The organism is Streptomyces sp. NBC_01214 (assembly GCF_026340975.1).
Lineage (GTDB): Bacteria > Actinomycetota > Actinomycetes > Streptomycetales > Streptomycetaceae > Streptomyces.
Genome location: NZ_JAPEOS010000001.1, coordinates 2,108,963 through 2,221,033, shown reverse-complemented (window position 1 = coordinate 2,221,033; position 112,071 = coordinate 2,108,963). Strand labels below are relative to the sequence as shown.

Sequence of the window (112,071 nt, the reverse complement as noted above, 5' to 3'; positions counted from 1 at the left end):
CCTGCTGCTGGTCGCCCGTCGGGTAGCCGCCCGAGTAGTCGTAGCCGCCCTGGTTCTGCTGGTCGTAGTACGCCGCGTACTGGTGGGATTCCTGGTCGGCCGTGGTGAACGGCGAGGCGAAGGCGGCCGTCCGGTCGACCTCGGGCGTGAGGCTCTGTATCCCGTAGGACCCGGATTCATCGGGCACCGGCTCCGGGCTGTAGACCGCCGGGGGCGCGTCCCGGAACGACCGCTCTTCGGCGGCCCCGTCCCCGGCGCCGGCCCCGTCGGCTTCCTCGTACTGGAGCGCGGTGACCTGGAGGGCCGGCTCCTGCTTGGTGCCCGAAGCCCGGCGGCGCCGGGTCTGCCGTACGGGCTCCCCGCCGCGGCGCAGCGCCCAGCCGGCGACGAAGCCCTTGCGGAAGGAAAGCGTCACCAGGGTCTGGCCCACGGCGAACGCCAATGCGCCGGCGCCGATCACCGGCACCGACGGCAGTATGACCCCGGCGACCACGCCGAGGAAGCCGGCGAAGGCGAGCAGGCGCCAGCGCAGCCGGGCCTTGTACTGCATCAGGACCTCGGCAAGCAGCCACAGCGCGACGAATCCGAACGCGATGTAGAGGACCGTCATTCCCATGCATGGCCCCTCTCGGTACGGCCGCCGGCGCGGGAACGGGGGCGGCCGCTCAGGCCCGCTGGTGCAGGCCCAGGTTCTCGTAGATTTCGAGAGTCGCCGTGGAATTGTTGAGCGTGATGAAGTGCAGCCCCGGGACACCCTCGGACAGCAGTCGCGCGCAGAACTCCGTGGCGAACTCGATGCCAATGGAGCGTACAGCGGCCGGGTCGTCCTTGACGGCGAGCATGCGCTCTTTCACGTCCGCGGGGAAGACCGCATTGCTGAGCTGGGGCAGCCGGTCGAGCTGCTTGATGCCCACAACAGGCATGACCTCGGGGATGATCGGGGTCTCGCAGCCCGCTTTCTCGACGCTGTCGCGCAGCCGCAGATAATTCTCCGGATCGAAGAACATCTGGGTGATCGCGTAGTCGGCACCGGCGTGGCACTTGTCCACGAAGTGCCGGATGTCCGTGTCCCAGTCCGTCGAACGCGGGTGCATCTCGGGGAAGGCCGCGACGCCGACGCAGAAGTCGCCGGACTCCTTGACCAGGTGGACAAGGTCGGCGGCGTAGTGCACGCCCTCGGGGTGCGCCACCCACTCGCCCATCGGGTCGCCCGGCGGGTCTCCGCGCACGACGAGCATGTTCCGGATCCCGGCGTCCGCGAACTGCCCGATGACGTTGCGCAGCTCGGCGACCGAGTGGTCCACGGCGGTGAGGTGCGCGACGGGGGTGAGGGTGGTGTCCGCGGCGATCTCCTGGGTGGCCTTGACGGTGCCACCGCGGGTGGAGCCGCCGGCTCCGTAGGTCACGGAAACGAAACTGGGGGATACCGCCTCGACCCGGCGCAGGGCGTTCCAGAGGTTGCGTTCGCCCTTCTCCGTCTTCGGGGCCCAGAACTCGAAGGAGTACGAGCGGCCGGACGCGAGGAGGTCGCGGACCGTGTGTGCACGATCCGACCAGGTGGAAGCGGTACCAGAGGCCATGTGGGCAGGTTAGACGCGGCCCGGCGGACACCGAAGCCTTGTCCACCTTTTGGACACGTTTTTGGACACTTGAGGGGCTGGCTCTGGCCGGAAAGCGTCCGTACGGGGTAACGCGACCGCCCGTGGTCCGGGGGGACCGGACTCAGCCGAGGCGGGCCCGGACCCGCTGGGCGAGCTCCGCGGCGGCCGCACCGGGGTCGGTGGCCTCGGTGAGGGCGCGGACGACCACGATGCGGGTGGCGCCGGCGTCCAGCACCTCGTCCAGGTTCGAGCCGTCGATGCCGCCGATGGCGAACCAGGGGCGGTCCTGCTCCAGGGAGGCCGCGTAGCGGACCAGGTCCAGGCCCGGGGCGTGGCGGCCGGGCTTGGTGGGCGTGGGCCAGCAGGGGCCGGTGCAGAAGTAGTCCACGCCGGCTTCGGCGACGGCCGCGTCAACCTCGTCCTCGGCGTGGCAGGAGCGGCCGATCAGCACCCGCTCGCCGAGGATCGCGCGGGCCGCGGGGACGGGGATGTCGCCCTGGCCGAGGTGCAGGACGTCGGAGCCGATGGCGTGGGCGACGTCGGCGCGGTCGTTCACGGCGAGGAGCTTGCCGTGGCGGCGGGCGGCTTCGGCGAAGACCTGGAGGTGTTCGAGTTCCTCCCCCGCCTCCATGCCCTTGTCGCGGAGCTGGACGATGTCCACGCCCGAGGACAGGACGGCGTCGAGGAACTCGGGGAGGTCACCCTGGCGCTTGCGGGCATCCGTGCAGAGGTAGAGCCGGGCGTCGGACAGCTGCATGGGTGTACCCCCCGTGATGGAAGCGGTGTACGGGCCGCGGCCCGTACACCGCTGTGGAGCGAAAGGCGATCAGGTCAGAGGGCGAGCGCCTGAGCGCGGCGCTTCACCTCCGTGCCGCGATTCTCGCTCAGCGCCTGCACGGGAGTGCCGGGCAGGGTCGGATCCTCGGTGAAGAGCCATTCCAGGATCTCCTCCTCGGTGAAACGGTCGTCGCGCAGCACGGTCAGCAGACCGACCAGGCCCTTGACGACCTTGTCGCCGTCGATGAAGGGGGCCGGAACCTGCAGGGAACGGTTCTCGCCGCGGCGGACGGCGATGAGCTGTCCTTCCTTGACCATCTGGCGGACCCGGGTCACCTCGATGTTCAGCATCTCCGCGATGTCGGGGAGGTAGAGCCAGGAGGGAACAAGGGCATCGATCTTTGCGTCAATCTCGGTCACAGGAACAAGCCTGCCATCTCGGCTCGGCCGCCGGTACCTGGGCGACCCCGTCCGGGTCGCGGGCCGTGCCCGGACTCCGCCCCGAACCCCGCGCCTCAAACGCCGGCGGGGCTGGAAAATCCAGCCCCGGCGGCCGTCAGGCCGTGGCCGACTTCAGCGGGGTGCCGGGGTCGGAGACCTTGGCGGGGTCCAGGAGGACCGCCGTCTCGATCAGGCGGCGGCCCTGCGCCAGGTCGCGCGGACGCCCCACGGCCAGGACGGCGACGAGCGCCCCGTCGCGCAGCCAGCACACCGACCAGGCGGGGCCGGCCGGGTCCCCCCGCAGGAGCAGGGTGTCGGCCCCGCCGTGGTGTCCGGCGTACTGCACGAAGCGCCCGAACTGCTCCGACCAGAAGTACGGCACCGGGTCGTAGACCTGGGCCGGCTCCCCGGCCAGGATGTTCGCCGCGACCGTCCTCGGCCCCTGGAGCGCGTTGTCCCAGTGGTGCACGAGCAGCCGCGTCCCGTACCGCCCGGACGGGAAGGAGGCGCAGTCGCCGACCGCGTACACCCCGGGCAGCGAGGTCCGCAGGTACGCGTCCGCCGTGACCGAGCCGTCGGGACCGAGCTGCACGCCGGTCCCGTCCAGCCATCCGGTGGCGGGGCGGGCTCCGATGCCCACCACCACCGCGCCGGCGGGCAGGGTCCGCCCGTCCCCCAGCAGGACCCGCCCCTCCTCGATCCCGGCGACCTTCGCCCCGGTGATCAGCTCCGCGCCCGCCTCCTGGTACCAGCGCGCCATCGGCTCGGTGACCTCGGCGGGCAGCGCTCCCGCCAGCACCCGGTCCGCCGCCTCGACCACGGTGACCTCGCAGCCCGCCTCCCGGGCGGCCGTGGCGAACTCGGCGCCGATCCAGCCCGCCCCGACGACCACGGCCCGGGGCGACGCGGCCAGCACCGGGCGCAGCCGGGCCGCGTCGTCCAGCGTGCGCAGCAGGTGGACGCCCGGGACGCCTTCGGTCCCGGGGAGGGTCAGCGGCTGCGCGCCGGTCGCCAGGACGAGGATCCCGTACGGGACCGGCCCCGCCTCGGTGTCCAGCTCGTGGACGGCGGCACGCAGTCCGGTGACCTCGACGCCGAGCCTGAGGTCGATGTCGAGGCCTTCGAAGTCCACGTCGAAGGCGGAGTCCTCGGCCTTGCCGAGGAGGACCGCCTTGGACAGCGGGGGCCGGTCGTAGGGCTGGTGGGGTTCGGCTCCCAGCAGGGTCACTGGGCCGGTGAAGCCCTGTTCGCGCAGGGCCACGGCGGTCTGCACCCCGGCCATTCCGGCGCCGACGATCACGACGCCGCGCTGATTCTGTTCCGTCTGCTCGCTCACGCCGCCACCCTAATCATCTGACGCTCCGTCAGGAATAGGCGCCGCCTTACCCGCCCTCCACCGCCGGGTTAGTCTGGCCACCGTACCTATCGCGGGAGTCCGGCGCACCGGGCTGAGAGGGAGGCTGGCCGGCCTCCGACCGTACGAACCTGATCCGGGTCATGCCGGCGAAGGGAGGGGCTGGACGCCCATGCACGCATCCCGAACACCTCGGAAGGGATCCGACGTCCTCGTCATCGGGGGCGGAATCATCGGCCTGGTGACCGCCTGGCGGGCCGCCGCGCGCGGACTGCGCACCGTACTCGCCGACCCCGCACCCGGTGGCGGCGCCGCCCAGGTCGCGGCCGGCATGCTCGCCCCCGTCACCGAACTGCACTACGGGGAGGAAGCCCTGCTGGGGCTCGGCCTCGCCTCCGCCGCGCGCTATCCGCAGTTCGCCGCCGAGCTCGCCGAAGCCAGCGGCGGCATGGACATCGGCTACCGCGCCTGCGGCACCCTCGCCGTCGCCCTCGACGCCGACGACCGCCTCCACCTGCGCGAACTGCACGCCCTACAGCGCCGCTGCGGCCTGGAGTCCGAGTGGCTCACCGGCCGCGAGTGCCGCCGCCTGGAGCCCATGCTCGCCCCGGGCGTACGCGGCGGCCTGCGGGTCGACGGCGACCACCAGGTCGACCCCCGCCGGCTCGCGGCCGCCCTGTTGGCCGCCTGCGAACGCGCCGGCGTGACCCTCCACCGGGCCGGCGCGGAGCGGCTCCTCACGACCACCGACCGGGCGACCGGCGCCCTCCTCGACGACGGCACGGAGCTGCTCGCCGGCCAGGTGGTCCTCGCCGCGGGCTCGCTCACCGGCCGGCTGGCGGGCGTACCGCCGGAGGTCGTGGCCCCCGTGCGGCCGGTCAAGGGGCAGGTCCTGCGGCTCACGGTGCCGACGGCGTACGCGCCGTTCCTGTCGCGGACCGTACGGGCCGTCGTCCGCGGCAGCCACGTCTACCTGGTGCCGCGCGAGAACGGCGAGCTCGTCATCGGCGCCACCAGCGAGGAACTCGGCTGGGACACCACCGTCACCGCGGGCGGGGTCTACGAACTCCTGCGCGACGCCCACGAACTGGTCCCCGGCATCACCGAACTCCCGCTCACCGAGACCCGGGCGGGGCTGCGCCCCGGATCCCCCGACAACGCCCCGCTGCTCGGCCCGACCGAGCTGCCGGGCCTGCACCTGGCCACCGGGCACTACCGCAACGGGGTGCTGCTGACCCCGCTCACCGGCGAGGTCCTCGCCGAGCTGCTGGCCACCGGCGAACTGCCGGAGATCGCGCGCCCCTTCACCCCCCGCCGGTTCTCCGCCGCACGTCAGGAGTCGTACGCATGACCATCTCCGTATCCGTCTCCGTCAACGGCGAGCCGCGCGAGGTCGCGGCCGGCGCCACCCTCGACACGGTGGTCGCCACCCTGACCACGTCCCCCTCCGGCGTCGCCGCCGCACTCAACGAGACCGTGGTCCCGCGCGGGCAGTGGCCGGCCACCGTCGTGGGCGACGGCGACCGGGTCGAGATCCTGACCGCGGTACAGGGGGGCTGACCGACGTGGCGGACGACCTCTTCACCCTCGGCGGCCGGACCTTCACCTCCCGCCTGATCATGGGCACGGGCGGGGCCCCGAGCCTGGACGTGCTGGAACGCGCCCTCGTCGCGTCCGGCACCGAACTCACCACGGTCGCGATGCGGCGGCTGGACCCCACGGTCCAGGGCTCCGTCCTGTCCGTGCTGACCAAGCTCGGCATCTCGGTCCTCCCCAACACGGCGGGCTGCTTCACGGCGGGCGAGGCCGTCCTCACGGCCCGGCTGGCCCGGGAAGCGCTCGGCACGGACTGGATCAAGCTGGAGGTGGTCGCGGACGAACGGACCCTCCTGCCCGACGGCGTCGAGCTGCTGGACGCCGCCGAGATCCTGGTGGACGAGGGCTTCACGGTCCTCCCGTACACCAATGACGACCCGGTGCTCGCGCGGAAGCTGGAGGACGTGGGCTGCGCGGCGATCATGCCGCTCGGGTCCCCCATCGGGTCCGGCATGGGCATCCGCAACCCGCACAACTTCGAGCTGATCGCGGAGCGCGCGTCGGTCCCGGTCATCCTGGACGCGGGCGCGGGCACGGCCTCCGACGCGGCCCTGGCGATGGAACTGGGCTGCGCGGCGGTGATGCTGGCCTCGGCGGTGACCCGGGCACAGGAACCGGTCCTCATGGCGTCGGCCATGCGCGACGCCGTCTCGGCGGGCCGCCTCGCCTTCCGCGCGGGCCGCATCCCCCAACGCCGCTTCGCCGAAGCCTCCTCCCCCACAGCGGGCCGCGCCGCCCTGGACCCGGAGCGCCCGGCGTTCTGAGGGGTACGAAGCCACGGGGGCGGGGCCTTCACCCCGCGACCCACCCCCTCGATCGGCGACTGCCCACCCACCCCCGGGCGCGGCGCGGCTTCGGGACGGTCGGCCCGGGGCTGCGCGCCGCGGGGGCGGTCCCGACCCCGCCCAGCGTCACAGCTGCGCTGCAAGGCGACCCACCCAGGACGGTCGACGCGCGGCGGCTCGTAGAATCGGCGGGTGGATACGACCCTGGATGACCCCCTCGTCGGGCGCGTGCTCGACGGCCGCTACCGCATCGACGCCCGCATCGCGGCCGGCGGCATGGCCACGGTCTACCGGGCCGTCGACACCCGCCTCGACCGCGTGCTCGCCCTGAAGGTGATGCACCCGGCCCTCGCCGCCGACGCCGCCTTCGTCGACCGGTTCATCCGCGAGGCGAAGTCCGTCGCCCGGCTCGCGCACCCGAACGTGGTCGCCGTCTTCGACCAGGGCACGGACGGGCCGTACGTGTACCTGGCCATGGAGTACGTCTCCGGCTGCACCCTGCGCGACGTGCTGCGCGAGCGCGGCGCGCTCCAGCCCCGGGCCGCCCTCGACATCCTCGAACCGGTCCTCGCCGCCCTCGGCGCCGCCCACCGGGCCGGCTTCGTCCACCGCGACATGAAGCCCGAGAACGTGCTCATCGGGGACGACGGCCGGGTGAAGGTCGCGGACTTCGGGCTGGTCCGGTCGGTCGACTCGGTGACCAACACCACCGGCGCCGTCCTCGGCACCGTCTCCTACCTGGCCCCCGAGCAGATCGAGAACGGCGTCGCCGACACCCGCGTGGACGTCTACGCCTGCGGTGTCGTCCTCTACGAGATGCTCACCGGCTCCAAGCCCCACACCGGCGGCACCCCCGCGCAGGTGCTCTACCAGCACCTGCACGAGGACGTCCCGCCCCCGTCCGCCGTGGTCCCGGGGCTCGCCGTCGGGCTCGACGAGCTGGTCGCGCAGGCCGCCGCCCGCAATCCCGAGCTGCGTCCCTACGACGCGGCCGCCCTGCTCGGCCTGACCCGCGAGACCCGGGCGCTGCTCAGCGACGCCGAGCTGGACGCCGTACCCCCGCAGGCGCGCGCCGAGGAGCGCTCGTCCGCCGAGGACCGTACGGGGGTGATCCCGCGCCCGGTGGCCGCGCAGCAGCCCGTGCAGCACACCTCCCGCCTGGAGATGCCGCCCTCGCCGCCCGCTCCGCCCGCACACCGGCCGGCGGCGCCCGCGCGGCGGCCCCGTCGCGGGGTGCTGCTCGTCATCGCGGGCGTGCTGCTCGCGCTCGGGCTCGGGGTCGGCGTCTGGTACATCAACTCCGGGCAGTTCACGAAGGTCCCCAACCTGCTCGGCAAGACCGAGGAGCAGGCCCGCTCCCGGCTGTCCACGGCCGGGCTCGGGGTGAAGGGGGTGAACCAGAAGTTCAGCGACGCCTTCGAGCGCGGGACGGTGATGAAGACCGATCCCCCGGGCGGCGGGCGGATCCGCGGCAACGACGCGGTGACCCTCACCATCTCCCGCGGCCCCGAGCTCGTGGCCGTGCCCAACCTGAAGGGCCGGCCCCTGGAGGAGGCCAAGGCCGAGCTGACGCAGACCGGGCTGGCGCCCGGGATGGTGACGCAGGCCTTCAGCCAGGACATCGCCCAGGGTTCGGTGATCAGCACCAATCCGGCGGGCGGCGAGAAGCGGGCGCCCGACACGGCGGTCTCGCTCGTGGTCAGCAAGGGCCGCCCGGTTCCGGTCCCGAGCGTGACCGGGGTGCCCGTCGACCAGGCGAAGACGAGCCTGGAGGCCCTGGGACTCAAGGTCGCGACGGCTCCCGAGCAGGTCAACGCCCCCTTCGCGGCCGGTACGGTCGCCAACCAGTCGATCGGCGCCGGCACCCAGGCCGCCGCCGGGGACACGGTCACGCTGACCGTGTCCATGGGGCCCCGGCAGGTCCCGGTCCCGAACGTGACCGGCCAGGACGTGGACGCGGCCCGCAAGGCGCTGGAGGCCGCCGGCTTCAAGGTGAAGGTGGACCGGCCGCTGATCTCCTTCAGCAACACGGTCGACACCCAGTCGGTGGCGCCCGGGCAGACCGCCCCCGAGGGCAGCACGATCGCCATCAAGACCAAGGGGCTGTGAGCCGTGGTGATGCGCAATCCAGTGGGCGGCCACGTCCCCGTGGCCGGGGGGCTCGCCTCGGTCGGCCTGACCTACGCCCGGGAAATGGGGGCGGAGGCCGTCCAGGTCTTCGTCGCCAATCCGCGCGGTTGGGCCACCCCGGTCGGCAATCCGGCCCAGGACGAACGGTTCCGGGCGGAGTGCGCGGCCGGGTCGATCCCGGCGTACGTGCACGCCCCGTACCTGATCAACTTCGGCTCGCACACCGCGGCGACCGTGGAGAAGTCGGTGGAGTCGCTGCGCCATTCACTGCGCCGCGGCCGGGAGATCGGTGCGCTCGGGGTGGTCGTGCACACCGGGTCGGCGACCGGAGGGCGCCCGCGGGAGGCGGCGTACGCGCAGGTCAGGGAGCACGTGCTGCCGCTGCTGGACGAGCTGACGCACGACGACGACCCGTTCCTGCTGCTGGAGTCCACGGCCGGGCAGGGCTCCTCGCTGTGCTCGCGCACCTGGGACTTCGGGCCCTACTTCGAGGCGCTCGACCACCACCCGAAGCTGGGGATCTGCCTGGACACCTGCCACATCTTCGCGGCCGGTCACGATCTGGCGGAGCCGGGCGGGACGAAGGTGATGCTGGACCTGCTGGTCGACACCGTGGGCGAGGGCCGGCTGAAGCTGGTCCACGCGAACGACTCCAAGGAGGGCGTCGGCGCCCACAAGGACCGGCACGCGAACATCGGCCAGGGGCACATCGGCCGGGACGCCTTCGCGGAGCTGATCACGCACCCCGCGATGGAGGGCGTGCCACTGATCATCGAGACGCCCGGGGGCAAGGAAGGGCACGCGGCGGACGTCGCGCTGCTGAAGGAGCTGCGCGGCCCGCAGTGATCCACTGATTCCAGGAATACCCCAGGGGGGTATACGGTTTTCATGTCGACGGGACCGCTACCCGGCCTTCCCACGAGGGGGTTGCCATGGAGCACGGGCACGAAGGGCACACGGGTCACGAGGGGCACCACGACCACGGGCCCGCGCAGTCGCACGAGCACCACGCACCCGCGCACGGCGCCGGCGGCCCGGTCAGCTGGGGCACGGCCGCCCGGGCCACCCTGCACTGCCTCACCGGGTGCGCCATCGGCGAGGTGCTCGGCATGGTCATCGGTACCGCGCTGGGCTGGGGGAACGTCCCGACGATGATCCTGGCGATCGTCCTCGCGTTCTTCTTCGGCTACGCCCTCACCCTGCGCGGGATCCTCGCCGCCGGCGTCGACCTCCGTACGGCCGTCCGGGTGGCATTGGCCGCGGACACCCTTTCGATCGCCGTCATGGAGCTGATCGACAACGGAGTGATCGCCCTGTGGCCCGGCGCGATGGACGCGCACCTGTCGGAGCCGCTGTTCTGGATCGTCCTGGCGATCTCGCTGGCGGCCGCCTTCGTGATCACGACCCCGGTCAACAAGTGGATGATCGGCCGCGGCAAGGGTCACGCGGTCGTGCACCAGTACCACCACTGAGCGGACACCACCGGGCGCGGGGCGGCGCCCCTACAGTTCGGGGCCCTCCCCGGGCTCCTCCTGGTACGAGTAGCGCTGCTCGCGCCACGGGTCGCCGATGTTGTGGTAGCCGCGCTCCTCCCAGAAGCCGCGGCGGTCGGCGGTCATGTACTCGATGCCGCGGACCCACTTGGGGCCCTTCCAGGCGTACAGGTGCGGGACCACCAGCCGTACCGGGAACCCGTGCTCGGCGGTGAGCAGTTCACCGCCCTCGTGGGTGGCGAAGACGGTCCGGTCGGAGGCGAAGTCGGCCAGTCGCAGGTTGGAGCTGAAGCCGTACTCGGCCCACACCATCACATGCGTGACCTGCGGTGCGGGGGGAGCCAGGGCGAGGACCTCACGGGCGAGCACTCCGCCCCATTCGGCGCCCTGCATGCTGAACTTCGTGACGCAGTGCAGATCGGCCACGACGGAGTCGAACGGCAGGGCCGTGAACTCCTCGTGGTTCCAGCAGTGCTTGTCCCCGTCGGCCGTCGCGCCGAAGACGCGGAACTCCCAGCGGTCCGGCTTGAACTTGGGTACGGGCCCGTAATGGGTGACCGGCCAGCCCCTCTGCAGCCGCTGCCCCGGTGGAAGCTCCAACTGCTCTGCTCCCGGAGATTCCCGGCTTTCCGGCTGACCCATGACTCCATGGTGACAGACTGGGCAGGGTGGTCATGACCAGGTCTTCGTCGATTCGGGCAAGTCACGGCAACTCCCACTAAGGAGGCACTTACTGGACGGTCTCCTGCGGCGGTGCAAGGATGCGCGCAACTGCCCCGTCACATAGCTGACATTGCCTGGAAGGAGCCTCTGCGATGCAGGGCGACCCCGAGGTCCTTGAGTTTCTGAACGAGCAGCTGACCGGCGAGCTGACGGCCATCAACCAGTACTGGCTGCACTACCGCATCCAGGACAACAAGGGCTGGACCAAGCTCGCCAAGTACACGCGTGAAGAGTCCATCGACGAGATGAAGCACGCGGACAAGATCACCGAGCGCATCCTGATGCTCGATGGCCTGCCGAACTACCAGCGCCTCTTCCACGTGCGCGTCGGGCAGACGCTCACGGAGATGTTTCAGGCGGACCGCCAGGTCGAGGTCGAGGCCATCGACCGGCTCAAGCGGGGCATCGAGGTCATGCGCGGCAAGGGTGACATCACCTCGGCCCGGCTCTTCGAGGAGATCCTGGAGGACGAGGAGCACCACATCGACTACCTCGACACCCAGCTGGAGCTCATCGAGTCCCTGGGCGAGCCGCTCTACATCGCGCAGCTGATCGAGCAGCCGAGCTGACCGGGCCGATCGAGCCCTAGGCCGCTTCCGCCAGCTCTGCCGAACGGGCCGAACCCGGCTCCGCGGCGAGCACGGCCGCACCCTGGCCCTTCTCCAGCAGCTCCCGGCGGGGGCAGGCCCCACGGCCGAGGATGCCCTGGATGGTGCGCACGCACGACCCGCAGTCGGTGCCGGCCTTGGTGACCGAGGCGATCTGGCGCGGGGTGCAGGCCCCGGCAGCCGCGTGCTCCTTGACCTGCTTGTCGGTGACACCGAAGCAAGAGCAGACGTACACGCGGTTCACCTCCCAGGGCGGAATGGTTCAGCAGTTCAGCGGATCAGCGAGCCATCCCCATTTCGGTGAGGCTTACCTAACCGTACCCAAAGTTAGGGTCGCCTAAAAGCCCTGGATACGACAGTGGGGCGCGGATCACATCGATCCGCGCCCCACTGTCGTACGAAGGTACTGACTGATCCCTACTGGTCGCGGTACATCTCGGCGACGAGGAACGCCAGGTCCAGGGACTGGCTGCGGTTGAGCCGCGGGTCGCAGGCCGTCTCGTAGCGCTGGTGCAGGTCGTCGACGAAGATCTCGTCGCCGCCGCCCACGCACTCGGTGACGTCGTCACCGGTGAGCTCGACGTGGATGCCGCCCGGGTGGGTGCCGAGGGCCTTGTGGACCTCGAAGAAGCCCTTGACCTCGTCGAGCACGTCGTCGAAACGGCGCGTCTTGTGGCCGGAGGCCGCCTCGAAGGTGTTGCCGTGCATCGGGTCGGTGACCCAGGCGACGATCGCGCCGGAGGCGGTGACCTTCTCGACCAGCTCGGGGAGCTTGTCGCGGACCTTGTCGGCGCCCATGCGGACGACGAAGGTCAGCCGGCCCGGCTCGCGCTCGGGGTCCAGGCGGTCGATGTACGTCAGCGCCTCGTCCACCGTGGTGGTCGGGCCGAGCTTGATGCCGATCGGGTTGGCGATCTGCGAGCAGAACTCGATGTGCGCGTGGTCCAGCTGGCGGGTGCGCTCACCGATCCAGACCATGTGGCCGGAGGTGTCGTACAGCTTGCCGGTGCGCGAGTCGGTGCGGGTCAGCGCGCCCTCGTAGTCGAGCAGCAGCGCCTCGTGGGAGGCGTAGAACTCGACGGCCTTGAACTCGGCCGGGTCGGTGCCGCACGCCTTCATGAAGTTCAGCGCGTTGTCGATCTCCCGGGCCAGCTGCTCGTAGCGCTGACCGGACGGGCTGGACTTCACGAAGTCCTGGTTCCAGGCGTGCACCTGGCGCAGGTCGGCGTAGCCACCGGTGGTGAAGGCGCGCACCAGGTTGAGCGTCGAGGCGGACGCGTTGTACATGCGCTTCAGGCGCTCCGGGTCCGGGACCCGGGCCTCCTCGGTGAAGGCGAAGCCGTTGACGGAGTCACCGCGGTAGGTCGGCAGGGTGACGCCGTCGCGGGTCTCGGTGTCCTTGGAGCGCGGCTTGGAGTACTGGCCCGCGATGCGGCCGACCTTGACGACGGGCACGGAGGCCGCGTACGTCAGGACGGCGCTCATCTGGAGCAGCGTCTTCAGCTTGGCGCGGATGTGGTCGGCGGAGACGCCGTCGAAGGCCTCGGCACAGTCGCCGCCCTGGAGCAGGAACGCCTCGCCCTTGGCGACGGCTCCCAGACGGGCACGCAGCTGGTCGCACTCACCCGCGAAAACGAGGGGAGGATACGACTCGAGGTCCGCGACGACAGCGCGCAGAGCCTCGGCATCGGGGTACGAAGGCTGCTGCGCCGCGGGAAGGTCTCGCCAGGTCGCCTTGGCGGCGGGGGCTTGGGTTTCAGCGTTCACGGTCACCTCGTACACATTACGGCGTCACGGGCCGCGTCCGACCCCCCGCCCACAACGTGAGACGAACCAGCTCAAAGGTCGCGGGCGCCCGACGGAGCGGAATCCATGGTTCAGCTCGCGTCGTGAGACAGATCCTGCCCCGCGGGGGCGGTCTGGGCTAAGGTGCCCACCATGTACGCGCACACGAACCAGAACTGGTGGTGGCCCGCTCCCGGCGGCCCACTCCTCGCGCGTACCTGAAGACACGCACGACGCGAAGGCCGCCCCGAGGGGCGGCCTTCCGCGTTTTCGACCACGTCGTCGGATCCCAGGGGCCGCTCCTCCCACCGGAAGGACGCTCCGCCCCATGAATCACAGCCGACCCGACCGACTGAGCCGACTGCTCGACCCCGCCTGCCCGCCGTTCGCCCTGCTGCGCCGGCGGACCCCCGGCCGCGACCACGACACCGTCGAGGTGCTGATCGGGCAGGTGGGCGAGGTCGAACGCCTCGCCGACCTGCCCGTCGGCGAGCTGCCCGCCCTCGCTCTCGTCCCCTTCCGACAGATCCGGGAGCGCGGCTTCGACGTGCGCGACGACGGCACGCCGCTGAGCGTGCTGGTCGCCGAGGAGGCGTACGAGATCCCGCTCGCCGAGGCGCTGGCCGCGCTGCCGAGCCACCCGGTGCGGGTCGACGACGGCGGCTTCGACGTCCCCGACGAGGAGTACGCGGCCACCGTCCGGCGGGTCATCGAGGACGAGATCGGCCGCGGTGAGGGCGCGAACTTCGTCATCCGGCGCACCTACGGGGGCCGCATCGACGGCTTCGACCGGGCCGACGCGCTCGCGCTGTTCCGGCGGCTGCTGGAGGGCGAGCGGGGCGCGTACTGGACGTACGTCGTCCACACCGGGGAGCGGACCCTCGTCGGGGCCAGCCCCGAGGTGCACGTGCGGATGTCCGGCAGGACGGTCGTGATGAACCCGATCAGCGGCACCTACCGCTACCCGGCCGGGGGGCCGACGGCCGACTCCCTCCTCGCCTTCCTCGGTGACCGCAAGGAGACCGAGGAGCTGTCGATGGTGGTCGACGAGGAACTGAAGATGATGTGCACGGTCGGCGACATGGGCGGGGTCGTCGTCGGACCGCGGCTGAAGGAGATGTCCCACCTCGCGCACACCGAGTACGAGCTGCGGGGCCGGTCCTCGCTGGACGTGCGGGAGGTACTGCGCGAAACCATGTTCGCGGCGACGGTCACCGGATCCCCCGTGCAGAACGCCTGCCGCGTCATCGAACGGTACGAAGCGGGCGGGCGCGGCTACTACGCGGGCGCGCTGGCCCTGCTGGGCCGGGACCCCGCGGGGGCGCAGACCCTCGACTCCCCCATCCTGATCCGCACCGCCGACATCGCGGCGGACGGCACGCTGCGGGTGCCGGTGGGCGCCACGCTGGTCCGGCACTCGGATCCGGCGGGCGAGGTGGCGGAGACCCATGCGAAGGCGGCGGGGGTGCTGGCGGCGCTCGGGGTGCGACCGGCCGCGCCGCGCCGGGCCTTCGAGGGGGCCCGGCTGGCGGACGACCCGCGGGTGCGGGCGGCCCTCGCGGCGCGCCGCGAGGACCTGGCGCCGTTCTGGCTCCGGATGCAGGAGCGGCCGACCGCGCCGGCGGGCCATGCGCTGGTGGTGGACGGCGAGGACACCTTCACGGCGATGCTGGCGCACGTCTTGCGGGTGGCCGGGCTGGAGGTGACCGTACGCCGCTACGACGATCCGGGGCTGCAGGCGGCGGCCCTGGCCTGGGAGGGCCCGATCGTCCTGGGCCCCGGCCCGGGCGATCCGGCGGATGCCGCGGACCCCAAGATGCGGATGCTGCGCGCGCTGACGGCCGACCTGCTGGCCGGGCACCGCCACGGCCTGGTCGGGGTCTGCCTGGGCCACGAGCTGCTGGCGGCCGAGCTGGGCCTGCCGCTGGTCCGCAAGGCGGAGCCGGCACAGGGGGCGCAGACCCGGATCGATCTGTTCGGGGCCGAGGAGGTGGTCGGCTTCTACAACACGTACACCGCGCGCTGCGACGACGTCCTGGCCGGCCGGCTGGCCGCCGAGGGGGTCGAGGTCGCCCGCGACCCCGGGACGGGCGAGGTGCACGCCCTGCGGTCCCCGGCCGGGGGCTTCGCGGGGGTGCAGTTCCACCCGGAGTCGGTCCTCACCCTGCGCGGCGCGGACCTGCTGCGTGAACTCCTGGCCGGAGCCCGGGCGGTGTCCCCGGCCTGAGGCGTTGCACGCCGGGCGGGCCGGATCTCGGCCCGTCCGGCCCTTGAGGCGCGGGGACCGGCCGGGGTCCGGGCCGCCCTCCTAGGCTTCCCCGCCCGGGGCGGCTCCCGTGCCGGGCACGGGGGCCGTCGCCGCCGCCCGTCGGGCGAGGAGGGACCGGATCCCCTGCCACGACAGGATCACCAGCAGCACCGGGACCGCGGCGACCAGGACGGAGGGCGCGCCGAGCGCGAGCCCGAGGGACAGCACCACGCCCACGGCGTGGTCGGCGACCTCCAGCCACGGATCCGTCCGCCGACCGGGCTCGGCCCGGCGCGCCAGGTGCGCGGCGCGGTAGACGAACAGCAGTTGTACGGCGGCGAAAACGAAGAACCACCAGCGGATCCAGTCAGGTATGTCCACGGTGTGAAGGTAGGTCCGCCGCCGCGCTCCGTCATGGACGGCGGGTGAACGCGGCCGGAAATCCTGGCGCGGGTCCGAGACGCCCCCCTACTCGGGCGGGACCAGGGTGTTCTCGGAGCGGCGGCCCGCCAGGTAGTCCGCCACGTTGGCGACGGTGGTGTCGATGATCTGGCCCACCGCGTCCGTCGTGTAGTACGCCTGGTGGGAGGTCACGACGACGTTCGGGAAGGTGACGAGACGGGCCAGGGTGTCGTCCTCGACGGTCTCCAGCGACTTGTCCATGAAGAAGACGCCGGCCTCGGCCTCGTACACGTCCAGGCCGACCCCCTCGAAGCGGCCCGCCCTGAGCTCGTCGACCAGGGCCTCGGTGTCGATCAGCCCGCCGCGGCTGGAGTTCACCAGGATCGCGTCGTCCCGCATCCGCCGCAGCGCGGCCGCGTCGATGAGGTGCCGGGTGGAGTCCAGCAGCGGCACGTGCAGGCTGATCAGGTCCGAGGACGCGAGCAGCTCGTCCTTGTCCACGTAGGTCATGCCGAGCTCCAGGCACGCCGGGTTCTGCACCACGTCCCAGCCCAGCAGGCGCATGCCGAAGCCGTGCGCGATCCGGGTGAACGCCGCCCCGATCTTGCCGGTGCCGAGCACGCCGACCGTGCGGCCGTGGAAGTCCCGGCCCATCAGCCCGTTCAGCCGGAAGTCGAAGTCCCGGGTCCGGGTCGTCGCCCGGACGAGCCGCCGGTTCACGGCCATCGCCAGGGCCCAGGCGAATTCGGCGACCGAATGGGGCGAGTAGTACGAGACCCGGCTGACCGTCATGCCCAGGCGCCGGGCCTCGTCCAGGTCGATGTTGTTGAAGCCGGTGGACCGCTGGGTGATCATCTTCGTGCCGCCCGCCGCCAGCATCCGCAGCACCCGGCCGCTCAGGTCGGCGTTGACGCTGGAGGAGACGATCTCGTACCCGGCGGCGATCGGCGCGGTGTCCTCCTCCAGGAAGACTTCGAGGCAGCGGACCTCGTGCGTGCCCGCGAAGGCCTGCTCCAGGAGCGGCTTCTCGTCGACGGTCACACCGAATGCCAGGATCTCCACGCCCGCTCCCGCACCTCGACGCCATGGGCCGTTCGTCACGATACGGCCCATGGTGTCGGGCCGCCGCTCAGCCGAAGAAGACCCCGGCCTCCTGGTAGAGCGCGGGATCCACCGTCTTCAGCTTCGACGTCGCCTCCGCGATCGGCACCCGGACGATGTCCGTCCCCTTGAGCGCGACCATCTTCCCGAAGTCCCCGTCGCGCACCGCATCGATCGCGTGCAACCCGAACCGGGTCGCGAGCCACCGGTCGAAGGCGCTCGGCGTGCCGCCCCGCTGGACGTGCCCGAGCACCGTCGTACGGGCCTCCTTGCCGGTCCGCGCCTCGATCTCCTTGGCCAGCCACTCGCCCACGCCCGACAGCCGGACATGGCCGAAGGAGTCCAGGGAGCCGTCCTTCAGCACCATCTCCCCGTCCTTGGGCATGGCGCCCTCGGCGACGACCACGATCGGCGCGTAGCTCGCCTTGAACCGGGAGGCCACCCAGGCGCAGACCTCGTCCACGTCGAAGCGCTGCTCCGGGATGAGGATGACGTTGGCGCCGCCCGCGAGGCCCGAGTGCAGGGCGATCCAGCCGGCGTGGCGGCCCATGACCTCGACGACCAGGACCCGCATGTGGGACTCGGCCGTGGTGTGCAGCCGGTCGATGGCCTCGGTCGCGATGCCGACGGCGGTGTCGAAGCCGAAGGTGTAGTCGGTGGCCGACAGGTCGTTGTCGATGGTCTTGGGCACGCCGACGCAGGGGATGCCGTACTCCTCGTACAGCCGGGCCGCGACCCCGAGGGTGTCCTCGCCGCCGATCGCGATGAGCGCGTCCACCTCGTACTTCGCGAGGTTCTCCTTGATGTCGCGCACGCCGTTCTCCGTCTTGAACGGATTGGTGCGCGAGGAGCCGAGGATGGTGCCGCCGCGGGGCAGGATGCCGCGGACGGCGGGGATGTCGAGGGGGACGGTCCGCCCCTCGACCGCGCCCCGCCAGCCGTCCTTGAACCCGATGAACCCGCAGCCGTACTCCTGCTCGCCCTTGCGGACGACGGCCCTGATCACCGCGTTGAGCCCGGGGCAGTCGCCGCCGCCGGTCAGCACTCCGACCTTCATGGAATCTCCAATCGCCATGACGGTCACGCTAGTAGTGACCCAGGTCACAGCAAGGGGCTTGGAGAGGGCGATTCCGGTGGAATCGTGAGGCGTTGCGTACGCCCGTTCACTCGTACGAGGACATAAGTACGATCGACGGACGGTGCAGACGCGTCCGGGGCCGGTCTACGCGTCGTCGAGGCCGCGTTCTATGGCGTACCGGACGAGCTCCACCCGGTTGTGCAACTGCAGCTTGCCCAGGGTGTTCTGGACGTGGTTCTGCACGGTGCGGTGGGAGATGACCAGACGCTCGGCGATCTGCTTGTACGACAGCCCCTTGGCCACGAGCCGCAGCACCTCGGTCTCGCGGTCGGTCAGTTGCGGGGCCTTCGGCTCGTCGGAGGTGGCCGGCAGCGGGTCGCTGGCCAGGCGCCGGTACTCGCCGAGCACCAGCCCGGCCAGGCCCGGGGTGAAGACCGGGTCGCCGGCCGCGGTACGGCGGACGGCGTCGATCAGCTCCTGGGCGCCGGCGGACTTCAACAGGTAGCCGGTCGCGCCGGACTTCACCGCCTCCAGGACGTCCGCGTGCTCACCGCTGGCCGACAGGACCAGGACCCGCAGGGCCGGGTTGGTACCGACCAGTTCCTTGCAGACCTGCACGCCCGGCATGCCGGGCAGGTTGAGGTCGAGGACCAACACGTCGGGCGTGACGGCGTGGGCCCGGCGGACCGCCTCGGGGCCGTCGCCGGCGGTGGCGACGACGTCGAAGCCCGCGGCGGCCAGGTCGCGGGCGACGGCGTCCCGCCACATGGGGTGGTCGTCGACGACCATCACCCTTATCTCGTGCAGCTCGTTCGGCCTGTTCGGGTCGTTCACGTCGGTGCGCTCGCTCATCTCTTGTCCGTCCTCGCCCTGGGTACCTTCAGTTCCACTTCGGTGCCCTGCCCGGGAACGGACACCAGATCGGCGCTGCCGCCGAGATCGCGCAGCCTGCCGCGGATGGACAGGGCCACCCCCATCCGGCCCTCGCCCGCCGCCTGGTCCAGCCGGCCCGCCGGGATGCCGGGGCCGTCGTCGCGAACGGTCACGATCACCTCGTCGCCCCAGTCCTCGACGAGGATCCAGGCCCGCGCCCCTTCACCGGCGTGCTTGCGCACGTTGTCCAGGGCGGCGCCGACCGCCGCGGCCAGTTCCTTCGCGGCGGGCACCGGCAGCGGCACCGGGGTGCCCGGCTCGGCGAAGCTCACGCGGGACCCGGCGTGCGGGGCGAGGAGCGTGCGCAGGTCCAGCTCGCCGTCCTCGGCGCCCGGCTCGTCCACCTCGTACGCGTCCACCAGCGCGCCCCGCGACTCGTCCCGGGAGACCCGGGAGGGCCGTACCAGCCCGCTGGAGACCAGCGTGCGCAGCGCCACCTCCTGCTCCCCCGCCATCCGGCCGAGCTCCTCGGCCTCGCCGCCCAGCTCGCTGCCGCGCCGCTGGACCATGGCGAGGACCTGGAGGACCCCGTCGTGGATGTCGCGGGCGAGGCGCTCGCGCTCGCGGGTGGCGGCCTCGATCTCCAGGGCGCGGGCGAGGGTGTTCTCACTGGCCCGGGCGACCTCGACCACGTAGCCGATGGCCACCGAGGCGACCCAGACGAGCAGGACGTTGTGCAGGGTGTCCCGGGTGGGCTGGCCGGTGTGGATGGCGAGGTTGGCGGCGGCCACGAAGGTGGAGGCGAAGCAGGCCCAGCGCCAGCCGCCCTTGATGGCGAAGGCGAGGACCGCGCCCGCCGTCCAGATGGTGGGGAGGGTGCTGCCGCCGTCGCCGATCCGCGCCTGGGTGTCGGCGACCGGTGTGAGCACGATCCCGACGATCGCGACGGTGAGGTCGGCGACGAGGAAGCCCTTGGTGCAGCTGGCCGCGTTCGCCACCTTGCGGGAGGTGGCGAGGGTCCAGACGGCGAGGAAGGCGAGGTAGCCGACCGCGACCCCGGGGCGGGGGAACTCCTTGTACGCGGCGGCGAACAGCAGCGCCGCATAGACCGTGGTCAGCAGCCGGTACGCGGTCAGGGCGCGCCAGAGCGGCTGCTCGACCGACATGCGTACGACGCGTTCGCGTTTCGCCATCTCCCCCACCCCTCGTGGGCGGTACCGCCCACGCGCAACTACTCCGACGCGCCGTCGGCCTTCTCGCCCTTGTCGGCCTTGTCGCCCTTGGCGGCCTTCTCGGCCTTCTCGGCGTCGGCGATCTGACGCTTGGCCGCCGTCGCGTAGATGTCGACGTACTCCTGGCCGGAGAGCTTCATGATCTCGTACATGACCTCGTCGGTCACCGAGCGCAGGATGAAGCGGTCGTTGTCCATGCCGTGGTAGCGGCTGAAGTCCAGCGGCTTGCCGATCCGGATCCCCGGGCGCATCAGCTTGGGGACCACCTTGCCGGGCGGCTGGATCTTCTCCGTGTCGATCATCGCTACGGGGATCACGGGCGCACCGGTGGCCAGGGCGACGCGGGCCAGACCGCCGGGCTTGCCGCGGTAGAGGCGTCCGTCGGGTGAACGCGTGCCCTCGGGGTAAATACCGAACAGCTCTCCGCGCTCGATGACCTGGATGCCGCTCTGGATCGCGGCTTCGCCGGCCCCGCGGGCGCCGGAGCGGTCCACCGGGAGCTGGCCGACGCCCTTGAAGAAGGCGGCCGTCAGCTTGCCCTTGACCCCCGGGGAGGTGAAGTACTCCGCCTTGGCGATGAAGGTGACCTTCCGGTCCAGCACCGCCGGCAGGAAGAAGGAGTCGGAGAAGGACAGGTGGTTGCTCGCGAGGATCGCCGGCCCCTCCGCGGGAATGTTCTCGAGGCCCTCCACCCACGGCCTGAAAGCGAGCTTCAGTGAACCGCCGATGGAGAACTTCATTGCGCCGTAGATCAACTCGAAAGCCTTCCTGTGTCTGTCGAACAGACCATATCCCGTGCCTACACCGGCAGGGACCCGACGACCCTGGCCGGTGCCACCCCGGTCGCGTACGGTGAAGTCACACAGAGCAACGCACCCACCCGACGTACATCATGATCAAGGAGACCCTGGTGCCCGTCCTCCCTGGAGCCGAGCCGTTCCGCCACGAGGGCGGAGAGGTCGGCGTCCTCCTCTGCCACGGCTTCACCGGTTCCCCGCAGTCCCTGCGCCCCTGGGCCGAGTATCTCGCCGGGCGGGGGCTCACCGTGTCGCTTCCGCTGCTGCCCGGACACGGGACGCGCTGGCAGGACATGCAGCTCACGGGCTGGCAGGACTGGTACGCCGAGGTCGACCGCGCCCTGCGGGAACTGCTGGACCGGTGCGAGCAGGTGTTCGTCTTCGGGCTGTCGATGGGCGGGGCGCTGACCCTGCGGCTGGCGGCCAAGCACGGGGACGCCATCAGCGGCATCGTGCTCGTCAACCCGGCCAACAAGGTGCACGACCCGCTCGCCGTGACCCTGCCGGTGACCAAGCACCTCATCCGGTCGACGCCGGGCATCGCCAGCGACATCGCGAAGCCGGGCTCGGAGGAGGTCGGCTACGACCGGGTCCCGACCCGCGCCGCGCACTCGCTGAAGAAGTTCCTCCAGCTCGTGGACGCCGAGCTGCCGCAGGTGACGCAGCCGATGCTGCTGCTGCACAGCCCGCAGGACCACGTCGTACCGCCGGTCGACTCCGCCCGGGTGCTGGCCCGGGTCTCCTCGACGGACGTCACCGAGACCCTGCTGGAACAGAGTTACCACGTCGCGACGTTGGACCATGACGCGGAGCGGATCTTCGCGGACAGCTATGCGTTCATCGGCCGCCTGGCGGAGAGCGTGGGCAGGGAGGGGGCGGAGGCCGGTGGCTGAGCACGAGGAGCAGTCGGGCGGGGTTCCGCCGCTGGACGAGGAAGCGGCGTGGGCGGCGATCGTCGCCGGGTACGGGCAGGAGCCGCCGGACCCGCCGGGGGCCCGGCCGTTCAGACCGATCGAGAACCTCCTCCTGCCGGAGGAGGACGTCAAGCCGCTGGCGGCGGAGTCCGGACCGGACGCGAAGGCCGATCCGAAGCCGGAACCGAAGCCGGACGCGAAGCCAGAACCGAAGCCAGACGCGGAACCGGGGCCTCCGGCGGCGCTGGGCAGCTCCGTGCTCTTCGCCCCGGGCGTGGGCATGGCGGGTCCCCGGGACCATTCGCCGGCGGAGCCGCAGGACGATGACCTGACCGCGGCGGAGGAGGGCCACTTCGTCCCCCCGGAGCCGGAGCTCCCGCAGGCGGACACGACGTCGAAGTTCGCGTGGCTCGCGGTCGTCGGCGGCCCGGTACTGCTGCTGCTCGCGGTGCTCCTGCAGTGGGAGATGACCTGGTGGCTGACGACGCTGGGCATCGGCGGCTTCCTGGGCGGCTTCGCCACGCTGGTCGCACGCATGGCGACCGGCGACGAGGATGACGACGACGACCCGGGCCGCGGCGCGGTCGTCTGACCCTCCCCTTCCCGGGGCTCCGCCCCACACCCCGCGCCTCAAACGCCGGCGGGGCTATGTTTCAGCCCCGCCGGCGTTTGAGGCGCGGGGGTCCGGGGGCAGCGCCCCCGACTACGGCGCGGCCGCCAAACGGAGGGCCGCCAGCACCGGCAGGTGGTCCGTCGCCGTGCGCAGGTCGGTGGTCGAGATTCCCGGCAGCTCCTCCGGGACACCGCAGGCCAGCACCTCCACCCCCTTCGTGGCGAACACGGCGTCGATCCGGCGGTCCGGCGCCGACGCCGGGAAGGTCGGTCCGCCGCCCCACGGGGCCACCGCCCGGCAGTCCTGGAGCTCGGCGGCCAGCCGCCCGTACGCGGGACCGTCCGGGCCCTCGTTCAGGTCGCCCGCGGCGATCGCGTAGGGCACGTCCATGGCGGCCAGCCGGTCCAGCAGCAGCTCCGCGTGGGCCCGGCGCTCCGCGGCCTGGAGCGAGAGGTGCAGGGAGGCCAGACCCACCCGCACGCCCCCGACCCGGACCACCGCCGTGGCGAAGCCCCTGCGGTGCAGCCCGGGGGTGCGCGGCAGCAGGACGTCCTCCGTGTGCTCCACGAAGACCCGCAGCGAGCACAGCAGCAGCGGCCCGGCCGCCGTCGCGCCCCCGCCCAGCACCACCAGGTCGCACTTGGCGGCCAGCCGCGCCGCGTGTTTGCGCCATCGGAAGAACCGGGGGGCCTCCTGCACGAGGACGAGGTCGGGCTCGCACGCCCGGATGACCCGGGCCAGCGCCTCCTCGTCGTCGCGCAGGGAGCGGATGTTGTAGCTGAGCACCCGGATCACGGCAGAACCGTCGGGCTCCGTACGAGACTTCGGCAGCTGGTCCATGCCCCGCAAGATACGCAGCCGCCCGCCGCTCCCCCAAGGGGCGCGGCGGGCGGTACGCAGGGAAACGAGCGTGAACCGGCTCAGCCCTGGCGGGCCAGGTCGGCCGCGCCGACGAGCCCGGCCTTGCCGCCCAGTTGCGCGGCGAGGACCTGCGCGTGCGGACGCCAGGCGCCGCCGACCAGCCAGCGCTTGAAGGACTTGCGGATCGGGTCGAGGACGAGGTCGCCCTCGTCCGAGACCCCGCCGCCGACGATGAAGGCGGACGGGTCGAACAGCGAGGCCAGGTCGGCCAGTCCCGCGCCGGCCCAGCGGGCCAGTTCGCGGAAGGCGTCGATGGCCACCAGGTCGCCCTGCCGGGCGGCCTCGCTGATGTGCTTGCCCTCGATGCCCTCGGGGGTGCCGTCGCCCAGCGAGAGCAGGATCGCTGCGTGCTCGGGGGTGGCGTTGGCGCGCTGCTTCGCGTACCGGACGAGGGCGCGCCCGGAGGCGTACTGCTCCCAGCAGCCCTGGCTGCCGCAGCCGCACAGCAGGCCGTCCGGGACGACCCGGATGTGCCCGAACTCGGCGGCGACGCCGAAGCGGCCGCGCCGCAGCTTGTTGCCGATGATGATGCCGCCGCCCAGGCCGGTGCCGAGCGTGATGCAGATGACGTCGTCGTGGCCCTGGCCGGCGCCGAAGCGGTACTCGCCCCAGGCCGCGCAGTTCGCGTCGTTCTCGACGACGACGGGCAGGCCGATGCGCTGCTCGACCTTGTCCTTGAGCGGCTCGTGCCGCCAGTTGATGTTGGGCGCGAAGAGTACGGTCGCGCGCTTGTCGTCCACGTATCCGGCGGCGCCGATGCCGACGGCCTCGATGCTGTGGTTGCTGCTGACCTCGGAGACGGCGGCGCAGATCGCCTCCGTCACTCCGTCCGCGGTCGGCGGGGTGGGCACCTTGTACGTCTCAAGGATCGTGCCCTCTTCGTCGACCACGCCGGCCGCGATCTTCGTGCCGCCGATGTCGACGCCGATGGTGAGTCCCATTAGTCCCTCGGTTTCCGGTCAAACCCCGCCACCGCCAACGGTACCCGAGGCTTCCGGGGGATCAGTCGAGATCGATCCGCTCGGAGGGGCCGTCGTCGGGGCCGTCGTCCCGGGGGTCGCGGTCGTGGGACGCCTGCCGGGGGGCCGGGGGTTCGCCCTGCGTCCAGCGTCGCTCGTGGCCCTCGACGGCCGAGCGGTAAGCGGCGAGCAGTTCGGAACCGGCGGCCGCGAGGTGGTCGAAGACCTCCGGGTTGCGCTCGATGACGGGCTTGGCGGCGGTCTTGGCCTGGTCGACGATCTGGCGCACCGCACCCTGTGCGGCCACGCCGAACAGCGGGTTGTTCAGCCCGGACACCTTGTCGGCGACGGCTTCGAAGAGCTTGAACAGCTCCTCGGCGGCGGTGCCGGTGCCGCCGGGCGCGGCCTGCTCCTGCCGGCGCCGGCGTTCCTGTTCGGCGGCGAGGTCCTCGGCACAGGCGCCGGCCCAGGCGTCGTCGTCGGGACGGTCGGTGGCCTCGCTCATGGCGGACTCTCTCCTGCGGCTGCTGCTGGGCGTGCGGTACGGACTACCTTCGACGGTACCCGAACGGGGGTAAGCGGTTCATCGCGCACGGGGCCACAGTCCCGGGTCGGGGGTGAACCGGACGCGGAGCTCCCCCTCGACGAGGGCGGCGCCGGAGACGGTGCAGCGGCGCAGCGCCGCGGGCAGGGGAACGATCCTGCGGTGGGGGCCGGCGGTGAGCAGCAGCTCGTCGCCGCGGCGGACGAGGTCGAGGTCGCTCTTGTGCGCGCCGGGCAGCGGTACCACCCAGACGAGCACCCCGTCCTCGGCGAGACGGTCCTCGACGGCCCAGGCGCGGCGGGGTGCGGGCGCCTCGGGTACGAGGGCGCCGGCGGCAGCGAGCAGCTCCAGGTCCTGCGGGCCGCGCGGATCGCGGCCGAGGTGGGCGAGGGACACCACCGGGAGCTCGGCGGCCCACTCGGCGGCGTACTTCTGCTGCTGGGCGGCGAGCCCGGCGAGCCAGGGGTCGGTGGATTCCGTCGGCACGGTGCGGTTGGCGACGAGGGCGGAGACGGGCAGCTGCTGTAGGGCGAGTCCGAGCCGGCCGAGGCGCAGCGCGTCGGCGGCGGCCGGGCCGGGCTCGGCGACCAGCCGCAGCTCGGTGGTGTCGGCCTCGACGACGGCCTGGACGGTGGCCAGCTCCTCGTCCCAGCGGGCGGCGGTCTCGTAGAGCCACCGCGCGGGCATGGGGACGCCGGCCAGCTGGGCCAGTACGGGGCGCAGGGCGCGGGCTGCCTGCCGCTCGGCGGGCAGCAGCCGGGCGAGGTAGCGGCGCAGCTGGGCGGGGAGGGCCAGGGTGGCCACGGCCCGCTGGAGCGGCGGCATGTCGACGACGACGAGGTCGGTGTCGGGTGCGGCGGCGGCCCGCCGCAGGGCCCGGAGCAGGGCGAACTCCTCGGCGCCGGGCAGTTCGGTGATCTCCTCGGCGCCCAGCGGCCGGGCCCCGACCATGCCGAGCAGGGCGGATCCGCGCTGCTGGAGGGCGACGAGTTCGTCGCGGAACTCCTCGCCGGAGTCCACCCGGGCCACCCGCAGCCCGGGGGCGGCCGGGTCGCCGACCAGGCCGGTGAGCGGGTCTGCGACGTCGCCGGAGAGCAGCAGCACCCGCCGCCCGTGGCGGGCCGCGGCGAGGGCGGTGGCCGCCGCCACGGTGGTCCGCCCGGCCCCGCCGGGGCCGGTGATCAGCAAGGTGTGCATGGTGCGGGTGCTCCGGTGTGCGGAAAGCGGGAAGCGGGATCAGACGGTTTCGACGCGCTTCTTCAGGCCCGCGAGCGCGCGGTCGATGATGACCTTCTCGGCCTTGCGCTTGATCATGCCGAGCATGGGGATCTTGACGTCGACGGTCAGCTGGTAGGTGACCTCGGTGCGCTTGCCGCCGTCGACGGCGGTCAGCCGGTAGGAGCCGTCCAGCTGGCGCAGCATCTGGGACTTGTCCAGGGTCCAGCTGACCTCGTCGGTGCCCTTCCAGGTGTAGGCGAGGGTGTGGTCGTCCTTGATCGCGCCCGCGTCGAGCAGCAGGCGGACCTTCTCGGCGCGCCCTTCGGCGTCGGTGGACAGCACCTCGGCCTCCTTCACCTCGCCGGTCCACTCGGGGTAACGGGCGAAGTCGGCGATCACGGCCATCACGTCGGTGGGCGCAGCCTCGATCGTGATGCTTGAGCTGGTGTGTTCCGCCATCGCGGTCGCTCCTCCGGGCTGGGGGTGGTACCTCCCAGCGGCAGCTGGGCAAGTTCGAGGACGTGTGCGGCCTGTGGCCGCCGCGTGAAGGCTACCGCGCGTGTGGACGTCGCCACTCCAGCGCCTCCCGCACCCTGCGGGAGCCCGCCGCGAAGCGGCTCGATCCCTACCATTCGAGGACCCAGGGCCGGCCGGTGGCCGCGAAGTGGCCCACGTTCACGCACTCGGTGCTCCCGATGCGCATGCGGCGGGCGAGCGGCTGGTGGACGTGTCCGAAGAGGGCGTAGCGGGGGCGGGTGCGGCGGATCGCGGCGAGCAGGGCCTCGCTACCGCGTTCGAAGCGGCGGGCGACCGTGTCGTAGCAGAGCTCGGGGACTTCCGGCGGGATGTGCGAGCAGAGCACGTCCACCTCGCCGAGGGCCTCCACCTTGGCGGCGTACTCCTCCGGGTCCACCTCGTACGGGGTGCGCATCGGGGAGGGCAGTCCGCCGCCGACGAAGCCGAAGACGCGGCCGCCGATCTCCACCCGCTGGCCGTCGAGCACCGTGAGGCCGTGGCGGTCGGCGTACTCGGGCCACAGGCCCGGAATGTCGACGTTGCCGTAGGTGGCGTACGTGGGGGTGGGGAAGGCGGCGAACATCTGCGCGTACTGGCGTCGTACGGCGCCCTCGATGAGGGTGTCCCGGTCCAGGCCGGCCCACAGCTCCCGTCCGAAGGCGCGGGCCTCGTCGAAGCGGCGCGCGGTGCGCAGCTCGACGATCCGGTCGGCGTTCTCGACGCCGAACAGGTCGGGGAAGATCCCGCGCGAGTGGTCGGCGTAGTCGAGGAAGAGCACGAGGTCACCGAGGCAGATGAGGGCGTCGGCGCCGTCTCCCGCCCGGGTGAGGTCCTCGGTGTTGCCGTGCACGTCGCTCACGACGTGGACCCGGGTGCGGCGTGCCCCACGCCCCGCCCCACGGTCTGCCCCACGGCCTGATCCGCTCGTGCCGAACTGCCGTCCCCGCATGCTGCCAGCCATGCGGCCAACCCTAGAGCTGCCTGGTGGCGGCGGGTAGAGGGGGTGGGAGAGGCTGCCGGACCTGCGGTTACTTCCGAGTCGCAGGCGGGGTCGACTACTGTCGGCACGTTGGGGCGAGGCGGGGTAAGTACAGAATGTGACGCACGGAACATCTGGCCGGTTCCCCCTATCGGGAACCCACTACCGGTGGGTAACGTCCGGTCGGTCCACATGGTGGCGATGGCGCCCAGAGGAGCAGCAGTCTTGCGCGAGTTCAGCCTTCCGGCCCTGTACGAGGTCCCGTCGGACGGGAACCTGACGGATCTCATCCGCCGCAACGCCGCTCAGCATCCAGACACCGCCGTCATGAGCCGCAAGGTCGACGGCCGGTGGCAGGACGTGACCGCGACGGAGTTCCTCGCCGAGGTCCGGGCCGCGGCCAAGGGCCTCATCGCGGCCGGCATCCGGCCCGGCGACCGGGTCGCCCTCATCTCCCGCACCCGGTACGAGTGGGTGCTGTTCGACTTCGCGATCTGGAGCGCGGGCGGCGTCACCGTCCCCGTGTACGAGACCAGCTCCCCCGAACAGATCCAGTGGATCCTCGGTGACTCCGGCGCCGCCGCCGTCATCGTGGAGAGCCCGGAGCACAGCGCGGCCGTGGCCTCGCTGCGCGACCGGCTGCCGGAGCTGCGCGAGGTCTGGGAGATCGAGCAGGGCGCGCTGGAGGCGCTGAAGGCCGCCGGCGCGGAGATCTCCGACGCCGAGGTCGAGGAGCGCAGCAGCCTCGCCAATGCCGACGACCCGGCCACCATCGTCTACACCTCGGGCACCACCGGCCGCCCCAAGGGCTGCGTGCTGACCCACCGCAACTTCTTCGCGGAGTGCGGCAACGCGGTGGAGCGCCTGAGCCCGCTGTTCAAGACCGGCGAGTGCTCGGTGCTGCTGTTCCTGCCGGCGGCGCACGTCTTCGGGCGCCTGGTGGAGGTGGCGGCCGTACTGGCGCCGATCCGCCTGGGTTGCGTACCGGACATCAAGAACCTCACCGACGAGCTGCAGTCCTTCCGCCCCACGCTGATCCTCGGCGTCCCCCGGGTCTTCGAGAAGGTCTACAACTCGGCGCGCGCCAAGGCCCAGGCCGACGGCAAGGGCAAGATCTTCGATGCCGCGGCCGACACGGCCATCGCCTACAGCCGTGCGCTGGACACCCCGCGCGGCCCGTCGTTCGGGCTGAAGCTCAAGCACAAGGTCTTCTCGAAGCTGGTCTACAGCAAGCTGCACGCGGTCCTCGGCGGGCGCGGCGAGTACGCGATCTCCGGTGGCGCACCGCTGGGCGAGCGGCTCGGCCACTTCTTCCGCGGCATCGGCTTCACGGTCCTGGAGGGCTACGGCCTGACCGAGTCCTGTGCCGCGACCACCTTCAACCCGTGGGACAAGCAGAAGATCGGCACGGTCGGCCAGCCCATGCCCGGCTCCGTGGTGCGCATCGCGGACGACGGCGAGGTGCTGCTGCACGGCGAGCAGATCTTCACGGGGTACTGGAAGAACGAGACGGCGACCGCCGAGGCGCTGACCGACGGCTGGTTCCACACCGGCGACGTCGGCACCCTCGACGAGGACGGCTACCTCACGATCACCGGCCGCAAGAAGGAACTCATCGTCACGGCGGGCGGCAAGAACGTGGCACCCGCCGTCATCGAGGACCGGATCCGGGCGCACGCGCTGGTCGCGGAGTGCATGGTGGTGGGCGACGCGAGGCCGTTCGTGGCCGCGCTGGTCACGATCGACGAGGAGTTCCTCGGCCGGTGGGCCGCGGAGAACGGCAAGCCGGCCGGGGTCACGGCGGCGGAGCTGCGCGAGGACACGGACCTCATCGCCGCCGTCCAGAAGGCGATCGACGACGGCAACGCGGCGGTCTCCAAGGCGGAATCGGTGCGGAAATTCCGCATTCTTCCCTCCCAGTTCACGGAGGAGTCGGGGCACATCACGCCGTCGCTGAAGCTGAAGCGCAACGTGGTGGCCAAGGACTTCGCGGACGAGATCGAGGCGCTCTACCGCGGCTAGTCCGCGGCTCCCCTACCGGGGCCCGCGGCCGGAGGTCGCTGTCAGCGGGGGGTCCTCGGCGAGGATCCGGGCCATGTTCCGCTCCGCGAGGGCGGTGATGGTCACGAACGGGTTCACGCCGAGCGATCCGGGGATCAGGGAGCCGTCGACCACGTACAGCCCCTGGTAGCCCTTGGCCCGCCCGTACCCGTCGGTGGCGTTCCCGAGGACGCAGCCGCCGAGCGGGTGGTAGGTGAAGTTGTCGGCGAAGGCCTTGTTGTCGCCGAAGAGGTCGTACCGGTACATCGTGAAGTTCCGCCGGTTGATGCGGTCGAAGAGGTTCTTCGCCGCGTTGACCGAGGGCGTGTTCTGGTCCCGCCGCCAGTTGAGCCGGGCCGAGTCGGTGGCGGCGTCGTAGGTGAAGTGCCCGCGCTCCCGGTTCTTGGTGATGGCCAGGTACATCGAGATCCAGTGCTCGATGCCCATGGGGAGCGGGGCGATCTCGGCGAAGACCGGGTTCGAGGCGTTGTCCCAGTCGTCGATGCCCATCGCGGGCATGGTCGCCTGGTTGCAGCCGACCGTGTCCCACAGGTGGTTGGCGCGGGCGGTCATGACGTTGCCGTTGGGGCCCCAGCCGAGCCCGACCTCGTCGCTGAGCGCGGGCAGCGTCCCCCTCTCGCGGGCCCGTAGCAGGATCTCGGTGGTCCCCAGGCTCCCGGCCCCGAGGAAGAGCTGTGTGCAGCCGAGTTCGCGGACCTGGGTGACCCGTCCGGTGACATCGCTGGTCCGTACCGTCAGGACGTACCCCCCGGCCGGGTCGGGCCGTACGCCGACCACGCGCTGCATGGTCTCGATGGTGACGTTGCCGGTGCCGATGGCGGCGGCGAGGTAGGTCTTGTCGACGCTCTTCTTGCCGTGGTTGTTCCCGTAGATGACCTCGCCGGCGAGGGCCGAGCGGGGGGCGGTGCCGGCCGCCTCGCGCTTCATGTGCTCGAAGTCGTAGACGTTGGGGACGAAGACGGTCTTCAGGCCGGTGTTCTGGGCGTGCTTGCGGGAGATCCGGGCGAAGCGGTACCACTCGGTGGATTCGAACCAGGCCGGGTCGATGTCGTTCACCCCGAGCATGGCGCGGGCGCGGGGGTAGTAGGTGCCGTACATCTCGTCGGCGTCGACCTGGGGCAGCACCTCGGAGAAGTACGAGCGGCGGGGCGTCGGGGCCATGCCGCCGTTGACGAGCGATCCGCCGCCGACCCCCCGGCCGACGTAGACGGACATGTCGCCGTAGTTCACGCGGTCGAGGACGCCGGGGTAGGGGCTGATGTCGCGGTTGACCACGTCGAGCCAGAGGAACTGGGCGAGCGGGGCCTCGGTGCGGTTGCGGAACCACATGGAGCGCTGGTCGGGCGCGGAGGTGGAGGGGAAGACCTTGCCGTCGGCCCCGGGGGTGTCCCAGAGCCGGCCCATCTCCAGCACGACGGTACGTACGCCCGCCTGCCCGAGCCGCAGGGCGGCGACGGCGGAGCCGTAGCCGGAGCCGACGACGATGGCGGGGGCGTACTGGGCTGCGGCGGGCTCCACGGCCGCGGCGGAGGCCGCCCCGATCCGGGTGAAGCCGAGTGCGGCGGCGGTCGAGAGGGCGCCGAGTCCCAGTAGTTGACGGCGCGTCAGATTGGATGTCATGGCCGCATCATGGGCGGAATCCAGCCGTCCGGCCAGACGCCGTCTTGACAGGCATCTGAGAGACAGTCAGCCGTGGCGCTGCGCGGAGCCGGGCCACGCTGACCGGGCCGCAGAGACCTGGGGCTCCGCCCCAGACCCCGCGCCTCAAACGCCGGCGGGGCTGAAATATCCAGCCCCGCCGGCGTTTGAGGCGCGGGGGTCCGGGGGCTGGCCCCCGGCAGCGGCGCCGCACCCCTCAATCAGAGCAGCTCGCGCAGGCGGTCCGCCAACAGGTCCCAGCGCCATTTCTCCTCCACCCACGCACGACCGCGTTCGCCCATGCGGGCGCGCAGGTCCGGGTCCTGGAGCAGGGCCACGATCCGGTCCGCCGCGTCCTCGGGGGATCCGCCCCGCACGACCCAGCCCGTCTCGCCGTCCAGCACCGCATCCGGCGCCCCGCCGGAGTCGCCCGCGATCACCGGCAGGCCCGTGGCCGAGGCCTCCAGGTAGACGATGCCGAGCCCCTCCACGTCCAGCCCGCCCCGGCGGGTCCGGCACGGCATGGCGAAGACGTCACCCGCGCCGTAGTGGGCCGCGAGTTCCGACCACGGGACGGCTCCGGTGAAGACGACGGAGTCCAAGACCCCGGTGGAGACGGCCAGCTCCCGCAGGTCCGCCTCGTAGGGGCCGCCGCCCACGATCAGCAGTACCGCGTCCGGCACCGCCGCCAGGATCCGCGGCATCGCCTCGATCAGCGTGTCCTGCCCCTTGCGCGGCACCAGCCGGGAGACGCAGACGACCACCGGCCGGTCCGTCAGCCCGAGCCGGGCCCGGACCTCCGCACCGCCCGATCCGGGGTGGAAGGTCTTCTCGTCCACCCCCGGCGGGAGTTGCACCATCCGGGCCGCCGCCCGGTCCGTCACCGCCGAGGCGATCCGCGAGCGCGTGTACTCCCCCAGGTAGGTCAGCGTGTCGGTGCCCTCGCCGATCCGGCGCAGCAACTGCCGCGCGGCCGGCAGCTGGGCCCAACCCGCCTCGTGCCCGTGGGTGGTCGCCACGATCCGCCGGGCGCCCGCCCGCCGCAGCGCCGGGCCCATCAGCCCGAGCGGGGCCGCCGCCCCGAACCACACGGACTCGCAGCCGTGTTCGCGCAGCAGGCCCACCGCCCGCCGCGTCACGCGCGGGGTCGGCAGCAGCATCGTCGTACGGTCGCGGACCACCTGGAACGGCTGCTCCGCGTCGAAGGCCGCGGTGGCCTCGCGGCCCTCCGCGCTGTGCTTCCAGGTGGAGGCGTAGACGACGATCCGGTCGGGATCCAGCCGTAGTGCCATGTTGTGCAGGAAGGCCTGGATGCCGCCCGGTCGCGGCGGGAAGTCGTTGGTCACGATCAGCGTCTTGTGCATCGCTGCCAACGTACCGGACGCCCTCAGCGGAACTCCGCCCGCAGGGTCTCCTGCCAGTCCTTCGTCAATCCGTCCGGGTCCGCTCCGAGGGCGCCCCGCACCGCCACCGGCCACGGCTCGCGCCCCGCCCTCCCGTACAGGTCCACGAGCGCCGCCTCGCCCCATCTCTGCGCGATCAGCCGGCAGGCCAGCCAGGCGCCCTCGTACGCCCGGGCCAGCGCCTCCGGGTCGCCGCCGAAGGCGAAGGCCTCCGCCCGGGGCAGCTCGCCGGGCACCTCGCCCCGCCGTACGGCCCGGGCCAGCGCCGGGGCGGCCTGCTCCGGGGTGGCCTGCTCCGGGGTGGCCGGGGTGCCGCGGTAGGCGGCCCAGTCCGCGAAGCCCTCGGAGAGCCACAGCGGGGTGGTGGCGGTGGTCGCCGCCCGGGTGGCCACGTGGGTCACCTCATGGGTCAGGATGACCCCGCGGCCCGCCGGGCTGAGCTCGGCCCACCCCTGCGGGTTCACGACGACCCTGTCGGCGGGGGCGGGGGCCGCGCCCACCCGGCCCGTCGTGACGGCCCCCATGCCCCGGTACTCGGCCGCCGGGCGGCCCAGCAGCTCCGCCATCCGCTCCAGGGATCCGGGGACCAGCACCACGGCCCGGCCCGCCCAGGGCTCCGGCCAGGCGGCGCCCGCCGCGGGCACCGCCCGGTCGGCCTCGGCCGCGATCGCGGACAGCGTCCCCGGTTCCTGCCCGACGCCCAGCACCAGCGAGTGCGCCCCGCGGACCACCGCCACCGGGCCCTGGTCCCACAGCTGCGGCAACGCGCCCGGCGCGGCCCGGTCCCCGGTGACGTGCCACCGCCCGCCGTCCCGGGTCAGGCGCACCTCGCGCGCCGAGCCGGCCGCGGCCGCGTCGTAGCCGGTCAGCCGGTAGTGCAGCTCCGCCCGGACGGTGGCCCCGGCGCCGTCCCGCCGGACCGCGGAGACCTCGTACGCCCAGCCCTCCAGCGGGATCCCGGCGAGCCGCTCGGGCGGCGTCCGCGACCAGGCGGCGACGGCCTCCCGGATGTCCCGCTCGGCGCCGTCCCGCGGGGCGGGCGCGCCGCACCCGGCGAGCAGCGCGCTCAGCAGGAGCGGCAGCACGCGTACGAGGGACCGGCGGACGGGGGGCATCCGACGATCGTACGCACGGGTGCGCTGGGGGGTGTCTTGCCGATCAGGCGGGGCCCGACCGACACGACGCCCCCTAGGGCCGGGTCACCGAGGAGACGGGCATCATCCCGACGGGGTCGTAGCGCACCCGGGCCCCGGGGTACGGGGCGTGCACCACCTGGCCGTTGCCGACGTACATGCCGACGTGGCTGGCGTCCGAGCGGTACGTCACCAGGTCGCCCGGGCGGGCCTGCGACAGCGGCACCTGCCGGCCGGCGTGCCGCTGGGCCTGCGAGGTGCGCGGCAGCGAGACCCCGGCCTGCCGGTACGACCAGACCATCAGCCCGGAGCAGTCGAAGCCGCTGGGGCCGGTGGAGCCCCACACGTACGGCCGTCCGACCGCGGCCCTGGCCGCCCTCACGGCGGCCAGGGCACGTCCCGAGGAGGGGCCGAGGGAGCCCGGCTCGGGCAGCCCCTCGGGGCGGCCCCCCGAGCGCGAGGAGCGTTCGTAGTCGGCCCGCTCCCCGGAGGGCATGGCGTTGAGCAGGCGCCGGGCGGCCGCGAGCTTCGCGGTGACGGAGCTCTTGTGCCGGGCCACGTCGGAGCGCAGGGCGTCGAGTTCGGCGAGTTTGCGGGAGGCCTCCTGGCGCTCCTGACCGAGTTCGCGCTGCTCCTCGCGGAGTTCGTCGAGCTGGCGGGCCTGGCGGCCGGTCAGCCGGTCGAGGGCGGCGGCCCGCTCCAGGTACGCGTCGGGGTCCTGCGCCAGCATCAGCCCGACGGCGGGGTCGATGCCGCCGCCGCGGTACTGGGCCCCGGCGAAGGTGCCGAGGACGCCCCGCAGGGTGTTGATGCGCTCCTGGCCGCGGGCCACCGCGTCCTGGGCCCGGTTGACCTCGACGCGGAGCCGGTCGGCCTTCTCACCCGCTTCGTTGAAGCGCTCGGTGGCCTGCTCGGCCTCCTCGAAGAGGCGGTCGACCTGGGCGCTGATGCCGGTTCTCGCCCCGCCGCCGGGTTCGTACGGGAAGCCGGGGGCCGCGTTCGCGGGTACGCCCGTCATGGCGACCGCGGCGGTGGCCGCGGCGGCGGCGGTGAGGACGGTGATCTTCGTGCTCCGGTCGAGGCTGCCGAGCCCGGCCCGGCGATGGGACGCCACGTGGAACCGCTCCCTTCCGCTGTGCGGGGCCCGGGTCCGCCCCCCGTGGGCGGCCGTGTACCGGGTTCCGCGCTGGCAGACAGTAGCGGCGCGACCACGCACCGGCCAACGACCGTGGGCGGGCACACATGCCGACGCCCCGCAGGAGACGCAGGTCACCGGCGGGGCGTGTGGTCAGAGGGAGGCCGTGGAATTCGCCCGGATGGGCGGCGTACGACGCGTCCCGGACCGCGGGGCGGAGCGGATCAGCCGACCCGGACGCCGAACTGGAACGGCATGTTGTCCATGGACTCGTACTTGATGCCGCTGCGCGGGTTCGAGGCGTGCAGCGTCATGTTGTTGCCGGCGTAGAGGCCGACGTGGTGCAGGTCTCCGTAGAAGAAGACCAGGTCACCGGGCTGGAGCTGGCTGCGGCTGATGCGGGTGCCGTCGTTCACCTGGGTGAAGGTGGTGCGGCTGATGTTGACGCCGGCCTGCTTGTAGGCCCACTGCGTCAGCCCGGAGCAGTCGTAGACCGTGGGGCCGGTGCCGCCGGACTGGTAGGTGAAGCCCAGCTTCGTCTTGGCGGCTTCGAGGGCGGCTCCGGCGCGGCCGGAGGCCTTGACGTTGCCGAGGTCGACGCGCTGGCTGTCGGCGCGGCTGGCGCGCGTCTCCTCGTCCTTGAGCGCCGCGCGCTCCTGCGTGGTCAGGGTGTTGAGCAGGGCCTGGGCCGCGGCGAGCTTCTCGGTCGAGACCTTCTTCTTCTCGCCGAGCTCCTTGCGGGTGGCGTCGAGGTCGGCGAGCTTGCCGGCGGCCTCCTGGCGCTGCTGCGCGAGGGTGCGCTGCTTGTCCTGGATCCGCTGGACGCCCTCGACCTGCTTGGCGCTCAGGTGCTCCAGGGAGGAGGCCTTGTCGAGGTAGCTGTCGGGGTCCTCGGAGAGCAGGAGCGCGAGGGAGGGATCGATGCCGCCGCTGCGGTACTGGGCGCTGGCCATCGAACCGAGCGTGCTGCGCAGCTCGTTGAGCTCGCCCTGGCCGCGCGCGACCTGGTCCTGCAGCTGGCCGATCTCCTTCTCCAGCTTGTCCTGGCGTTCCTTGGCCCCGTTGAACTTCTCGGTGGCCTGCTCCGCCTCTTCGTAGAGCGCGTCGACCTGGCTCTTGACCTCGTCCTTGCTCGGCTTCGCCGGCGCGGCGGAGGCGCTCTGCGCGGTGAGGGCGACGGCTGCGGCCGCGACCGAGGTGAGCACGGTCACACGAGCGCGGTTCGGCTGCTTGGGTCGACGGTGGGACGCCACGAAGGCGAGCTCCTTCTTCCTGGGAGCCGCCGAAGAACGCAACTCGGCAGCACCTTCGCCGCCACCCCGAATGAGTGATCTACCGCACGAAGGTTTGAGCAGACCCTAGTGACCCATCTGTGATCAGTTCAAATCCTGTCGGGAAAAAACTCGCCCCTCGACCAGGTTCTTTACCTACAGCGCACGCTCCGTGCAGGTCACTTGACGGTCCGTCCCCCGCGAGTCCCATCAATTCGGGCATTGCGGCGAGGAGTTACGAAACGCGCGAAAGCCGCTTCAGCAACAAAGCGGACGTCACGGGCCGTGCACCCGCCTTGGCCACCCCGTCGGCGACCTCACGGTCCGTGGAGACCACGACGACCGGCCGGCCGGGCGGCTCCGCACGCACCAACTGGCGGATCAGCTCGTCCGCCGTCACCCCGGCCTTGGAGAACAGCACCCGCACCCCGCGCGGCGGCGCGAGCAGCACCGGGGCCGCCAGTTCCGCCCCGTCGAAGACGCAGGTCATCTCCGCACCCGTCTGCGCGGCCAGCATCGACAACCCGCCCAGCAACCGCAGCCGCTGCTTCTCCAGCGGCATCGTCGGGTACCCCGTCTTGGTCACGTTGTAGCCGTCGACCACCAGATGGGCCTGGGGCAGCGCCAACAACTGGTCCAGCAAGGCCGGATCGGTCTCCGAGAGGGCCCGCGCCGCGATGTCCTTCGGCGTCATCCGGCCCGGCTCCACCGCCTCCACCGTGTCGGCCGGCCGCGTCGAGACCGGCGGCAGGGCCAGCTCCCGGCGCAGCCCCTGGGCCGCGTCCAGCACGGTGTCCAGCAGCAGCCGCAGCCGCATGTCCTCGATGCTGCGCCCCTCGCGGGTGGCCCGGCGCGAGGTCTCCAACGCCGCCTCCACCTCCGCGAGACGGGCCTTGAGCCGCCGGGTCTCGCTCTCGGCGGCGGCCACCCGGGCAGCCGCGTCGCCGCGGATCCCGTCGATCTCCGCATTCACCTTGCGCAGGGCGGCGTCACCCCGCTTGACGTCGCTGAGGGCGCTGCGCAGCTTGCGCTGAAGCGATTCCGCTTCCTTGCGGGCCGCGTCCAGTTCGACCCGGACCTGCTCCCCGCCCGTGCGCTGCTGCTCCCGTGCGTGGGCCAGCTCGTCGCGCAACCGCTCCAGCTCGCGCCGGGTCTCCTCGCCGACCCGCTCGGCGTCGGCGCGCTGCGCCTCCTCGCCCGCGGCGGCCACCAGCTTGACCCAGCCGGCCGGCCGCAGGACGAAGGCGGCGGCCGCCACGTCCAGCGGATCCGCGGCGGCCGGGGGTGCGCCGGCCTCCAGCGCGGCGGCCAGGTCCGCCTGCGCCTCGCGCAGCTTCTCGGCGACCCTGCTCCGGAACACGGCGTCGGTCTCGACCGCCGCGGCCATGGCGTTGCCCGCGAACTTGGCGCGCCGGGTCGGGGTGAACCGGGCGTACTGGCGCAGCTGCGCCGGGAGGTCCGCGACCGTCAGCGCGCCGAAGGCGTCCGAGACGAGCGCGACGACCCGGCGCCGCACGCCTTCCGGCAGCGGGTGGTCGAGCGCCTCGGCGGCGTCGCCGGCCGCGTCGGCCGGCTCAGCGCCGCTTGCTGGCTCCACAATCCGTCACCCCTACCGTGATCTTCCTGTGGGTGCGTCTCCGTCAGGAGTCCGCGCCCGGCCTGTCCACGAGCTCGATCTGGTCCACCGCGTTGCACCAGCGACAGCGGACCGACTCGATGGTCTCATTGACCACCTCGCGCTCCTCGACCTTGGGCTCCCCGGCGAGGTCCAGGTGGACGTACTCCACGACCTTCGACGAACGGGTCACGTCGAAGCGCGTGAGGTTGCCGCACAGGGTGCAGCGCCACCGGGTGGTGTCGGTCGGCAGGGGAACCGTCATCAGGCCGCTCTCTCCTTCGTAGCTGATTCAATTAAAGCCGCCCGCGCCGCCGTATGCGTCGTCCTGCGGACCGCAGCTCGTAACCCTACGGCCTGCCACCGCTTCAGGTGGGGTCCCTTGCGTCATGCTCTGTCACATGATCGTAAGGTGGCGGGCCGTTCGCGAGGCCGCCCGGGGACCGGTGGTCGCCCATGCACTGATCGCGGGCTGCGCCGTGGTGTTCATCCTCGGCCCGGCCTCGGGGCTCAACCCGTCCTACGGCACGGGGGAAGAGCTGCTGTCCGCCGGGACGGCCTACTTCCGGCGCTGGGGCGTGGTCCCGGACGAGCTCTTCACCAGCAGCCCGCGCGCCTGGCTGACCCCGCTGACCGCACTGTTCGTCCACGGCAGCTGGCTGCACCTGCTCGGAAACATGCTCTTCCTTTACGTTTTCGGCGCGATGGCGGAGGAACGGATGGGCCGCCCGGCGTTCCTCCTCTTCTACCTCTGTGCGGGGTACCTGGCGATGGCGGCGTACGCGGCGGCCAACGCGGGCTCCCCGCAGACTCTGGTCGGGGCCTCCGGTGCCATCTCGGCCGTACTGGGCGCCTTCCTCTTCCTGCTCCCGCGCGCAAGGGTGACGAGCCTGTTCCCGTTCCTCTTCTTCCTGCCGCTGCGGTTCCCGGCGTGGATGGTGCTGCTCTTCTGGTTCGCCCTCCAATGGCTGGCGGCCCAGCGGGCCGGCAGCGGGCCGGGGGTCGCCTATCTGGCCCATCTGGTGGGCTTCTCGCTCGGCTTCCTCTACGCGTGGGCCCGCTATCGGGGTACGACTAGAGTGAGGCGACCAGCGACGGCCACCGAGGGAGACAGCCAGCCGTGATCACCGCGATCGTGCTCATCAAGACCAGCGTGGACCGGATCCCCGAGATCGCCGAGTCCATCGCCGCCCTCGAGAACGTCAGCGAGGTCTACTCCGTCACGGGGACCTACGACCTGATCGCGCTGGTCCGCGTGGCCCGCCACGAGAACCTGGCGGACATCATCCCCGGCCGCATCAGCAAGATCCCGGGCGTCGAGGCGACGGACACCCACGTGGCCTTCCGCACGTACTCCCAGCACGACCTGGAAGCGGCGTTCGCGATCGGCCTCGACGCGTAACGCCTCCGGCGCGGTCTGCAGTACGGCCCGGGCACGCCCTGCCCTTCGCCTGCGCGGCCGGATCCCCACCGGGCTCCGCCCGGACCCGCGCCTCAAACGCCGGCGAGGCTGAAAATGCGGGGCACCGCCCCACCCTTTGAAGCCCCGCCGGCGATTGAGGCGACGCCACACCGCCGAGCCCCCGCAGGGGACCCGGCAGGGGGAACGTCAGAGCCGCGGCAGCAGTTCGTCCGGTCGCGGGTGGCGGCGTTCCGCCAGCCAGAAGACGTAGCCGCGGAGGTAGTCCGCGAGGCCGTCGTCGATGTACGCCACGTACGCCCTGGCACCGCCGACCGCCTCGCGCTCGGCCGCCCGGGCCGAGGCCGACCAGCTCCGGTCCAGGCCCACGGCCCACTCGCGGACGCGCCCGCGGTCCCGCCACCACTCCCGTACCAGCTCCGGCGTCCACCGCTCGTCCCCGTCGCACTGGTAGCCCGCCGTCAGTTCCTGCCAGGCCGCGGCCAGGACCCGGTACGTCTCCTCGGGCGTGCGGGGCTGGCGGTAGACGAACTCCCGGCCGTCCTCGTCGTCGTACAGGACGTGGTCCGGCGCGACCTCCCGGCCCGTCCAGCAGGTGTCGGTCACCGACCCGTAGAACGGCCCCGGCACGTTGCGCCAGTTGCGCTCCTCCCACGTGTGGGGCCAGGCGCTCCACGAGTGGTGGTCGTACGCGGGCACCCACTCGGCCAGACCCGGCAGCGGTTCGCCCTCCGCGCACGCCCGGACGGTCGGTATCGGATCCCAGTAGCTCATGATCCGTACGGTGTCACACCGCCGGCACGCAGCGGCCCTCCTCCGTGCGGTACTGCCACTTGGCTCCGGAGGTGACCAGTTCCTTCACCGCGCCGACGAAGCGGTCGACGTGCTCGTCGGGGGTGCCGGCGCCGAAGCTGACGCGGATGGCGTTGAGGGAGCGCTCGCCCGGGGCGGCCTCCGGAGCTCCGCATTCGCCCTGGGCCTGCGGCTCGCTGCCCAGGAGGGTGCGGACCAGCGGGTGGGCGCAGAACAGGCCGTCGCGGACGCCGATCCCGTACTCGGCAGACAGCGCGGCGGCGAAGTGGGAGCTGTTCCAGCCGTCCACCACGAAGGAGATGACGCCGACCCGTGGGGCGTCGTCCCCGAAGAGGGAGAGGATCCGGACCTGCGGGACCTGCGCCAGCCCGGCCCGGACCTTCGCGATGAGGTGCTGCTCGCGGGCGACCAGGTTCTCGAAGCCGGCCTCGGTCAGGGCCTTGCAGGCCGAGGCGATGGAGTAGACGCCGATGACGTTCGGGGAGCCGGCCTCGTGGCGGGCCGCGGTGGTGTGCCACTCGACGTCCACGCCGCCGTCCTCGCGCCGGGCCACCTTGCGGGAGGCGCCGCCGCCCGCGAGGTACGGGTCGGCCTGCTGGAGCCAGTCGGCGCGCCCGGCGAGCACGCCGGAGCCGAAGGGCGCGTAGAGCTTGTGTCCGGAGAAGGCGACCCAGTCGACGTCCAGCTCCTGTACGGAGACGGGGTGGTGCGGGGCCAGTTGGGCGGCGTCCAGCACGATGCGCGCGCCGTGGGCGTGCGCGGCGGCGGCGAGTTCCTTGACCGGCCACAGCTCGCCGGTGACGTTGGAGGCGCCGGTGACGCAGACCAGCGCCGGCCCGTAGGGCTCGCGGTCGGCCAGCGCGCGCTCCAGGGTGGCGACGGCCTCGGCCTGGGTGCGCGGCGCGTTGAGGTAGGTGACCCGGGCGTTCGTCCACGGCAGCAGCGAGGCGTGGTGCTCGGTCTCGAAGACGAACACCTGGCAGTCGGCGGGGAGTACGGCGGCGAGCAGGTTCAGCGAGTCGGTGGTGGACCGGGTGAAGACGACCTGGTCGGTGGGGCGGCAGTCGAGGAACTCGGCGACGGTGACCCGGCTCTGCTCGAAGAGGTCGGTGGAGAGCTGCGAGAGGTATCCGGCGCCGCGGTGCACGCTGCCGTAGTACGGGGCGTACGCGGCCACGTCGTCCCAGACCCGCTGCAGGGCGGGGGCGCTGGCCGCGTAGTCGAGGGCCGCGTAGCTGACCTCCCCGCCGGTGACGAGCGGGACGGTGACGTCCCGGCCGAGGACCGCGAGCGGCTCGGCACAGGCGGGGTCGGCGGTGGCTGCGGTGGTGGTGGCGACGGCGGCGTTCAGGGATGCGGACATGGCGGTATCTCCCGGCAGGCAGGGCTGAATGGCTTCGGTGTGCCCGTACGCGGGTACGGCGCTGCGGCCGTCCGGGGTACGGGAGGGTCCTCGGAGCGCACGGCGCGGGGGTACACGGAAGTGACCCTGATCCGAGGGTGAAGTAGGGGCGGAGTCGCCCTATCGCATTCGCTTGCTCACGGAAAAAGCTCCTCGAGAAGACCAGGACCCCTGGTGTCGAGGGATCCGCGCTTGCCGTAGGCCTTGCTGCCTACGACCTGGTCATCACCCGGGGCACCCCGCCACGGAAGGAGGGTTGCCGGACAGCAAGCCGGGGCCTAAACGCTGTCACTCGTGACCTGTTCAGCATCCTGCCACATGATCGCGCGTACGCAAGACCCCGGTCCGCATGGTGGACCGGGGTCGTCGTTTTCGCGCCGTTCTCGTCCCGCTACGCGTTGCTGGCGGTCACCCAGCGCTCCAGGGCGGCCCGGGCCGCACCCGAGTCGATGGACTGCGCCGCACGGGCGATGCCGGCCGCGATCTGCTCCTCCAGGGTGCCCGGGCCGGGGTCGAGGGCCACCAGGGCCGCCGCCGAGTTCAGCAGGACGGCGTCGCGGACCGGGCCGGTCTCGCCGGCCAGCAGGCGGCGGGCCACGTCCGCGTTGTACGAGGGGTCCCCGCCGGCCAGGGCGGAGACGTCGACCAGGGAGATGCCCACGTCACGGGGGTCGAAGGCCTGCTCGGTGACCTTGCCGTCGCGGACCCACCAGATGCGCGAGGTCGACGTCGTGGTCAGTTCGTCCAGGCCGTCGTCGCCCCGGAAGACCAGTGCGGAGGAGCCCCGCGCGGCGAGCACGCCGGCGATGATCGGGGCCATCCGGGGATCGGCCACGCCGGTCGCCTGGGCGCGCACCCGGGCCGGGTTGGTCAGCGGGCCCAGCGCGTTGAAGAAGGTCCGGATGCCCAGCTCCTTGCGGGCCGCGGCCACATGGCGCAGTGCCGGGTGGAACTTCACGGCGAAGCAGAAGGTGATGCCGGCCCCCTCGGCGACCTCCACGACCCGCTCCCGGCTCAGCTGGAGGTTCACCCCGAGCTTCTCCAGGACGTCCGAGGACCCGCTCGCGGAGGACGCGGCCCGGTTGCCGTGCTTGACGACCTTGGCGCCGGTACCGGCCACCACGATCGCCGACATCGTGGAGATGTTCACCGTTTTGGCCCCGTCGCCGCCGGTGCCGACGATGTCCACCGTGCGGCCGGGCACCTCGATCAGGTTGGCGTGCGCGTACATCGCCCGTACGAGGCCGTTGATCTCCTCGACCGTCTCCCCCTTGGCCCGCAGCGCGACCGTGAAGCCGGCGATCTGGGCGTCGGTGGCCTCCCCCCGCATGATCCGGTCCATGGCCCAGGCGGTGTCCTCTTCGCGCAGGTCCTGGCCGGTCAGCAGAGCGTCGAGAACGCCCGGCCAGCCACGGGCCGCCACGCTGTCGCCGCCTGCCGGGGTCGCAACGTTCATGGTCCGCTCCTGCTGTCGGTGGGCCGCCCCCATGTTCCGGCGCCCACGTCTGATCGGTCAGGGTTCAGCCTATCCAGCCCCGGTTACGGCAAAGAGCCCCGTCCAGACACTGGACGGGGCTCTCGCCGTGGCGACACCAGGACTGACCGAAATCAGTCCCTCATGCGTTCATGCGGGGATCAGTGGTGGCCGTGGCCGGACTGGATCTCCTTGTATTCCTCCACCGTGGGCTTCGGAATCTGGTTGCCTTCGCCGTAGAAGCCCTTGCTGAGCTTCGCGCGCAGCTTCTCGGTGGCCTTCACCTTGCGCTCGACACCGTTCTCGTCGACCGTCGGGCCGATCTCGAACGGCTTGTACTGCTCGTGCGAGGTGAGGGTGTGCAGCTGACCCGCCGGGAGCGGCTCGTGGACCTCGACGAACTCACCGTGCGGCAGACGCTTGATGATGCCGGTCTCGCGACCGTGCAGCACCTTGTCGTGGTCCCGGCGCTGGAGGCCGAGGCAGATCCGCTTGGTGACGATGAAGGCGAGGACCGGGACGACGAAGAAGCCGATCCGGACGAACCACGTGATCGAGTTGATCGACAGGTGGAAGTACTGGGCGAACATGTCGTTGCCGCCGCCGATGAGGAGCACGATGTACTCCGCGATCCAGGCGACACCGAAGGCCGTACGGGTCGGGACGTTGCGCGGGCGGTCCAGGATGTGGTGCTCGCGCTTGTCCCCGGTGACCCAGGACTCGATGAACGGCCAGACGGCGATCGCGCCGAGCACCAGCGGGAAGAGCAGCAGCGGGATGAACACGCCCAGGACGAGCGTGTGGCCCCACATGTTGATCTCCCAGCCGGGCATGGCTCGGATCAGGCCTTCCGGCATACCCATGTACCAGTCGGGCTGCGCACCGGTGGACACGTGGTCCGGGCGGTACGGGCCGAGCGCCCAGATCGGGTTGATCGAGGCGACCGCAGCGACGGCCGCGATGACACCGAAGACCAGGAAGAAGAAGCCTCCGGCCTTGGCCATGTAGACCGGCAGCAGCGGCATGCCGACGACGTTGTTGTTCGTCTTGCCGGGACCCGCGAACTGGGTGTGCTTGTGGTAGAAGACCAGGATCAGGTGGGCCACGAGCAGGCCCATCATGATGCCGGGCAGCAGCAGGATGTGCACCGAGTAGAACCGCGCGACGAAGTCGCCGCCCGGGAACTCCCCGCCGAACAGGAACATCGACAGGTAGGTGCCGACGACCGGGACGGACAGGATGGCGCCCTGCATGAAGCGGACACCGGTACCCGAGAGCAGGTCGTCCGGCAGCGAGTAACCGGTGAAGCCGGTGAACATGCCGAGGACCAGCAGCAGGAAGCCGAAGATCCAGTTGACCTCACGCGGCTTGCGGAACGCACCGGTGAAGAAGACGCGCATCATGTGCACGATCATCGCCGCGACGAAGATCAGCGCCGCCCAGTGGTGGATCTGACGGATCAGCAGGCCACCGCGGACGTCGAAGCTGATGTCCAGCGTCGAGGCGAAGGCCTCGGACATCATGACGCCCTGCATCGGCACGTACGAGCCGTGGTACACGACCTCGTTCATGCTCGGGTGGAAGAACAGCGTCAGGTACACACCCGTGAGGATGATGATGATGAAGCTGTAGAGGCAGATCTCACCCAGCATGAAGGACCAGTGGTCCGGGAAGATCTTGCGCATGTTGGCCTTGGCCAGGCCGTAGATGCCCAGGCGGCCGTCCGCCCAGTCGGCTACGCGCTCGCCGGCCGGCGCTTTGCGCTCGTTGTTGACGCTGGTGCTCATCCGCGCTCCCAGAATGCAGGACCGACGGGCTCTTCGAAGTCGCCGAGCGCTTCGAGGAAGCCTTCGTCATTCACGCCGATCCGCAGCTGCGGAAGCGCGTGACCGGCCGGGCCGAAGATGACACGGGCGCCGTCGGAGAGGTCGAAGGTGGACTGGTGGCACGGGCAGAGCACGTGGTGCGTCTGCTGCTCGTACAGGCTGATCGGGCAGCCGACGTGGGTGCAGATCTTGGAGTAGGCCACGATCCCGTCGTGGGACCACTCCAGTTCCTTCTTGTCCTTGATGTCCTCCGGCTGAATGCGGACGATCATCAGGGCGGCCTTGGCGATCTGTACCTGGAAGTCGTGCTGCTCCTCCTCCAGGCCTTCCGGCATGGCGAAGGTGAGCGAACCGACGTACACGTCCTCGGGACGCAGCGGCTCCATCGTGTTCTGGTTGATGAGCAGCTTGCCCTTGGCCCACAGGGTCTTGCGCAGCTTCTCCTCGGGCAGCGGGCCCAGGTCGCGCAGCAGCATGACGCCGGAGAGCGGCACCATGGCCATCGCGCCGAGGAGCGTGTTGCGGATCAGCGGACGCCGGCCGATGGCGGACTCGTTCGCGCCGTCGGCGAAGTCCTGCAGGACCTGCGCCTTGACCTCCGGCGGAGCGGCGATCTCGTGGCGCTCGGCGGCGACCTCGACGTCGGACATCAGGGTGCGGGCCCAGTGGACCGCGCCCGCGCCGATGCAGAAGAGGGCCACGCCCAGGGTGATGCCCAGGGAGAAGTTGAGCGCGCTGACCTTCCCGATGGGGAAGATGTAGACGATCTTGTCGACCGGGAAGATCACGTAGGACGCGATGAAGGCGATCGTCGCCAGCATCGACAGCGTGAAGAGCATCGCGACGGTGCGCTCGGAGCGCCTCGCCGCCCGCTCGTCGATGTCCTGGATGCGCAGCTTGTGGACCGGCAGGCCCGGGTCGGCGAACGGGTCGTCCGCGACCGCTACGCCGTGGTGGGCGTCGCCCTGCTCGCTCGGCAGGTGCTTGTCTTCGGGAATCTCTTGGCTACTCATGACTTCTTGGCCTTAGCGGTGTGGGCCGCGACCCAGACGGCGACAGCGATCAGCGCACCCAGGGCGAAGATCCAGCCGAACAGACCCTCGGAGACGGGGCCGAGGCCACCGAGCTTCAGGCCACCGGGGCTGGTCGACTTCTCGCCGTTCACGTTCTGGAGGTACGCGATGATGTCCTTCTTCTGCTTCTCCGGCATGGTGCTGTCGGGGAAGGAGGGCATGTTCTGCGGGCCGGTCTGCATGGCCTCGTAGATGTGCTTCGGCGAGACGTCCTCAAGGTTGGGGGCGTACTTGCCGTTCGTCAGCGCGCCGCCTTCGCCGGTGAAGTTGTGGCACTGCGCGCAGTTGTTGCGGAAGAGCTCACCACCGTTGGCGATGTCGGCGCCCGCCGGGTCGTACTGCTTCGCGGTCGGCGTGATCGGACCGGCACCGAGGGACGCGATGTACGCGGCCAGCTGGTCGATCTGCGCCTGGTCGTAAATGACGGGCTTCTTCGGCACCTGGGCGCCGGGCTGCTGGGCGGGCATGCGGCCCGTGCTCACCTGGAAGTCGACGGCCGCGGAGCCGACGCCGACCAGGCTCGGGCCGTCAGAGGAACCCTGACCGCCGGTTCCGTGGCAGCTTGCGCAACCCACGGCGTAGAGCTTCTTGCCCTCCTCGATGGCGAGGGACTGGGCGGTTTCATCGGCCTGCGCCTTGCCCGCGGGAGCAAAGGCGGCGTACAGCCCCCCAGTGGCCGCCAGCGCGAGGAGTAGAACGACGACCGCCGCCAGCGGATGGCGTCGTCGTGCGGAGAGCTTTTTCACGGATTACCCCGGTGTCAGGATCTTCTGCGTCGGTGTGTCTGGATGGAGTGCCGGGTCTTGCCCGGTGACGTGTTCGCTACTTGATCAGGTAGATCGTCGCGAAGAGGCCGATCCAGACGACGTCGACGAAGTGCCAGTAGTAGGACACGACGATGGCCGACGTGGCCTGTTCGTGGGTGAACCTCTTGGCCGCGTACGTCCGGCCGAGGACCAGCAGGAAGGCGATGAGACCGCCCGTCACGTGCAGACCGTGGAAGCCGGTGGTCAGGTAGAACACCGAGCCGTAGGGGTCTGACGAGAGGGACAGGCCCTCATGCTTGACCAGCTCGGTGTACTCGAACACCTGGCCGCCAATGAAGATCGCACCCATGACGAACGTGATGATGAACCACGTCCGGAGCTTCTTCACGTCACCGCGCTCGGCGGCGAATACGCCGAGCTGGCAGGTGAGCGAAGAAAGCACCAGGATCGTCGTGTTCGTCGCCGAGAAGGGCAGATTCAGGGTGTCGGCCTGCTCTGTCCAGAACTCGGGACCCATCACGGATCGCAGGGTGAAGTACATCGCGAAGAGGGCCGCGAAGAACATCAGCTCGGAACTCAACCAGATGATGGTTCCGACGCTGACGAGGTTCGGCCGGTTGACCGTCGGGTGCGCGTGCCCGGTATCTACTGTCGTTGCTGTCGCCACGACCGACATTATGTCGGTCGCTTATCCCGCCCTCACCCCGGGGGGTGCCGTTCGGAGTGTCAGGGGCGTGTGCAAGGCCCGAACGGCCCATCAGATGAGCCCTCCGCGCGGTCACCTGCGACATGTTCGAACCGATGTTGACTGCGCACCGGGAGGAGTAGCATCCCGCGCAACATCAACGTGATTCACGGCCACGTGGAGGAACGAAATGCGGGCGACTGCGCGGGTTCTGGTCTACAGCGACGACGCGGGCACCCGGGAGCAGGTGCGGCTGGCGGCAGGACGCAGGCCCGCCGCGGACCTGCCGCCGGTGGAGTTCCTGGAGTGCGCGACGCTGCCGGCGGTCCTGACGGAGCTGGACGCGGGCGGCATCGACGTGTGCGTGCTGGACGGCGAGGCGGTTCCGGCCGGGGGCATGGGCGTGTGCCGACAGATCAAGGACGAGATCTTCCGGTGTCCGCCGGTGCTGTTGCTGATGGGACGCCCCCAGGACGCCTGGCTGGCCACGTGGAGCCGTGCGGACGCCGCCGTGACCCTTCCGGTGGACCCGGTGCAGTTCGCGGACACCCTGGCGGGCCTGCTGAGGACCCGTCTGTCCCTGGACGCCTGATACGCCCCCCTGAGCGCCCGTGCGCGCCCCGTGGGGGCCTTACGGGTGAACGGGCCGGGAATTCTCCCCCCGGACGTCGTCCGGGGGGAGGGGCCGGCCCGGGACGGCCTAGACGCTGGGGCGCAGTCGGGCCTGGTCGACCGGGCTGCGGCCCTCCTGGGTGCCCTTGAGCAGGGCGCTGCCCTGGCGCCAGTCCTTCCAGTCCATGTTCCAGTCGCCGAAGCCGTTGCCGAAGACGTCCATGTCGTCGCCGATGCTGTTGATCACCTGGACGATGTCGCCCTCGGTGATGTTCTCGTAGAACCAGGCGGCGTTGCCGGTGCTCATGCCGGTGCAGCCGTGGCTGACGTTCGCGTAGCCGTGCGAGCCGACGGACCACGGTGCGGCGTGGACGTATTCACCACTCCAGGTGACGCGGGTGGCGTAGTAGACGGGCAGGTTGTAGTACTCGCTGCCGCCGATGCCGACGGTGTCCCCGCGCATCTGTACGTAGTACTGCTTGCCCAGCACCACCTTGATGCCGTTGCGGGTGGAGAAGCCGGGCTTGCCGGTGGTCACCGGAATGGTGTTGATCACTTCTCCGTTGCGCTTGAACGTGAGGTAGTGCGAGGAGGCGTCGGTGGTGACCTCGACCCGGTCCCCGATCTCCAGCTCCAGCGGCTTGGCGACGGCCCCGTGGAGCTCGTCGGTGATCCTCACGCCCTCCAGGTTGCTCCGTACGGAGACGGCGGAGTTGGCGGGCCAGTAGTCCTTGGGCCGGTAGTGGAGGTTCTTGTCGTCCACCCAGTGCCAGGCGCCCTCGACGCCGGGCGGGGCGTTGACGACGAGGCCCCGTTCCACGATGGCGCGGGCGGCCTTGTCCTTGACCGGCTCGCTGAGTTCGGCGGTGATGGGCTGCCCGACGCCGTACTTGCCCGCGTCCGGGCCGAACTCGACCTTCAGGATCCCCTTGGACGGGGTGGTGTCGAAGGTGAGCGTGCGCTGCCCTGGGGCGCCCCGCTCGTCCTCGGTGCTCACGGTGACCGTGTAGCGGACGCCTGAGGCCATCGGGGTCGTGCTGTGCCAGCGGTCCCCCTTGGCGCTCAGTTCGCCCGCCAGGCGGCGGCCGTGGGTGTCCACGGCCAGCACGTCGGTGATCCGGCCGCGGCCGCTCTTGGCGGTGATTTCGAGGGGGCGGTCGGGGTCCACGGGGCGGCTGCCGGCGCGCTGGTTGAAGGCGACCTGATCGCCCGCGTCGTACGGGCGGGCTGACAGCGGGTTCTTGTCGCCGGACCCGCATGCGGTGGCGCCGGCCCCGAGGGACGCGACCAGCAGGGAGCAGCTGAGTACCGTCCAAAGACGCGGTGAGTGCTTCATGGAGCCAACGCTATGAAGATATGACAATTACGGCGCGCGGGGTGACTGCAAACGAGGGGCCCGGGCTCCTCCTTCAGGAGGAGCCCGGGCCCCAAGTGCGTCGCGGCGCGGCCGCGAAGGTGTTGCTACTGGTTCTGGTTCTCACCGCGGTAGTACTCGTACACCCAGCCCCACAGGCCGATCATGATGATCGGGGCCGAGAAGTACATGAGCCACCAGCCGAAGATGACGCCCATGAACGCGAGCGCACCGCCGATGCCCAGCGAGAGCGGCTGCCAGCTGTGCGGAGAGAAGAACCCCAGCTCGCCCGCCTCGTCGGCGACGTCGGCCTCCAGGTTGTCCTGGGCCATCTCGTCGACGCGCTTGGCCGTGAAGGCCAGGTAGTAGCCGATCATGACGCTCAGGCCGAAGGCCAGGAAGAGCGCGGTGGTACCGACGGGCTCCTTCGACCACACGCCGTACACGACGGCCATGATCAGGATGAAGAAGGAGAGCCAGAGGAACATCTTGCCCTGGATCTTCACTTGTCGGCCTCCTTGCCGCCGGTGACGGCCTGGGCGGCGACGCTGTGGTCCTCGAGGTGGTCGAGGGCCGCGATCTCAGGGTGGTGCAGGTCGAACGCCGGGGACTCGGAACGGATCCGCGGCAGGGTGAGGAAGTTGTGCCGCGGCGGCGGGCAGGACGTCGCCCACTCGAGCGAACGGCCGTAACCCCACGGGTCGTCGACCTCGATCTTCTCGCCGTACTTGGCGGTCTTCCAGACGTTGTACATGAACGGCAGCATCGACAGGCCGAGCACGAACGAGCTGATCGTCGAGATCGTGTTCAGCGCGGTGAAACCGTCGGCGGCGAGGTAGTCCGCGTAACGACGCGGCATGCCCTCGGCACCGAGCCAGTGCTGCACCAGGAAGGTGCCGTGGAAGCCGACGAACAGCGTCCAGAACGTCATCTTGCCGAGACGCTCGTCCAGCATCTTGCCCGTGAACTTCGGCCACCAGAAGTGGAAGCCGGCGAACATCGCGAACACCACGGTGCCGAAGACGACGTAGTGGAAGTGCGCGACGACGAAGTACGAGTCGGAGACGTGGAAGTCCATCGGGGGCGAGGCCAGGATGACGCCGGTCAGACCACCGAAGGTGAAGGTGACCAGGAAGCCGATCGTCCAGAGCATCGGGGTCTCGAAGGACAGCGAGCCCTTCCACATGGTGCCGATCCAGTTGAAGAACTTCACACCGGTCGGTACCGCGATCAGGAAGGTCATGAAGGAGAAGAACGGCAGCAGCACACCACCGGTGACGTACATGTGGTGGGCCCACACGGTCACGGAGAGGCCGGCGATCGCGATCGTCGCGGCGATCAGGCCGATGTAGCCGAACATCGGCTTGCGGCTGAAGACCGGAATGATCTCGGAGACGATTCCGAAGAACGGCAGCGCGATGATGTACACCTCTGGGTGCCCGAAGAACCAGAAGAGGTGCTGCCATAGCAATGCGCCGCCGTTGGCGGAATCAAACACGTGCGCACCGAACTTGCGGTCGGCCTCCAGCGCGAAGAGCGCGGCGGCCAGCACCGGGAAGGCGAGCAGGACCAGAACACCGGTCAGCAGCACGTTCCAGGTGAAGATCGGCATGCGGAACATCGTCATGCCGGGAGCGCGCATGCAGATGATCGTGGTGATGAAGTTGACCGAGCCGAGGATGGTTCCGAAGCCGGAGAAGGCCAGACCCATGATCCACATGTCGGCGCCGATGCCCGGCGACCGGACCGCGTCCGACAGCGGGGAGTAGGCGAACCAACCGAAGTCGGCCGCGCCGTTCGGCGTGACGAAGCCGGCCACCGCGATGGTCGAGCCGAAGAGGTACAGCCAGTACGCGAACATGTTCAGCCGCGGGAACGCCACGTCGGGCGCGCCGATCTGCAGCGGCATGATCCAGTTGGCGAAGCCGGCGAAGAGCGGGGTGGCGAACATCAGCAGCATGATCGTGCCATGCATGGTGAACGCCTGGTTGAACTGCTCGTTCGACATGATCTGCGTGCCCGGACGGGCCAGCTCGGCGCGCATGAAGAGCGCCAGCAGACCGCCGATGATGAAGAACACGAACGACGTGACCAGGTACATCGTGCCGATGGTCTTGTGGTCGGTCGTGGTCAGCCACTTCACGACCACGTTGCCCGGCTGCTTGCGCCGTACCGGCAGCTCGTTCTCATACGAGTCGGCGGCGGCACCCTGGGATTCGTTGAGGATGCTCACAGTTTGTTCACTTCCGCATTCCGGGCCGGGTCGGTCTGCTGGATACCGGCCGGGAGGTAGCCGGTCTGACCCTTCTCCGCCAGATCCTTCAGGTACGCCCGGTACTCCTCGGGGGAGACCACCTTGACGTTGAAGAGCATCCGGGAGTGGTCAACGCCGCAGAGCTCGGCGCACTTGCCCATGAAGGTGCCGTATTCGGACGGGGTGACCTCGAAGACATTGGTGTGGCCCGGAATGACGTCCTGCTTGAACAGGAACGGGACCACCCAGAAGGAGTGGATCACGTCGTTCGACGACAGGATGAAACGGACCTTCTCGCCCTTGGGGAGGACCAGGGTCGGACCCGGGTTGCCCGTCTGGGGGTTCCGGTCGCCCGGGACGCCCTTCTGGTAGACGCCCTCGGCGCCCGCCGGGAAGTCCTTGGTGAAGCGGTCCGGGATGGAGGCCAGCTCCTTGGGGACCGCGCCCGCCTTCGGGGTCGCCGCGTCACCGTCGACGTTCTCGACGTAGTTGAAGCCCCAGCTCCACTGGAAGCCGATCACGTTGATCGTGTGCGGCGGCTTCGGGGTGAGGGCCAGGAGCTTCGACTCGTCACGAGCGGTGAAGTAGAAGAGCACCGAGACGATGATGAGCGGGACCACGGTGTACAGCGCCTCGATGGGCATGTTGTACCGGGTCTGCGCAGGGACCTCGATCTTCGTCCGGCTGCGTCGGTGGAAGATGACGCTCCAGATGATCAGGCCCCACACGAGGATGCCCGTGACCAGCGCGGCCGCCCAGGATCCCTGCCACAGGGAGAGGATGCGCGGCGCCTCCTCGGTTACCGGAGTCGGCATTCCGAGGCGGGGGAAGTCTTTCCATGTATACGAGCAACCAGTGGCGGTCGCCAGGACCACGCCCGCAGTCAGCGCCTGCAGCAGCTTCCGCCGCATCGGGCGCCGCGGCGAGCGGTCGGAGCCGTAGGGACTCACGTAGCGCCTTCCCGAGAGTCTCGGCCCGCGCGGCCGGCCGCGGCCGTGTTCGGGTCGGTCGCCGGCCCTGACGCAGGCAGGGGTTTGGATGTTTATGCGGACCAAACCCTACTGGACGCTATTTGGGGTCGCGCGGGGAGGGTGCCCAACGCGCCGCTACTGCCCCCGAAGGGATGGATCCGCCGTCCGGGGGACGGCGGATGCGGCCCTGAATGGCGGGCTCCGGGGCCCATCTGACGCCCCCTGACCTCGAACGCTCGGGGTCTGGAGCTAGCGTGGCCGGATGCCGTACTTCGACAGCGCGTCCGCCGCTCCCCTGCACCCCGTGGCCCGACAAGCGTTGCAGGCCTCCCTGGACGAGGGCTGGGCCGATCCGGCCCGGCTGTACCGGGAGGGAAGGCGCGCCCGGCTGTTGCTGGACGCGGCGCGGGAGGCCGCCGCGGAGGCGGTGGGATGCCGGGCCGACGAGCTCGTGTTCACTCCTTCGGGGACGCACGCGGTTCACACGGGGATCGCGGGGGTGCTCGCGGGGCGCCGGCGCGTCGGAAGTCATCTGGTCGTATCGGCGGTCGAACACAGTTCTGTATTGCACGCGGCCGAGGCGCACGGGGCGCGCGGCGGGACGGTGACCGAGGTCCCGGTGGACCGGTGGGGCGCGGTGACGCCCGCCGCCTACGCGCAGGCGCTCGTCCCGGAGAGCGCCCTCGCCTGCCTCCAGTCGGCCAACCACGAGGTGGGCACGGTCCAGCCGGTGGCGGAGGTGGCCGAGGTCTGCGGGGCGGCCGGGGTGCCGCTGCTGGTGGACGCGGCCCAGTCGCTGGGCTGGGGGCCGGTGGAGGGCGCCTGGTCCGTACTGGCCGCGAGTGCGCACAAGTGGGGCGGCCCGCCCGGGGTCGGTCTGCTGGCGGTCCGCAAGGGGGTGCGCTTCTCCCCCCAAAACCCCGCGGACGAACGGGAGTCGGGCCGCTCCCCCGGTTTCACGAACCTGCCCGCGATCGTGGCCGCGGCGGCTTCCCTGCGGGCCGTACGGGCCGAGGCGGACGCGGAGGCGGCCCGACTGCGGGTCCTGGTGGACCGCATCCGGCGGCGGGTGGTGCGGCTGGTCCCGGACGTGGAGGTGGTGGGCGATCCGGAGCGGCGGCTGCCGCACCTGGTCACCTTCTCCTGCCTGTACGTCGACGGGGAGACGCTGCTGCACGAGCTGGACCGGGCCGGCTTCTCGGTCTCCTCCGGCTCCTCGTGCACGAGCTCCACGCTGACCCCCAGTCACGTGCTGCGGGCGATGGGCGTGCTGTCGGAGGGGAACGTACGGGTGTCCCTGCCGCCGGGGACCCCGGCGGAGGAGGTCAACGCGTTCCTGGAGGTGCTGCCGCGCGCGGTGGCGGACGTACGGGAACGGCTCGGCGTGTCGGAGCCCCCGGCGGTGGCTCCGGTGGCGGACTCCCTGGAGCTCGACGCGCTCGGGCTGCGGTGCCCCCAGCCGGTGATCGAACTGGCCCGGGCCATCGTGACGGTCCCGGTGGGCGGGACCGTCACCGTCGTCTCCGACGACGAGGTGGCCCGGCTGGACATCCCGGCGTGGTGCGCGATGCGGGGCCACACCTATGTGGGCGAGACCCCGCGCGAAGTCGGCTCCGCCTACACGGTCCGCCGAGCCGTCTGACCGGGCCCGCCCTTCCCGGCCCGCCGGCACCAATCCGGCTGCGCCGGGCGAAACCAGCCCCTCCGGCGTTTGAGGAGCGGGGTCTGGGGCGGAGCCCCAGGAAACCCGGCTCCGCCGGGCACCGGGCTCCGCCCGGACCCGCGCCTCAAACGCCGGCGAGGCTGGGCTTGGCCGGGCTCAGCGCCCGTGGCGGCGGGATGGGCCCGGGGGCAAACGGCGGCGGGCCGCAGCGGCGGCGGCCGTCAGGAGAGGTGGGCGCGGACCTCTGCCGCGGCTTCGTCGCCGTAGGCCTTGGTGAAGCGCTCCATGAAGTGGGCGCGGGCCAGGGTGTACTCCTGGGTGCCCAGGGTCTCGATCACCAGCGTCGCGAGCATGCAGCCCAGCTGCGCCGCACGCTCCAGGCCGACGCCCCAGCCCAGACCGGTCAGGAACCCGGCGCGGAACGCGTCGCCGACACCCGTCGGGTCGACCTTCGCGGTCTCCTCCGGGCAGCCGACCACGATCGGGGCCTCGCCCACGCGCTCGATCCGGACGCCGTTGGAGCCCAGCGTGGTCACACGGGTGCCGACCTTCGAGAGGATCTCCTCGTCGGTCCAGCCGGACTTCGACTCGATGAGGCCCTTCTCGTACTCGTTCGAGAAGAGGAAGGTCGCGCCCTCCATCAGGGTGCGGATGTTGTCGCCGTCCATCCGCGCGATCTGCTGCGAGAAGTCGGCGGCGAAGGGGATCCCGCGCGTGCGGCACTCCTCCGTGTGGCGCAGCATCGCCTCGGGGTCGTCCGCACCGATCAGGACGAGGTCGAGCCCGCCCACCCGGTCGGCGACGGACTTGAGCTCGATCAGCCGGGCCTCGCTCATCGCGCCCGTGTAGAAGGAGCCGATCTGGTTGTGGTCGGAGTCCGTGGTGCACACGAAGCGCGCGGTGTGCAGCACCTCGGAGATCCGGACGGACTCGGTGTCGACGCCGTGCCGGTCCAGCCAGGCGCGGTACTCGTCGAAGTCGGAGCCGGCGGCCCCGACGAGGATCGGGCGGATGCCGAGCTGCCCCATACCGAAGCAGATGTTCGGGCCGACCCCGCCCCGCCGGACGTCGAGGTTGTCGACGAGGAAGGAGAGGGAGACCGTGTGCAGCTGGTCCGCGACCAGCTGGTCGGCGAAACGGCCGGGGAAGGTCATGAGGTGGTCGGTGGCGATGGAGCCGGTGACTGCGATGCGCACGGCGTGGACGCTCCTGCTGAGGACGGCGAGGGACAGTCAAAACTACCCGGTAAGCGGCCCCTGGCTGTACCCCAGAAACTACCCCTTAGTAGGTCTTTCTTCGCCAGAGCTCCGATGCCTACGGTGCCTCCATGACCTACACCGACGGTTTCGGCTACTGCGAGTACACCGCCGACAAGCGCGGCGCGGAAGCCCCACGACAGCCCGGTTTCGCCCGTCTGCTGGGTGACTGCGCCCGGATGGCCCCGCACTGGGCGGTCCCGGCGGGTCCCCGGCCGGTCCGCGTGGCCCCTTCGCAGATCCACGGGATCAGCGTCCCGGCCGCCTCGGTGCGGCTGATCGCCGCCACGTCCGTGTACGGGGACCAGTAGGAGGGAACCGGTTGCGCTCCCGCTCCGTCACACCCGCATCAGGTACGACGGGACCGGTGAAGGAGCGATGCGGTGACCAGCGAACGACCCGACGACACATCACGCGGCACACGGCGGCGGCCCGCCTGGGCCGTCGCCTCGATCGCGGCGGCCGTCCTGCTGGCGGGCGGCGGAACCGCGTACTGGGCGTCGACCGCCCACGGCGACGGTGGGTCGGGCCACCGTACGGCCGACAGCGCGGCCTCCGCGCCCCGTGACGCAGGAGACCCCTCGGGGCCGGGCATCGCGCCCGGCGAACCCGACCCGTCCGGCGGCGCGGTGGTCTACCGGGCCGACGTGAAGCTTCCGGAGGCCCCGGCCGGCGCGCCCACCTATGCGCTGTCAGGCGAAATCACCTCGGCGGAGGTGGCCCGCCTCGCGGCGGCCCTGGGCCTGCCCGGCGAGCCGCGGCTGAGCGGGGACGTCTGGCTGGCCGGGGAGGCCGCCGACGGCTCCGGGCCCCGGCTCACGGTGGCCCGTACGGCGCCGGGGACGTGGAACTTCGCCCGCTTCCAGGCGCCCGGCAGCGGTGCCGGCACCGGCACCGGCACCGGGGACGACTGTGCGCGGGGCAAGGACACCTGTGGCCCGGCCACCCTCCCGCAGGACCCGGGGGCCAGTGCGGGCGGCGGGGCCGAGACGGGGACTCCGGTGTCGGAGGAGGCCGCCAAGGCCGCCGCGGCCCCGGTGCTGGCCGCCGCGGGGGCGGAGGGGGCCAAGCAGGACGCCCGGTCCCACCAGGGGTCGGTACGGGTGGTGGCCGCCGACCCGGTGATCGGCGGGCTGCCCACGCAGGGCTGGTCCACGAAGGTCAGCGTGGGCTCCGACGGCTCGGTGGTGGGGGGCAGCGGGGAGCTGAAGGCCCCCGTGCGGGCGGCCGATCAGCAGGTGGTCGGGGCCGTGGAGGCGCTGGCCCGGCTGAACGCGAAGTCGGGCGGCGGGGAGGGCAACCCCGAGCCCAGCGGTTGCGCGAGCGCGGTCCCGCTGGCGGCGGACACCGCGGTGTCGTCCACGGACGCGGTGCCGTGCAACCCGGAGCCGCGGCCGATGAAGCCGCCGCGGACGGAGACGGTGAAGGGCGCCGTGCTCGGGCTCGTCCCCGGCACGGTGAACGGGGCGCAGGGGCTGGTTCCGGCCTGGCTCTTCGAGGTGGCGGGCCAGGGCGGCGCGCCCGGCCACACGGTGGCCCAGCCGGCGGCAGCCGCCCAGGAGAGCACTCCCGGCCCGAAGGACATGCGCACGGTGACCGGATTCTCGTACGCGGACGCCGACCGGAAGCTGACCGTGAACTTCTGGGGCAGCGTGTGCAGCACCTACGCCGTGGAGGCGCGGGAGCAGGCGGAATCGGTCCTGGTGAAGATCACGGACACCCCGAACAAGCCGGGCCAGGCCTGCATCATGCTGGCGCAGGACATGTCCTTGTCGGTGCAGCTGCAGCAGCCGCTGGGTGACCGGAAGGTGATCGACGCGGCCACGGGCAAGCCGCTCCCCCGGCAGTAGCCGCGGTCCCGGGCAGGGCCCGGGACCGGGTATGGCACGAGGGCCCGCCCCCGGTCGGATTCGACCGGGGGCGGGCCCTCGTCACGCAGGTGTCCAGGCTTAGCTGAACGAGTCGCCGCAGGCGCAGGAGCCCGTGGCGTTGGGGTTGTCGATCGTGAAGCCCTGCTTCTCGATGGTGTCGACGAAGTCGATGGAGGCTCCGTGGAGGTACGGGGAGCTCATCCGGTCCGTGACGACCTTCACACCATCGAAGTCCTTCACGACGTCGCCGTCGAGGGAGCGCTCGTCGAAGAAGAGCTGGTAGCGCAGGCCGGAGCAACCACCGGGCTGGACGGCGACGCGGAGCGCCAGGTCATCGCGGCCTTCCTGCTCCAGCAGGGTCCTGACCTTCACGGCGGCGGCGTCGGACAGGAGGATGCCGTCGCTCACAGTGGTCTTGTCGTCCTGTACGGACATCTGCATTCACTCCCGAAGTGGGCGGCTCCCCGCCGGGGGCGGGGAAACGTCGGACTCTTGCCGTCGGTGGCAACGAGCGGGACCGCGGATTCATTCCGGGACCCGACGCTTGTTTCAGATATTCCATGCTCGCACACCGCGCGCGGGGGTGGGCCCGGCGAATCGTGGGCTGATGCGTCACATTGACACTATCGGCATCGTCAAACTGACGTGAAGCGGCTATCATAGATAACGTCAAATAGACGAGAAGTCGACGTGATGATCCAGAAGTCCCTTGTCGCAGAACAGAAAGGGTGCGTGTCGTGACCACCGCCCAGCCGTTGGACGTCCAGCCGACGCCCCTTGCCCTGCTGCTGCTCGGCCGTGAGGCCGACCCCAAGAGCGAGCGCGGGGTGGAGTGCCCCGGCGACCTGCCCTCGCCGTCGGACCCGAACCTCGTGGAGCGTGCCCGCGCGGCCAAGGAGAAGCTCGGGGACAAGGTCTTCATCCTCGGCCACCACTACCAGCGCGACGAGGTCATCGAGTTCGCGGACGTCACCGGCGACTCCTTCAAGCTGGCCAAGGACGCGGCCGCCAAGCCGGAGGCCGAGTACATCGTCTTCTGCGGCGTGCACTTCATGGCCGAGTCCGCGGACATCCTGACCTCGGACGACCAGAAGGTGGTCCTGCCGGACCTGGCCGCCGGCTGCTCGATGGCCGACATGGCCACCGCCGAGCAGGTCGCGGAGTGCTGGGACGTGCTGACCGAGGCCGGCATAGCCGGCAGCACGGTGCCCGTCTCGTACATGAACTCCTCCGCCGACATCAAGGCCTTCACCGGCAAGCACGGCGGCACGATCTGTACCTCGTCCAACGCGAAGAAGGCCCTGGAGTGGGCCTTCGAGCAGGGCGAGAAGATCCTCTTCCTCCCGGACCAGCACCTGGGCCGCAACACCGCCGTCCGCGACATGGGCATGTCCCTGGACGACTGCGTGCTCTACAACCCGCACAAGCCGAACGGCGGCCTCACCGTCGAGCAGCTGCGGAACGCCAAGATGATCCTGTGGCGCGGGCACTGCTCCGTGCACGGCCGGTTCTCGGTCGACTCGGTCAACGACGTCCGCGCCCGGATCCCCGGCGTGAACGTCCTGGTCCACCCCGAGTGCAAGCACGAGGTCGTGGCGGCCGCGGACTACGTCGGTTCGACGGAGTACATCATCAAGGCCCTGGAGGCGGCCCCGGCCGGTTCCAAGTGGGCCATCGGCACCGAGCTGAACCTGGTCCGGCGCCTGGCGAACCGATTCGCTGCCGAGGACAAGGAAGTCGTCTTCCTCGACAAGACGGTCTGCTTCTGCTCGACGATGAACCGCATCGACCTCCCGCACCTGGTGTGGACCCTGGAGTCCCTGGCCGAGGGCAACCTCGTCAACCAGATCCAGGTCGACAAGGAGACCGAGAGCTTCGCGAAGCTCGCGCTGGAGCGGATGCTGGCGCTCCCGTAGCCGCCTCCTGCCATGCACGCGCCGAAGGGCCGCCCCTCGATCCGAGGAGCGGCCCTTCGGCCGTTGTGTGACGGGGGTCAGGCCTTGGCCGGGACCTCGTCCTCCGCGGCGGCGGGGGCCGGGACCACCGTCAGGCGGGCCTCGCGCTTCGCCGCCCGCTTGGCGCGGCGGCGCTCCTTGCGGAGCTCGACCATCGTGTAGAGGGTCGGCACGAGCAGCAGCGTCAGCACGGTAGAGCTGACCAGGCCGCCGATCACCACGACCGCGAGCGGCTGCGAGATGAAGCCGCCCTCGCCGGTGACGCCCAGCGCCATCGGGAGCAGCGCGAAGATCGTCGCCAGGGCCGTCATCAGGATCGGGCGCAGCCGGTGCCGGCCGCCCTCGATGACCGCTTCCACGACGCCCAGGCCCTGGGCGCGGTACTGGTTGACCAGGTCGATCAGGACGATCGCGTTGGTCACGACGATGCCGATGAGCATCAGCATGCCGATCATCGCCGGGACGCCCATCGGGGTGCCGGTGGCGATGAGCAGGCCGAGCGCGCCGGTCGCCGCGAACGGGATGGAGACCAGCAGGATCAGCGGCTGGACCAGCGACCGGAAGGTCGCGACCAGCAGCATGAACACGATCGCGATGGCCGCGAGCATGGCCAGGCCCAGCGAGCCGAAGGCCTCGTCCTGGTCCTCGGAGACGCCGCCGATGGACGCGGTGGCGCCTTCCGGCAGGTCCAGGGCCTTGAGCTTGGTCTGCAGCTCGGCGCTGACCGCGCCGGTGTTGTCGCCGAGCGGCCGTGCGGTGACGGTGGCGGCGCGGGCGCCGTCGATCCGGGTCATCGCGACCGGGCCGGGGACTTCCTTGACCTCGGCGATGTCACCGAGCTTGACGGGGCCGACGGGGAGCGCCTGCAGTTCGGCCAGGGTGGTGGCCGGCTGCGCGGACTTGATGACGATGTCCCGCTCGGTGTCGTCGAGCACGGCCTTGCCGGCCGGGTTGCCCCGGACGGCCTGCGCGACGATCGCGCCGAGCGCGGCCTGGTCCAGGCCGGCCTCGGCCGCCTTGGGGGTGGCGGTCACGGAGATGCGGGGCACGGACTGGGACAGGTCGCTCTGCACGTCGGCGACGTTCTTGAGCTTCGCGACCTCGACGCGGACCTGCTCGGCGGCCTCGGCGAGGAGCTTGCCGTCACCGGCCTTGACGACCACGCTGAGGTTCTGGCTGCCGAAGCCGTCGCCCGCCACGATGCGGGTCTCGCCGATGCCGTCGAGGGCGGCCAGCTTGCCCTCGATGCCCTTCTTGACGGCGTCCGCCTTGCCGGAGTCCTTCAGGCTGACCTGGTACGAGGCCTGGTTGGAGCCCGTACCGCCGCCGAAGGCCGCGAGGAAGCCGGAGGAGCCGACGGTGACCTGGTAGCTCTTGACCCCGTCGACCGAGGACAGCACCTGCTCGATCTTCCGGCTCGCCTCGTCGGAGGCGGCCAGCGAGGTGCCGGGGGCGAGCTCCTGCTTGACCGTCAGGACTTCCTGCTCGCCCTGGTCGAAGAAGTTGGTCTTCAGCAGCGGGGTCATCCCGAAGGTGCCGATCAGGACGACCACCGCGATGGCCACACTGGTCACCCGACGCCGGGTGGCGAAGCCCAGGACGCGGACGTAGAAGCCCTGGAGGCGGCTGCGCGCCTCCTTCTCCTCGGCCTCGCGGCGGGCCTTGGCCGCGCTCTCGGCGTTCCCGGGCTCGACGCCCTTGGGCGCGCTCAGGAACCAGTACGAGAGCACCGGTACGACCGTCAGCGAGACGAGCAACGAGGCCAGCAGGGCCGCGGTGACGGTGAGCGAGAAGGAGCCGAAGAGCTCGCCGATCATGCCGCTGGTGAGGCCGATCGGCAGGAAGACGGCGACGGTGGTGAGGGTGGAGGAGGTGACCGCGCCGGCGACCTCCTTGACCGCGGTGATGATCGCGGCCTCGCGCTCCTCGCCGTAGCCGAGGTGGCGCTTGATGTTCTCCAGGACCACGATCGAGTCGTCGACCACGCGGCCGATGGCGATGGTGAGGGCGCCCAGGGTCAGCATGTTCAGCGACAGGTCGCGGGTCCACAGCACGATGAGCGCGAGGACGACGGACAGCGGGATGGAGACCGCCGTGACCAGCGTCGAGCGCAGCGAGGCCAGGAAGACCAGGATCACGATCACCGCGAAGAGCAGGCCGAGCATGCCTTCGGTGGTGAGGCTGGAGATGGACTTGGCCACGGCCGGGCCCTGGTCGCTGACGACGGTCAGGTCGGCGCCGGCGCCGAGCGCGGTGCGCAGCTCGGGCAGCTTGTCCTTGACCGCGTCGGAGATGGCGACGGCGCTGCCGTCCTTGTCCATGGTGAGGACGAGGGCGAGGCTGGGCTTGCCGTTGGTGCGGGTGATCGAGACGGCCTTGGCCGGCTCCTGCTTGACGGTGGCGACGTCGCCGAGGCGGACGGCCGGCTTGCCCGGGCCGGGGGTCAGCCGCAGGTCCTCGACCTGGGCGAGGGAAGTGAAGCCGTTGCCCACGCGGACGGTGCGGTTCTTGCCGGCCTCGTCGAAGGAGCCGGCGGCGACGGCGGCGCCGCCCGCCTGGAGACCCTGGGCGAGGGAGGCGCCGTCGAGGCCGGCGGCCGCGAGCTTGGCGTTGTCGGGGGTGACGGTGACCTGGAGGTCCTGGACGCCGTCGACGGTGACCTGGCCGACGCCCTCGATGTCCGAGAGGACGGGCACGACGGATCGTTCCAGCTGGTCGGCGAGCGCCTGCTGGTCCTTGTCGGCGGTGACGGCCAGGATGACGGTCGGGATGTCGTCGGTGGAACCGGCCACGACCTGCGGGTCCACCTCGGCGGGCAGCCGGACGCGGGCCCGGTTCACGGCCTGCTGGACGTCGGCGACGAGCTGCTTGGTACCGCTGTCGCCGTAGTCGAAGGTGGCCATGATGAGGGCGTTGCCCTCGCTGGCGGTGGAGGTGATGCCGGTGATGCCGTCGACGCCCTTGAGCATGGCCTCGATCGGTTCGACGACCTGCTTCTCGACCACGTCGGGCGAGGCGCCCTCGTACGGCGCGAGCACGGACACCATCGGCAATTCGATGGAGGGCAGCAGCTGCTGCTTGAGCTGCGGGATGGCTATGGCGCCGAAGAGGAGCGCGACGATCGACACGAGGCCGACCAGGGCCCTTTGGGCCAGGCTGAAGCGGGACAGCCAGGACATGGGTATGAGATCTCTCTGCAGTGACGAACGCGAGGGCACTCCTACCCTGTCGCACCGGGGTGGCGCGTTTCGTCGCTCGCAGGTGCCGTCCTTATGTGCGGCATACCGCGCCTGGAGTACGTCGTACGGAGCGTTACTACTCTGCCCGCGGGCGGACCAGTCCCGATTCGTAGGCAATTACCACCAATTGGGCCCGGTCGCGGGCGCCGAGCTTCGCCATGGCCCGGTTCACGTGGGTCTTGACGGTCAGCGGACTGACCTCCAACCGCCCGGCGATCCCGTCGTTCGACAGCCCGGCCGCGACGAGTACGAGGACCTCGCGCTCCCGGACGGTCAGCGCGGCGAGCCGCTGCGCGTGCTCCCCGGTCGAGGCTCCGGCGGCGGCCGGATCGGCGCCGCCGCCCTGGGCGAGGAAGGTGGCGATGAGCCCTTTGGTGGCGGCCGGGGAGAGCAGCGCCTCGCCGGCCGCGGCGACGCGGATCGCGTTGAGCAGCTCCTCGGGTTCGGCCCCCTTGCCGAGGAAACCGGAGGCGCCGGCCCGCAGGGCCGAGACCACGTACTCGTCGACCTCGAAGGTCGTGAGCATCACCACGCGGACGGCGGCGAGTTCCGGGTCCGCGCTGATCATGCGGGTGGCGGCGAGCCCGTCGGTGCCGGGCATCCGGATGTCCATGAGGACGACGTCGGGGCGCATCCGGCGGGCGAGTTCGAAGGCCTGCGCCCCGTCGGAGGCCTCCCCGACGACCTCCATGTCGGGCTCGGAGTCGACGAGCACCTTGAACGCGCTGCGCAGCAGCGCCTGGTCGTCGGCGAGCAGCACCCTGACGGGCGCGGCGGAGGGCAGGTCCGTCGCATGTTGGTCCACGGGGTGAGCGTACGCGGGCCCGTCGGCCGTGCTCAGCCCAGGGCGAGGACGATCAGGGCCGTGGTCGCCGCGACCTCCGCGAGGGCGCCGAAGACGTCGCCGGTGACCCCGTCGAAGCGGCGTACGCAGCGGCGGAGCAGCAGTTCCGCGGCGAGCAGGGCGGCCAGGACCGCCGCCGCGCTCCGGCCGGCGGCGGTCAGGCCCAGCGGGAGTGCGGCGGCCCCGGCCAGGGCGACGGCGAGTACGGCGATCAGGGCGGCCGCGCGCCGCGGGACCACCCCGGCGACGGCGGCGCCGAGTCCCCCGGGGCGGGCCGCCGGGACGCCTTCCCGGCAGGCCAGGGTCATGGCGACGCGGGCCGCGACGGCGGCGACCACGGCGGCCAGGGCGCCGCGAATCCAGCTGTCGGCGTAGACGTCGGACAGGGCGGCCACCTGGAGGAGCAGCACGATCACCAGGGCCACGACGCCGAAGGGACCGATGTCGGACTGCTTCATGATCCGCAGGGCCTCGCCGGCGGGTTTGGCGCTGCCGAGGCCGTCGGCCGTGTCGGCGAGGCCGTCCAGGTGCAGTCCCCGGGTCAGCGCGGCCGGTACGGCGACGGTGACGGCCGCGGCGAGCAGCGGTCCCCCGCCGAGCAGCAGCAGGAGCGCTCCGGGTAGGGCCGCGAGCACGCCCACGACCAGCCCGGCGAGCGGGGCGCAGGCCATTCCGGTGCGGGCGGCGGGGCGGTCCCAGCGGGTGATGCGGGCGGGCAGCACGGTGAGGGTGCCGAACGCGAAACGGAGGCCGTCGCGGAGCGAGGCGCGTTCCGGGGGCGGCATCGTGGGCGGGCCGTCGTACGAATCTGTCATCGGCGGGAACGGTACCCGCTCGACGTGAGCGGTAAATTACCCATTACATGCCAAATAGGGAGTCAGTGGGATGGGTCACTGGTGGTATCGGAACATCGTCGAACCGGGGAAGCTGCCGCTCCTGCTCGCCCTGCTCTCCTTCGTGATGTCGTTCCTGGTCACCCGTGTGATCACCCGGATGATCCGGGCCGGCCGGGGGCCCTTCAAGAACGTCACACCGGGCGGTCTGCACATCCACCACGTGGTGCCGGGTGTGATCCTCGTGATCATCGGCGGCTTCGGCGCGGTCGGTAGCGGCCGGTACGGCTTCGGCGCGTACGTCTCCGCCGTGATCTTCGGCCTGGGCGCGGGCCTGGTCCTGGACGAGTTCGCGCTCATCCTGCACCTCGACGACGTCTACTGGAGCGAGCAGGGCCGCAAGAGCGTGGAGCTCGTGGTCATCACGGCCGCCGTCGTGGCCCTGGTCATCGGCGGCTTCGTGCCCTTCGGGGTGAACGACCTGTCGACCGAGGAGCGCCAGAGCCGCGGCCTGGTCGTCATGAACGGGGCCACCAACTTCTGCCTCTCCCTGCTGGCCCTGTGGAAGGGCAAGGCGCGCACCGCGCTCTTCGGCCTGGTCGTGCCCCTCGTGGCGCTGGTCGGCGCGATCCGGCTGGCCCGGCCCGGATCCCCGTACGCGAAGAGGTTCTACGTGAACCGGCCGCGCGCCCGGGCCAAGGCCGGGCTGCGCGCCTTCCACCACGACCGGCGCTGGGCTGGGCCGCGCCGCCGGTTCGAGAACTTCATCGGCGGGACCCCGGACCCGGAACACGGCTCGGACCAGGCGGTCCCCCTGGAGAAGCCGCCCCCGCACTGACGACGTGACGACGACGGCGGCGGGCCCTCCCCCTTCGCAAGGGGGAGGGCCCGCCGCCGTGTCGTCGGTGCACCCGGCCCGGGCTCAGCTCGGGATCAGCCCGGGATCAGTCCGTCCTCGCTGAGCATCTCCCTGACCTCGTCCAGGGAGGCGTCGTCACCGGGGAGGATCAGCTCGGACGGCTCCAGCGCGTCGTCCGGGAGCGGCGTGCCGAGTCGCCGTACGGCGTCGAGCAGCGCTCCCAGGGTCCGCCGGAAGCCCTCCTCGTCACCGCCCTCCAGCTCCGCGAGCAGTTCGTCGTCCAGCTTGTTGAGCTCGGCGAAGTGGCCGTCCGCCACTTCCACCTGGCCTTCCCCCATGATGCGGACAATCATGACGGGCCCCGTCCTACTGCTTGTCGAACCGGTGCGGCGCCTGCGGCTGCTGACCGTTGCCCTGCGCACCGCCCTCGATGGCCTGCTGCTGGGCGGACGGGCCGCCCGCCAGCTCGGCCTTCATGCGCTGGAGCTCCAGCTCCACGTCCGTACCGCCCGAGAGGCGGTCCAGCTCGGCCTGGATGTCGTCCTTGGAGCCGAGGCCGCTCTGGTCGTCGAGCGCGCCGGAGGCCAGCAGCTCGTCGATCGCACCGGCGCGCGCCTGCAGCTGCGCGGTCTTGTCCTCGGCCCGCTGGATGGCCAGGCCGACGTCGCTCATCTCCTCGGAGATGCCGGAGAAGGACTCCGCGATCCGGGTCTGCGCCTGGGCCGCCGTGTAGGTGGCCTTGATGGTCTCCTTCTTCGTGCGGAAGGCGTCCACCTTGGCCTGGAGCCGCTGGGCGGCGAGGGTCAGCTTCTCCTCCTCGCCCTGCAGGGTCTGGTGCTGCACCTCCAGGTCGCTGACCTGCTGCTGGAGCGAGGCGCGCCGGGACAGGGCCTCGCGGGCCAGGTCCTCGCGGCCCAGGGCGAGGGCCTTGCGGCCCTGGTCCTCCAGCTTGGCGGACTGCCCCTGGAGCTGGTTCAGCTGCAACTCCAGGCGCTTGCGGGAGGTCGCCACGTCGGCGACCCCGCGACGCACCTTCTGCAGCAGCTCCAACTGCTTCTGGTACGAGTAGTCGAGGGTTTCGCGCGGGTCCTCGGCCCGGTCAAGGGCCTTGTTCGCCTTCGCGCGGAAGATCATCCCCATACGCTTCATGACACCGCTCATGGGCTTCGCGCGCCCCCTTCTAGACGGACTGTGCTCCAGGTCACCGACAGAACCCACAGTACGGGCCCTGTCTCCATTACCGCACTGTTCGAGGACGGATGCGCTCCTCCTCCAGGACGACTACGCCCCCGCCCCATCAGGCGTAAGGAGTAGGTGATCCCAGGAGAACGGGCCCACCGCACGGACCATGCACAGGGAAGGACGCCCGCCGTTGCCGGATCGTTCCCCAGCGGGGTGGGGCCCGTGCCCGCAACCACGTAGGCTTGGGTTTTGTGTTTGGTAGCCGCTCCTCCAAGGAAGAGAAGGCCGCCGCCACCGACAAGGTGAGCGCCGACCTCTCGCAGCCCCGTGACCCGCAGGCCCCGAAGGGCCGCCCTACGCCGAAGCGTGCTGTGGCCCAGTCGCAGCGCAAGGCCGTGGTGGCCTCGACCGGCAACCGCAAGGAGGATGCCAAGCGAGCCCGTGAGCGTCGCCGCACGGAAATGGCCAAGCAGCGCGAAGCGCTGGCCAATGGCGACGAGCGTTACCTGCCCACCCGTGACAAGGGCCCCGTCCGCCGGTTCGTCCGCGACTACGTGGACTCCCGCTACTCGGTCGCCGAGATGTTCCTGCCCCTGGCAGTGGTCATCCTCGTCCTGAGCATGGTGCGCCAGAACTCGGTCCAGAGCATCGCGCTGCTGCTGTGGCTCGCCGTGATCGTCCTGATCATCCTCGACTCCATCGGCCTGGTCTTCCGCCTCCGCAAGGCCCTGGTCACGCGCTTCCCGGACGAGCCCCGCCGCGGCGCCATCGCCTACGGCCTTATGCGCACCCTCCAGATGCGCCGGCTCCGCCTCCCGAAGCCGCAGGTCAAGCGAGGAGAACGGCCCTGAGCCGAGCGACGCCCGGGATGTCGGGGGAAGGCTTCGCGGAAGGCGCCCGGCTCTGGCTCGAAGGCCTGGGCGGACTGCGCAACGCCGTCCGGCAGGAGCTCGTGGGCCGGCAGGTCGACGAACAGATCGCGCAGCGCTTCCCGGTCGGGCAGCGACTGCGCGTGCTCGACGTCGGCATGGGCCAGGGCACGCAGGCACTGCGGCTGGCCCGCGCCGGGCACAAGGTGACGGGTCTGGAGCAGGACCCCGGGATGCTGGCCGTCGCCCGCGAGGCGCTCGCCGCGGAGCCCGAAGGGATCCGCGACCGGGTCACCCTCCTGGAGGGCGACGGCCGCGAGACCGGGGCCCACTTCCTGCCGGGCAGCTTCGACGTGGTGCTGTGCCACGGGGTGCTGATGTACGTGCCCGAACCGGACGCCATGCTGGCCGGGCTGGCCCGGATGCTGGCTCCGGGCGGACTGCTGTCCCTGCTGGTGCGCAACGGCGACGCGCTCGCCATGCGGCCGGGGCTGGGCGGCGACTGGAAGGGCGCGCTGGCCGCGTTCGACTCCACCGACTACACGAACCGGCTGGGTCTGGAGGTCCGCGCGGACCGGCTGGCCGGACTGACCGCGACCCTGTCGGGGATCGGTGCGCCGCTGCAGTCCTGGTACGGCGTCCGCGTCTTCACCGACGGCACCGAGGCGGGCGAGGTCCTGCCGCCCGACGAGGAGCTGGAGCAGCTGCTGGCCGCCGAGGACCGCGCCGGTCGGATCGACCCCTACCGGGGCGTGGCGGCACTGCTGCACCTGTGCGGGGTCCGGGGCTAGGCCGTCTCTTTCGGATCGTGCCGGGCCCGCGACGCCCGGCACCGCGCCTGATCCCCCGGACTCCGTCCGGGGGCACTCCAGGTCGTCGGGGCGCCCGAGTACGTCCCGTACGCGGTGCGCACCTCCGCCTTGCGGGCCTGGGGAGACCCCCATGGCACCGGACGCCGCGGGCTCGGCCGACAAGGCCCACAAGAGACGGCCTGGCTCCGTCGACCGGGCCGCGAGCCCGCTCGGGCCGACCGCAGGCCCGTACGGGAGATGCACGAGGAAGGGGCGGGTCGGGGGTTCTCCCCCGACCCGCCCCTTCGTCGACTGCGGCCCGGTCCGACAGGGCCTAGGTCCGCCGGGCCCCCGGCAGGACTACGCGTCCAGGGCGGCGCGCAGGCTCATCGTGTAGAGCTCGGTCCCGCCGTCGTCGGACAGCTTCACCTGCTCGACGCCGCCTTCCAGCAGGTCCTTCCAGTACTCGCCGATCCAGGACTCCGCGTCCCCCTGCGTGGTGAACTCCTCGGGTACCACCGACGGGCTCGTCTCGGTGCCGTCGGCCGTCTCGAACCGCCACGTCCACGCCATGTCCGCCTCCGTTGTTCGCACGCTTCCTACCCTGAGTCTGCCCGCAGAGTAACCGGGCGCGCAGCAGTCTCGGCGACGCGGGAGGATCATCCTGTGGAACTCACTCTGCTCGGCACCGGAACACCCGAAGGCCTGCCCCGCCCCGGCTGCCCCTGCGCGGCCTGCGCCGTCTCCGTCGGCGCGCGCTCGCGCGCCGCCACGGCCGTCCTCGTCGACGGGGCGCTGCTGCTGGACCTGACCCCCGGGGCGGTGCTGGCGGGTGCCCGGGCCGGGCATTCGCTGTCCGGTGTGCGGCAGGTGCTGCTGACCCACCCGCACGACGGGCCCGCGGTCGAACTGCCGCCCGGGCTGCCGGCCGCCGGGCGGGTGCCGGACGGGCGGGAGCTCGCGGTGATCTCCGGGCACCGGGTGCGGGCGGTGCCGATGGACGCGCCGGGCACCGGGTACGAGGTGACCGGCCCGGACGGCGCACGGCTGCTGTACCTGCCGCCGGGCGGGGCCCCGTCCGGGCTCGCCGACCGGGCCGGGCAGCGCCCGTACGACATGGTCCTCATGGACGTGCTGGGCCGGCCCGAGGCGCTGGCGCGGCTGCGGGCGAGCGGCGCCGTCGGCCCGGCGACGGACGTGATCGCCGTCCACCTGGACCACGACACCCCGCCGGGCCGGGAGCTGGAGCGCCGGTGCGCGGCGGCCGGGGCCCGGGCGGTGCCGGACGGGACGACCGTGATCGTCGGGGAGTACCGCGCGGCGGCGGAACTGCCGCGCCGGACGCTGGTGCTGGGCGGGGCCCGCTCCGGCAAGTCCGTGGAGGCGGAGCGGCGGCTGGAGTCCTTCCCGGAGGTGGTCTACGTGGCCACCGGCGGCACCCGGGACGGCGACGCGGAATGGGCCGAGCGGATCGACCTGCACCGGGAGCGCCGGCCGGGGAGCTGGCGGACGGTGGAGACGTGCGAGCTGGTTGCGCTGTTGGCCGCCGACGGGCCGCCGCTGCTGATCGACTGCCTGGCGCTGTGGTTGACGGACGCGATGGACCGGGTCGGGGCGTGGGACGACGCGGTGTGGGCCGAGGAGGGACAGCAGCAGCTCGCTGGGCGGACCGCCGAGCTGGTGGCGGCCGTGCGCGCGACCCGCCGTCCGGTGGTGATGGTCAGCAACGAGGTGGGCTCGGGCGTCGTCCCGGCGACCGCCGCGGGCCGCCGCTTCCGCGACGAGCTGGGGCGGCTGAACGCGGCCGTCGCGGGCGAGTGCGAGCACGTGCTCCTCGTCGTCGCGGGCCTGGTGACCGTGCTCAAGGAATAGCGCGAGGAACGGCCCGAGGAACGGCCCGAGTAACGGCCCGGGAAGGCATCGGAGGGGCAGGGCCACGAGGGGTCCGACGGCCGGTCACCGAAGGCCTGAGGGAGGGCCTTACCGGCTGTACTCTCTGGCAGATGAGCACGCTGAATCTCGACGACTTCTCCGATCTGATCGAGCGCCCCGACGGGGGCGTCCGGCGTGACGCCGAGGAACGCCGTGAGCGCCTCGCCGTCCCGCCCGGCGCGCTGGGCCGGCTCGACGAACTCGCCGAGTGGCTCGCCGCCGCGCAGGGTCGAGTTCCGGTCAAACCGATCGAGCGCCCCCGCGTGGTGCTGTTCGCCGCCGACCACGGGATCGCCGCCGAGGGCGTCTCCGCCCGGGCCGCGTCCACCGGCCACGCACTGGTGCGGGCCGTCCTCGACGGGGCCAGTCCCGTGGCCGTCCTGGCCGGCCGGTTCGGCGCCACCATACGGATCGTCGACGCCGGGCTCGACTGCGACCCCGAGCTGCTCCCCGCGGACGTGGTCGGGCACCGGGTCCGGCGCGGCAGCGGCCGGATCGACGTCGAGGACGCGCTGACGGCCGAGGAGGCCGAGGCCGCGGTGCGGCTCGGGATGCGGATCGCCGACGAGGAGGCCGACTCCGGAACGGATCTGGTCGTCCTCGGTGACCTGAGCGTGGGCGGGACCACCGTCGCCGCGACCCTCGTCGCCGCCCTGTGCGGAACCGACGCCTCGGTGGTCACCGGCCGCGGCGGCCTGCCCATCGACGACCTGGCCTGGATGCGCAAGTGCGCGGCGATCCGCGACGCGCTGCGCCGGGCCCGCCCGGTCCTCGGCGACCAGGTGGCGCTGCTGGCCGCGGTCGGCGGTGCTGACGTGGCCGCCATCACCGGATTCCTCCTCCAGTGTGCGGTGCGCCGTACTCCGGTCATCCTTGACGGTGTCGTTTCGGCGGCGTGCGGGCTGGTGGCCCAGCGGGCCGCGTTCCGGGCTCCGGACTGGTGGCTGGCCGGACAGGCCAGCGGCGAGCCGGGTCAGGCGAAGGCACTTGACCGAATGGCGCTCAACCCCGTACTCGATCACGGCGTCACAGTTGGTGAAGGTACCGGGGCGTTGCTGGCCCTTCCCCTCGTCCAGGCGGCCGCCGCACTCGCGGCGGAACTGCCGGAGCGGGCGGTGGAGGAGCCGACGGAATGAGCCGCCGGGGGCCCCGGTCCTGACCAGGCCGAGGCCCCCGACCGCGCAATCACGGACAGCTACGCCCCATATGATCGCTTTTTATGGGAGAGGTCCGTTTGACCAGCGCAGAGACCGACCGCACCGCCGCACCGGTGACCGGTCCGTCAGCCGGTAGGAAAGAGACCGGCGGCGACCCCGCCGGCAGGGCGGCGGGGAGCGGCCGGGAGACCGGCCGGGGGAGCGCCCGCTCGCAGCACGGCGCCGCGTTCGCGGTGTGGTACCTGCGCGCCGTCACCTTCATCAACTTCCTCAGCGCGGTGTGGGTTTCGCTCGGGCAGGACCTCAGGCGCCACAACATCGAGGACTTCTACACCCCGTACATGCTCACCGCGGGGTTCGCCTCCGGGCTGTTCACGCTGCTGCTCGCCGTCACCCTCGGCCGCCGCAAGCGGGCCTCCTGGATCCTCAACCTCGTCCTCAGCGGCCTGCTGGCCCTGCTGCTCGCCTATGCGCTCTCCACGCACGAGGAGATCCGCGAGCACCCGCAGAACTGGGTCTCCCTGGTCCTGACCGCCGCCTTCACGGGGGCCCTGCTGCTGGGCCGCCACGAGTTCTACGCCAAGGGCGACCGCTCCAACCCCGCGCTCGCCAGCGCCGTCGCCGCCGTCGGCCTGCTGCTCACCTCGCTGGTCGCGGCCCTGCTCGTCGGCGCCACCAACACCTCCCCGCTCAGCGCCGAGGCCTCCTTCCCGGAGCGCTGGTGGTACGGCGTGATGCGGCTGATCACCCTGACGCCCGGCGAGCGGGCCTCCGAGGCGATCACCACGCCCGGCTGGGTGGACGTCTTCATCAACGTCATGTCGATGCTGCTGCTGCTCGCCGTGCTGTTCGCCGCCTTCCGCTCGCGCCGCGCCGTCGACCCGATCAGCGAGGAGGACGAGGAGCGGTTGCGGGCGCTGCTGGCCCGCCAGGGCGACCGCGACTCGCTCGGCTACTTCGCGCTGCGCCGCGAGAAGTCCGTCATCTGGTCCCCCACCGGCAAGGCCGCCGTCACCTACCGCGTCGTCGGCGGGGTCTCCCTGGCCTCCGGCGACCCGATCGGCGACCCCGAGGCCTGGCCGGGCGCCATCGATCCGTGGCTGGCCGAGGCCCGTGAGCACGGCTGGGTGCCGGCCGTGATGGGGGCGAGCGAGGAGGCCGGGCAGATCTACGCCCGGCACGGCCTGGACGCCCTCGAACTCGGTGACGAGGCGATCGTCGAGACCGCCGATTTCACCCTGGAGGGCCGCGCCATGCGGACCGTCCGGCAGGCCTTCAACCGCGTCAAGCGGGCCGGGTACACCGTCCGCATCCGCCGCCACGACGACATCCCGGCCGACGAGATGGCCGAATTGGTGCGCCGCGCCGACGACTGGCGGGACGGCGCCACAGAGCGCGGCTTCTCCATGGCGCTGGGCCGGCTGGGCGACCCCGCCGACGGCCAGTGCGTGATGCTGGAGTGCACCGACGGCAACGGTGACCTGCGGGCCGTGCTGTCCTTCGTACCGTGGGGGCCCAAGGGTCTGTCGCTGGACCTGATGCGGCGTGACCGGGACTCCGAGAACGGCCTGATGGAGTTCATGGTCATCGAGCTCCTCGAACGCTCCAAGGAGATCGGGGTCACCCAGGTCTCCCTCAACTTCGCCATGTTCCGGTCCGTCTTCGAGCGCGGCTCCCGCCTCGGCGCCGGTCCGGTGCTGCGCATGTGGCGCTCGCTGCTCAGCTTCTTCTCCCGCTGGTGGCAGATCGAGTCCCTCTACCGGGCCAACGCCAAATACCGGCCGATCTGGGAACCGCGGTTCATGCTCTTCGAGAAGAGTTCGGACCTGCTGCGGATCGGTGTCGCGGCCGGCCGGGCCGAGGGCTTCCTGGAGGCCCCCGGCCTTCCGAAGTGGCTGCACCGCAGACACCTGGAGACCCTCCGTTGACAGCGTGGAGCACCTCCTCATTCCGGCGGTTCGCCCGCCGTGAGTGGGGCCCCATGTTCTGGACCGTCCGGGACGCGCTCGTGCGCGACAGGTGGCGGGCGATCCCGATGACCATCGGCGCGGTCTGTCTGACCTCGGTCTTCCAGATCGTGCAGAACACCTCTTGGGGGTTCCAGCCGGTCCAGGACCTCGGATCGGTCAAAGCCGCCGACCCGCTCGGGCTGGCCCTCCTGCGCACCCCGCTGTCCCTGTTCGTCCCCGCCCTGGACCTGCCGGTGTGGGGGGCGCTCGCGCAGATCCTGCTCGTCTTCGGCGTCGCCGAGATCTGCATCGGCTGGTGGCGCACCCTGCTGATCGGCTACGTCGCCACCCTCGCCGGGACGACGTACGCGCGGATCGGGCTCGCGCTCGGGCCGGAGCATCCTCTCGGTCTGCCGGTGTCCGACCGGATCGTCAACGACACCGGGCCCTCGGCGGCGGTGGTGGGGCTGGCCATCTACGTCTGCTGGCGCTACCGGGCGTACCTGACCGGCGCCCTGGTGATCCTGGCGATGATCGGCGAGGTGCTGGTCAAGGACAACCTGGCGGGCAAGGAGCACCTGGCGGCCATCACCGCCGTCATGGCGGTGTGCGTGGTGCGGGCGCGCTGGTTTCCGGCGCGGTCCCGCGTCGCGCTCGGGCCCCACCCTCCGCCGTAGGGGGCACCGGCGGATGAGGCCGTACCGTATCGGGGTGACGACAGACCTCGGGCGGTTCGCCCCCACCCGGCAGTGGATGCGGGCCCATCCGCTCGCCACCGATGCCGTGCTGGCGTTCGGGGCGTTCGTCGCCATGGTCGTCGGCTCCTTCGCCGATCCGCACGGGCCGCACGGACCCACCTTCGGGACGCGCACCCCGGAGCCGTTCTCGCTGCTGCTGATGCTGCTCGGGGCGGCCGCCCTGGTGTTCCGGCGCCGCCAGCCTCGCGCCGTGCTCGCCGTGACCTGCGGGCTGTCCCTGCTGGAGCTGACCACCGGGGAGCCGCGGGCGCCCGTCGCCATGTGCGCGGTGATCGCCCTCTACACGGTGGCCGCCCACACCGACCGGCCGACGACCTGGCGGATCGGGCTGCTCACCATGGCGGGGCTGACGGGCGTGGCCATGCTCGCCGGGCCGCTGCCCTGGTACGCGCAGGAGAACATCGGGATCTTCGCCTGGACCGGGATGGCCTCGGCCGCCGGGGACGCCGTGCGCAGCCGGCGGGCCTTCGTCGACGCCATCCGGGAACGGGCCGAGCGCGCCGAGCGGACCCGGGACGAGGAGGCCAGGCGGCGGGTCGCCGAGGAGCGGCTGCGGATCGCCCGGGACCTGCACGACGTGGTGGCCCATCACATCGCCCTGGTCAACGTGCAGGCGGGAGTGGCCGCGCACGTCATGGACAAGCGCCCGGACCAGGCCAAGGAGGCGCTGGCGCACGTACGGGACGCCAGCCGGTCGGCGCTGAACGAGCTGCGGGCCACGGTCGGGCTGCTGCGGCAGTCCGGCGACCCGGAGGCACCGACGGAGCCCGCGCCGGGGCTCGGCGTCCTGGACGAGCTGGTGGACACCTTCCGGCACGCCGGGCTGCCGGTGGAGGTCATCGTCCAGGTGGACGGCGAGCCGGGGGTGCTGCCGGCGGCGGTGGACCTGGCGGCGTACCGGGTGATCCAGGAGGCGCTGACGAACGTCCGCAAGCACGCAGGCCCGGGGGCGAAGGCGGAGGTCAGCGTGGTGCGGGTCGGGCCGTCGGTGGAGGTGACCGTCCTCGACGACGGCGGCGAGGGCGCCGATCCGGCCCCGGAACCGGCCGACCCGGGCGGTGGCCACGGCCTCCTCGGCATGCGCGAGCGCACCGGCGCCCTGGGCGGCTCCTGCTTCGCGGGCCCCCGCTACGGCGGCGGCTACCGCGTCCACGCCATCCTCCCCCTGGGGTAGCCAATTCCAGCCTCGCCGGCGTTTGAGGCGCGGGTCCGGGCGGAGCCCGGTGCCCGGCGGAGCCGGGTTTCCTGGGGCTCCGCCCCAGACCCCGCTCCTCAAACGCCGGAGGGGCTGGGTTCGGTGCCGGAGGGGCTGGGTTCGGTGCCGGCGAGGCTACTGGCAGACCTGGCGCCACGCGTCCAAGTCGTACCGCTTCTGGAGCGAGCTGAGCTTCGCCGCACGGGCGCGCGGGCACCAGCGGTTCAGCTTGCCCTCGTACTCCACGTGGAACACCGCCTTGCCCGCGTCGATGAACGGCACGTACCGGTCGCACTCCTCGTACTCCATGCACTGCTCGTTGACCGCGAAGTCGAAGTCGCCCACCAGCTCCGGGATCTGGTCCAGGTCGTTCTTCAGCCCCACCGACATGCCCCGGTCGTGCACCAGCCGGGCGATCAGGCGGTTGTACTTCAGCTGGTCGTCCGCGGTCAGCGGGAAGCCGGACCGGTTGGCGTAACCGTCCATGTTGTCGGGCTCCACCGCGTCGAAGCCCTTCGCCTTGCACATGTCGAACCGCTTGGCCATCAGCGGTTCCAGTTCCGCCAGCCGCCGGACGTCCAGCCACCGTTCGCCGTCCCAGCCGTTGCCCTGGCCCAGCAGCGCCTTCGGGAAGGCTCCGGCGTCCGGCCGGAAGTCCTCCCAGGCGCCGGTGGAGAGGTAGCAGATGGTCTTGCGGCCGGCCTTCTTCAAGGTGGCCACCTGCTCCTTGGTGGTGTTGAACCCGTCGACGTCGTACACGGCCGCCTTCACCGAGGTGTCGAGCTTCCCGGTGAGCTGCCACTGCCAGCCGACCCCCGGCTTCGGCTGCCAGCGCTGCCCCGGCGGCGGGTCGGGCGACAGCCCGTCGCGTTCCGGTTCCGGCTCGGCGGTGCACGCCGCGAGCAGCAGCAGGGGCACGGCCAGCAGCAGGGCGATCTTCCTCATCCCGCCGCCTCCAGCGCGTACGGCAGGGTCCCCCAGGGGTGCGCGCCGCTGCCCGGGACGGCGCAGTGCACCCCGGCCCCGCGTTCGGCGGCGAGTTCCTCGGCGCGCCGGGCGGCGAACGGGCCCGGCGGGACGGCGTAGACGAGGTGGCAGAACCGCGCGGCCGGGTGGTCGGCGGTCCACGGCGGTGCGGGTTCCGCGTCCCGGTAGGCGTCCCAGGGGCCCTCGAAGGTGACGAGCAGGTCGGCGAGTTCGGCGTACCCGGGGTGAGGGTGGACCCCGTGGTTGAGGACGAGGGTGCGGGCGCCCGCGGCCCGGGCGGCGACCGCGAGCCGCCCGTAGTGCGGGAGCAGTTCCGGGTCGGCGGAGGCCTGGTCGAGGAAGGCCCCGTCGGTGGCGTACCAGTCGCGGTGGCGCAGCAGGTCCTGCACCACCTCGGCGTGCGGGCGCCGCCCGTAGTCGGTGTCGGCGTACCCGAGGACGGGTACGCCGGCCTCGCGCAGCCGTTCGGCGACGACGGCGAACCGTTCGTCGCGGGCGGCGCCCGGTCCGCTGTCGGGATTGAGGACCACCGAGTGCAGCCGGCCGGCGGAGCGGATGAGCCGCTCCCAGTCCTCCGGCCGGTCGGCGGGATGCTCGTAGAGGGGCACCAGCAGCATGGGGTCCTTCTTCTCGGACGGAGGGTGCGTCATCGGTGGGCGGTCGCGCGGCCGAGGAGCAGGCAGACCAGGGTGGCCAGGACGGCGGCGGCGGTGCCCGCCACGACCAGTTGCACCGCCCGGGGCTGGCCGAACCCGGTCAGCAGGGCCAGGCTCTGGGCGACGGCGGCCGAGGAGCAGACCACGGCCGCGGGCCGGACCGCCCCGAAGGACTGCAGGAGCAGTCCGGTCCACATGACGGCCCCGAGCAGCAGCAGGGTCGCGATCCGGACTCCGGTGAGGACGGGGGCGTCGGGCCAGAGCAGGGTGCCGACCAGGCCCAGGACCAGCAGGACGGTCAGGTAGACGGCGAGGCACCGGGTCAGGGTGGCGAGCATCCTCCGGCGGAAGGCCCGGGGCGAGCGGGCCCCCTGGAGTCCGGAGAGGGTCCCGCTGCGGAACCGGTGGAGCAGCCATTCGGCCGGGCCCATGCTGAGGGTGAGGGCCACCGCCGAGGGGGCGGCGACCGCCTCGGCGGGACCTCCGGCGAGGACCTCCCCGAGGGCGGCGTACAGCACGAGCAGGCCGGTGCCGAGGCCGAAGACCCCGAAGGGGACCGAGTCCCCGATCCTGGGTCCGCGGGGTGCGAAGTCCTCCTCGGCGCCGCGCAGCATCTGCCAGCGCACGGGGCCGTGGCCGGGCCGGCGGGCCGCGGAGGCGCGGATCCGGCGCACGACGGACCGCAGCCCGGCGCGCAGCGGGAGTTCCCTGAGGGCCAGGGTGCAGGCGGCCAGCAGGGACACCGCGAGCAGGGTCACCCGGACCGGCACGGGCAGGTCGACGAAGAGCGCGAGCAGTGCTCCGGCGGCCATCGGGGCGAGCGCGCCGAGCAGGACCCGTTCCCGGCCGAGGACCAGCAGGACGGTGGCGGCCCCGACGTAGAAGGCCTGTCCGGCGGCGAAGGCGTAGGAGAACGGGGGCCCGCCGGGCACCGCCAGTGCGGCGGCGGTGCCCAACAGGGCACCGACGGGGGCTCCGACGAGCAGGGTCCGCCCGGCGGCGCGCCGGTCGCCGAGGCCGAGCCAGGAGTAGGCCCGGTGGGACAGGGTCTGGTCCCAGACCCAGCCGATGAGCGCGCCGGCGAGCAGGGTCAGGGTCCCGGCGGGCAGGCCGAGGCGGTCCTGGGGGCCTTCGAGCAGGGGCGCGCCGAGCAGGTAGGCCAGGCCGGGCAGGGCGAAGATGACCCCGCGCAGCAGGCAGGCGGTGAGGGAGACCCTCCAGGGGTCGGGGGCGGGCCCCGTCTCCGGGAAGGAGCGGGGCACGCGGGCGTAGAGCTCCTCGGCGAGGGCGAAGGAGTCGTGCCGGCCGTAGGTGAGCCGGATGTACTCGTCCGTCATGCCGTCGGCTTCGAGGATGGCGGCGATCTCGTCGGGGTGGACGGCGGAGGCGATGAACACGTCGAGGCGCTCGGCGAGTTCGTCCATCGGGTCGGTGGCGGCGTCGGCGGCGGTGACGTCGGCGCCGGGGCCGTCGCGGCGCGGCCGGGGGATGGCCGGGAGCGTGTCGGATCCGGAACCGGGGCCGGAGCCGGGCGGCTTGAGCCAGAGGGATCCGCTCACCACCGGCCCCCTTCCCCGGAGTCCGTCCGGGGATGCCCCAGGGCGGCGAGTTCGCGGTACCAGGGATCGGCGAGCCGCTGGGTCCATGCGTCGCCCGCGTGGACGGGCAGGACGGGCTGGCCGGCGAGTTCGCGGTAGATGTGCCGGAAGCCGTCCACGGACTGGTGGAGGGTGAACTTCTCGACGACCCGCTTGCGGGACAGCCGGCCGAGTTCGGCCCGGCGTTCGTCGTCGCGGAGCAGGGCGAGGGTGGCGCGGGCCATGGTCTCGGGCTCGCGCGGCGGTACGACGAGGCCGGTGTCGCCGACGGCCTCGCGGACCCCGCCGACGTCGGTGGAGACGGTGGTGCGGCCGCAGGACATGGCCTCGATGATGCTGAAGGGGAAGCCCTCGCTGATGGAGGAGAGCATGACGACGCTGCCCGCCGCGTAGGCCCGGGCCACCTGCTCGATGCGGCCCTCGTAGGTGATCCCGTCGGTCACGCCGAGTTCGGCGGCGAGCTTCTCCAGGCGGAGCTTGTACTCCTCGCAGCCGGCCGGGACGGGCCCGAAGAGGCGCAGCCGCAGGGCGGGGAGCTCCTCGCGCATGAAGGCGTAGGCCCGGATGAGGGTTTCGAGGTCCTTGATCGGGTCGATGCGGCCGCACCAGCTGAGGGTGGGCACGTCGGGTTCGGGGCCGGCATCGGGGAAGGCGTGCGGGTCGACGCCGTTGTAGACGGTGCGGATGCGGTCGGACTCGGCGCCTCCGCGCTCCTCCCAGCGGCGGTTGTACTGGTTGCACGGGGTGATCAGGTCGGCCTGCCGGTAGCCCTCGGTGTTGAGCTCGCGGTAGAAGCCGAGCATGAGGGCCTTGACGGGCCAGCGCTGGGCGGCGCTGCGGTAGCCGAGGTAGCGCTCGCGCAGGTAGATGCCGTGCTCGGTGAGCAGGAAGGGGACCCCGTCGAGGTATTTGGCGGCGAGGGCCGGGAGGGTGGCGAGGCCGCTGCTGACGGCGTGCGCGACGCTGTCGGGCGGGATCCGGACACCGAGCGGGCGCAGCGCGTGTTCCAGCAGGTCGGTGGCGGTGAGCGCGTCGTGGATGGTGGGCTGGGCCTCGGCGGTGACGAGTCCGGGCCGGGTCCATACGGTCATCAGCAGCCGCAGGACCGATTCGGAGCGCAGGGCCGGTGCGAGCTTTCCGGCCCGGGCGAGGACGGCCAGTTCGCGCAGGGCCTCGGAGAAGCTGTGCCGGGCGGGATCGGGCTCGGGGTCGAGCAGGGTGAGCAGGAAGCTCTCGTAGACCTCGGTGAAGCGGCGCTGCGCCCTGCCGCGCAGGGCCGACCGGCGGATGCGGGACGGGAGCGGCCCCCAGAGCGGGAAGGCGGTGTGCCGGTAGACGTTGCGGGGCAGTTCCCAGGTGACCGGCTCTCGTCCGGAGCCGGTCAGGGCTATGACGTTGAAGTCGACCTCCGGCATGCCTCGTACCAGTTGGTCGCACCAGGTGCTGACGCCCCCGTGGACGTGCGGATAGGTGCCTTCGGTGAGCATGGTGACGTGACGCCCATGACTCATGCGGTGTGTCCCCCCAGGACGGAAAAGGGGCCGGCGCCCGTGGGTTCGCGGAGCGCCGGCGCTAGGTGGTACTCGTGGTGGCTTGCGCGACGGTCAGCTGGGCAGCTTGAGCGTGACGGCGCTCTGCAGCGTCTCCGGACCGGTCCACGCGGAGCGGGTACCGGCGTAGGCGGTGCCGAAGTCGGCGGTGCCGAGCAGCAGCTGCTTCTTGGTGCCGGTGGGTGCGGTCACCGGGGCGACGACCCCGGAGGGCGCCTTGATGGTGACGTCCTTGCCGATGCGGTAGGCGGTGACCTTGCCGTCCGCGAGGGCCTTGTCCCAGGCGGTGCGGCGCTGGAACTCGACGCCGGTGTCCTTCATGCTCTGGTTGACGATCGGCGCGCTGGGGGCGTACAGGGTGCGGTAGGTGTCGAGGACCTGGTTGAGCACGGGGTAGAGGGTCCGGTCCTCGGCGAGGTTGGACTGGTGGACGTAGTGCGGCCGCGGGTCGTTGGCCAGGACGTGCCGCAGGGCGGTGCGGGCCTCGGCCGGGACGATGGTGTCGAGGTAGCCGGTGTTGACGTTCAGCGGGGCCGGCAGGCAGGTGGAGGTCGCCGGGTTGTCCTCGCAGATGCCGCTTCCGCCGTGGGCTCGGCTGGTGTAGATCCAGTTGTACTCGTCGGCCATCTCGGCGTTGGTGCCCGTGTTGTAGTACACGTTCATCGGGTGCCGGGGGACGGTGAGCGCCGCGCCGACCGCTCGCTGCGCCGGTTCGCGGGAGTTGTCGCTGCCGGCCCACTTGACCCCGTTGTCGGCGAGGGCGCCGGCCAGGTTGGGGTTGTCGACGGGCTGCTGCGGTGCGGTCTTGAGGCCGGAGTGCTCACCGGTGACCAGTTCGGTCCGGTCGGTGGTGATGCCCTTGGCCGCGGCCCAGTTGTTGTTGTCGCGGATCTGGGCGGAGATCTCGGCGCGGCTCATGTACTGGATCGCGCCCGCGGCGTTCTTCGTACAGGTCCACGGGGTGACGGCGGTGTTCTGGACGCAGCCGAGGAACGGGTGGGTGTAGGTGTGGTTCATCCACCGGTACTTGGCGCGGTCGGCGACGAGCTGGGCGGTCATCGCGTCGACGCCGCCGTTCGCAGCCTTCCACTCCTCGCCGGCGCCGCCGTTGAAGAGCATGTCCAGCTTGAAGTTCTTGGACGTCTGCCACTGCGCCGCGTACACGGCGTCGGCGGCGCTCATCCGGATGGTGCTCTCCTTGCCCTCGCCGCCCGCACAGGCGTAGTCGCCCGGCGTGCAGTTCAGCTCCTTGTTCCAGCGGGCGTCGGGGGCGAAGACGTCGTCGACGTGGACCGCGAAGTAGCTGCGGCTCTGGCCGAGGTGCACCCCCTGGGTCAGCCAGTCGACGATGCCGCGGGCGAGCAGCCGGAACTGCTGCTGGTACTGGTTGTAGCCGAAGGTGACGACCAGTTCGCTGCGGCCGTCGTGCGTGTACTCGCCGACGAGCGAGGCCCGACCGGAGCCGACGGGCGCGTCGACGTAGCTGGTGTAGCCGGGGCGCGGCTTGCCCATGAAGCCGAAGCTCTCGGGGACCAGGGCCGAGTTGTCCTCGAAGGTGACCTGGCCGCCGAGGTAGGCGAAGGGGCCGGTCTTTCCGGCGGTGGTGACGGCGGCCTGGGTGCCGTCGAGCTGGCCGCTGTAGCCGCCGTTGTCGGTGTATTCCAGCCCGACGCCGGGGTGGGCCCAGGTGTAGGCGTCAACCTGGCGGATGCCGTAGGTCGTCTCGTACGCGGCGAGCGCGGCCATCTCGGCCGAGCCCTCGCCGAACGGGTTCTCGTTCGGCAGGACGACACCCTGGTACTTGGCGCGCGGGCGGCCGTCCACCGTGTCGCTGAGGAAGCCCGCGTTGATGACCGGGCGGCCGCTGCTGCCCAGCTGGACGCGGGTGTAGGGCACCCCCGTGTCGCGGAGTTCCGCGGTGATCGCCTCGACCGAACTGCCGCCGTCGTCGACGACCAGCACCTTCAGGTCGATGCGCGGTGCCACGGCCGCCCGGGCGGTCGAGGCGGGTACTGCCACGGACACCAGGGCTGCTGCCGCCATCATCGCGGCGACCCTGTTCATCCGATTCTTGTTGACCATATTCGGCCTTTCCCCCCGCAGGCGTCCCTCGACCGGCCCTTGGCGGACAGCCGGGCCTGGGAGGCTCTGTGGAAATCATGCAAAGGAACCCCGCGTCCCCTTGCGAGAGTGGACCGAGTCTTTCGGACCTCGTCAGGTCTACGGGGCAAACCTGGAGCAGAGTCCACAGATGGGTGAACCTGATGGCCACTTGATCGAACAACTTGCCAAACCTTCGAGTGACGTACGGACGAGCGCGTACGCGTAGGCTCATTTCTGGCGGCTGTCGGGCCCGAATACGATCGCTACGGATGGCCGTCCACCCACTCGGCCCACACACACAAACGGAAGCGAGACTTCACCACCGTGACTGCTCTGACTCTCAGCACTGCCGGCGCGGCGACGCTCCGCGCCGACGCCCTCGTGGTCGGCGTGGCGAAGGGCCCCAAGGGACCGATCGTCGCCGCGGGCGCCGAGGCCGTGGACAAGGCGTTCGACGGCAAGCTCGCCGGTGTCCTCGAAGCCCTCGGTGCCTCGGGCGCCGAAGGCGAGATCACCAAGCTGCCGGCCCCGGCGGGCCTCAAGGTCCCGGTCGTGCTGGCAGTGGGGCTCGGCTCCGTCCCGGAGAAGGACGAGTCGTTCGACGAGGAGGTGCTGCGCCGCGCCGCCGGCGCCGCCGCCCGCGCGCTGCACGGCAACAAGAAGGCCGCCTTCGCCCTCCCCCTGGAGGACGCCTCGGCCGTCACCGCCGTCGCCGAGGGCGCGCTGCTGGGCGCGTACGCGTTCACCGCCTACCAGGGCGGCGAGAACAGGGCCCGCAAGGAGACCAAGGGTACCGGCCCGAAGCAGCCGCTCGCCGAGGTGGCCCTGCTGGGTGCCAAGCCCCGCGACAAGGAGCACAAGGCCGCCGTCGAGCGCGCCGCGGTCGTCGCGACCGAGGTCAACGTCGCCCGTGACCTGGTGAACACCCCGCCGAACGACCTGACCCCCGAGGCCTTCGCCGCGGTCGCCTCCGCGGCCGCGAAGGAGAACGGCATCAAGGTCCAGGTGCTGGACGAGAAGGCCCTGATCAAGGGCGGCTACGGCGGCATCATGGGCGTCGGCAAGGGCTCCGAGAACCTGCCGCGCCTGGTGAAGCTCACCTACACGCACCCGAAGGCGGAGAAGACCCTGGCCTTCGTCGGCAAGGGCATCACCTACGACTCGGGCGGCATCTCCCTGAAGCCGGCCGGCCACAACGAGACGATGAAGTGCGACATGGCCGGTGCCGCCGCCGTGTTCGCCTCCGTCGTCGCGGCCGCGAAGCTGGGCCTGAAGGTCAACGTCACCGGCTGGCTCGCGCTCGCCGAGAACATGCCGTCCGGCTCCGCCACCAAGCCCGGTGACGTGCTGCGCATGTACAGCGGCAAGACCGTCGAGGTCCTCAACACGGACGCCGAGGGCCGCCTGGTCCTCGGTGACGCGCTGACCAAGGCCTCCGAGGACAACCCGGACGCGATCGTCGACGTCGCCACCCTGACCGGCGCGATGGTGCTCGCCCTCGGCGACCGCACCTTCGGGATCATGGCCAACGACGACGCCTTCCGCACGTCGATCCACGAGATCGCCGAGGAGGTCGGCGAGTCCTCCTGGCCGATGCCGCTCCCCGCCGAGCTGCGCAAGACCATGGACTCCCCCACCGCCGACATCGCGAACATGGGTGTCCGCATGGGCGGCGGCCTGGTGGCCGGCCTCTTCCTGCAGGAGTTCGTCGGCGAGGGCATCACCTGGGCCCACCTCGACATCGCCGGCCCGGCCTTCCACGAGGGCGCGCCGCACGGCTACACCCCCAAGGGCGGCACCGGCTCCGCCGTCCGCACCCTGGTGCGTCTCGCCGAGCGCACGGCCACGGGCGACCTCGGCTGACCACCCCGTTCGATGTGACGTGACGCACCCCGGGCCGGGTCAGGGCCCGGGGTGCGTCCGTCTCACGACGAAACCTGAAGGAATCGGTAGGTATCTCGGTAGGTATCTACGCAGCGGTAACCCCCGGTCCGGGCGGATCGCCCGATCACATCGTGGGCCCGGCGTCCCGCGTGCCCCCGACAAATGCGAAGATGGGTTCTCGGCAGGACAGGGCCCCCACCACAGGGCCGAAGAAACAAGCGGCCGTATACCAGCCGCCGCCCGGTCACAGAGGACCGGTGCCCGGCGCACATGCATGGAGGACGTGACGTGGCGAACGACGCCAGCACCGTTTTCGACCTAGTGATCCTCGGCGGTGGCAGTGGCGGTTACGCCGCGGCGCTGCGCGCATCCCAGCTGGGTCTGGACGTTGCCCTGATCGAGAAGAACAAGCTCGGCGGCACCTGCCTGCACAACGGCTGCATCCCCACGAAGGCTCTGCTGCACGCGGGCGAGATCGCGGACCAGGCTCGTGAAGCCGCCCAGTTCGGTGTCAAGACCTCCTTCGAGGGAATCGACATCGCGGGTGTCCACAAGTACAAGGACGAGGTCATCTCGGGCCTGTACAAGGGTCTGCAGGGCCTGGTCGCCTCCCGCAAGGTGACCTACATCGAGGGAGAGGGCCGCCTCTCCTCCCCGACTTCCGTCGACGTGAACGGCCAGCGCATCCAGGGCCGCCACATCCTGCTGGCGACCGGCTCCGTGCCGAAGTCGCTGCCGGGCCTGAACATCGACGGCAACCGCATCATCTCCTCGGACCACGCGCTGGTCCTGGACCGCGTCCCCGAGTCGGCGATCGTCCTGGGCGGCGGCGTCATCGGCGTCGAGTTCGCCTCGGCGTGGAAGTCCTTCGGTTCCGACATCACCGTCATCGAGGGCCTCAAGCACCTCGTGCCGGTCGAGGACGAGAACAGCTCGAAGCTGCTGGAGCGCGCGTTCCGCAAGCGCGGCATCAAGTTCAACCTGGGCACCTTCTTCGACAAGGCCGAGTACACGGAGAACGGCGTCCGCGTGACGCTGGTCGACGGCAAGACCTTCGAGGCCGAGGTGCTGCTGGTCGCGGTCGGTCGCGGCCCCGTCTCGCAGGGTCTGGGCTACGAGGAGCAGGGCGTCGCGATGGACCGCGGCTACGTCCTGGTCGACGAGTACATGCAGACCAACGTGCCGACCATCTCGGCCGTCGGTGACCTCGTCCCCACCCTCCAGCTCGCGCACGTCGGCTTCGCCGAGGGCATCCTGGTCGCGGAGCGTCTGGCCGGCCTCAAGGCCGTCCCGATCGACTACGACGGTGTCCCGCGCGTCACCTACTGCCACCCCGAGGTCGCTTCCGTCGGCATCACCGAGGCCAAGGCCAAGGAGATCTACGGCGCGGACAAGGTCGTGGCCCTGAAGTACAACCTGGCGGGCAACGGCAAGAGCAAGATCCTCAAGACCGCGGGCGAGATCAAGCTCGTCCAGGTCAAGGACGGTGCCGTGGTCGGCGTCCACATGGTCGGTGACCGGATGGGCGAGCAGGTCGGCGAGGCCCAGCTGATCTACAACTGGGAAGCCCTGCCGGCCGAGGTCGCGCAGCTCATCCACGCGCACCCGACCCAGAACGAAGCGATGGGCGAGGCCCACCTGGCCCTCGCCGGCAAGCCGCTTCACTCCCACGACTAATTCGTCACGGGCGCGACGACCACTTCCGCACTTTCGTTAGGAGCAACTGAAACCATGTCGGTTTCCGTAACCCTTCCGGCGCTCGGTGAGAGCGTCACCGAGGGCACTGTCACCCGCTGGCTGAAGGCCGAGGGCGAGCGCGTCGAGGCCGACGAGCCGCTGCTCGAGGTCTCGACCGACAAGGTCGACACCGAGATCCCCTCCCCCGTGTCGGGCATCCTGGCCTCCATCAAGGTCGCCGAGGACGAGACCGTCGAGGTCGGCGCCGAGCTGGCCGTCATCGACGACGGTTCCGGCGCTGCGGCTGCCGCCGCGGCTCCGGCCGCCGAGCCGGCCCCCGCGGCCGAGGCCCCCGCGGCCGCTCCGGCCCCGGTCGCCGAGGCCCCCGCGGCCCCGGCCCCCGTCGCCGAGGCGCCCGCTGCCGCTCCGGCCGCCTCCGGTACCGATGTCGTGCTCCCCGCCCTGGGCGAGTCCGTCACCGAGGGCACCGTTACCCGTTGGCTGAAGGCCGTCGGCGAGTCGGTCGAGGCCGACGAGCCGCTGCTCGAGGTCTCCACGGACAAGGTCGACACCGAGATCCCCGCGCCGGTCTCCGGCACGCTGCTGGAGATCCTGGTCGGCGAGGACGAGACCGCTGAGGTCGGCGCCCGCCTGGCCGTCATCGGCGTCGCCGGTGCCGCCCCGGCCGCTGCCGCTCCGGCCGCCGTCCCGGCTCCGGTCGAGGCCGCCCCGGCCGCCGCTCCGGCTCCGGTCGAGGCCGCCGCCCCGGTGGCCGCTCCGGCTCCGGTCGCCCCGGCCGCTCCGGTCGCCGCTCCGGCTCCGGTCCAGGCCGCCGCCCCGGTGGCCGCTCCGGCCCCGGTCGCCCCGGCCGCCCCCGTCGTCCCGGCCCCGGCCGCTCCGGCCGCCGCCGGTGACGAGGGCGCGTACGTGACCCCGCTGGTGCGCAAGCTCGCCTCGGAGTCCGGCGTCAACCTGTCCACGGTCTCGGGCACCGGTGTCGGTGGCCGCATCCGCAAGCAGGACGTCCTGGCCGCCGCCGAGGCCGCCAAGGCCGCTGCCGCCGCCCCGGCGCCGGCCGCCGCTCCGGCCGCGAAGGCCCCGGCCGCCGCGGTGTCCGAGCTGCGCGGTCAGACGGTCAAGATGACCCGCATGCGCAAGGTCATCGGCGACAACATGATGAAGGCCCTGCACTCGCAGGCTCAGCTCAGCTCCGTGGTCGAGGTGGACATCACCAAGATCATGAAGCTGCGCGAGAAGGCCAAGGGCGCGTTCCTGGCCCGCGAGGGCGTCAAGCTCTCGCCGATGCCGTTCTTCGTCAAGGCCGCTGCCCAGGCGCTGAAGGCCCACGCGGTCGTCAACGCCCGGATCAACGAGGACGAGGGCACCATCACCTACTTCGACTCGGAGAACATCGGCATCGCCGTGGACTCCGAGAAGGGCCTGATGACCCCGGTCATCAAGGGTGCCGGTGACCTCAACCTGGCGGGCATCTCCAAGGCGACCGCCGACCTGGCCGCCAAGGTCCGCGGCAACAAGATCACGCCGGACGAGCTGTCGGGCGCGACCTTCACCATCAGCAACACCGGCTCGCGCGGTGCGCTGTTCGACACCGTCATCGTGCCGCCGAACCAGGTCGCCATCCTGGGCATCGGTGCCACGGTCAAGCGTCCGGTGGTCCTGGAGACCGCCGAGGGCACCGTCATCGGCGCCCGCGACATGACGTACCTGACCCTGTCCTACGACCACCGCCTGGTGGACGGCGCGGACGCGGCCCGGTACCTCTCGGCCGTCAAGGCGATCCTCGAGGCCGGCGAGTTCGAGGTCGAGCTCGGCCTGTAAGGCTCAGCGCACGGCCCCGGCCGTCGCACACGGCGCCCCCGCCCGGAACACCCTCCGGGCGGGGGCGCCGTCGTCGTACCCCTCTCGGAGCCCTGGTCGGGAGCCTGTTGTAACCAGCCTCACCCAGCGTCCGCGACCGGGAACGCATCCGGTGGGGGCTACTCGGCCGTATTGTCTACGCATCGAAGCGATGCATGCCCCTACAGGAGATGAAGCCCCGATGATCACCCCACCCGTCGTGCACTCGCTGCGCGAGCAGATCCGCGAGCACATCGTGGAGGGGATCGTCAGCGGGCGCTGGAAGCCCGGCGAGCGGATCGTCGAGCGCCGGATCGCCGTGGAGTTGGAGGTCAGCCAGACCCCCGTACGGGAGGCCCTGCGCGAGCTGGAGACGCTGCGGCTGATCGAGTCGGCGCCGAACAAGGGCGTGCGCGTACGGAACCTCTCCGCGGCCGACCTGGAGGAGATCTACCCGGTCCGGGCCGGCCTGGAGCAGATCGCGGCCGAGCTGGCCGCGCCGCGGCTGGCGAGCGACTGCTCGGCGCTGGAGCCGCACGTGGCGGCGCTGTGGGAGGCCGACCGTACCGAGGACGGGACCGCGCAGGTGCGGCACACCGTCGGGTTCCACCGGGAGATGGTGCGGGCCGCCGGGAACAGCGTGCTGCTGCACACCTGGGAGAGCCTGGGCATCGAGGTCTTCACGGCGCTGTCCATCCGCTGGCTGGGGACCGTGCAGAAGTCGTACGCCGAGGAGCACGAGGCGCTCGTCGAGGCGTTCCGCAGTCAGGATCCGGACATCGGGCTGCTCGTGAAGCGGCATGTCCTGGGGTGCGCCCCGCGCGCTTGATCGACTGCGGGCGGGCCCGTTTGTCCGTGTTTGACCGGCACCGCGTGCCTATTTCTCTGGCACGCGGTGCCGACTTTCGCCGGATGGACGTTTCTTTGTCACTTTCATTTGATCGATCATCGATCAGCGATTTACAGTCGTCGCGGACCTCAACCAGGTCCGCCGACCCTGTCCTGCCCGTCAGGGATTTTTTCACCACCTCTCCTTTGTCCGGAAGGCGGCGCACAGCAATGTCCGACCCCGTAGGAAAGCTTCCGAGCGAGCTCGACCAGCTCCCGGACCGCGACACCGAGGAGACCGCCGAATGGGCGGCCTCCCTCGATGCCGTCGCACAGGCCGCCGGTACGCGCCGCGCCGAATACCTGCTCCGCCGCACGCTCCAGCACGCCGAGGCCGCCGGCCTCGCCCTGCCGAAGCTGCTGGAGACGGACTACGTCAACACCATCCCGACCGCCGCGGAGCCCGAGTTCCCCGGTGACGAGGAGATGGAAGCCAAGATCACCGCATGGAACCGCTGGAACGCGGCCGCCATGGTGACCCGCGGCTCCAAGTACGGCGTCGGCGGCCACATCGCCACCTTCGCCTCGGCCGCGTGGCTCTACGAGACCGGCTTCCAGCACTTCTTCCGCGGGAAGGAGGCCGACGGATCGGGCGACCAGCTCTACATCCAGGGCCACGCCTCCCCCGGCATCTACGCCCGCGCGTTCCTCGACGGACGCGTCTCCGAGCAGCAGCTCGACAACTTCCGCCAGGAGTCCGGCGGCAACGGCCTGCCGTCCTACCCGCACCCGCGGCGCCTGCCGTGGCTGTGGGAGTTCCCGACGGTGTCCATGGGCCTCGGCCCGCTCTCCGCGATCTACCAGGCGCGTTTCAACCGCTACCTGCAGAACCGGAGCATCAAGGACACCGCCAACTCGCACGTCTGGGCCTTCCTGGGCGACGGCGAGATGGACGAGCCCGAGTCGACCGCCGCCCTGGCCCTCGCCTCCCGCGAGCAGCTCGACAACCTGACCTTCGTCATCAACTGCAACCTGCAGCGCCTCGACGGTCCGGTCCGCGCCAACTTCCGCGTGGTCCAGGAGCTGGAGGCCCAGTTCCGCGGCGCCGGCTGGAACGTCATCAAGTCGCTGTGGGGCTCCGCCTGGGACGAGCTGTTCCAGCTCGACACCACGGGCGCCCTCGTACGCCGCCTGCGCGAGGTACCGGACGCGCAGTTCCAGACGTACGCGACCCGCGACGTGGCCTACATCCGCCAGCACTTCTTCGGCGCCAACGCCGAGCTCGTGCAGCTGGCCGGGGTGCTCTCCGACGCGAAGATCGCCGAGTGCTTCCACTCCTCCCGCGGCGGCCACGAGCCCCGCAAGGTCTACGCCGCGTACAAGGCCGCCCTGGAGCACAAGGGCGCGCCGACGGTCATCCTCGCGCAGACCGTCAAGGGCTACACGCTGGGTGCCGGGTTCGAGTCGAAGAACGCGAACCACCAGATGAAGAAGCTGACGATCGACGAGTTCAAGGACATGCGTGACCTCCTTGGCCTCCCGATCCCGGACAGCGCCTTCGCCGACGGCGTCGTCCCGTACGGCCACCCGGGCGCGAACAGCCCCGAGGTCCAGTACCTGAACGAGCGCCGCGCGGCGCTCGGCGGCCCGGCTCCGGCCCGCAAGGTCAAGCACGTGGCCCTGCCCGCCCCCGCGGACCGTTCCTTCGCCCCGCTGCTCAAGGGCTCCGGCAAGCAGGAGATGGCCACGACGATGGCCTTCGTCCGGCTCGTCAAGGACCTGATGCGGGACAAGGAGACCGGCAAGCGCTGGGTGCCGATCGTTCCCGACGAGGCCCGCACCTTCGGCATGGAGTCCCTCTTCCCGTCGGCCGGCATCTACTCGCCGCTGGGCCAGACGTACGAGCCGGTCGACCGCGACCAGCTCATGTACTACAAGGAAGCCAAGGACGGCCAGATCCTCAACGAGGGGATCACCGAGGCCGGCGCCATGGCCGACTTCATCGCCGCCTGCACGTCGTACGCGACGCACGGCGAGCCGATGATCCCGTTCTACATCTTCTACTCGATGTTCGGCTGGCAGCGCACCGCCGACCAGATGTGGCAGCTCGCCGACCAGCTCGGCAAGGGCTTCATCGTCGGCGCCACCGCCGGCCGCACCACGCTGACCGGTGAGGGCCTCCAGCACGCGGACGGCCACTCGCACCTGATCGCGTCCACGAACCCGGCGTCGCTCAACTACGACCCGGCCTTCGCGTACGAGATCGCGGTGATCGTCAAGGACGGTCTGCGCCGGATGTACGGCGAGACGCCGGAAGACGTCTTCTACTACCTGACGGTCTACAACGAGCCGAAGGTGCAGCCCGCCATGCCGGAGGGCGTGGAGGAGGGCATCCTCAAGGGCCTCTACCGCTTCAACACGGCGGCGGACCTGGCGGAGGCGGCCCCGGCCGCCGACGCCGCCAAGGTCCAGCTGATGGCCTCGGGTACGGCGATCCACTGGATCCTGGAGGCGCAGAAGCTGCTGGCCGCCGAGTGGAACGTGGCCGCCGACGTCTGGTCCGCCACCTCCTGGGGCGAGCTGCGGCGCGAGGCGCTGGAGTGCGACGAGGCGCTGCTGCGCGGCGAGGTGCGCACCCCGTACGTCACCCGCGCGCTGGAGGGTGCCGCCGGCCCCGTCCTCGCCGTCTCCGACTGGATGCGTCAGGTCCCGGACCAGATCAGCCAGTGGGTGGAGCAGGACTACACCTCGCTCGGTACGGACGGCTTCGGCCTGTCCGACACCCGTGAGGGCGCCCGCCGCCACTTCGGTGTCGACGCCCAGTCGATCGTGGTGGCCGCGCTGGCCCAGCTCGCCCGCCGCGGCGAGGTGCCGGCGTCCGCCGTCAAGGAGGCCCGGGAGCGCTACGGCCTCTGAGCCGCCGGCCTTGACCGTGCCCGTCCGTGAGGCGGCCCGTCCCTTCGGGGAGGGGCCGCCTCACGGCGTTTCCCGGTGACCCGAGCCGTGTGAGGCGCGTGGGACACCGGCCTTTGGCCGTATGCGCGGTGGCGGCCGGGGGGCGGACCCGTGATGCTGGAGCGGTGATGGACGAGACGGAGTTCTGGGAGATCGTCGACCGTACCCGCGAGGCCGCCGACGGCGACCCCGAGGAACACGCCGAGCTGCTCGTGGAGCGGCTCGCACTGCTCGACCCGGACTCCGTCCTGGACTTCGCCCGCCACTTCGAGTCCCGGTACAACCGGGCGTACACCTGGGACCTGTGGGGTGCGGCCTGGGTGCTGCTCGACGGGGCGAGCGACGACGCCTTCGACTATTTCCGCTGCTGGCTGATCGGCCAGGGGCGGGAGGTGTTCGAGGGCGGGGTGCACGATCCCGACCAGCTGGCGGAGCTGCTGGGCGACTTCGACGAGGAGATCGACGGGGACGGCGAGGAGCTGGGGTACGCGGCCGACGAGGCGTACGAGCAGCTGACCGGGGCGGTGGCGCCGGACCTGGGCATCCCGCTCCAGGCGGCCGAGCCGGAGGGCGCCCCGCTGGACTTCGAGAACGAAGCCGTGCTCGCGGAGCGCTTCCCCCGGCTGTGGGACCGGTTCCGCGCCTGATCAGTAGTGCGTGCCGCCGTCGATGCGGATCTCCGTACCGGTGATGAACGCACCGTCCTCGGAACCCAGCATGGCGACGACGCCGGCGACGGTCTGCGGGCCGGCGAAGCCCTGGCCGAGGGCCGGGGCCAGCTTGGTGAAGAGGGACCAGTCGGTGTCCTCCGGCAGGCCGGGGCCGGTGCCGGTGGTCATGCCGCTCTCGATGGAGCCGGGTGCGACGCTGACGAAGCGCAGGCCCTGCTTGCTGTACTCGGCGGCCAGTGCGTGGGTCATGGACTGGATGCCGCCCTTGCTGGCCGCGTAGGCGGACATGTAGGGGTGGGCGAAGGACGCCGAGGTGGAGCTGAAGTTCACGACGACCGGCCGGTCCGCGGCCAGCAGGGCCGGCAGGGCCTCGCGGATCATCAGGAAGGTGCCGGTCAGGTTGACCCCGATGACCTGGTTCCACAGGTCGAGGGTGGTCTGGTGGGTGTGCGCGGAGCGCAGGATGCCCGCGGCGTTGACGAGTACGTCGATCCCGCCGAGGACGCCGACCGCGGCGGCCACGCCCTCCTTGACGGCGTTCTCGTCGGATATGTCGAGGAGCGCGGTGGTGAGCCGGGCCGCGTGGCCTCCCCCAGCTACCGCTGGGAGGTGCCCCCCTGCAGCGGCCTGGTCGGCGGTGGCCTTCAGACCTGCCTCGTTGACGTCCACGGTGTGGACCCGGCCGCCCTCGGCGAGGATGCGGTGGACGGTGGCTTGGCCGATGCCGGAGCCACCGCCGGTGATGAGGACGCGACGTCCTTCGTAACGGTTCATGGCGCGAGCGTACCCAAGCAATGGCACGTTTTGCCATGATGACAAAGAATGTAATCGACAAGGTGGGCGAGGGGTACGCTTCACCCGTGAAATCCCCTCGTCCGTACTCTCCCCAGGCCGGCCCCGGAGCCCAGTCGCTGACCGAGCGCCGCAAGGCCGCCACCCAGCTCGACATCGCCCGCGCGGCCTGCGAACTGTTCGCCGAACACGGCCCCGACGGCACCACCGCCGAGGACATCGCCCACCGGGCGGGGGTGGCCCTGCGCACCTTCTACCGCTACTTCCGCAACAAGCAGGAGGCGGTGGCCCCACTGCTGGCGGGAGGCGGTGACGCCTGGCGCGCCCTGCTCGCCGAGGAGGACCCCGGCACGCCGCTCGGCGAGGCGCTGGAACGCGCGGTCACCCGGTCCCTGAGCGGACAGCAGGCGGTCGAGGAGGGCCTGGAGGTGACCCGCGGCCTCCTGCGCGCGGCGGCGGACGACCAGGCCCTGCGCGCGGTGTGGTACCGCGTGAACCAGGACTCCGAGGAACACCTGGTCCCGGTGATCTCCCGATTGGCGGGCCCGGGGGCGGACCCGTTGGAGGTGCGTCTGCTCGCGGCGGCGGCCACGGACGCGATCCGCGTCTCGTTGGAGCTGTGGTCGACGACGCAGGCCCCGGTCTCGGGCCCCGGATCCCCGGCGGAACTCGCGGTCCGCTGCCTGCGCGACCTCACAGGGGCGATGCCCCTGCTCCTCCGCTAGGGGAGGACCAGGGGCATCGCAGGCATCGCAGGCATCGCATCGGGCCGGGTCGGGCCGGGTCGATGGCCTTGGGCTTCAGGTCGGGGTTCAGCCACCCCAGCCGCCGCCTCCGCCACCGCCGCCCCCTCCTCCGCCGCCACCCCAGTTGCCGCCGCCGCCGTCGCCACCGCGACCGCCGTCGCCGCCGCCACCCCAGTTACCGCCGCCGTCGCCGCCCCCGCCGCCACCCCAGTTGCCGCCGCCGTCGCCACCGCGACCGCCGCCGTCACCCCCGCCGCCACCCCAGTTACCGCCGCCGTCGCCACCGCGACCGCCGTCCCCACCACGGCCGTTGCCCCAGTCACCGTTGCCACCGCGACCGTTGCCCCAGTCGTCGTGGTGGCCCCAGTCACCGTTGCCACCGCGGCCGGAGTCGTTCCAGTTCGACCAGTTCGAGTCGCGCCAGTTGTGGTTGTCGCGCCAGTTGTCGTTGTATCCACCGACACCGCCCCGGTCCCAGCACCAGCTGGGACGGTTGCGCCAGTCGTGGTTGCAGCAGGCGTCCCACCGGGCGTCGGATCGGTTCGAGGGGTACCGGTAGCAGTCGTAGCCACCGTTCCCGCCACCGCCGCTACCCGTGACGACCGAAGCCGAGGCGCTGGCGACGGGCAGCAGACCTATCGCGATTCCCGCGGCGCCCGCCATGGCTGCCGCAACGATCTTACGGCGCATTTTCATGCACCTCCGCACATGTCTCGCTTATAGGGCTTTTAGGTCATTTCCACCCTCACTCGCCCATGCGGACCTGTCAAAGCGGAAAGGCCCCCCGCCGCGCTCCGTGGAGCCTGGCGGGGGGCCTCCCATCAGGCATTTTCAGAGGTCGAAGCACAGCATGGAATTGCTTCTGCACAACCGGTGCACCAGGCGCCACACAGCGAGGGCGTCGAGCGGCTACTCATCGGTACTCCGTGCGGACGGCCCTCCACGGTCGTCGCACTCCTGCGAGGCCCGCCGGCAGTCATGATCCGCCCCGTTGCGCAGCTCGTTCCGTACGTGCCGCCAAGCACGGATGATCTGCGGAAGCTTCGCCAGCACCTCGCCCACCTGGAGCAGCAGGAGCGTGAGGCACCCGAAGGCGGCAAGGACGATCAGGCTGAGGTCGTCCCAGTTCACGAGGCGCGCCGACCGAGCAGCGCCTGGCGAGAAATCCAGTCGAGGGCGTCCGCCCCCAGCCGGTCGGGCGCGTCCAGCAACGAGGCCTCCACCGCCGCGAGGTCGGCCAGCGCCCCGGGCGCACCCGACCGGTCAAGAAGGGCGAGGCGTTCCATCGCCGAGGCGACGGCGCCGGGCCAGCCCGGCATTGCGAAGTGAGCGGGAGCCTTGGACACGGCCGAAGCGGCCCTGTGCAGCAGTCCCGCGCGCCACCCCTGTTCACGCATCACCTCCGCGGTGAACCGGACCCGGCCGTCGACGTGCTGGACGAACTCCGCCGTAGATGCGGACACCGTCCGCAGCGCGAAGCGCGAGCCACCGGCCCAGGGAAGGTCCACGTTCGAGGCCACGGCCACGAACGCGAGCAACACCTCGGGCCCGTCGTCCTTGGCGGCCACCAGGGCTGCGCGCGCCCTGCGGTACAGATCGATGCTCTGAGCGAAGATCTCCCCGTCTCTCGGCCCGTCGTCGGCCGCGTGGATCACGTCCAAAGGCCCCTCTCGCCATGCGTCGGCCACCAGGCCCACCGCCGCCGCGCTCACCAGGGCGTCCGTGTCATCCGCGTCGATCCCGGAGTGCGCCAGGACGAGGAGGGCCTGCTCCTCGATGTCCGGAAGCGGCACATGCTTCTCTTCGACCTCCGGCCTCCCCAAGAGGGCCGCGATTCGAGGCGCCAAGGGTTCGGGCTCGGGCTGCTCCACGGTGATGTCGTGATCCGCCAGATCTTCGAAGACCGCGTCCGGCCCGCAGTCGATGTGTGTGGAGTCGTGGCGTCCCGAACATTCTTCCGGGCATTCGAACTCCTCGCACATCTCCGGCTCCTCGGGCTGCGCTTCGTTGAGAAGGTGATAAGCCAGCCGCTCCGCCACCGCCTCCCGTGCCGCGATCATGGCCAGGTCGAGCCGGAAGGCCTCGTCCTTCATCTCCGCATCCGTACGCTCCACAGAAGCGGGTGGCTCCGGAGCGTCGGGGACCCAGGTGTACGCGGACTCCAGCGAGACCAGTAGCCAGGCGACGCGCAGTGCCTCGACTTCCGTCCCCCGCGCCAGCCCCGCCACGGCCTCAGCGGCCTGCCGGACGCTGTCGAGCCGGGCGAGGTGGCGTTCGCGCACCGGCATCCAGGCCGCGGATTCCGCTCGGGCCCGCTCGGCGTCGTGGGTCCGCGCGGCGTCGCGGGCCCGTCGCGCCCGGGTGACCGATCGGGTCAGACAGGGGCGGCACCCGAACAGCCCGGACGTAGGCGTCGGCCCGAGCGGTACGGCGGCGAGGTCCTTGCCGAACGGCTTGTCGCAGAGGCAGCAGTCCAAGCCGCCCACCTGCCGAGACGTGGGCATGCTGGGCAACGCGGCGGCGCGGATCGCGTCATGGGCATAGGCAGGGATGTGCATGCGCGGCAACTCCTTGGGCGAAGGCGCTCCGTCGGCGCCTTCTCCATGCGCCGCTCGGCCGCGAGTCACGGTTTGGCGGGCCGACCGGCGAACTTGACGCATACTGACTCGGCCCTGGCCTGCAGCTTCTACCGTGTTGACGGAACTTGACACCGCGAAGAGGGAGGAATCCCCTTGACCGCTCCCACCCCAACCCAACCGGCAGGGCGACACCGTGAGTTGGCAGAAGCGTTGCAGGAGCTGCACCGCTCGGCAGGCCGGTTGAGTTTCCGGAAGGTGAGCGCGCTCATCCGCAGCCGCGACGACCAGTTATCGGACGCCAGCCACGAGACCGTTCGCTCCGCCCTCAATGGGATACGGGTACCGCGCTGGGAGACCGTCCACGACATCGTCGTCGTCCTGGCCGGACTGTGCAGCCCGCCCCGGGACGAGGAGTCCGAGACGGCCAGGTTCCTGCTGCTGTGGCGCACGATCAGTGAGGGGGACTCCGGCGCACTGAAGTCGTTCCAGGAGCTCGTCCACGGCGGCTGGGGAGGTGGGGACGGCACGTGGACGCCGGAGCTGGTCATGGGCGCGTTGGTCAACCCTTTCAGCGCCATCGAGATCCATCCCTCGCTCACCGTCCCGCACGAGCCGCTGATACCCGAGGACCAATGGGTCCACGGAATGGCGCGGCTGATCGAGGAGCAGGGAGCCGAACACGCACTGAGGGTCCTCCTGCACACGTTGAAGGGTGACTACGTCGGAGCGGAGGAGGGTGCGCCGTACGGCTACTGCAATCCCGACCGGGAGGCCATGGAGGCTCACGCGGCCTTCCAGTACGGCTGCCACGAGATCCTGCGGCGACTCGGCCGCGAGCCGAACCTCCTCGCGGAGTCGATCCGTGCCATGCGCGCCGACGAGGCAATGGACAGGGACGACCGGGCGGAAATGCTCGAGAACGAGTCGGATCTGAGCCTGATGCGCGAGGTGATGATCGTGACTCCGGACACCTGGGGCGAGGTGTCGGAGGAGGCGCATCACATGGTCTTCGGCTACCTGATCAAGCAGATCAGCCCGGTGGCCCCGCTCGGGTTTCCCGACGCCGAGCGGTTCCAGATCGTGTGGCGCATCCCCGAGCTGCCCGCAGCGTAGCCGGCTCGCCGGTCCGGAGCCCTCGCCGATGACGACGGCTCAAAAGCAGTGGGGCCGCCACTCCGGACGGAGTGGCGGCCCCACTGCTGTGCTGACGCAGGCAAGGATCCGGCGGTCGGGGCCGGTTCAGGTCACCCGACCTCGCCTTCTAGATGTCGAAGTACAGCTCGAACTCGTGCGGGTGCGGACGCAGCGCGATCGGGGCGATCTCGTGCGTGCGCTTGTAGTCGATCCAGGTCTCGATCAGGTCGGGGGTGAAGACACCGCCGGCCAGGAGGTACTCGTGGTCCTCCTCGAGGGCCTTGAGGACGTCCTCGAGGCTGGTCGGGACCTGCGGGACGCTCGCGTGCTCGTCGGGCGAGAGCTCGTAGAGGTCCTTGTCGATCGGCTCCATCGGCTCGATCTTGTTCTTGATGCCGTCGAGGCCCGCGAGCAGCAGCGCCGAGAAGGCGAGGTACGGGTTCGAGGACGGGTCCGGCGCGCGGAACTCGACGCGCTTGGCCTTCGGGTTCGAGCCCGTGATCGGGATGCGCATGGCGGCGGAGCGGTTGCGCTGCGAGTACACCATGTTGACCGGCGCCTCGAAGCCCGGGACCAGGCGGTGGTAGGAGTTCACCGTCGGGTTGGTGAACGCCAGCAGCGACGGGGCGTGCTTGAGGATGCCGCCGATGTAGTAGCGGGCGGTGTCCGACAGGCCCGCGTAGCCGGCCTCGTCGTAGAACAGCGGGTCGCCGTTCGCCCACAGCGACTGGTGCACGTGCATGCCCGAGCCGTTGTCACCGAAGATCGGCTTCGGCATGAAGGTCGCGGTCTTGCCGTTGCGCCAGGCGACGTTCTTCACGATGTACTTGAAGAGCATCAGGTCGTCGGCCGCGGCGAGCAGCGTGTTGAACTTGTAGTTGATCTCGGCCTGGCCACCGGTGCCGACCTCGTGGTGCTGGCGCTCGACCTGGAGGCCCTGGGCGTCCAGCTCGAGGGAGATCTCGGCGCGCAGGTCGGCGAAGTGGTCGACCGGGGCTACGGGGAAGTAACCACCCTTGTAGCGGACCTTGTAACCACGGTTGTTCTCCTCGGAGCCCGTGTTCCAGGCGCCGGCCTCGGAGTCGATGTGGTAGAAGCCCTCGTTCGCGGAGGTCGCGAAGCGCACGCTGTCGAACACGTAGAACTCGGCCTCGGGGCCGAAGAACGCGGTGTCGGCGATGCCGGTGGAGGCGAGGTACGCCTCGGCCTTCTTCGCGATGTTGCGCGGGTCGCGGCTGTAGGCCTCACCCGTGATCGGGTCGTGGATGAAGAAGTTGATGTTGAGCGTCTTGTCCTTGCGGAACGGGTCCAGACGCGCGGTGGTGATGTCGGCACGCAGCGCCATGTCGGACTCGTGGATCGCCTGGAAGCCGCGGATCGAGGATCCGTCGAAGGCGAGCTCCTCCGCCGGGTCGAACGCTCGCGCCGGGATGGTGAAGTGCTGCATCACACCAGGCAGGTCGCAGAAGCGGACGTCGACGAACTTGACGTCGTTCTCCTCGATGTACTGCTTCACTTCGTCGGCGTTCTTGAACATCCAACTCCTCCTACTCCCGACCCCGGGGGAGGGACGGGCTTTATAGCTCGTGGCGCGTCAGTGCGGTGCCGCACGCTGACCCGACCATAAGCAGACGGGATTTCCCAAGCATGACCCATTTGTTTCGCACAAGTTAACCAGGGTCCGGCCGGAGGGCCGTGCGGCGCCACGGGTACCGTGTTCGGGTGGACAACAGACAGGCAATCGGATCCTGGCTCTCCGGCCCCCGCGCGGCCGCCGAGGAGATGGGCGTCGACTTCGGCTATCCGGGTCAGCAGCTCGGCCTGCCCCAGCAGGGGCCCGGCTCGGTGGCGCGCTTCGGGCGCCGGCTCGGCGCCGTGGCGATCGACTGGATCGGCTGCCAGCTGATTGCCTACGGGCTGATCACCGGCGGCAACCTGGCCGCTGCGGGCAACTGGACCCTCGCGCTGTTCGTGGCCCTCACCATCCTGACGGTGGGCACCGTGGGGTTCACCCCCGGCAAGCGGATCCTTGGCCTCCGGGTGATTTCGGAGTCTGGCGGCCGCCTCGGCATCGTCCGGGTGGTCCTGCGCACGCTGCTGCTGGCCCTGGTCATCCCGGCGCTGATCTGGGACCGCGACGGCCGCGGCCTGCACGACCGGCTGGCCCGCGCGGTCCAGGTCCGCATCTAGGACCGACCGCGGGGAACGCGTACGACACAGGGGTGCCCCCCGAACCCGCGGGTTCGGGGGGCACCCCTGTGTCGTATACGAAAATCAGGTGACCGGGTCAGCGCATCTTTCCGCCGCGCGGCATCTTCATGCCCTTCGGCATGGGGCCCTTCGGCAGCGGCATGTTGCTCATGAGGTCACCCATGGCGCGCAGCTTGTCGTTGACCTCGGTGATCTGCGGGCCGGCCAGGACGCGCGGCAGCTTCAGCAGGGTGGTGCGCACCTTCTTGAGCGGCACCTCGCCCTCGCCCGTGCCCACGATGAAGTCGTGCACCGGCACGTCCGGCATGATCCGGGCCAGCTTCTTCTTCTCGTTCGCGAGCAGCGGCTTCACGCGGTTCGGGTTGCCCTCGGCGATCAGCACGACGCCGGCCTTGCCCACGGCCCGGTGGACGATGTCCTGCTGCCGGGTCATCGCGATGGCCGGGGTGGTCGTCCAGCCCCGCCCCACGTTGTCCAGCACCGCCGCGGCCGCTCCCGGCTGTCCTTCCATCTGCCCGAAGGCGGCCCGCTCGGCCCGTCGTCCGAAGACGATCGCCATCGCGAGGAACGCCACCAGGAATCCGAGGATGCCCAGGTAGATCTCGTGCCCGACCAGGAAGCCGATCGCGAGAAAGACACCGAAGGTGACGATGCCCACGCCCGCGACGATCAGACCGACCTTCGGGTCTGCCTTGCGCGTCATCTTGTACGTCAGGGCGATCTGCTTCAGTCGCCCGGGGTTCGCAGCAGTCTCTGCGTTTGACTTCCTCGCCATACAGCGAAGTTTACGTGGCCTGCGGGGTTCGGGTAGCCGCGGCCTCAAGTACGTGTTCGGTTTCGACCCGGTCCTTGGCCCTCTTGCGGTCCTCCAGGACCGCCGTCCAGGCGTTGCGGCGGGCCCCGCTCATCAACAGGGACTCAATGCCCCGGAAGGCGTCGGAGAGGGTCGGGATGGCAATGGCGCGTACGGGCGCGGCCTGCATGGTGTCGATCCCTTTCACGATGCTCGCCTCGGCGTGATGCGAGCGGTGTGTGCGGTGCGTGGACCAAGCGTCACTGACTGGTGTTACCAGGGCGTGACCGGTCGGTCAAATGTGATTGACACGTTGCAAACGCTGACGCGGCCCGCCGGACTCTTCCTCAGGAAAGAGCCTAGGGGCCGCGCCGATGCAGTATTACTCATTAGTAGCTTTTTGTGCGCGACTTCACACACAGAGTCGCGCCACGCGTCAGACTCGGCTGCGCTCAGACTCGGCTGCGCTTCTCCATCGCCTGCTGGTACAGGCGACCCGCCCGGTACGAGGACCGGACCAGCGGGCCGGACATCACGCCGGAGTAGCCGATCTCCTCGGCCTCCTTCGCCAGCTCCACGAACTCGGCCGGCTTCACCCAGCGCTCGACGGGGTGGTGCCGCGGCGAGGGCCGCAGGTACTGCGTGATGGTGATGAGCTCGCAGCCGGCCTCGTGCAGGTCCTTCAGGGCCTGCGAGACCTCCTCGCGCTCCTCGCCCATGCCGAGGATCAGGTTCGACTTGGTCACCAGACCGTAGGCACGGGCCTTGGTGATCACGTCGAGCGAGCGCTCGTAGCGGAAGCCCGGGCGGATCCGCTTGAAGATCCGCGGCACCGTCTCGACGTTGTGCGCGAAGACCTCGGGGCGGGAGGCGAAGACCTCCTCCAGCAGCTCCGGGACCGCGTTGAAGTCGGGGGCCAGCAGCTCGACCTTGGTGTGGCCGGACTCGCGGCCCGCCGTCTGCTGGTGGATCTGGCGCACGGTCTCCGCGTACAGCCAGGCACCGCCGTCGGCCAGGTCGTCGCGCGCGACGCCCGTGATGGTGGCGTAGTTCAGGTCCATCGTGACCACGGACTCACCGACGCGCCGCGGCTCGTCACGGTCCAGCGCCTCGGGCTTGCCCGTGTCGATCTGGCAGAAGTCACAGCGCCGGGTGCACTGGTCACCACCGATGAGGAAGGTGGCCTCGCGGTCCTCCCAGCATTCGTAGATGTTCGGACAGCCGGCTTCCTGGCACACCGTGTGCAGTCCTTCGCCCTTCACCAGGGCCTGCATCTTGGTGTACTCGGGGCCCATCTTCGCCCGGGTCTTGATCCACTCGGGCTTGCGCTCGATGGGGGTCTGGGCGTTACGGACCTCCAGGCGCAGCATCTTGCGTCCGTCGGGTGCGACTGCGGACACGACCGGCTCCCTGTGACTTCGATTGTTCGGGCGCCCACCAGGGTACGCCCGTAATTTCGTACGCTCTTACGTCGGCCAACCTGCGAGCGGCCGGTCGCATTCCCGGGGGCTAGGAGCCCACTGCCGGCTCTATCTCGCGGGGCCTCAGCTCCGCGTGCTCCAGTACGCCCTTCAGGTGCCGTTCGACCACGGGAAGCACCTCGGCGATGGCGATCTCCCGGCCCAGTTCGTACGAGAGCGAGGTCACACCGGCGTCCCGGATCCCGCAGGGGATGATCCGGTCGAACCAGGTGCTGTCCGGGTTCACGTTGATCGCGAAGCCGTGCATCGTGACGCCCTTGGCGACCCGGATGCCGATGGCGGCGAGCTTGCGGTCCTCGCGGCGCTGGCCGGCGTTGGACGGGGCGTACTCGGGGCCGTTCAGCCGCGCGTCGAACTCCTCGTCGTGCATCCGGGGGTCGAGGTCGAGGGAGAGGCCGCCGATCTTGGGGCGCTCCTCGACGGGATCGCCCAGGACCCAGACGCCGGAGCGGCCCTCGACCCGGGTGGTCTCCACGCCGAACTCGGCGGCGGTGCGGATCAGGGCCTCTTCGAGGCGGCGGACGTGGGCGACGACGTCCACCGGGCGGGGCAGTTTCATGATCGGGTAGCCGACCAGCTGGCCCGGGCCGTGCCAGGTGATCTTGCCGCCGCGGTCCACGTCGACGACGGGGGTGCCGTCGAGCGGGCGCTCACTGGGGTCGGTGCGCCGGCCCGCCGTGTAGACCGGCAGGTGCTCCAGCAGCAGGCAGGTGTCCTCGATCTCGTCCGCGAAGCGGGCCGCGTGCACCCTGCGCTGTTCTTCCCAGGCCCGGGTGTACTCGACGGATTCCGGCCCGAAGCCCAGATGGACAAACCCAAGCTCAGCCACCGCAGCGCCTCCTCGTTGAACCTGCTGTGTGCACGTACCTCACTGAGCAAGGGTACGGCGGCCCGCGCGAGCCCCTTCAGGGCCCCGGCACGGGCTCGGACACGGTCTCCGGCACGGGCTCGGACACGGTCTCCGGCGCGGGCTCCGGCACGGTCTCGGGCTCCGGGACGGGCTCCGGCAGCCGCTTCGGCCGGCGCCGCCCCTTGAGCGGCCGGTCCGGGTCCTCGTCCGCGCGCGGCAGCCGCCGGTGGCCCTCCGAGTGGTCGTTGACCCAGCCGCACACCCCGCACGCGTACCGGCCGTCGAGCCCCGCGATGTAGGTGCCGCAGCGCCGGCACTCCGCCTCGGTCAGTTCGGGCGGGGACAGCGGGACGGTGGATTCGGTTCGCTCCTCGGGGAGGTGCGCCCCGTGGGGCCGAGGGGTCATGGCCCGCAGCGTACGCGGGCGGAGGGGGCCGGTCCGTAAAGGGCCCTACGCATTCTGCACACGATCGGATGAATGTGGGGCAGAGAGGGCGGCATCGGCGAAGTTCGCCGCTACATTCACGCCGTTCACAGGGCCGGGACCCCGGTCCGTCACGTCAGGAAACCGTGGAGCCGATGACGGAACGACCTGCCCAGCGCGTCCCCAACCGGCAGCTCGCGGCGCTGATCGCGGAAGCCGGGTTCTCCAATGCCGGCCTCGCCCGCCGCGTCGACCAGCTAGGCCTGGAGCACGGTCTCGACCTGCGGTACGACAAGACCTCCGTGACCCGATGGCTGCGCGGGCAGCAGCCCCGCGGGACCACCCCGGCGCTGATCGCCGAGGTCTTCACCCGCCGCCTCGGACGCCGGCTCTCCGCCCAGGACCTGGGGCTGGACGCCTGCGCGCCCGTGTACGCCGGGCTGGAGTTCGCGGCCACCCCGGAGGAGGCCGTGGACATCGCGAGCGGGCTGTGGCGCAAGGACTCCGGTTCGCACGCCGAGCTCCGGAAGATCGCCTTCACCCCGGCCGGGCTGGTCGTGCCCAGCCGGGACTGGTTGATCGGCCGGGCCGACGAGCGGGTCGGCCGGGGCGCGGAACCTTCCGCGGCCCGCGTCCCGCTGCAAGGGCGGACCTCGGTGCCCCGGCAGCGCCAGATCGACCGCGGCCCCGGGCAGCGCGTGACCAGCGGGGACATCGCGGCGCTGAGATCGGTCAGCGACCTCTTCCGGACCCTGGACCAGGCCTACGGCGGCGGGCACGCCCGCCAGGCCCTGGTGCGCTACCTGGAGCACGAGGCCGAGCCGATGCTCCGCGGGACCTACGGGGAGACCACCGGGCGGCGGCTGTTCTCGGCCGCCGCCGATCTGACCCGGCTCGCGGGCTGGACGTCCTACGACATCGCCGCGCACGGGCTCGCCCAGCGGTACTTCGTGCAGGCGCTACGGCTCGCGCAGGCGGCCGCGGACCGCCCGTACGGCGCGTACGTGCTGGTCACCATGAGCCGGCAGGCGGTCTACCTCGGTCACGGCCGCGAGGCCGTGCAGCTGGCCCGGGTGGCCCAGCAGGGCGTCGGCTCCGGCCCGCCGCCCGTGGTGCAGGCGCTGCTCCACTCGGCGGAGGCGCGCGGACACGCGGTCCTCGGTGAGGTCCGGGCGTCGACCGCCTCCCTGGTGCGGGCCGAGCGCGCGCTGGGCGCGGCCCGGCCGGGGGACGACGTCCCGCACTGGGCCCGGTTCTACGACGAGGCGCAGCTGGCGGACGAGTTCGGGCACTGCCACCGGGACCTCCAGCAGTACCGGGCCTCGGCGCAGCACGCGGAGCGGTCCCTCCAGCTGCGGGGGCCGGCGTACGCGCGGTCCCGGCTGTTCTGCCGGGTGGTGCTGGCCACGGCCCGATTGGGGCTGGGCGAGCTGGACCAGGCGTGCGCGCTGGGCGCGGAGGCGGCGCAGCAGGCGATGGAGATGCGGTCGGTGCGGGCGGTGGAGTACGTACGGGACTTCGAGCGGCGGCTGGAGCCGTACCGGGACGCCTCGGCGGTGCGGACCTACCGGGACCGGGTGGCCGCCCTGTCCTGAAGCGCCCTTGCAGGATCCAGGAGCGCCCTGAAGCGCCCCCGAGCGCCCCGGGACACGCGGCAGGGGCCCGGTCCTGTCACGGGACCGGGCCCCTGTTTCGGCTGTGGTTCTCAGGCCGCCACCGGGAGTGCGGGCCCCGGGGCGACCGGGAGCCGGATGCCGAAGTCGCGCAGGACGGCGCCGGTGGCGCGGCGGGCCGAGTGCAGGGCCCCCTGGACGGTGTTGGTGTCGCGGTGGTCGCCGCACACGTACAGCCCGGCCAGTACCCGTACGGGACGCCGCATGTCGTGCGGCGGGGGCATCGCGGGGACCGCCTCCGGGGTGTGGTGGACGGCCAGCAGTTCCCACTCGCGGGTGGGGGTGTCGTAGAGCCGGGCCAGCCGTGCGGCGACCGTGCGCACGGGCGGCGGCGGGCCGAGCACGGTGGTGGTGACCAGGCTCCGGCCCGCCGGGGCCCGGGACGGGTCGACCGCGCTCATCACGGCCGTGTGGGAGACGGGCCACTTGGGGTCCCCGTCCAGGAGCAGCGAGCCGTCCCGGGGCAGGGGTGCGGTGGTGGCGTGGTGCAGGACGGTGACCTCGTGGAAGGCCGGCACGCGCAGGCCGGGCAGGAGCTCGGCGGCGGCGCGGGCCCCGGTGGCCAGCAGGACGGAACGGCAGCGGAAGTCGCCGTGCTCCTCGGTCGTGACCAGGTTGGTCGCCACCGACCGGACCCGTACCCCGGTCCGTACGGTGCCGGGCGGCAGGGCGGCGGCGAGCAGGTCGGGCAGGGCCGCAGCGCCGCCCTCGGGCACGGCGAGGCGGCCGCGGGCGAAGGTGCGCAGGGCGAGGTCGGCGACCCGGCTGGAGGTGGTGAGCTCCGGGTCGCGCAGCAGGGTGGCGAGCAGGGGGCGGAGCGCTCCGTTCAGGGTGCGCGTCGGCAGCCCGCGGGAGCGCAGGGCGGCGTGGGCGGTGCGCTCGGGACGGGCGAGCAGCTTCTCCTCGGGCAGGGTGGCGAGCCGGCCGAGGGCGGCGCTGATCCGGGCCTGGTCGAGGGAGCCGCTGGCCAGGGCCCGGGCCGGGGTGAGGACCCCGACCCGCAGCTGTTTGCCGTCGGTGTGGACGAGGACGCCCGGGGTGAAGGGGCGCAGGTTCAGGGCCCGCAGGCCGGGGGTGCGTTCGAGCTCCGCGTACGAGGTGTTGAGCAGTTGCCCGATCCGGTCCAGCCGGAACCCGTCGACGGACTCGGTGGCCATCCGCCCGCCGGGGTCGTCCGCGGCTTCCAGGACGGTGACCGTGACTCCGGCGGCGATCAGGTGCTGCGCTGCCGCGAGTCCTGAGACTCCGGCTCCTACGATGACGACGTCCGCATGGTGTGCGGCATGGTGTGCGCTGCTGAGCACGTGCCCCTCCTCGAGGTCGGCGCGGCTGTGTGGGGATCCTCCTTCCCCCAACCAGTTAAAGGGGAACCCCAGTTCGGCGTGACATTGCGGTCAACTCCGGTCGCACAGCGGTCGCATATGGGTCACGAACGGTCGCACGGTGGTCGCACGCGGATCTCAGAGCGCGGCGCGGATCGCCTGCTCGATGCCGGGGTCGTGGAAGACGAAGCCGGACTCCAGCAGCCGCGCGGGCCGGGCCCGCTGACTGCCCAGCACGTCCTCGGAGAACTCCCCCAGCACCACGCGCAGGGCCACGGCCGGCACCGGCAGCAGCGCGGGCCGGCGCAGCACGCGGGCCATGGCCTCGGTGACCTGGCGGTTGGTCAGCGGCTCCGGGGCGGTCAGGTTGACCGGGCCGGACAGGCCCGGGGTGTCGATGACGTGCCGCAGCGCCGCGATCTCGTCCCGGAGGGAGATGTACGACCAGTACTGGCGGCCGTTGCCGAGCCGGCCGCCGATACCGGCGCGGAAGATCGGGAACATCCGCCCCCAGGCCCCGCCCTCACGGGCCACGACCAGCCCGGTACGGGCGAACGCGGTCCGGATCCCGGCCTCCTGGGCGGGGGCGGCGGCGGCCTCCCACTCCACGCAGACCGAGGGCAGGAACCCCTGCCCGGCCGGGGCCGCCTCGTCGACGGCCCGGTCACCGGTGTCCCCGTAGTAGCCGACGGCCGAACCGCTGACCAGGACGGCGGGCGGCTCGTCGAGGGCGGCGAGGGCGTGCGCGAGCGCGGCGGTGCCGAGCACCCGGCTGTCACGGATCTCCCGCTTGTACGCGGCCGTCCACCGGTGGTCCCCGACCCCGGCCCCGGCCAGGTGCACGACGGCCCCGCAGCCGACCAGCCCGGCGGGGTCCACGTACCCGCGCACCGGATCCCACCGCGCCTCGTCCGCGCCGACGGGCTCCCGCCGCACGAACCGCACCACCTCGTGCCCGTCCGCCCGCAGGGACCGCACGAGTGCACTTCCGATGAGCCCGGTCGCCCCGGTGACAGCAATGCGCATGCCCCCATCCTGCCGGGTCGCTGCGCTGGCTTCCGCGAATGTCACCACACGGCGCTCCGCGCCCGCGCCTCAATCGCCGGCGGGGCTGAAATCAAGCCCCGCCGGCGTTTGAGGCGCGGGGTCCGGGGCGGAGCCCCGGGTCAGGCGGTCGTGCCGAGCCAGGTGCCCACCGAGTAGGTGACCGCCATCGCGAGGGCGCCGCCCAGGACGTTGCGGGCGACCGCCCTCGGCACCGGCGCCCCGCCCAGCCGCGCGCTGATCACCCCGCACAGCGTCAGCGCGGCCAGCACCGCCACCACCGTCACCGGCACCCGCTGCGACGGCCCCGGCAGGATGATCGCCAGCAGCGGCAGCAGCGCCCCCACCGTGAAGGCGAGGAGACTGGCGAAGGCCGCGTGCCACGGATTGGCGAGCTCGTCGGGGTTGATCCCGAGCTCCACCCGGGCATGGGCCCGCAGCGCGTCCCGCTCCGTCAGCTGCTCGGCGGCCTCCCGCGCCACGTCCCGGCTGAGCCCCCGCTCGGCGAGCAGGTCGGTGAGTTCGTCGAGCTCCGCCTCCGGCTCTTCGGCCAGTTCCCGGCGCTCCAGGTCGAGCGCCGCCCGTTCGGAGTCCCGCTGGGAACTGACGGAGACGTACTCCCCCGCCGCCATCGACAGCGAGCCCGCCAGCAGCCCGGCGACGCCCGCCGCCAGGATCGCCGAGCGCGAGGTGGTGGCCCCCGCCATACCGACCACCAGACCCGCGGTGGAGATGATCCCGTCGTTGGCGCCGAGCACACCCGCGCGCAGCCAGTTGAGCCGCGTGCTGATCTCCGCGCTCTGCGAGCCGTCGCCCTTGCCGTGCGCCTCGACGTGGGCCTCGCCGGGCCGTTTCCCCGCGCCTTCGCTTGCCGTCACGCCCCCACTGTCGCGGCCCGGGGCGTACGAAGCCACCCGGCGGGGCGGTCCGGGGTGCGCGGGCCCGGCCCCCGTACCAGGGTGGAGGGGTGAGACGCGGACGTCAGGAGACGGGCCGGCTGCGCGGCGAGCCGCCGCCGCGCTGGGCCCGGATCGCGCCCGCGGCGGCCCTGGTCGTACTGGTACTGGCCCAGGCGGTCACCCCGGGCGCGGAGCTCGGGTTCTTCCTGGCCGGTCTGCCCCCGGTGGCCGCGTTCGCGTACGGGGCGGCCGGTACCGCGGCCTTCGCCGGCATCGTCCTCCTGTTGCTGGGGGTCCACTCGCTCGGCGTCGCCAACGCCCGGGGCACGGACCTGGCCACGGTGGCCGTCGTCGGCGTGCTGAGCGTGGTGATCGCCTGGGTCCGTCAACGCCGGGACGAGCAGCTGGTCAGCGTACGGACGGTGGCGGAGGCGGCCCAGCTCGCGGTCCTCCCACCGGTACCGGAGCGGGTGGGTCCGGTGCGCTGCTCGGGCCTCTACCGGGCGGCGCAGCACGGCACGCTGGTCGGCGGCGACCTGTACGACGTACGGGCCGGGCCGTACGGGGTGCGGGCGCTGGTCGGGGACGTCCAGGGGCACGGGCTGGCGGCGGTCGGCACGGTGGCGGCGCTGCTCGGGGCCTTCCGCGAGGCCGTGATCGACGACGTCGGACTCGGGGCGGTCGCGGCCCGGCTGGACCGACGGCTGGTGGCGGACGCGGCGGCCGCGGCGGTCGAGCATCCGGAGCTGTTCGCCACGGCCGTGCTGCTGGAGTTCCCGCCCGGGCTGGATGTCGTACGGATCGTGTCGTGCGGGCACCCGTCGGCCCTGCGGGTCCGCGGATCGGCGGTGGAAGAGGTGATCGTCGAGCCGGGGCCGCCCCTGGGCCTGGGGCTCACCGGTCCGACCCCGCCGGTCGCGACGGAGCTGGCGGTGCTCCCCGGGGACCAGCTGCTGCTGCACACCGACGGCGTGACGGAGGCCCGCGACGCGACGGGGCACTTCTACCCGCTGGCCGCCCGGGTACCCGTACTGGCCCGGGACCCGGCGGGGCTGGTCGGGGCGGTGTGGCGGGACCTCGCGGCCTTCACGGAGGGCGGCCCGAACGACGACGTGGCCCTGCTGCTGCTGTCCCTGGACGGACGGGACCCGGCGGCGTAGGCCGTGTGCCGGACGGTCCCGACCGGCCGCGCTCGGCCGGCCGGGACCCCCTGTCATGCGGTGCGTGACTCCTGCGGTGCGTGACGAGCCGCAGCGACCACGGCCGACGGCTGGAGCCCGACAGGTGACGCGTGACGCGTGACACCCGACGCGTCACACCCAACGTCCGGCGCCTACGACTCCGTGATGAACGCGCGCACCATCTTGCAGGTGACGTTCGACGGCCGGTGGATCCCCGTCCGAACGGCCATCGTCCGGATCTTCCGGTTGGTGGCCCGGCGGGCGTCGTACGTCCCCGAGTCGAGCAGGGATATCGCCAACCGCATCGCCTTCAGACGGCGGTTGTGGCTCTCGTACCACTCGCGGGGCAGCCCCGCCGGCAGCGGCTTCTTCTTGACGTGCTGGACGGTGGTGGCAGTGGCCATCTACAGCCTCCCAAACGGTAGTTGGCTTCCTGTCGTTCTTCCTCGATTTTACCGGGGACCACTGACAAAAGCCCCTGGCCAGACCGACCCTGGGTAGGGTTGACGTCATGGAGATCTGGATCAATCCCGCCTGTTCCAAGTGCCGCAGCGCCCTGACCCTGCTGGACGCGGAGGGTGCCGATTACACGGTGCGCCGCTACCTGGAGGACGTGCCCTCCGAGGACGAGATCCGCGAGGTGCTCGGCCGTCTCGGGCTGGAGCCGTGGGACATCACGCGCACCTCGGACCCGCTGGCCAAGGAGACCGGCGTGCGGGACCTGCCGCGCGAGGAGACCGACGCGGCGCGCGGGCTCTGGATCGCCCACCTGGCCGCTCACCCGAAGCTCATCCAGCGCCCGATCATCACCGCCGAGGACGGCACGGCCGTGGTCGGCCGCTCCGAGGAGGCCGTCCGCGAGGCGCTGTCCCGCAAGGGCTAGGGGCCCCGTCCCGCAAGGGCTAGAAGACGCGCCGGACGATCTCCGCGGCCGCCGTCAGCGGCAGCGCGTGGTGCGGGACCCCGGGCAGCACGTCGACGCGCGCGCCCGGCAGCGCCCCGCGCGCCGCCCGGGCCGCGCGGCCGGAGTCGTGGCAGCGGGCCAGCCCGGCGAAGAGGACGTCGACCCGGGGGCCCGCGCCCGAGGACTGTGCGAGCCCGGCCAGGTCCGGGCGCGGCCCGGTGACCGGCCGCACGGTGGGTAAGCCCGCACCCTCCTCCTGGAGCCGCAGCCAGGCCGGATCGAGCGCGGCCCCGCGGGACTCCCAGGCGAGGAAGGAGCGGACCCGCTCCGGGGTGGGCCGCACCAGCATGGGCAGCGCGCGCAGTACGTAGCCCGGGCGCAGCCCCGCGAAGACCTGGGTCGGGTCGAGCAGCACCAGGCGGCCCAGCCGGTCCGGGCGGCGGGCGGCGTAGTGGGCGGCGATCCAGGCCCCGTACGAGTGCCCGGCGAGGGTCACCGGCCCGGGCTGCGGGCCCAGCCCGTCGAGGACCGCGTCGAGCCAGCCGACCAGGTCCCCGGGGGACCGGATCGCCCGGTCGGGCGCCGGAACGCTGAGCCCCGGGTCCCCCACCAGGTCAACGGCGTGCACCCGGTGGGCGCGGGCCGCCCCGGCCGCGACGCAGGCGCCCCACACGGTGGAGGTGGCCCCGCCGCCGGGCAGCAGCACCAGCGGCGGCGCGTCGGCCGGACCGCAGCGGTTGACGCGGGTGACCCCGTACGGGGTGGCCAGGTCGACGGCCTCAACGGGGCCGGGCCACCGGCCGAGCACCGCGTCGTAGGCGGCGCGGAAGGAAGACGTCCGGTGCATGCGCCGCTCCCCTGCCTCATCCAATGCCTCGCTGGGCAATAATCTCGCTCAACGAGAGATTCCGCCAGGGGGCGACATGGACGACCGCAGGGACCCGGACCATCGGGAACCCGAAATCGAGGCATCCGAAATCGAGGGATCCGAAATCGAGGAACCCGACAACCTTCGACTGGTGCACCTCCTCCGCGCGGTGACCGTCGAGTTCGGCCTGCGCCAGGCCGACTTCGCCGCCCGCAACGGCATGCACCCCACCGACGTACGCGCCCTGATCTGCCTGCTCGACGCGGCCCGCGCGGCCGAACCGGCCACCGCGGGCCTGCTCGGCGCCCGGCTCGGCCTCAACTCCGCCGGCACCACCGCCGTGATCGACCGCCTCGAACGGCTCGGCCACGTGGCACGCATCCGCGACGACCACGACCGGCGCCGGATCCTGCTGCACGTGGAGCCGGCGGCGATCCGTCTGGGCCGGGAGTTCTTCGGGCCCCTGATCGACGGGGTGCTCCAGGTGCTCGACTCCTTCGACCCCGCCGAACGGGAGACCGTGCGCCGCTTCCTGACGGCCACCCATGCCGCCTTCGCCCCGGAGCCGCGCCCGTGACCGCCCCCGACCAGGGACCCGGCGGCGCCGACCTGCACCTGGAACTTCCCGCCGAGGGCGCCCGGCGGACCGCCCTCGCCCAGGCCCTGCGCAGCGCGGTGCGCAGCGGCCGACTGGCCGGCGGGACCCGGCTGCCGCCGTACCGGACCCTGGCCGCCGACCTCGGGCTGGCCCGCAACGCCGTCGCCGACGCGTACGCCGAGCTGGTCGCGGAGGGCTGGTTCACGGCCCGGCAGGGCTCCGGCACCCTGGTCGCCGAGGGGGTCGCGACCGCCGACGCACCGGCCGCCGAGGCCGGGCCCGTACCCGACCGACCCCGCCACGACCTGCTCCAGGGCAAGCCCGACCCCGCCTCCTTCCCGCGCGGTGCCTGGGCCGCCAGCGCCCGCCGGGCCCTGGCCGAGGCGCCCACCGAAGCCTTCGGGCCCGGAGATCCGCAGGGTCGCCCCGAACTGCGGCGGGCCCTCGCCGGCTACCTGTCCCGGGCGCGGGGCGTGCGCTGCGGCCCCGAGAACATCGTGATCTGCTCCGGCTTCGCCAACGGACTGCGGCTCCTGTCGTCCGTCCGGCCCCGCGACTGGGCCGTCGAGGCGTACGGGCTGCCCTTCCATCACGGCATCCTCCAGGCCGCCGGGGTCCGCCCGCACCCCGTCACGGTCGACGAGGACGGCGCCCGGACGACGGAACTTCCCTCCCGGGCCCGTACGTTGCTGCTCACACCGGCGCACCAGTTCCCTACGGGCGGCCGCCTGCTGCCCGCACGGCGGGCCGCCGCCGTGGAATGGGCCCGCGGCGCCGACGGCGTGATCGTCGAGGACGACTACGACGGGGAATTCCGATATGACCGCAAACCGGTCGGCGCGCTCCAGGGACTGGCCC

Annotated in this window: 106 protein-coding genes and 2 riboswitches (2 of these 108 only partly in view); of the genes, 40 read left to right on the top strand and 66 right to left on the bottom strand. The window is 71.6% G+C overall.

Translation table 11 applies throughout. The annotated features are described in order from the left end of the window. The 5 genes from OG594_RS10685 to OG594_RS10665 form a co-directional block, all read right to left on the bottom strand. Nucleotides 1-616 carry the 5' portion of a hypothetical protein gene (locus tag OG594_RS10685; protein WP_266597562.1) on the bottom strand. Its footprint begins 260 nt before the window's first position, so only the first 616 of its 876 coding nucleotides appear in the window; its start codon is at nt 614-616; its stop codon lies beyond the left edge, outside the window. A 49-nt stretch (nt 617-665) separates the two neighbouring features. After that, a complete protein-coding gene (gene metF, locus OG594_RS10680) occupies nt 666-1,580 on the bottom strand; it encodes a methylenetetrahydrofolate reductase [NAD(P)H] (RefSeq protein ID WP_266597560.1) in 915 nt (304 codons plus the stop codon). Nucleotides 1,581-1,722: 142 nt separating this feature from the next. Continuing rightward, nucleotides 1,723-2,358 carry a thiamine phosphate synthase gene (gene thiE, locus OG594_RS10675; RefSeq protein WP_266597558.1) on the bottom strand — a complete coding sequence of 212 codons (636 nt, stop codon included), beginning with the start codon at nt 2,356-2,358 and terminating at the stop codon, nt 1,723-1,725. 74 nt (nt 2,359-2,432) lie between these two features. After that, a complete protein-coding gene (locus tag OG594_RS10670; RefSeq protein ID WP_030724382.1) occupies nt 2,433-2,798 on the bottom strand; it encodes an Rv2175c family DNA-binding protein in 366 nt (121 codons plus the stop codon). Between the two features lie 136 nt (nt 2,799-2,934). Continuing rightward, nucleotides 2,935-4,155, bottom strand: coding sequence for an NAD(P)/FAD-dependent oxidoreductase (locus OG594_RS10665; protein ID WP_266597555.1), 1,221 nt, complete (start codon nt 4,153-4,155; stop codon nt 2,935-2,937). 81 nt (nt 4,156-4,236) lie between these two features. Then, nucleotides 4,237-4,348, top strand: a riboswitch (TPP riboswitch). On the opposite strand from OG594_RS10665, the gene thiO reads away from it, so the two are divergent. The 6 genes from thiO (at nt 4,346) to OG594_RS10635 (ending at nt 10,156) form a co-directional block, all read left to right on the top strand. Next, nucleotides 4,346-5,524, top strand: a complete 1,179-nt coding sequence (gene thiO, locus OG594_RS10660) for a glycine oxidase ThiO (protein ID WP_266597553.1) — start codon at nt 4,346-4,348, stop codon at nt 5,522-5,524. (Overlaps the previous riboswitch by 3 nt.) Further along, a complete protein-coding gene (thiS, locus tag OG594_RS10655; protein ID WP_266597551.1) occupies nt 5,521-5,733 on the top strand; it encodes a sulfur carrier protein ThiS in 213 nt (70 codons plus the stop codon). Before thiO ends, thiS begins: the two co-directional genes overlap by 4 nt. A 5-nt stretch (nt 5,734-5,738) precedes the next feature. Beyond that, entirely contained in the window at nt 5,739-6,533 is a 795-nt protein-coding gene (locus tag OG594_RS10650; protein ID WP_266597549.1) for a thiazole synthase, read from the top strand. Nucleotides 6,534-6,746: 213 nt separating this feature from the next. Further along, a complete protein-coding gene (pknB, locus tag OG594_RS10645; RefSeq protein WP_266597547.1) occupies nt 6,747-8,663 on the top strand; it encodes a Stk1 family PASTA domain-containing Ser/Thr kinase in 1,917 nt (638 codons plus the stop codon). Nucleotides 8,664-8,672: 9 nt separating this feature from the next. After that, entirely contained in the window at nt 8,673-9,530 is an 858-nt protein-coding gene (locus OG594_RS10640) for a deoxyribonuclease IV (RefSeq protein ID WP_266597545.1), read from the top strand. An 86-nt stretch (nt 9,531-9,616) separates the two neighbouring features. Beyond that, nucleotides 9,617-10,156, top strand: a complete 540-nt coding sequence (locus OG594_RS10635) for a DUF4396 domain-containing protein (protein WP_266597543.1) — start codon at nt 9,617-9,619, stop codon at nt 10,154-10,156. Between the two features lie 30 nt (nt 10,157-10,186). Here OG594_RS10635 and OG594_RS10630 read toward each other — a convergent pair whose 3' ends face one another. Continuing rightward, entirely contained in the window at nt 10,187-10,819 is a 633-nt protein-coding gene (locus OG594_RS10630) for a sulfite oxidase-like oxidoreductase (protein WP_030010526.1), read from the bottom strand. 173 nt (nt 10,820-10,992) lie between these two features. Here OG594_RS10630 and bfr point away from each other — a divergent pair, with 173 nt between their 5' ends. Next, nucleotides 10,993-11,469, top strand: coding sequence for a bacterioferritin (bfr, locus tag OG594_RS10625; protein WP_030010525.1), 477 nt, complete (start codon nt 10,993-10,995; stop codon nt 11,467-11,469). A 16-nt stretch (nt 11,470-11,485) separates the two neighbouring features. On the opposite strand, the gene OG594_RS10620 is transcribed toward bfr, so the two are convergent. Next, nucleotides 11,486-11,743 carry a bacterioferritin-associated ferredoxin gene (locus OG594_RS10620; RefSeq protein WP_094744772.1) on the bottom strand — a complete coding sequence of 86 codons (258 nt, stop codon included), beginning with the start codon at nt 11,741-11,743 and terminating at the stop codon, nt 11,486-11,488. 182 nt (nt 11,744-11,925) lie between these two features. Beyond that, nucleotides 11,926-13,281, bottom strand: a complete 1,356-nt coding sequence (locus tag OG594_RS10615; protein WP_150257096.1) for a class II 3-deoxy-7-phosphoheptulonate synthase — start codon at nt 13,279-13,281, stop codon at nt 11,926-11,928. 340 nt (nt 13,282-13,621) lie between these two features. Between OG594_RS10615 and OG594_RS10610 the strand changes: the two genes are divergently transcribed. Next, on the top strand, nt 13,622-15,520 hold the full coding sequence (locus OG594_RS10610) for an anthranilate synthase family protein (RefSeq protein WP_266597535.1): 1,899 nt from the start codon (nt 13,622-13,624) through the stop codon (nt 15,518-15,520). Between the two features lie 81 nt (nt 15,521-15,601). Here OG594_RS10610 and OG594_RS10605 read toward each other — a convergent pair whose 3' ends face one another. From OG594_RS10605 to OG594_RS10580, 6 genes are all read right to left on the bottom strand, one after another. Continuing rightward, a complete protein-coding gene (locus OG594_RS10605) occupies nt 15,602-15,922 on the bottom strand; it encodes a hypothetical protein (RefSeq protein WP_266597533.1) in 321 nt (106 codons plus the stop codon). Nucleotides 15,923-16,009: 87 nt separating this feature from the next. Then, nucleotides 16,010-17,005, bottom strand: a complete 996-nt coding sequence (locus OG594_RS10600; protein ID WP_266597531.1) for a 2-hydroxyacid dehydrogenase — start codon at nt 17,003-17,005, stop codon at nt 16,010-16,012. A gap of 67 nt (nt 17,006-17,072) precedes the next feature. Then, nucleotides 17,073-18,101 (bottom strand): 6-phosphofructokinase, encoded by a 1,029-nt coding sequence (locus OG594_RS10595; RefSeq protein ID WP_266602774.1) that lies wholly within the window; start codon nt 18,099-18,101, stop codon nt 17,073-17,075. A gap of 165 nt (nt 18,102-18,266) precedes the next feature. Next, nucleotides 18,267-18,974, bottom strand: a complete 708-nt coding sequence (locus OG594_RS10590; RefSeq protein WP_266597529.1) for a response regulator transcription factor — start codon at nt 18,972-18,974, stop codon at nt 18,267-18,269. After that, nucleotides 18,971-20,188 carry a MacS family sensor histidine kinase gene (locus OG594_RS10585; RefSeq protein ID WP_266597527.1) on the bottom strand — a complete coding sequence of 406 codons (1,218 nt, stop codon included), beginning with the start codon at nt 20,186-20,188 and terminating at the stop codon, nt 18,971-18,973. The genes OG594_RS10590 and OG594_RS10585 overlap by 4 nt, the downstream gene beginning before the upstream one ends. A gap of 38 nt (nt 20,189-20,226) precedes the next feature. Beyond that, nucleotides 20,227-20,967, bottom strand: a complete 741-nt coding sequence (locus OG594_RS10580; RefSeq protein WP_266602772.1) for a 1-acyl-sn-glycerol-3-phosphate acyltransferase — start codon at nt 20,965-20,967, stop codon at nt 20,227-20,229. A 170-nt stretch (nt 20,968-21,137) separates the two neighbouring features. On the opposite strand from OG594_RS10580, the gene OG594_RS10575 reads away from it, so the two are divergent. Both OG594_RS10575 and OG594_RS10570 read left to right on the top strand, forming a co-directional pair. Further along, a complete protein-coding gene (locus tag OG594_RS10575; protein WP_030010357.1) occupies nt 21,138-21,917 on the top strand; it encodes a carboxylesterase in 780 nt (259 codons plus the stop codon). Beyond that, nucleotides 21,910-22,530 (top strand): hypothetical protein, encoded by a 621-nt coding sequence (locus tag OG594_RS10570; protein ID WP_266597524.1) that lies wholly within the window; start codon nt 21,910-21,912, stop codon nt 22,528-22,530. The genes OG594_RS10575 and OG594_RS10570 overlap by 8 nt, the downstream gene beginning before the upstream one ends. Nucleotides 22,531-22,641: 111 nt before the next feature. Here the strand turns inward: OG594_RS10570 and OG594_RS10565 are convergent, their stop codons facing one another. The 6 genes from OG594_RS10565 to OG594_RS10540 form a co-directional block, all read right to left on the bottom strand. Beyond that, nucleotides 22,642-23,391: an endonuclease/exonuclease/phosphatase family protein gene (locus tag OG594_RS10565; protein WP_266597522.1), complete on the bottom strand. Its 750-nt coding sequence runs from the start codon at nt 23,389-23,391 to the stop codon at nt 22,642-22,644. Nucleotides 23,392-23,471: 80 nt separating this feature from the next. Then, on the bottom strand, nt 23,472-24,413 hold the full coding sequence (locus OG594_RS10560; RefSeq protein WP_266597520.1) for an ROK family glucokinase: 942 nt from the start codon (nt 24,411-24,413) through the stop codon (nt 23,472-23,474). Nucleotides 24,414-24,474: 61 nt separating this feature from the next. Then, nucleotides 24,475-24,936 (bottom strand): DUF5304 domain-containing protein, encoded by a 462-nt coding sequence (locus tag OG594_RS10555; RefSeq protein WP_266597518.1) that lies wholly within the window; start codon nt 24,934-24,936, stop codon nt 24,475-24,477. 78 nt (nt 24,937-25,014) lie between these two features. Continuing rightward, a complete protein-coding gene (locus OG594_RS10550; protein ID WP_266597516.1) occupies nt 25,015-26,172 on the bottom strand; it encodes an ArsA family ATPase in 1,158 nt (385 codons plus the stop codon). Nucleotides 26,173-26,211: 39 nt separating this feature from the next. Further along, nucleotides 26,212-26,652 carry an SRPBCC family protein gene (locus tag OG594_RS10545; RefSeq protein WP_266597514.1) on the bottom strand — a complete coding sequence of 147 codons (441 nt, stop codon included), beginning with the start codon at nt 26,650-26,652 and terminating at the stop codon, nt 26,212-26,214. Between the two features lie 166 nt (nt 26,653-26,818). Next, entirely contained in the window at nt 26,819-27,568 is a 750-nt protein-coding gene (locus tag OG594_RS10540) for a metallophosphoesterase (protein WP_266597512.1), read from the bottom strand. 345 nt (nt 27,569-27,913) lie between these two features. On the opposite strand from OG594_RS10540, the gene OG594_RS10535 reads away from it, so the two are divergent. Further along, a complete protein-coding gene (locus tag OG594_RS10535; protein ID WP_266597510.1) occupies nt 27,914-29,710 on the top strand; it encodes a long-chain fatty acid--CoA ligase in 1,797 nt (598 codons plus the stop codon). 12 nt (nt 29,711-29,722) lie between these two features. On the opposite strand, the gene OG594_RS10530 is transcribed toward OG594_RS10535, so the two are convergent. From OG594_RS10530 to OG594_RS10500, 7 genes are all read right to left on the bottom strand, one after another. Beyond that, nucleotides 29,723-31,369, bottom strand: a complete 1,647-nt coding sequence (locus OG594_RS10530; RefSeq protein WP_266597508.1) for a GMC oxidoreductase — start codon at nt 31,367-31,369, stop codon at nt 29,723-29,725. 239 nt (nt 31,370-31,608) lie between these two features. Next, a complete protein-coding gene (locus OG594_RS10525; protein WP_266597506.1) occupies nt 31,609-32,751 on the bottom strand; it encodes a glycosyltransferase family 4 protein in 1,143 nt (380 codons plus the stop codon). A 23-nt stretch (nt 32,752-32,774) separates the two neighbouring features. Further along, a complete protein-coding gene (locus tag OG594_RS10520) occupies nt 32,775-33,905 on the bottom strand; it encodes a hypothetical protein (RefSeq protein ID WP_266597504.1) in 1,131 nt (376 codons plus the stop codon). 73 nt (nt 33,906-33,978) lie between these two features. After that, nucleotides 33,979-35,037: an NlpC/P60 family protein gene (locus OG594_RS10515; RefSeq protein WP_266597502.1), complete on the bottom strand. Its 1,059-nt coding sequence runs from the start codon at nt 35,035-35,037 to the stop codon at nt 33,979-33,981. Between the two features lie 245 nt (nt 35,038-35,282). Next, nucleotides 35,283-36,311 carry a C40 family peptidase gene (locus OG594_RS10510; protein ID WP_266597500.1) on the bottom strand — a complete coding sequence of 343 codons (1,029 nt, stop codon included), beginning with the start codon at nt 36,309-36,311 and terminating at the stop codon, nt 35,283-35,285. 253 nt (nt 36,312-36,564) lie between these two features. Next, entirely contained in the window at nt 36,565-37,929 is a 1,365-nt protein-coding gene (locus OG594_RS10505) for an NYN domain-containing protein (protein ID WP_266602770.1), read from the bottom strand. A gap of 40 nt (nt 37,930-37,969) precedes the next feature. Beyond that, nucleotides 37,970-38,209: a hypothetical protein gene (locus tag OG594_RS10500; RefSeq protein WP_008738811.1), complete on the bottom strand. Its 240-nt coding sequence runs from the start codon at nt 38,207-38,209 to the stop codon at nt 37,970-37,972. A gap of 124 nt (nt 38,210-38,333) precedes the next feature. Between OG594_RS10500 and OG594_RS10495 the strand changes: the two genes are divergently transcribed. Continuing rightward, nucleotides 38,334-39,068, top strand: coding sequence for a rhomboid family intramembrane serine protease (locus OG594_RS10495; RefSeq protein ID WP_266597498.1), 735 nt, complete (start codon nt 38,334-38,336; stop codon nt 39,066-39,068). Further along, the gene (locus OG594_RS10490) at nt 39,065-39,346 is read left to right on the top strand and encodes an Lrp/AsnC family transcriptional regulator (RefSeq protein ID WP_030013053.1); all 282 of its coding nucleotides are present in this window, start codon (nt 39,065-39,067) and stop codon (nt 39,344-39,346) included. The genes OG594_RS10495 and OG594_RS10490 overlap by 4 nt, the downstream gene beginning before the upstream one ends. Before the next feature lie 207 nt (nt 39,347-39,553). Here OG594_RS10490 and OG594_RS10485 read toward each other — a convergent pair whose 3' ends face one another. From OG594_RS10485 to OG594_RS10455, 7 genes are all read right to left on the bottom strand, one after another. Continuing rightward, nucleotides 39,554-40,138, bottom strand: coding sequence for a ferredoxin (locus tag OG594_RS10485; protein WP_266597496.1), 585 nt, complete (start codon nt 40,136-40,138; stop codon nt 39,554-39,556). A 13-nt stretch (nt 40,139-40,151) separates the two neighbouring features. Then, nucleotides 40,152-41,540: an aminotransferase class V-fold PLP-dependent enzyme gene (locus OG594_RS10480; protein ID WP_266597494.1), complete on the bottom strand. Its 1,389-nt coding sequence runs from the start codon at nt 41,538-41,540 to the stop codon at nt 40,152-40,154. A gap of 222 nt (nt 41,541-41,762) precedes the next feature. Next, a riboswitch (SAM riboswitch) is annotated at nt 41,763-41,879 on the bottom strand. Nucleotides 41,880-41,970: 91 nt separating this feature from the next. After that, complete coding sequence (gene trpD / locus OG594_RS10475) at nt 41,971-43,035, bottom strand: anthranilate phosphoribosyltransferase (RefSeq protein ID WP_266597492.1); 1,065 nt, start codon at nt 43,033-43,035, stop codon at nt 41,971-41,973. A 179-nt stretch (nt 43,036-43,214) separates the two neighbouring features. Then, nucleotides 43,215-44,840 (bottom strand): ubiquinol-cytochrome c reductase cytochrome b subunit, encoded by a 1,626-nt coding sequence (locus OG594_RS10470; RefSeq protein WP_266597490.1) that lies wholly within the window; start codon nt 44,838-44,840, stop codon nt 43,215-43,217. Next, nucleotides 44,837-45,892 (bottom strand): Rieske 2Fe-2S domain-containing protein, encoded by a 1,056-nt coding sequence (locus tag OG594_RS10465; RefSeq protein WP_266597483.1) that lies wholly within the window; start codon nt 45,890-45,892, stop codon nt 44,837-44,839. Before OG594_RS10465 ends, OG594_RS10470 begins: the two co-directional genes overlap by 4 nt. Further along, nucleotides 45,889-46,698 (bottom strand): c-type cytochrome, encoded by an 810-nt coding sequence (locus tag OG594_RS10460; protein ID WP_266597481.1) that lies wholly within the window; start codon nt 46,696-46,698, stop codon nt 45,889-45,891. Before OG594_RS10460 ends, OG594_RS10465 begins: the two co-directional genes overlap by 4 nt. A 76-nt stretch (nt 46,699-46,774) precedes the next feature. Then, nucleotides 46,775-47,395, bottom strand: a complete 621-nt coding sequence (locus OG594_RS10455; RefSeq protein ID WP_266597479.1) for a heme-copper oxidase subunit III — start codon at nt 47,393-47,395, stop codon at nt 46,775-46,777. Nucleotides 47,396-47,594: 199 nt separating this feature from the next. On the opposite strand from OG594_RS10455, the gene OG594_RS10450 reads away from it, so the two are divergent. Further along, nucleotides 47,595-47,996, top strand: coding sequence for a hypothetical protein (locus OG594_RS10450; RefSeq protein WP_266597477.1), 402 nt, complete (start codon nt 47,595-47,597; stop codon nt 47,994-47,996). Nucleotides 47,997-48,104: 108 nt separating this feature from the next. Here the strand turns inward: OG594_RS10450 and OG594_RS10445 are convergent, their stop codons facing one another. From OG594_RS10445 to coxB, 4 genes are all read right to left on the bottom strand, one after another. After that, nucleotides 48,105-49,352: an Ig-like domain-containing protein gene (locus OG594_RS10445; protein WP_266597475.1), complete on the bottom strand. Its 1,248-nt coding sequence runs from the start codon at nt 49,350-49,352 to the stop codon at nt 48,105-48,107. 125 nt (nt 49,353-49,477) lie between these two features. Next, a complete protein-coding gene (locus OG594_RS10440; RefSeq protein WP_053692942.1) occupies nt 49,478-49,876 on the bottom strand; it encodes a cytochrome c oxidase subunit 4 in 399 nt (132 codons plus the stop codon). Beyond that, nucleotides 49,873-51,603 (bottom strand): cytochrome c oxidase subunit I, encoded by a 1,731-nt coding sequence (ctaD, locus tag OG594_RS10435; protein ID WP_266597470.1) that lies wholly within the window; start codon nt 51,601-51,603, stop codon nt 49,873-49,875. The genes OG594_RS10440 and ctaD overlap by 4 nt, the downstream gene beginning before the upstream one ends. Next, nucleotides 51,600-52,574, bottom strand: coding sequence for a cytochrome c oxidase subunit II (coxB, locus tag OG594_RS10430; RefSeq protein ID WP_266597468.1), 975 nt, complete (start codon nt 52,572-52,574; stop codon nt 51,600-51,602). Before coxB ends, ctaD begins: the two co-directional genes overlap by 4 nt. Nucleotides 52,575-52,857: 283 nt before the next feature. Between coxB and OG594_RS10425 the strand changes: the two genes are divergently transcribed. Continuing rightward, nucleotides 52,858-54,237 (top strand): cysteine desulfurase/sulfurtransferase TusA family protein, encoded by a 1,380-nt coding sequence (locus OG594_RS10425; RefSeq protein ID WP_266597466.1) that lies wholly within the window; start codon nt 52,858-52,860, stop codon nt 54,235-54,237. A gap of 242 nt (nt 54,238-54,479) precedes the next feature. On the opposite strand, the gene OG594_RS10420 is transcribed toward OG594_RS10425, so the two are convergent. After that, nucleotides 54,480-55,454 (bottom strand): carbohydrate kinase family protein, encoded by a 975-nt coding sequence (locus tag OG594_RS10420; protein WP_266597464.1) that lies wholly within the window; start codon nt 55,452-55,454, stop codon nt 54,480-54,482. A 131-nt stretch (nt 55,455-55,585) separates the two neighbouring features. On the opposite strand from OG594_RS10420, the gene OG594_RS10415 reads away from it, so the two are divergent. Beyond that, nucleotides 55,586-55,825 (top strand): hypothetical protein, encoded by a 240-nt coding sequence (locus OG594_RS10415; RefSeq protein ID WP_266597462.1) that lies wholly within the window; start codon nt 55,586-55,588, stop codon nt 55,823-55,825. A 72-nt stretch (nt 55,826-55,897) separates the two neighbouring features. Next, nucleotides 55,898-57,364 carry a hypothetical protein gene (locus OG594_RS10410; RefSeq protein ID WP_266597460.1) on the top strand — a complete coding sequence of 489 codons (1,467 nt, stop codon included), beginning with the start codon at nt 55,898-55,900 and terminating at the stop codon, nt 57,362-57,364. 99 nt (nt 57,365-57,463) lie between these two features. On the opposite strand, the gene OG594_RS10405 is transcribed toward OG594_RS10410, so the two are convergent. Further along, nucleotides 57,464-57,820 carry an iron-sulfur cluster assembly accessory protein gene (locus tag OG594_RS10405; RefSeq protein WP_266597458.1) on the bottom strand — a complete coding sequence of 119 codons (357 nt, stop codon included), beginning with the start codon at nt 57,818-57,820 and terminating at the stop codon, nt 57,464-57,466. 293 nt (nt 57,821-58,113) lie between these two features. On the opposite strand from OG594_RS10405, the gene nadA reads away from it, so the two are divergent. Further along, nucleotides 58,114-59,301: a quinolinate synthase NadA gene (nadA, locus tag OG594_RS10400; RefSeq protein ID WP_266597456.1), complete on the top strand. Its 1,188-nt coding sequence runs from the start codon at nt 58,114-58,116 to the stop codon at nt 59,299-59,301. Nucleotides 59,302-59,378: 77 nt separating this feature from the next. Here the strand turns inward: nadA and OG594_RS10395 are convergent, their stop codons facing one another. The 3 genes from OG594_RS10395 to OG594_RS10385 form a co-directional block, all read right to left on the bottom strand. Next, nucleotides 59,379-62,519, bottom strand: coding sequence for an efflux RND transporter permease subunit (locus OG594_RS10395; protein WP_266597454.1), 3,141 nt, complete (start codon nt 62,517-62,519; stop codon nt 59,379-59,381). Nucleotides 62,520-62,655: 136 nt separating this feature from the next. Continuing rightward, the gene (locus tag OG594_RS10390) at nt 62,656-63,384 is read right to left on the bottom strand and encodes a response regulator transcription factor (protein ID WP_266597452.1); all 729 of its coding nucleotides are present in this window, start codon (nt 63,382-63,384) and stop codon (nt 62,656-62,658) included. 32 nt (nt 63,385-63,416) lie between these two features. Further along, on the bottom strand, nt 63,417-64,238 hold the full coding sequence (locus OG594_RS10385; RefSeq protein WP_266597450.1) for an adenosylcobinamide-GDP ribazoletransferase: 822 nt from the start codon (nt 64,236-64,238) through the stop codon (nt 63,417-63,419). A 70-nt stretch (nt 64,239-64,308) separates the two neighbouring features. Between OG594_RS10385 and OG594_RS10380 the strand changes: the two genes are divergently transcribed. Further along, complete coding sequence (locus OG594_RS10380) at nt 64,309-65,094, top strand: hypothetical protein (protein WP_266597448.1); 786 nt, start codon at nt 64,309-64,311, stop codon at nt 65,092-65,094. A 95-nt stretch (nt 65,095-65,189) separates the two neighbouring features. Here the strand turns inward: OG594_RS10380 and OG594_RS10375 are convergent, their stop codons facing one another. Both OG594_RS10375 and OG594_RS10370 read right to left on the bottom strand, forming a co-directional pair. After that, on the bottom strand, nt 65,190-65,468 hold the full coding sequence (locus OG594_RS10375) for a hypothetical protein (RefSeq protein ID WP_266597446.1): 279 nt from the start codon (nt 65,466-65,468) through the stop codon (nt 65,190-65,192). Between the two features lie 13 nt (nt 65,469-65,481). Then, nucleotides 65,482-66,276 carry a PspA/IM30 family protein gene (locus tag OG594_RS10370; protein ID WP_202201873.1) on the bottom strand — a complete coding sequence of 265 codons (795 nt, stop codon included), beginning with the start codon at nt 66,274-66,276 and terminating at the stop codon, nt 65,482-65,484. 263 nt (nt 66,277-66,539) lie between these two features. Between OG594_RS10370 and OG594_RS10365 the strand changes: the two genes are divergently transcribed. Next, on the top strand, nt 66,540-67,148 hold the full coding sequence (locus tag OG594_RS10365) for a DUF3043 domain-containing protein (RefSeq protein ID WP_266597443.1): 609 nt from the start codon (nt 66,540-66,542) through the stop codon (nt 67,146-67,148). Between the two features lie 17 nt (nt 67,149-67,165). Beyond that, a complete protein-coding gene (locus OG594_RS10360) occupies nt 67,166-67,957 on the top strand; it encodes a bifunctional 2-polyprenyl-6-hydroxyphenol methylase/3-demethylubiquinol 3-O-methyltransferase UbiG (protein ID WP_266597441.1) in 792 nt (263 codons plus the stop codon). A gap of 360 nt (nt 67,958-68,317) precedes the next feature. Here OG594_RS10360 and OG594_RS10355 read toward each other — a convergent pair whose 3' ends face one another. Next, nucleotides 68,318-68,530 (bottom strand): hypothetical protein, encoded by a 213-nt coding sequence (locus OG594_RS10355; RefSeq protein WP_030011614.1) that lies wholly within the window; start codon nt 68,528-68,530, stop codon nt 68,318-68,320. A 93-nt stretch (nt 68,531-68,623) separates the two neighbouring features. Here OG594_RS10355 and OG594_RS10350 point away from each other — a divergent pair, with 93 nt between their 5' ends. The 5 genes from OG594_RS10350 to OG594_RS10330 all read left to right on the top strand — a co-directional run bounded on the left by OG594_RS10350 (nt 68,624) and on the right by OG594_RS10330 (nt 74,927). Beyond that, nucleotides 68,624-69,829, top strand: a complete 1,206-nt coding sequence (locus OG594_RS10350) for a bifunctional adenosylcobinamide kinase/adenosylcobinamide-phosphate guanylyltransferase (protein WP_266597438.1) — start codon at nt 68,624-68,626, stop codon at nt 69,827-69,829. A 131-nt stretch (nt 69,830-69,960) separates the two neighbouring features. Further along, the gene (cobT, locus tag OG594_RS10345; RefSeq protein WP_266597436.1) at nt 69,961-71,025 is read left to right on the top strand and encodes a nicotinate-nucleotide--dimethylbenzimidazole phosphoribosyltransferase; all 1,065 of its coding nucleotides are present in this window, start codon (nt 69,961-69,963) and stop codon (nt 71,023-71,025) included. An 83-nt stretch (nt 71,026-71,108) separates the two neighbouring features. Next, complete coding sequence (locus OG594_RS10340; protein WP_266597434.1) at nt 71,109-72,974, top strand: phosphatidylglycerol lysyltransferase domain-containing protein; 1,866 nt, start codon at nt 71,109-71,111, stop codon at nt 72,972-72,974. Between the two features lie 53 nt (nt 72,975-73,027). Continuing rightward, nucleotides 73,028-73,672 (top strand): hypothetical protein, encoded by a 645-nt coding sequence (locus OG594_RS10335; RefSeq protein WP_266597432.1) that lies wholly within the window; start codon nt 73,028-73,030, stop codon nt 73,670-73,672. Nucleotides 73,673-73,748: 76 nt separating this feature from the next. Continuing rightward, the gene (locus tag OG594_RS10330; RefSeq protein ID WP_266602768.1) at nt 73,749-74,927 is read left to right on the top strand and encodes a sensor histidine kinase; all 1,179 of its coding nucleotides are present in this window, start codon (nt 73,749-73,751) and stop codon (nt 74,925-74,927) included. A gap of 156 nt (nt 74,928-75,083) precedes the next feature. Here the strand turns inward: OG594_RS10330 and OG594_RS10325 are convergent, their stop codons facing one another. The 5 genes from OG594_RS10325 to OG594_RS10305 form a co-directional block, all read right to left on the bottom strand. After that, entirely contained in the window at nt 75,084-75,893 is an 810-nt protein-coding gene (locus OG594_RS10325; protein WP_266597430.1) for an endo alpha-1,4 polygalactosaminidase, read from the bottom strand. Next, nucleotides 75,890-76,585 (bottom strand): spherulation-specific family 4 protein, encoded by a 696-nt coding sequence (locus tag OG594_RS10320; RefSeq protein ID WP_266597428.1) that lies wholly within the window; start codon nt 76,583-76,585, stop codon nt 75,890-75,892. Before OG594_RS10320 ends, OG594_RS10325 begins: the two co-directional genes overlap by 4 nt. Continuing rightward, nucleotides 76,582-78,150: a hypothetical protein gene (locus OG594_RS10315; protein ID WP_266597426.1), complete on the bottom strand. Its 1,569-nt coding sequence runs from the start codon at nt 78,148-78,150 to the stop codon at nt 76,582-76,584. The genes OG594_RS10320 and OG594_RS10315 overlap by 4 nt, the downstream gene beginning before the upstream one ends. Next, nucleotides 78,147-79,700 (bottom strand): GT4 family glycosyltransferase PelF, encoded by a 1,554-nt coding sequence (gene pelF / locus OG594_RS10310; RefSeq protein ID WP_266597424.1) that lies wholly within the window; start codon nt 79,698-79,700, stop codon nt 78,147-78,149. Before pelF ends, OG594_RS10315 begins: the two co-directional genes overlap by 4 nt. Before the next feature lie 93 nt (nt 79,701-79,793). Beyond that, nucleotides 79,794-81,821: a hypothetical protein gene (locus OG594_RS10305; RefSeq protein ID WP_266597422.1), complete on the bottom strand. Its 2,028-nt coding sequence runs from the start codon at nt 81,819-81,821 to the stop codon at nt 79,794-79,796. Nucleotides 81,822-82,166: 345 nt separating this feature from the next. Between OG594_RS10305 and OG594_RS10300 the strand changes: the two genes are divergently transcribed. The 6 genes from OG594_RS10300 (at nt 82,167) to OG594_RS10275 (ending at nt 91,690) form a co-directional block, all read left to right on the top strand. Next, nucleotides 82,167-83,705 carry a leucyl aminopeptidase gene (locus tag OG594_RS10300; protein ID WP_266597420.1) on the top strand — a complete coding sequence of 513 codons (1,539 nt, stop codon included), beginning with the start codon at nt 82,167-82,169 and terminating at the stop codon, nt 83,703-83,705. A 309-nt stretch (nt 83,706-84,014) separates the two neighbouring features. Then, nucleotides 84,015-85,403 carry a dihydrolipoyl dehydrogenase gene (lpdA, locus tag OG594_RS10295; protein WP_052872496.1) on the top strand — a complete coding sequence of 463 codons (1,389 nt, stop codon included), beginning with the start codon at nt 84,015-84,017 and terminating at the stop codon, nt 85,401-85,403. Nucleotides 85,404-85,457: 54 nt separating this feature from the next. After that, nucleotides 85,458-87,242, top strand: a complete 1,785-nt coding sequence (gene sucB / locus OG594_RS10290; protein ID WP_266597416.1) for a 2-oxoglutarate dehydrogenase, E2 component, dihydrolipoamide succinyltransferase — start codon at nt 85,458-85,460, stop codon at nt 87,240-87,242. Nucleotides 87,243-87,465: 223 nt separating this feature from the next. Then, complete coding sequence (locus OG594_RS10285) at nt 87,466-88,089, top strand: GntR family transcriptional regulator (RefSeq protein ID WP_030010631.1); 624 nt, start codon at nt 87,466-87,468, stop codon at nt 88,087-88,089. 230 nt (nt 88,090-88,319) lie between these two features. Further along, nucleotides 88,320-91,004 (top strand): pyruvate dehydrogenase (acetyl-transferring), homodimeric type, encoded by a 2,685-nt coding sequence (gene aceE / locus OG594_RS10280; protein ID WP_266597414.1) that lies wholly within the window; start codon nt 88,320-88,322, stop codon nt 91,002-91,004. A gap of 167 nt (nt 91,005-91,171) precedes the next feature. Then, a complete protein-coding gene (locus tag OG594_RS10275; protein ID WP_030010629.1) occupies nt 91,172-91,690 on the top strand; it encodes a DUF4240 domain-containing protein in 519 nt (172 codons plus the stop codon). On the opposite strand, the gene OG594_RS10270 is transcribed toward OG594_RS10275, so the two are convergent. Then, the gene (locus tag OG594_RS10270) at nt 91,691-92,488 is read right to left on the bottom strand and encodes an SDR family NAD(P)-dependent oxidoreductase (protein WP_266597411.1); all 798 of its coding nucleotides are present in this window, start codon (nt 92,486-92,488) and stop codon (nt 91,691-91,693) included. Nucleotides 92,489-92,574: 86 nt separating this feature from the next. On the opposite strand from OG594_RS10270, the gene OG594_RS10265 reads away from it, so the two are divergent. Then, nucleotides 92,575-93,231: a TetR/AcrR family transcriptional regulator gene (locus tag OG594_RS10265; RefSeq protein ID WP_266597408.1), complete on the top strand. Its 657-nt coding sequence runs from the start codon at nt 92,575-92,577 to the stop codon at nt 93,229-93,231. A gap of 87 nt (nt 93,232-93,318) precedes the next feature. Here OG594_RS10265 and OG594_RS10260 read toward each other — a convergent pair whose 3' ends face one another. From OG594_RS10260 to OG594_RS10250, 3 genes are all read right to left on the bottom strand, one after another. Further along, nucleotides 93,319-93,942, bottom strand: coding sequence for a hypothetical protein (locus OG594_RS10260; protein WP_266597406.1), 624 nt, complete (start codon nt 93,940-93,942; stop codon nt 93,319-93,321). Between the two features lie 219 nt (nt 93,943-94,161). Then, on the bottom strand, nt 94,162-94,383 hold the full coding sequence (locus OG594_RS10255; protein ID WP_266597404.1) for a hypothetical protein: 222 nt from the start codon (nt 94,381-94,383) through the stop codon (nt 94,162-94,164). Then, nucleotides 94,380-95,810: a hypothetical protein gene (locus OG594_RS10250; protein ID WP_266597402.1), complete on the bottom strand. Its 1,431-nt coding sequence runs from the start codon at nt 95,808-95,810 to the stop codon at nt 94,380-94,382. The genes OG594_RS10255 and OG594_RS10250 overlap by 4 nt, the downstream gene beginning before the upstream one ends. Nucleotides 95,811-96,086: 276 nt before the next feature. On the opposite strand from OG594_RS10250, the gene OG594_RS10245 reads away from it, so the two are divergent. Next, nucleotides 96,087-96,944 carry a hypothetical protein gene (locus tag OG594_RS10245; RefSeq protein WP_266597400.1) on the top strand — a complete coding sequence of 286 codons (858 nt, stop codon included), beginning with the start codon at nt 96,087-96,089 and terminating at the stop codon, nt 96,942-96,944. Between the two features lie 148 nt (nt 96,945-97,092). Here the strand turns inward: OG594_RS10245 and glnA are convergent, their stop codons facing one another. Beyond that, nucleotides 97,093-98,502: a type I glutamate--ammonia ligase gene (gene glnA, locus OG594_RS10240; RefSeq protein WP_189736380.1), complete on the bottom strand. Its 1,410-nt coding sequence runs from the start codon at nt 98,500-98,502 to the stop codon at nt 97,093-97,095. A 185-nt stretch (nt 98,503-98,687) separates the two neighbouring features. On the opposite strand from glnA, the gene OG594_RS10235 reads away from it, so the two are divergent. Continuing rightward, nucleotides 98,688-99,155 (top strand): RDD family protein, encoded by a 468-nt coding sequence (locus tag OG594_RS10235; RefSeq protein ID WP_266597397.1) that lies wholly within the window; start codon nt 98,688-98,690, stop codon nt 99,153-99,155. Nucleotides 99,156-99,252: 97 nt separating this feature from the next. Here OG594_RS10235 and OG594_RS10230 read toward each other — a convergent pair whose 3' ends face one another. From OG594_RS10230 to OG594_RS10210, 5 genes are all read right to left on the bottom strand, one after another. Beyond that, a complete protein-coding gene (locus tag OG594_RS10230) occupies nt 99,253-99,951 on the bottom strand; it encodes a DUF4191 domain-containing protein (RefSeq protein WP_266597395.1) in 699 nt (232 codons plus the stop codon). A gap of 10 nt (nt 99,952-99,961) precedes the next feature. Further along, on the bottom strand, nt 99,962-100,159 hold the full coding sequence (locus OG594_RS10225; protein ID WP_030010916.1) for a hypothetical protein: 198 nt from the start codon (nt 100,157-100,159) through the stop codon (nt 99,962-99,964). 262 nt (nt 100,160-100,421) lie between these two features. Continuing rightward, nucleotides 100,422-101,369, bottom strand: a complete 948-nt coding sequence (gene lipA / locus OG594_RS10220) for a lipoyl synthase (protein ID WP_030010915.1) — start codon at nt 101,367-101,369, stop codon at nt 100,422-100,424. Between the two features lie 109 nt (nt 101,370-101,478). Further along, nucleotides 101,479-102,279, bottom strand: a complete 801-nt coding sequence (gene lipB, locus OG594_RS10215) for a lipoyl(octanoyl) transferase LipB (protein ID WP_266597392.1) — start codon at nt 102,277-102,279, stop codon at nt 101,479-101,481. A 76-nt stretch (nt 102,280-102,355) separates the two neighbouring features. Continuing rightward, entirely contained in the window at nt 102,356-102,706 is a 351-nt protein-coding gene (locus tag OG594_RS10210; protein WP_266597390.1) for a hypothetical protein, read from the bottom strand. A gap of 173 nt (nt 102,707-102,879) precedes the next feature. On the opposite strand from OG594_RS10210, the gene OG594_RS10205 reads away from it, so the two are divergent. Next, nucleotides 102,880-104,319, top strand: a complete 1,440-nt coding sequence (locus OG594_RS10205; protein ID WP_266597388.1) for a regulator — start codon at nt 102,880-102,882, stop codon at nt 104,317-104,319. Between the two features lie 110 nt (nt 104,320-104,429). Here OG594_RS10205 and OG594_RS10200 read toward each other — a convergent pair whose 3' ends face one another. The 3 genes from OG594_RS10200 to OG594_RS10190 form a co-directional block, all read right to left on the bottom strand. Continuing rightward, on the bottom strand, nt 104,430-105,701 hold the full coding sequence (locus tag OG594_RS10200) for an NAD(P)/FAD-dependent oxidoreductase (RefSeq protein WP_266597386.1): 1,272 nt from the start codon (nt 105,699-105,701) through the stop codon (nt 104,430-104,432). A 156-nt stretch (nt 105,702-105,857) separates the two neighbouring features. After that, a complete protein-coding gene (locus OG594_RS10195) occupies nt 105,858-106,745 on the bottom strand; it encodes a TIGR01777 family oxidoreductase (protein WP_266597384.1) in 888 nt (295 codons plus the stop codon). 140 nt (nt 106,746-106,885) lie between these two features. Further along, nucleotides 106,886-107,554, bottom strand: a complete 669-nt coding sequence (locus OG594_RS10190) for a VIT family protein (RefSeq protein WP_266602765.1) — start codon at nt 107,552-107,554, stop codon at nt 106,886-106,888. A 176-nt stretch (nt 107,555-107,730) separates the two neighbouring features. Between OG594_RS10190 and OG594_RS10185 the strand changes: the two genes are divergently transcribed. Beyond that, complete coding sequence (locus OG594_RS10185; RefSeq protein WP_266597382.1) at nt 107,731-108,822, top strand: PP2C family protein-serine/threonine phosphatase; 1,092 nt, start codon at nt 107,731-107,733, stop codon at nt 108,820-108,822. 173 nt (nt 108,823-108,995) lie between these two features. Here OG594_RS10185 and OG594_RS10180 read toward each other — a convergent pair whose 3' ends face one another. Next, nucleotides 108,996-109,247, bottom strand: a complete 252-nt coding sequence (locus OG594_RS10180) for a hypothetical protein (protein ID WP_150257157.1) — start codon at nt 109,245-109,247, stop codon at nt 108,996-108,998. 107 nt (nt 109,248-109,354) lie between these two features. On the opposite strand from OG594_RS10180, the gene OG594_RS10175 reads away from it, so the two are divergent. Continuing rightward, nucleotides 109,355-109,726: an ArsC/Spx/MgsR family protein gene (locus OG594_RS10175; protein ID WP_030012990.1), complete on the top strand. Its 372-nt coding sequence runs from the start codon at nt 109,355-109,357 to the stop codon at nt 109,724-109,726. Between the two features lie 19 nt (nt 109,727-109,745). On the opposite strand, the gene OG594_RS10170 is transcribed toward OG594_RS10175, so the two are convergent. Beyond that, the gene (locus OG594_RS10170) at nt 109,746-110,594 is read right to left on the bottom strand and encodes an alpha/beta fold hydrolase (RefSeq protein WP_266597379.1); all 849 of its coding nucleotides are present in this window, start codon (nt 110,592-110,594) and stop codon (nt 109,746-109,748) included. Between the two features lie 76 nt (nt 110,595-110,670). Between OG594_RS10170 and OG594_RS10165 the strand changes: the two genes are divergently transcribed. Together OG594_RS10165 and OG594_RS10160 are read left to right on the top strand one after the other, a co-directional pair. Continuing rightward, entirely contained in the window at nt 110,671-111,192 is a 522-nt protein-coding gene (locus OG594_RS10165) for a MarR family transcriptional regulator (protein ID WP_266597377.1), read from the top strand. Beyond that, nucleotides 111,189-112,071: the 5' portion of a PLP-dependent aminotransferase family protein gene (locus OG594_RS10160; RefSeq protein ID WP_266597375.1), read on the top strand. Its footprint extends 512 nt past the window's final position; 883 of the gene's 1,395 nt are visible here — the first part of the coding sequence; it begins with the start codon at nt 111,189-111,191; the stop codon falls past the right edge of the window. Before OG594_RS10165 ends, OG594_RS10160 begins: the two co-directional genes overlap by 4 nt.

What these genes read in the sequence shown, in the direction of transcription:
- metF (WP_266597560.1), bottom strand. Translation starts at nt 1,580, where the DNA reads ATGGCCTCTGGTACCGCTTCCACCTGGTCGGATCGTGCACACACGGTC.
- thiE (WP_266597558.1), bottom strand. Translation starts at nt 2,358, where the DNA reads ATGCAGCTGTCCGACGCCCGGCTCTACCTCTGCACGGATGCCCGCAAG.
- thiO (WP_266597553.1), top strand. Translation starts at nt 4,346, where the DNA reads ATGCACGCATCCCGAACACCTCGGAAGGGATCCGACGTCCTCGTCATC.
- thiS (WP_266597551.1), top strand. Translation starts at nt 5,521, where the DNA reads ATGACCATCTCCGTATCCGTCTCCGTCAACGGCGAGCCGCGCGAGGTC.
- OG594_RS10640 (WP_266597545.1), top strand. Translation starts at nt 8,673, where the DNA reads ATGCGCAATCCAGTGGGCGGCCACGTCCCCGTGGCCGGGGGGCTCGCC.
- OG594_RS10635 (WP_266597543.1), top strand. Translation starts at nt 9,617, where the DNA reads ATGGAGCACGGGCACGAAGGGCACACGGGTCACGAGGGGCACCACGAC.
- OG594_RS10630 (WP_030010526.1), bottom strand. Translation starts at nt 10,819, where the DNA reads ATGGGTCAGCCGGAAAGCCGGGAATCTCCGGGAGCAGAGCAGTTGGAG.
- bfr (WP_030010525.1), top strand. Translation starts at nt 10,993, where the DNA reads ATGCAGGGCGACCCCGAGGTCCTTGAGTTTCTGAACGAGCAGCTGACC.
- OG594_RS10610 (WP_266597535.1), top strand. Translation starts at nt 13,622, where the DNA reads ATGAATCACAGCCGACCCGACCGACTGAGCCGACTGCTCGACCCCGCC.
- OG594_RS10595 (WP_266602774.1), bottom strand. Translation starts at nt 18,101, where the DNA reads ATGAAGGTCGGAGTGCTGACCGGCGGCGGCGACTGCCCCGGGCTCAAC.
- OG594_RS10590 (WP_266597529.1), bottom strand. Translation starts at nt 18,974, where the DNA reads ATGAGCGAGCGCACCGACGTGAACGACCCGAACAGGCCGAACGAGCTG.
- OG594_RS10585 (WP_266597527.1), bottom strand. Translation starts at nt 20,188, where the DNA reads ATGGCGAAACGCGAACGCGTCGTACGCATGTCGGTCGAGCAGCCGCTC.
- OG594_RS10580 (WP_266602772.1), bottom strand. Translation starts at nt 20,967, where the DNA reads ATGAAGTTCTCCATCGGCGGTTCACTGAAGCTCGCTTTCAGGCCGTGG.
- OG594_RS10565 (WP_266597522.1), bottom strand. Translation starts at nt 23,391, where the DNA reads ATGGACCAGCTGCCGAAGTCTCGTACGGAGCCCGACGGTTCTGCCGTG.
- OG594_RS10560 (WP_266597520.1), bottom strand. Translation starts at nt 24,413, where the DNA reads ATGGGACTCACCATCGGCGTCGACATCGGCGGCACGAAGATCGCGGCC.
- OG594_RS10555 (WP_266597518.1), bottom strand. Translation starts at nt 24,936, where the DNA reads ATGAGCGAGGCCACCGACCGTCCCGACGACGACGCCTGGGCCGGCGCC.
- OG594_RS10550 (WP_266597516.1), bottom strand. Translation starts at nt 26,172, where the DNA reads ATGCACACCTTGCTGATCACCGGCCCCGGCGGGGCCGGGCGGACCACC.
- OG594_RS10545 (WP_266597514.1), bottom strand. Translation starts at nt 26,652, where the DNA reads ATGGCGGAACACACCAGCTCAAGCATCACGATCGAGGCTGCGCCCACC.
- OG594_RS10530 (WP_266597508.1), bottom strand. Translation starts at nt 31,369, where the DNA reads ATGACATCCAATCTGACGCGCCGTCAACTACTGGGACTCGGCGCCCTC.
- OG594_RS10525 (WP_266597506.1), bottom strand. Translation starts at nt 32,751, where the DNA reads ATGCACAAGACGCTGATCGTGACCAACGACTTCCCGCCGCGACCGGGC.
- OG594_RS10520 (WP_266597504.1), bottom strand. Translation starts at nt 33,905, where the DNA reads ATGCCCCCCGTCCGCCGGTCCCTCGTACGCGTGCTGCCGCTCCTGCTG.
- OG594_RS10500 (WP_008738811.1), bottom strand. Translation starts at nt 38,209, where the DNA reads ATGACGGTTCCCCTGCCGACCGACACCACCCGGTGGCGCTGCACCCTG.
- OG594_RS10495 (WP_266597498.1), top strand. Translation starts at nt 38,334, where the DNA reads ATGCTCTGTCACATGATCGTAAGGTGGCGGGCCGTTCGCGAGGCCGCC.
- OG594_RS10485 (WP_266597496.1), bottom strand. Translation starts at nt 40,138, where the DNA reads ATGAGCTACTGGGATCCGATACCGACCGTCCGGGCGTGCGCGGAGGGC.
- OG594_RS10480 (WP_266597494.1), bottom strand. Translation starts at nt 41,540, where the DNA reads ATGTCCGCATCCCTGAACGCCGCCGTCGCCACCACCACCGCAGCCACC.
- trpD (WP_266597492.1), bottom strand. Translation starts at nt 43,035, where the DNA reads ATGAACGTTGCGACCCCGGCAGGCGGCGACAGCGTGGCGGCCCGTGGC.
- OG594_RS10470 (WP_266597490.1), bottom strand. Translation starts at nt 44,840, where the DNA reads ATGAGCACCAGCGTCAACAACGAGCGCAAAGCGCCGGCCGGCGAGCGC.
- OG594_RS10465 (WP_266597483.1), bottom strand. Translation starts at nt 45,892, where the DNA reads ATGAGTAGCCAAGAGATTCCCGAAGACAAGCACCTGCCGAGCGAGCAG.
- OG594_RS10455 (WP_266597479.1), bottom strand. Translation starts at nt 47,395, where the DNA reads ATGTCGGTCGTGGCGACAGCAACGACAGTAGATACCGGGCACGCGCAC.
- OG594_RS10450 (WP_266597477.1), top strand. Translation starts at nt 47,595, where the DNA reads ATGCGGGCGACTGCGCGGGTTCTGGTCTACAGCGACGACGCGGGCACC.
- OG594_RS10445 (WP_266597475.1), bottom strand. Translation starts at nt 49,352, where the DNA reads ATGAAGCACTCACCGCGTCTTTGGACGGTACTCAGCTGCTCCCTGCTG.
- OG594_RS10425 (WP_266597466.1), top strand. Translation starts at nt 52,858, where the DNA reads ATGCCGTACTTCGACAGCGCGTCCGCCGCTCCCCTGCACCCCGTGGCC.
- OG594_RS10415 (WP_266597462.1), top strand. Translation starts at nt 55,586, where the DNA reads ATGACCTACACCGACGGTTTCGGCTACTGCGAGTACACCGCCGACAAG.
- OG594_RS10405 (WP_266597458.1), bottom strand. Translation starts at nt 57,820, where the DNA reads ATGTCCGTACAGGACGACAAGACCACTGTGAGCGACGGCATCCTCCTG.
- OG594_RS10395 (WP_266597454.1), bottom strand. Translation starts at nt 62,519, where the DNA reads ATGTCCTGGCTGTCCCGCTTCAGCCTGGCCCAAAGGGCCCTGGTCGGC.
- OG594_RS10385 (WP_266597450.1), bottom strand. Translation starts at nt 64,238, where the DNA reads ATGACAGATTCGTACGACGGCCCGCCCACGATGCCGCCCCCGGAACGC.
- OG594_RS10380 (WP_266597448.1), top strand. Translation starts at nt 64,309, where the DNA reads ATGGGTCACTGGTGGTATCGGAACATCGTCGAACCGGGGAAGCTGCCG.
- OG594_RS10375 (WP_266597446.1), bottom strand. Translation starts at nt 65,468, where the DNA reads ATGATTGTCCGCATCATGGGGGAAGGCCAGGTGGAAGTGGCGGACGGC.
- OG594_RS10370 (WP_202201873.1), bottom strand. Translation starts at nt 66,276, where the DNA reads ATGAGCGGTGTCATGAAGCGTATGGGGATGATCTTCCGCGCGAAGGCG.
- OG594_RS10360 (WP_266597441.1), top strand. Translation starts at nt 67,166, where the DNA reads ATGTCGGGGGAAGGCTTCGCGGAAGGCGCCCGGCTCTGGCTCGAAGGC.
- OG594_RS10355 (WP_030011614.1), bottom strand. Translation starts at nt 68,530, where the DNA reads ATGGCGTGGACGTGGCGGTTCGAGACGGCCGACGGCACCGAGACGAGC.
- cobT (WP_266597436.1), top strand. Translation starts at nt 69,961, where the DNA reads ATGAGCACGCTGAATCTCGACGACTTCTCCGATCTGATCGAGCGCCCC.
- OG594_RS10340 (WP_266597434.1), top strand. Translation starts at nt 71,109, where the DNA reads ATGGGAGAGGTCCGTTTGACCAGCGCAGAGACCGACCGCACCGCCGCA.
- OG594_RS10335 (WP_266597432.1), top strand. Translation starts at nt 73,028, where the DNA reads ATGTTCTGGACCGTCCGGGACGCGCTCGTGCGCGACAGGTGGCGGGCG.
- OG594_RS10330 (WP_266602768.1), top strand. Translation starts at nt 73,749, where the DNA reads ATGCGGGCCCATCCGCTCGCCACCGATGCCGTGCTGGCGTTCGGGGCG.
- OG594_RS10325 (WP_266597430.1), bottom strand. Translation starts at nt 75,893, where the DNA reads ATGAGGAAGATCGCCCTGCTGCTGGCCGTGCCCCTGCTGCTGCTCGCG.
- OG594_RS10320 (WP_266597428.1), bottom strand. Translation starts at nt 76,585, where the DNA reads ATGACGCACCCTCCGTCCGAGAAGAAGGACCCCATGCTGCTGGTGCCC.
- pelF (WP_266597424.1), bottom strand. Translation starts at nt 79,700, where the DNA reads ATGAGTCATGGGCGTCACGTCACCATGCTCACCGAAGGCACCTATCCG.
- OG594_RS10305 (WP_266597422.1), bottom strand. Translation starts at nt 81,821, where the DNA reads ATGGTCAACAAGAATCGGATGAACAGGGTCGCCGCGATGATGGCGGCA.
- sucB (WP_266597416.1), top strand. Translation starts at nt 85,458, where the DNA reads ATGTCGGTTTCCGTAACCCTTCCGGCGCTCGGTGAGAGCGTCACCGAG.
- aceE (WP_266597414.1), top strand. Translation starts at nt 88,320, where the DNA reads ATGTCCGACCCCGTAGGAAAGCTTCCGAGCGAGCTCGACCAGCTCCCG.
- OG594_RS10275 (WP_030010629.1), top strand. Translation starts at nt 91,172, where the DNA reads ATGGACGAGACGGAGTTCTGGGAGATCGTCGACCGTACCCGCGAGGCC.
- OG594_RS10270 (WP_266597411.1), bottom strand. Translation starts at nt 92,488, where the DNA reads ATGAACCGTTACGAAGGACGTCGCGTCCTCATCACCGGCGGTGGCTCC.
- OG594_RS10260 (WP_266597406.1), bottom strand. Translation starts at nt 93,942, where the DNA reads ATGCGCCGTAAGATCGTTGCGGCAGCCATGGCGGGCGCCGCGGGAATC.
- OG594_RS10250 (WP_266597402.1), bottom strand. Translation starts at nt 95,810, where the DNA reads ATGCACATCCCTGCCTATGCCCATGACGCGATCCGCGCCGCCGCGTTG.
- glnA (WP_189736380.1), bottom strand. Translation starts at nt 98,502, where the DNA reads ATGTTCAAGAACGCCGACGAAGTGAAGCAGTACATCGAGGAGAACGAC.
- OG594_RS10230 (WP_266597395.1), bottom strand. Translation starts at nt 99,951, where the DNA reads ATGGCGAGGAAGTCAAACGCAGAGACTGCTGCGAACCCCGGGCGACTG.
- OG594_RS10225 (WP_030010916.1), bottom strand. Translation starts at nt 100,159, where the DNA reads ATGCAGGCCGCGCCCGTACGCGCCATTGCCATCCCGACCCTCTCCGAC.
- OG594_RS10210 (WP_266597390.1), bottom strand. Translation starts at nt 102,706, where the DNA reads ATGACCCCTCGGCCCCACGGGGCGCACCTCCCCGAGGAGCGAACCGAA.
- OG594_RS10205 (WP_266597388.1), top strand. Translation starts at nt 102,880, where the DNA reads ATGACGGAACGACCTGCCCAGCGCGTCCCCAACCGGCAGCTCGCGGCG.
- OG594_RS10195 (WP_266597384.1), bottom strand. Translation starts at nt 106,745, where the DNA reads ATGCGCATTGCTGTCACCGGGGCGACCGGGCTCATCGGAAGTGCACTC.
- OG594_RS10180 (WP_150257157.1), bottom strand. Translation starts at nt 109,247, where the DNA reads ATGGCCACTGCCACCACCGTCCAGCACGTCAAGAAGAAGCCGCTGCCG.
- OG594_RS10175 (WP_030012990.1), top strand. Translation starts at nt 109,355, where the DNA reads ATGGAGATCTGGATCAATCCCGCCTGTTCCAAGTGCCGCAGCGCCCTG.
- OG594_RS10170 (WP_266597379.1), bottom strand. Translation starts at nt 110,594, where the DNA reads ATGCACCGGACGTCTTCCTTCCGCGCCGCCTACGACGCGGTGCTCGGC.
- OG594_RS10165 (WP_266597377.1), top strand. Translation starts at nt 110,671, where the DNA reads ATGGACGACCGCAGGGACCCGGACCATCGGGAACCCGAAATCGAGGCA.